The 111,458-nt window shown below is 56.7% G+C and carries 86 protein-coding genes and 2 pseudogenes; 50 read left to right on the plus strand and 38 right to left on the minus strand.

The annotated features are described in order from the left end of the window. On the plus strand, nt 1-260 hold a 260-nt coding region (locus ACW5XD_RS15290; RefSeq protein ID WP_456495582.1), incomplete at its 5' end, for an integrase core domain-containing protein. A 96-nt stretch (nt 261-356) separates the two neighbouring features. Here ACW5XD_RS15290 and ACW5XD_RS15295 read toward each other — a convergent pair. The 3 genes from ACW5XD_RS15295 to ACW5XD_RS15305 are packed head-to-tail and all read right to left on the minus strand — an operon-like array spanning nt 357 to nt 4,416. Next, entirely contained in the window at nt 357-1,196 is an 840-nt protein-coding gene (locus ACW5XD_RS15295) for a hypothetical protein (protein ID WP_456495583.1), read from the minus strand. Further along, nucleotides 1,193-2,824, minus strand: a complete 1,632-nt coding sequence (locus ACW5XD_RS15300) for a hypothetical protein (RefSeq protein WP_456495584.1) — start codon at nt 2,822-2,824, stop codon at nt 1,193-1,195. The genes ACW5XD_RS15295 and ACW5XD_RS15300 overlap by 4 nt, the downstream gene beginning before the upstream one ends. 17 nt (nt 2,825-2,841) lie before the next feature. Then, complete coding sequence (locus ACW5XD_RS15305) at nt 2,842-4,416, minus strand: OmpA family protein (RefSeq protein WP_456495585.1); 1,575 nt, start codon at nt 4,414-4,416, stop codon at nt 2,842-2,844. A 592-nt stretch (nt 4,417-5,008) separates the two neighbouring features. Here ACW5XD_RS15305 and ACW5XD_RS15310 point away from each other — a divergent pair. Both ACW5XD_RS15310 and ACW5XD_RS15315 read left to right on the plus strand, forming a co-directional pair. Then, nucleotides 5,009-5,986, plus strand: coding sequence for an IS481 family transposase (locus ACW5XD_RS15310; RefSeq protein WP_456495586.1), 978 nt, complete (start codon nt 5,009-5,011; stop codon nt 5,984-5,986). 427 nt (nt 5,987-6,413) lie between these two features. Continuing rightward, a pseudogene (locus ACW5XD_RS15315) lies at nt 6,414-6,761 on the plus strand (IS5 family transposase); the annotation flags it as partial. 13 nt (nt 6,762-6,774) lie between these two features. Here the strand turns inward: ACW5XD_RS15315 and ACW5XD_RS15320 are convergent. The 5 genes from ACW5XD_RS15320 to dapB all read right to left on the minus strand — a co-directional run bounded on the left by ACW5XD_RS15320 (nt 6,775) and on the right by dapB (nt 16,267). Then, a complete protein-coding gene (locus tag ACW5XD_RS15320) occupies nt 6,775-7,959 on the minus strand; it encodes a DUF1615 domain-containing protein (RefSeq protein ID WP_456495587.1) in 1,185 nt (394 codons plus the stop codon). A gap of 230 nt (nt 7,960-8,189) precedes the next feature. Next, nucleotides 8,190-9,848, minus strand: a complete 1,659-nt coding sequence (gene leuA, locus ACW5XD_RS15325; RefSeq protein ID WP_456495588.1) for a 2-isopropylmalate synthase — start codon at nt 9,846-9,848, stop codon at nt 8,190-8,192. Nucleotides 9,849-10,400: 552 nt separating this feature from the next. Beyond that, nucleotides 10,401-13,625: a carbamoyl-phosphate synthase large subunit gene (gene carB / locus ACW5XD_RS15330; protein ID WP_456495589.1), complete on the minus strand. Its 3,225-nt coding sequence runs from the start codon at nt 13,623-13,625 to the stop codon at nt 10,401-10,403. A 16-nt stretch (nt 13,626-13,641) separates the two neighbouring features. Further along, the gene (carA, locus tag ACW5XD_RS15335) at nt 13,642-14,793 is read right to left on the minus strand and encodes a glutamine-hydrolyzing carbamoyl-phosphate synthase small subunit (protein ID WP_429067244.1); all 1,152 of its coding nucleotides are present in this window, start codon (nt 14,791-14,793) and stop codon (nt 13,642-13,644) included. Between the two features lie 661 nt (nt 14,794-15,454). Then, on the minus strand, nt 15,455-16,267 hold the full coding sequence (dapB, locus tag ACW5XD_RS15340; RefSeq protein WP_456495590.1) for a 4-hydroxy-tetrahydrodipicolinate reductase: 813 nt from the start codon (nt 16,265-16,267) through the stop codon (nt 15,455-15,457). A gap of 311 nt (nt 16,268-16,578) precedes the next feature. Between dapB and ACW5XD_RS15345 the strand changes: the two genes are divergently transcribed. The 4 genes from ACW5XD_RS15345 (at nt 16,579) to serA (ending at nt 21,062) form a co-directional block, all read left to right on the plus strand. Then, nucleotides 16,579-17,913 (plus strand): Na+/H+ antiporter NhaC family protein, encoded by a 1,335-nt coding sequence (locus tag ACW5XD_RS15345; RefSeq protein WP_456495591.1) that lies wholly within the window; start codon nt 16,579-16,581, stop codon nt 17,911-17,913. Nucleotides 17,914-18,069: 156 nt separating this feature from the next. Continuing rightward, nucleotides 18,070-18,669: a 5-formyltetrahydrofolate cyclo-ligase gene (locus ACW5XD_RS15350; RefSeq protein WP_456495592.1), complete on the plus strand. Its 600-nt coding sequence runs from the start codon at nt 18,070-18,072 to the stop codon at nt 18,667-18,669. A 240-nt stretch (nt 18,670-18,909) separates the two neighbouring features. Then, nucleotides 18,910-19,563, plus strand: a complete 654-nt coding sequence (rpiA, locus tag ACW5XD_RS15355; protein WP_456495593.1) for a ribose-5-phosphate isomerase RpiA — start codon at nt 18,910-18,912, stop codon at nt 19,561-19,563. 266 nt (nt 19,564-19,829) lie between these two features. Next, nucleotides 19,830-21,062, plus strand: a complete 1,233-nt coding sequence (gene serA / locus ACW5XD_RS15360; protein ID WP_456495594.1) for a phosphoglycerate dehydrogenase — start codon at nt 19,830-19,832, stop codon at nt 21,060-21,062. 185 nt (nt 21,063-21,247) lie between these two features. Here serA and ACW5XD_RS15365 read toward each other — a convergent pair whose 3' ends face one another. After that, entirely contained in the window at nt 21,248-21,628 is a 381-nt protein-coding gene (locus ACW5XD_RS15365) for a diacylglycerol kinase (protein WP_456495595.1), read from the minus strand. 153 nt (nt 21,629-21,781) lie between these two features. On the opposite strand from ACW5XD_RS15365, the gene ACW5XD_RS15370 reads away from it, so the two are divergent. Continuing rightward, nucleotides 21,782-22,849 carry a 3-deoxy-7-phosphoheptulonate synthase gene (locus tag ACW5XD_RS15370; RefSeq protein WP_456495596.1) on the plus strand — a complete coding sequence of 356 codons (1,068 nt, stop codon included), beginning with the start codon at nt 21,782-21,784 and terminating at the stop codon, nt 22,847-22,849. Nucleotides 22,850-22,976: 127 nt separating this feature from the next. Here ACW5XD_RS15370 and ACW5XD_RS15375 read toward each other — a convergent pair whose 3' ends face one another. The 3 genes from ACW5XD_RS15375 to ACW5XD_RS15385 all read right to left on the minus strand — a co-directional run bounded on the left by ACW5XD_RS15375 (nt 22,977) and on the right by ACW5XD_RS15385 (nt 25,681). Further along, nucleotides 22,977-23,765: an ATP-binding cassette domain-containing protein gene (locus tag ACW5XD_RS15375; RefSeq protein ID WP_456495597.1), complete on the minus strand. Its 789-nt coding sequence runs from the start codon at nt 23,763-23,765 to the stop codon at nt 22,977-22,979. A 77-nt stretch (nt 23,766-23,842) separates the two neighbouring features. Next, nucleotides 23,843-24,850 (minus strand): vitamin B12 ABC transporter permease BtuC, encoded by a 1,008-nt coding sequence (btuC, locus tag ACW5XD_RS15380; RefSeq protein WP_456495598.1) that lies wholly within the window; start codon nt 24,848-24,850, stop codon nt 23,843-23,845. Between the two features lie 99 nt (nt 24,851-24,949). Continuing rightward, a complete protein-coding gene (locus tag ACW5XD_RS15385; protein WP_456495599.1) occupies nt 24,950-25,681 on the minus strand; it encodes a substrate-binding periplasmic protein in 732 nt (243 codons plus the stop codon). Nucleotides 25,682-25,795: 114 nt separating this feature from the next. On the opposite strand from ACW5XD_RS15385, the gene ACW5XD_RS15390 reads away from it, so the two are divergent. From ACW5XD_RS15390 to ACW5XD_RS15405, 4 genes are all read left to right on the plus strand, one after another. Continuing rightward, the gene (locus ACW5XD_RS15390) at nt 25,796-26,152 is read left to right on the plus strand and encodes a DMT family protein (RefSeq protein WP_042866201.1); all 357 of its coding nucleotides are present in this window, start codon (nt 25,796-25,798) and stop codon (nt 26,150-26,152) included. A gap of 59 nt (nt 26,153-26,211) precedes the next feature. Beyond that, nucleotides 26,212-27,351 (plus strand): type IVa pilus ATPase TapW, encoded by a 1,140-nt coding sequence (gene tapW, locus ACW5XD_RS15395; protein ID WP_456495600.1) that lies wholly within the window; start codon nt 26,212-26,214, stop codon nt 27,349-27,351. A 275-nt stretch (nt 27,352-27,626) separates the two neighbouring features. After that, nucleotides 27,627-28,898, plus strand: a complete 1,272-nt coding sequence (glgC, locus tag ACW5XD_RS15400; protein ID WP_456495601.1) for a glucose-1-phosphate adenylyltransferase — start codon at nt 27,627-27,629, stop codon at nt 28,896-28,898. 139 nt (nt 28,899-29,037) lie between these two features. After that, complete coding sequence (locus ACW5XD_RS15405) at nt 29,038-29,517, plus strand: WbuC family cupin fold metalloprotein (RefSeq protein WP_456495602.1); 480 nt, start codon at nt 29,038-29,040, stop codon at nt 29,515-29,517. A 101-nt stretch (nt 29,518-29,618) separates the two neighbouring features. On the opposite strand, the gene ACW5XD_RS15410 is transcribed toward ACW5XD_RS15405, so the two are convergent. The 3 genes from ACW5XD_RS15410 to ACW5XD_RS15420 are packed head-to-tail and all read right to left on the minus strand — an operon-like array spanning nt 29,619 to nt 32,352. Beyond that, complete coding sequence (locus tag ACW5XD_RS15410; RefSeq protein ID WP_065401178.1) at nt 29,619-29,861, minus strand: FeoC-like transcriptional regulator; 243 nt, start codon at nt 29,859-29,861, stop codon at nt 29,619-29,621. Further along, nucleotides 29,858-32,128 carry a Fe(2+) transporter permease subunit FeoB gene (gene feoB, locus ACW5XD_RS15415; RefSeq protein ID WP_456495603.1) on the minus strand — a complete coding sequence of 757 codons (2,271 nt, stop codon included), beginning with the start codon at nt 32,126-32,128 and terminating at the stop codon, nt 29,858-29,860. The genes ACW5XD_RS15410 and feoB overlap by 4 nt, the downstream gene beginning before the upstream one ends. Then, a complete protein-coding gene (locus tag ACW5XD_RS15420; RefSeq protein WP_043140907.1) occupies nt 32,125-32,352 on the minus strand; it encodes a FeoA family protein in 228 nt (75 codons plus the stop codon). Before ACW5XD_RS15420 ends, feoB begins: the two co-directional genes overlap by 4 nt. 119 nt (nt 32,353-32,471) lie before the next feature. Between ACW5XD_RS15420 and ACW5XD_RS15425 the strand changes: the two genes are divergently transcribed. The 7 genes from ACW5XD_RS15425 (at nt 32,472) to ACW5XD_RS15455 (ending at nt 38,009) form a co-directional block, all read left to right on the plus strand. Then, the gene (locus tag ACW5XD_RS15425) at nt 32,472-32,801 is read left to right on the plus strand and encodes a stress response translation initiation inhibitor YciH (RefSeq protein WP_456495604.1); all 330 of its coding nucleotides are present in this window, start codon (nt 32,472-32,474) and stop codon (nt 32,799-32,801) included. Between the two features lie 244 nt (nt 32,802-33,045). Then, nucleotides 33,046-33,603 carry a TMEM165/GDT1 family protein gene (locus ACW5XD_RS15430; RefSeq protein WP_065401176.1) on the plus strand — a complete coding sequence of 186 codons (558 nt, stop codon included), beginning with the start codon at nt 33,046-33,048 and terminating at the stop codon, nt 33,601-33,603. Between the two features lie 231 nt (nt 33,604-33,834). After that, complete coding sequence (locus ACW5XD_RS15435) at nt 33,835-34,773, plus strand: DUF2157 domain-containing protein (RefSeq protein WP_456495605.1); 939 nt, start codon at nt 33,835-33,837, stop codon at nt 34,771-34,773. A 36-nt stretch (nt 34,774-34,809) separates the two neighbouring features. Next, a complete protein-coding gene (locus ACW5XD_RS15440) occupies nt 34,810-35,829 on the plus strand; it encodes a DUF4401 domain-containing protein (protein WP_456495606.1) in 1,020 nt (339 codons plus the stop codon). Further along, nucleotides 35,826-36,329, plus strand: coding sequence for a GDYXXLXY domain-containing protein (locus ACW5XD_RS15445; protein WP_456495607.1), 504 nt, complete (start codon nt 35,826-35,828; stop codon nt 36,327-36,329). Before ACW5XD_RS15440 ends, ACW5XD_RS15445 begins: the two co-directional genes overlap by 4 nt. A gap of 73 nt (nt 36,330-36,402) precedes the next feature. Continuing rightward, nucleotides 36,403-37,149: a substrate-binding periplasmic protein gene (locus ACW5XD_RS15450; protein ID WP_456495608.1), complete on the plus strand. Its 747-nt coding sequence runs from the start codon at nt 36,403-36,405 to the stop codon at nt 37,147-37,149. A 113-nt stretch (nt 37,150-37,262) separates the two neighbouring features. Beyond that, nucleotides 37,263-38,009, plus strand: a complete 747-nt coding sequence (locus ACW5XD_RS15455) for a substrate-binding periplasmic protein (RefSeq protein WP_456495609.1) — start codon at nt 37,263-37,265, stop codon at nt 38,007-38,009. A gap of 631 nt (nt 38,010-38,640) precedes the next feature. Here the strand turns inward: ACW5XD_RS15455 and ACW5XD_RS15460 are convergent. Further along, nucleotides 38,641-38,949, minus strand: a complete 309-nt coding sequence (locus ACW5XD_RS15460; RefSeq protein WP_456495610.1) for a hypothetical protein — start codon at nt 38,947-38,949, stop codon at nt 38,641-38,643. A gap of 744 nt (nt 38,950-39,693) precedes the next feature. Between ACW5XD_RS15460 and ACW5XD_RS15465 the strand changes: the two genes are divergently transcribed. The 3 genes from ACW5XD_RS15465 to ACW5XD_RS15475 are packed head-to-tail and all read left to right on the plus strand — an operon-like array spanning nt 39,694 to nt 44,644. Further along, nucleotides 39,694-40,680, plus strand: a complete 987-nt coding sequence (locus ACW5XD_RS15465; RefSeq protein ID WP_456495611.1) for a ComEC/Rec2 family competence protein — start codon at nt 39,694-39,696, stop codon at nt 40,678-40,680. After that, nucleotides 40,677-42,125 carry a hypothetical protein gene (locus ACW5XD_RS15470; RefSeq protein ID WP_456495612.1) on the plus strand — a complete coding sequence of 483 codons (1,449 nt, stop codon included), beginning with the start codon at nt 40,677-40,679 and terminating at the stop codon, nt 42,123-42,125. The genes ACW5XD_RS15465 and ACW5XD_RS15470 overlap by 4 nt, the downstream gene beginning before the upstream one ends. Continuing rightward, complete coding sequence (locus tag ACW5XD_RS15475) at nt 42,122-44,644, plus strand: DEAD/DEAH box helicase family protein (protein WP_456495613.1); 2,523 nt, start codon at nt 42,122-42,124, stop codon at nt 44,642-44,644. The genes ACW5XD_RS15470 and ACW5XD_RS15475 overlap by 4 nt, the downstream gene beginning before the upstream one ends. 650 nt (nt 44,645-45,294) lie before the next feature. On the opposite strand, the gene cysS is transcribed toward ACW5XD_RS15475, so the two are convergent. Next, on the minus strand, nt 45,295-46,671 hold the full coding sequence (gene cysS, locus ACW5XD_RS15480) for a cysteine--tRNA ligase (protein WP_456495614.1): 1,377 nt from the start codon (nt 46,669-46,671) through the stop codon (nt 45,295-45,297). 237 nt (nt 46,672-46,908) lie between these two features. Between cysS and ACW5XD_RS15485 the strand changes: the two genes are divergently transcribed. Genes ACW5XD_RS15485 through lpxH form a run of 3 tightly spaced genes read left to right on the plus strand, consistent with a single transcriptional unit; the run spans nt 46,909 to nt 48,810 of the window. Beyond that, nucleotides 46,909-47,406, plus strand: coding sequence for a peptidylprolyl isomerase (locus tag ACW5XD_RS15485; RefSeq protein WP_043140873.1), 498 nt, complete (start codon nt 46,909-46,911; stop codon nt 47,404-47,406). Next, entirely contained in the window at nt 47,396-48,076 is a 681-nt protein-coding gene (locus tag ACW5XD_RS15490) for a DUF4269 domain-containing protein (RefSeq protein ID WP_456495615.1), read from the plus strand. The genes ACW5XD_RS15485 and ACW5XD_RS15490 overlap by 11 nt, the downstream gene beginning before the upstream one ends. Further along, on the plus strand, nt 48,073-48,810 hold the full coding sequence (gene lpxH / locus ACW5XD_RS15495) for a UDP-2,3-diacylglucosamine diphosphatase (protein ID WP_456495616.1): 738 nt from the start codon (nt 48,073-48,075) through the stop codon (nt 48,808-48,810). Before ACW5XD_RS15490 ends, lpxH begins: the two co-directional genes overlap by 4 nt. Nucleotides 48,811-48,919: 109 nt before the next feature. Here the strand turns inward: lpxH and nrfD are convergent, their stop codons facing one another. The 4 genes from nrfD to pdsA all read right to left on the minus strand — a co-directional run bounded on the left by nrfD (nt 48,920) and on the right by pdsA (nt 51,992). Further along, nucleotides 48,920-49,873: a cytochrome c nitrite reductase subunit NrfD gene (nrfD, locus tag ACW5XD_RS15500; protein WP_456495617.1), complete on the minus strand. Its 954-nt coding sequence runs from the start codon at nt 49,871-49,873 to the stop codon at nt 48,920-48,922. A 48-nt stretch (nt 49,874-49,921) separates the two neighbouring features. After that, complete coding sequence (gene netC / locus ACW5XD_RS15505; RefSeq protein WP_456495618.1) at nt 49,922-50,590, minus strand: Nrf-like electron transfer protein NetC; 669 nt, start codon at nt 50,588-50,590, stop codon at nt 49,922-49,924. Continuing rightward, on the minus strand, nt 50,587-51,219 hold the full coding sequence (gene netB / locus ACW5XD_RS15510) for an Nrf-like electron transfer protein NetB (protein WP_456495619.1): 633 nt from the start codon (nt 51,217-51,219) through the stop codon (nt 50,587-50,589). The genes netC and netB overlap by 4 nt, the downstream gene beginning before the upstream one ends. 161 nt (nt 51,220-51,380) lie before the next feature. Then, nucleotides 51,381-51,992 carry a periplasmic diheme shuttle PdsA gene (gene pdsA, locus ACW5XD_RS15515; protein WP_456495620.1) on the minus strand — a complete coding sequence of 204 codons (612 nt, stop codon included), beginning with the start codon at nt 51,990-51,992 and terminating at the stop codon, nt 51,381-51,383. A 247-nt stretch (nt 51,993-52,239) separates the two neighbouring features. Here pdsA and ACW5XD_RS15520 point away from each other — a divergent pair, with 247 nt between their 5' ends. Genes ACW5XD_RS15520 through ACW5XD_RS15530 form a run of 3 tightly spaced genes read left to right on the plus strand, consistent with a single transcriptional unit; the run spans nt 52,240 to nt 57,382 of the window. Next, a complete protein-coding gene (locus ACW5XD_RS15520) occupies nt 52,240-54,354 on the plus strand; it encodes an OmcA/MtrC family decaheme c-type cytochrome (protein ID WP_456495621.1) in 2,115 nt (704 codons plus the stop codon). Nucleotides 54,355-54,407: 53 nt separating this feature from the next. Continuing rightward, nucleotides 54,408-55,379 (plus strand): DmsE family decaheme c-type cytochrome, encoded by a 972-nt coding sequence (locus ACW5XD_RS15525; protein WP_456495622.1) that lies wholly within the window; start codon nt 54,408-54,410, stop codon nt 55,377-55,379. Nucleotides 55,380-55,390: 11 nt separating this feature from the next. After that, nucleotides 55,391-57,382 (plus strand): MtrB/PioB family decaheme-associated outer membrane protein, encoded by a 1,992-nt coding sequence (locus ACW5XD_RS15530; RefSeq protein WP_456495623.1) that lies wholly within the window; start codon nt 55,391-55,393, stop codon nt 57,380-57,382. Nucleotides 57,383-57,440: 58 nt separating this feature from the next. Here ACW5XD_RS15530 and tamB read toward each other — a convergent pair whose 3' ends face one another. Both tamB and tamA read right to left on the minus strand, forming a co-directional pair. Beyond that, nucleotides 57,441-61,220: an autotransporter assembly complex protein TamB gene (tamB, locus tag ACW5XD_RS15535; protein ID WP_456495624.1), complete on the minus strand. Its 3,780-nt coding sequence runs from the start codon at nt 61,218-61,220 to the stop codon at nt 57,441-57,443. Nucleotides 61,221-61,296: 76 nt separating this feature from the next. Next, nucleotides 61,297-63,072 (minus strand): autotransporter assembly complex protein TamA, encoded by a 1,776-nt coding sequence (tamA, locus tag ACW5XD_RS15540; protein WP_456495625.1) that lies wholly within the window; start codon nt 63,070-63,072, stop codon nt 61,297-61,299. Between the two features lie 562 nt (nt 63,073-63,634). Here tamA and ACW5XD_RS15545 point away from each other — a divergent pair. Together ACW5XD_RS15545 and ACW5XD_RS15550 are read left to right on the plus strand one after the other, a co-directional pair. Further along, a complete protein-coding gene (locus tag ACW5XD_RS15545) occupies nt 63,635-64,009 on the plus strand; it encodes a hypothetical protein (RefSeq protein ID WP_456495626.1) in 375 nt (124 codons plus the stop codon). A 79-nt stretch (nt 64,010-64,088) separates the two neighbouring features. Next, nucleotides 64,089-64,367 carry a peptidylprolyl isomerase gene (locus ACW5XD_RS15550; protein WP_005309750.1) on the plus strand — a complete coding sequence of 93 codons (279 nt, stop codon included), beginning with the start codon at nt 64,089-64,091 and terminating at the stop codon, nt 64,365-64,367. A 4-nt stretch (nt 64,368-64,371) separates the two neighbouring features. On the opposite strand, the gene ACW5XD_RS15555 is transcribed toward ACW5XD_RS15550, so the two are convergent. Further along, complete coding sequence (locus tag ACW5XD_RS15555; protein WP_456495627.1) at nt 64,372-64,929, minus strand: peptide-methionine (S)-S-oxide reductase; 558 nt, start codon at nt 64,927-64,929, stop codon at nt 64,372-64,374. Nucleotides 64,930-64,980: 51 nt separating this feature from the next. On the opposite strand from ACW5XD_RS15555, the gene ACW5XD_RS15560 reads away from it, so the two are divergent. The 8 genes from ACW5XD_RS15560 (at nt 64,981) to mltB (ending at nt 73,830) form a co-directional block, all read left to right on the plus strand. Then, nucleotides 64,981-65,655 (plus strand): DUF1499 domain-containing protein, encoded by a 675-nt coding sequence (locus ACW5XD_RS15560; protein ID WP_456495628.1) that lies wholly within the window; start codon nt 64,981-64,983, stop codon nt 65,653-65,655. Between the two features lie 10 nt (nt 65,656-65,665). Beyond that, nucleotides 65,666-66,259, plus strand: coding sequence for a carboxymuconolactone decarboxylase family protein (locus ACW5XD_RS15565; RefSeq protein WP_456495629.1), 594 nt, complete (start codon nt 65,666-65,668; stop codon nt 66,257-66,259). Continuing rightward, nucleotides 66,259-68,454 carry an FAD-dependent oxidoreductase gene (locus tag ACW5XD_RS15570; RefSeq protein WP_456495630.1) on the plus strand — a complete coding sequence of 732 codons (2,196 nt, stop codon included), beginning with the start codon at nt 66,259-66,261 and terminating at the stop codon, nt 68,452-68,454. The genes ACW5XD_RS15565 and ACW5XD_RS15570 overlap by 1 nt, the downstream gene beginning before the upstream one ends. 22 nt (nt 68,455-68,476) lie before the next feature. Continuing rightward, nucleotides 68,477-69,667 carry an ABC transporter substrate-binding protein gene (locus tag ACW5XD_RS15575; RefSeq protein ID WP_456495631.1) on the plus strand — a complete coding sequence of 397 codons (1,191 nt, stop codon included), beginning with the start codon at nt 68,477-68,479 and terminating at the stop codon, nt 69,665-69,667. Beyond that, entirely contained in the window at nt 69,667-71,352 is a 1,686-nt protein-coding gene (locus ACW5XD_RS15580; protein WP_456495632.1) for an ABC transporter permease, read from the plus strand. Before ACW5XD_RS15575 ends, ACW5XD_RS15580 begins: the two co-directional genes overlap by 1 nt. A gap of 16 nt (nt 71,353-71,368) precedes the next feature. Further along, a complete protein-coding gene (locus ACW5XD_RS15585; RefSeq protein ID WP_456495633.1) occupies nt 71,369-72,034 on the plus strand; it encodes an ATP-binding cassette domain-containing protein in 666 nt (221 codons plus the stop codon). Continuing rightward, on the plus strand, nt 72,027-72,650 hold the full coding sequence (locus ACW5XD_RS15590) for a CDP-alcohol phosphatidyltransferase family protein (RefSeq protein WP_456495634.1): 624 nt from the start codon (nt 72,027-72,029) through the stop codon (nt 72,648-72,650). The genes ACW5XD_RS15585 and ACW5XD_RS15590 overlap by 8 nt, the downstream gene beginning before the upstream one ends. 88 nt (nt 72,651-72,738) lie before the next feature. Beyond that, complete coding sequence (gene mltB, locus ACW5XD_RS15595) at nt 72,739-73,830, plus strand: lytic murein transglycosylase B (RefSeq protein ID WP_456495635.1); 1,092 nt, start codon at nt 72,739-72,741, stop codon at nt 73,828-73,830. Nucleotides 73,831-73,909: 79 nt separating this feature from the next. Here the strand turns inward: mltB and ACW5XD_RS15600 are convergent, their stop codons facing one another. Further along, on the minus strand, nt 73,910-74,575 hold the full coding sequence (locus tag ACW5XD_RS15600) for a peroxiredoxin-like family protein (RefSeq protein WP_456495654.1): 666 nt from the start codon (nt 74,573-74,575) through the stop codon (nt 73,910-73,912). 85 nt (nt 74,576-74,660) lie between these two features. On the opposite strand from ACW5XD_RS15600, the gene ACW5XD_RS15605 reads away from it, so the two are divergent. Further along, complete coding sequence (locus ACW5XD_RS15605) at nt 74,661-75,278, plus strand: TetR/AcrR family transcriptional regulator (protein WP_456495636.1); 618 nt, start codon at nt 74,661-74,663, stop codon at nt 75,276-75,278. A gap of 24 nt (nt 75,279-75,302) precedes the next feature. Here ACW5XD_RS15605 and ACW5XD_RS15610 read toward each other — a convergent pair whose 3' ends face one another. Next, nucleotides 75,303-75,785 carry a MarR family winged helix-turn-helix transcriptional regulator gene (locus tag ACW5XD_RS15610; RefSeq protein WP_456495637.1) on the minus strand — a complete coding sequence of 161 codons (483 nt, stop codon included), beginning with the start codon at nt 75,783-75,785 and terminating at the stop codon, nt 75,303-75,305. Between the two features lie 95 nt (nt 75,786-75,880). On the opposite strand from ACW5XD_RS15610, the gene ACW5XD_RS15615 reads away from it, so the two are divergent. Further along, nucleotides 75,881-76,762: a DMT family transporter gene (locus ACW5XD_RS15615; RefSeq protein WP_456495638.1), complete on the plus strand. Its 882-nt coding sequence runs from the start codon at nt 75,881-75,883 to the stop codon at nt 76,760-76,762. Nucleotides 76,763-76,861: 99 nt separating this feature from the next. Here ACW5XD_RS15615 and pgm read toward each other — a convergent pair whose 3' ends face one another. Continuing rightward, nucleotides 76,862-78,526 (minus strand): phosphoglucomutase (alpha-D-glucose-1,6-bisphosphate-dependent), encoded by a 1,665-nt coding sequence (gene pgm, locus ACW5XD_RS15620; protein WP_456495639.1) that lies wholly within the window; start codon nt 78,524-78,526, stop codon nt 76,862-76,864. A gap of 57 nt (nt 78,527-78,583) precedes the next feature. Continuing rightward, entirely contained in the window at nt 78,584-79,093 is a 510-nt protein-coding gene (gene seqA / locus ACW5XD_RS15625; RefSeq protein WP_456495640.1) for a replication initiation negative regulator SeqA, read from the minus strand. Nucleotides 79,094-79,381: 288 nt separating this feature from the next. Between seqA and ACW5XD_RS15630 the strand changes: the two genes are divergently transcribed. Genes ACW5XD_RS15630 through fldA form a run of 4 tightly spaced genes read left to right on the plus strand, consistent with a single transcriptional unit; the run spans nt 79,382 to nt 81,304 of the window. After that, on the plus strand, nt 79,382-80,146 hold the full coding sequence (locus tag ACW5XD_RS15630; RefSeq protein ID WP_456495655.1) for an alpha/beta fold hydrolase: 765 nt from the start codon (nt 79,382-79,384) through the stop codon (nt 80,144-80,146). Between the two features lie 55 nt (nt 80,147-80,201). Continuing rightward, nucleotides 80,202-80,423, plus strand: a complete 222-nt coding sequence (locus ACW5XD_RS15635) for a DUF2788 domain-containing protein (protein WP_042036907.1) — start codon at nt 80,202-80,204, stop codon at nt 80,421-80,423. 20 nt (nt 80,424-80,443) lie between these two features. Further along, nucleotides 80,444-80,740 carry a LexA regulated protein gene (gene ybfE, locus ACW5XD_RS15640; protein ID WP_005309699.1) on the plus strand — a complete coding sequence of 99 codons (297 nt, stop codon included), beginning with the start codon at nt 80,444-80,446 and terminating at the stop codon, nt 80,738-80,740. Between the two features lie 39 nt (nt 80,741-80,779). Next, nucleotides 80,780-81,304: a flavodoxin FldA gene (gene fldA / locus ACW5XD_RS15645; protein ID WP_017412672.1), complete on the plus strand. Its 525-nt coding sequence runs from the start codon at nt 80,780-80,782 to the stop codon at nt 81,302-81,304. A gap of 71 nt (nt 81,305-81,375) precedes the next feature. On the opposite strand, the gene ACW5XD_RS15650 is transcribed toward fldA, so the two are convergent. Continuing rightward, on the minus strand, nt 81,376-81,849 hold the full coding sequence (locus tag ACW5XD_RS15650) for a DUF4442 domain-containing protein (protein WP_456495641.1): 474 nt from the start codon (nt 81,847-81,849) through the stop codon (nt 81,376-81,378). A gap of 244 nt (nt 81,850-82,093) precedes the next feature. On the opposite strand from ACW5XD_RS15650, the gene fur reads away from it, so the two are divergent. Further along, nucleotides 82,094-82,522 carry a ferric iron uptake transcriptional regulator gene (fur, locus tag ACW5XD_RS15655; RefSeq protein WP_456495642.1) on the plus strand — a complete coding sequence of 143 codons (429 nt, stop codon included), beginning with the start codon at nt 82,094-82,096 and terminating at the stop codon, nt 82,520-82,522. Nucleotides 82,523-82,624: 102 nt separating this feature from the next. Here the strand turns inward: fur and glnS are convergent, their stop codons facing one another. The 3 genes from glnS to nagE form a co-directional block, all read right to left on the minus strand. Beyond that, on the minus strand, nt 82,625-84,286 hold the full coding sequence (glnS, locus tag ACW5XD_RS15660; RefSeq protein ID WP_456495643.1) for a glutamine--tRNA ligase: 1,662 nt from the start codon (nt 84,284-84,286) through the stop codon (nt 82,625-82,627). A gap of 342 nt (nt 84,287-84,628) precedes the next feature. Continuing rightward, nucleotides 84,629-87,292: a beta-N-acetylhexosaminidase gene (locus ACW5XD_RS15665; protein WP_456495644.1), complete on the minus strand. Its 2,664-nt coding sequence runs from the start codon at nt 87,290-87,292 to the stop codon at nt 84,629-84,631. Between the two features lie 121 nt (nt 87,293-87,413). Further along, complete coding sequence (nagE, locus tag ACW5XD_RS15670; protein ID WP_456495645.1) at nt 87,414-88,892, minus strand: N-acetylglucosamine-specific PTS transporter subunit IIBC; 1,479 nt, start codon at nt 88,890-88,892, stop codon at nt 87,414-87,416. 273 nt (nt 88,893-89,165) lie between these two features. On the opposite strand from nagE, the gene nagB reads away from it, so the two are divergent. The 4 genes from nagB (at nt 89,166) to ACW5XD_RS15690 (ending at nt 93,434) form a co-directional block, all read left to right on the plus strand. After that, nucleotides 89,166-89,966: a glucosamine-6-phosphate deaminase gene (gene nagB, locus ACW5XD_RS15675; protein ID WP_042872490.1), complete on the plus strand. Its 801-nt coding sequence runs from the start codon at nt 89,166-89,168 to the stop codon at nt 89,964-89,966. A 9-nt stretch (nt 89,967-89,975) separates the two neighbouring features. Further along, nucleotides 89,976-91,121, plus strand: a complete 1,146-nt coding sequence (gene nagA / locus ACW5XD_RS15680; RefSeq protein ID WP_456495646.1) for an N-acetylglucosamine-6-phosphate deacetylase — start codon at nt 89,976-89,978, stop codon at nt 91,119-91,121. Between the two features lie 4 nt (nt 91,122-91,125). Then, nucleotides 91,126-92,340 (plus strand): DNA-binding transcriptional regulator NagC, encoded by a 1,215-nt coding sequence (nagC, locus tag ACW5XD_RS15685; protein WP_456495647.1) that lies wholly within the window; start codon nt 91,126-91,128, stop codon nt 92,338-92,340. Nucleotides 92,341-92,696: 356 nt separating this feature from the next. After that, entirely contained in the window at nt 92,697-93,434 is a 738-nt protein-coding gene (locus tag ACW5XD_RS15690; RefSeq protein WP_456495648.1) for a 4'-phosphopantetheinyl transferase family protein, read from the plus strand. A 68-nt stretch (nt 93,435-93,502) separates the two neighbouring features. Here ACW5XD_RS15690 and ACW5XD_RS15695 read toward each other — a convergent pair whose 3' ends face one another. From ACW5XD_RS15695 to ACW5XD_RS15715, 5 genes are all read right to left on the minus strand, one after another. Further along, nucleotides 93,503-94,519 (minus strand): GDSL-type esterase/lipase family protein, encoded by a 1,017-nt coding sequence (locus tag ACW5XD_RS15695; protein ID WP_456495656.1) that lies wholly within the window; start codon nt 94,517-94,519, stop codon nt 93,503-93,505. Between the two features lie 189 nt (nt 94,520-94,708). Then, nucleotides 94,709-95,884 (minus strand): glycosyltransferase family 4 protein, encoded by a 1,176-nt coding sequence (locus ACW5XD_RS15700; RefSeq protein WP_456495649.1) that lies wholly within the window; start codon nt 95,882-95,884, stop codon nt 94,709-94,711. Nucleotides 95,885-95,889: 5 nt separating this feature from the next. Beyond that, entirely contained in the window at nt 95,890-101,730 is a 5,841-nt protein-coding gene (locus tag ACW5XD_RS15705; RefSeq protein WP_456495650.1) for an amino acid adenylation domain-containing protein, read from the minus strand. Next, nucleotides 101,727-104,849, minus strand: coding sequence for a beta-ketoacyl synthase N-terminal-like domain-containing protein (locus tag ACW5XD_RS15710; protein WP_456495651.1), 3,123 nt, complete (start codon nt 104,847-104,849; stop codon nt 101,727-101,729). Before ACW5XD_RS15710 ends, ACW5XD_RS15705 begins: the two co-directional genes overlap by 4 nt. Before the next feature lies 1 nt (nt 104,850). After that, the gene (locus ACW5XD_RS15715) at nt 104,851-108,060 is read right to left on the minus strand and encodes an AMP-binding protein (protein WP_456495652.1); all 3,210 of its coding nucleotides are present in this window, start codon (nt 108,058-108,060) and stop codon (nt 104,851-104,853) included. 367 nt (nt 108,061-108,427) lie between these two features. Between ACW5XD_RS15715 and ACW5XD_RS15720 the strand changes: the two genes are divergently transcribed. Further along, nucleotides 108,428-111,025: a family 20 glycosylhydrolase gene (locus ACW5XD_RS15720; protein WP_456495653.1), complete on the plus strand. Its 2,598-nt coding sequence runs from the start codon at nt 108,428-108,430 to the stop codon at nt 111,023-111,025. Between the two features lie 242 nt (nt 111,026-111,267). Here ACW5XD_RS15720 and ACW5XD_RS15725 read toward each other — a convergent pair. Continuing rightward, nucleotides 111,268-111,458: pseudogene (locus ACW5XD_RS15725) on the minus strand (IS5/IS1182 family transposase); the annotation flags it as partial.

Below are 111,458 nucleotides of genomic sequence, written 5' to 3' on the forward strand. Positions count from 1 at the left end.
CCAAGGTACGCAGGCCGCAGAGCAACGGCTTTATCGAACGACTGCATCGAACCTTGCTGGATGAACACTTCCGTATCAAGGGGAGAACGACCTGGTATGAGTCGGTAGAGCAGATGCAGATAGACCTGGATAGCTACCTGGAACACTACAACACCCAGCGGCCACATCAGGGCAGGATGATGGAGGGACAGACCCCCTACAGCATGTTCAAGAAGGGTCTGAAATTGATACCGAAGGAAGTGCGCACTAAAGTAGCGTAAACAAGACACCGGTTTGAGGCCGGTGTCAGGTGATAACTAGATCTGTACATACAGACACAACATGGGTGAATTATACCCGCAAAGTTAGCGCATAAATTACTGTAGATCTTGAGTGAGTGATGGCGTTCCAAATGCCTCTAAAGATGCACCGCTGGCATTAAAATAATCATCCCAGAAGCGCTCCAATAATTGAACGGTTTTACCAGAGCGGTAGCCCATTTTGCTGCTGCTTGGAACTAAACCGGCACCGGCAACGTACACACGCACGTCTTGCAAGCTGGCTTGTAGATTGGCGGCAGTCACCTTTTCCATTTCTTTAGATGGGTCAATCTGACGGATCTGATTATTTTTATAGAAACTGGTGTAATCTGAATTCTCCAGCATATCAGAAACGATAAACATGACTTTCTCTGCTGACGCACTATGTTTCCACGCGTCCCCTATCTGTTTCAGGCTAAAGACGATTTCGCTCTTATTGATGTCTTTAGTGACATCGCCAAAGCTACTGCCCATATGTTTGGCAATTTGAACCTTGAAGAACTGCTGCTGCTTAGCCAAACACTGGTCGAGCTTTTTCAGCGAATTAGTGCCAATGTCCTCGCGAACGGCCTGTTCCGGGCTGGACTGTAACTCACCCGCGAACTCCATCCCAAGATGAGAGTCAGGCAAAAAAGCCGAGAAGCGGAACTGCTTAACCTTGTCACCCTGTTGCACAAAACGCAACACATGCGCTAACGCCTCACGCTTCTGCGCATCAGGCAAGGGAGTGGTCTCATCGACAACAATGATGAAATCGCGCCCCTGGAACTCCGGTTTGTTAGCGGTGAGCCCAGCATATTGGTAGCAGTCCGGAATATCATTCCGCTCTTTGGCATGACTGACCACCGGCAATAATAGTGCGCTGAGCGCCCATGCTATTAATGATTTTTTGATCATGCGGAAACCTCTGCGGCCTTTTGGCGCATGCGCAAGAGACGCTGACTACGGCGCAGTGCATCGAGTTCCAGGCAAAAATCGGCGGCCAGAGTGACCAAATCATCATCATCCAGCTTACACAGATCCAAATCTGCCAGCTCAGCAGGGAGCTGGAATTGAGTCGTCGGGGCTGCGGCTACTGTTGCCACGCCAACCGCTGTTGGCGTCGGTGCGACCATGGGTGTGGCTGGTACGGTGGTAGTGGCAACGGCTGGCGTTGTTTCCCTCTGAGAAGAGGTCTGCGTGTTGTCAGTGGAACGATGCTTATGCCGCGCCAAGAACGCAAAGAAGGTACGTTTTGCCAGACCACCTTTGAGAGCGCTCTGCTCTTCAACAGAGGTCACAGCGCGATGACTCAGACGCTCTTGGAGTTGTTGCAGATAGTTCTCGGCATCAGCGGAAATCAATTCACGTTTGAGCTTCAACCACTCATTCAGCTCAGAAGCACTATTGAAGTCCTTGGTATAACAACGAGCCTTTTTCGATTCTTTACCAATCAAGCTAAACGCATAGCCAAAATAGATACCCACTACTTGGATCATCACGTAGATCACAGACAGGATGATGAATGTCACCTTGCTGGCAGAGGTACGCGCAACGGTGACCTCATCCTTTGCCTTCACGTCAGCCTGGTGATTTACTTCGGCCAACTCCTCAGGCAGTTCGATACCATCACTGCTCTGAGTCGCGCTGGTGGCAGCCTTGGCTAACGCAACCTTACCGGCATTTTCCATGGCAGCAAACGGATCACTGTCACTGCTCTGCTCAGTTTCAAAGATCTGACCTTGGTTGACGCTTTCAGTGGTATCCGCCTCCAGTGTATAACTACGCACCAGATAAGCACCGACCGCGAGGCTAATAATGTAAGCAATCGTAATGATGGTCACTTTATAGCTGGTCGTGACAGTCGCATTAGCCGGAACACGGTTCAGAAGCTGGATATATTTCGCGCTGTCGTTGTCGCCATAAGTTTGATCAATGCTGATATTTTTCTCGGGCTGCAAATTTTGGCGCGTGGCGGCTTGATCGTTGCCCCACCATTCCCGGATTTTCTTGATCAGTTCATTTTTGTGCCATTCCTTACCGGTGAGTTCAGTCAAGAATACGGCCGCAATCGACAACAGGAAGGCAACGAACCATGCCAGCATGGTTTGTTCATTCGACGAGGCATTTTTCGCCATAAAGGGGGCAAGGACATACGCGAAGCCAACGGCTTCGAGCAAGATAAGCCCGATGATCAGCCCCCACAGCAATATCCCTTTTTCAGAACGCCCCAACTCCTCCGATTTATTCAGATAATCATCACATTTTTGATAATAATCTGGGCTCTTGTTGAAGGAGTTATAGCGACGGTAAAAATCGCCGCACAACTGTGTTTCGATTGGGTACCACTCATCATCCCCTAATTTATGCGTGGAGCGGCCAGCGCGAGCGATGCCCCCCAGCAACGGGAACGACCATCCCATACGCATGAAGAAGTAGCGAACCTCATCCCACCAATGCCTGACGGCTAACACGAAAACCATAAATGAAAGTGCCAGGGATATGGCTTGCCAATACAACATAAAGAACAACTTCACCGATTCCATCTCAAAACTCCATGTATTTAAATGCTGGTATTGCGTGGGGAATAGCCGACAACATAATTACTGTTCGCTTTTCCATAATGCAGTGACCCTTGCTGCGCTTGGGTACCGCCATAAGGAAGCAATATGTCCATGCACTGAACGGGCGCTGCTTTATCGTCGATAAATAGGCGCATCAAGATATTATCTTGCCCTTTATAGGTGGTGGCGACAGTTTGGTACTTGCCAGAGATGTTACGCTGGCCTTTATCGTAGTTTTTGGTAATAGCAACTTGGGGTTGTTGTGCCAGTTGACCATCATCCTTCAATACGGCTACCGGATTGACATACACCACATGGCCATTCACTTTTGCCGCCCAGACCTTACCGTTCATTCCCGGCAGATAGTCAGACGTCTTGTGCGCCACCACGGTTTTCCCAGCCAGATTTTTGACCTGGCCGATGACACGGGGCGCATCTTGAGAACAACTGGCCAGCGGAGCTTCGTTGGCTACCGCGGAACTAATCAAACCGAAACCGCTGCTATAGTCCGGTTTGAACGAGGAGGACAACTCCCACAGTCCATTGTCCGGTTTCCCACCAAAATCGATCTGCGAACCGGTGCTCTTAGTCGATGACTTTCTACTCTTACTAGCAGTTGCCTTGCTTTGCGTCGTACTAGCAGACGATCTCTTCGCCGTCGTTTGGGCTGCGTTACTGGCGGTAGTTGTCGTCTTCTTCGCTGTCGCCTTCTGCGACACGGAAGTGCCCGTTGCCGCGGTCGCGGCCGTGTCACGGTTAACCCCGTGCTGGATATAACGCGGGTTTTGCTCCTCAGCCGCGATGCGCTTGGCTAGTACTGCATCATCCTGCAATTCAACCAACTCAACACGGCGGTTAGCAGCACGACCCAAATCCGTGTCATTACTCGCCACAGGACGGCCTTCACCGGCACCTTGGTAATAAAGACTTTCGGACGGAATACCCTTCTTGGCCAAGATCTGCACGACTTTCTTGGCGCGTTCCTCTGACAACTGCTGATTAAATTCGGCAGTACCGGTACTATCGGTATGACCAATAACCAGCAGTGGTGCTTTCTGATTGTCGTTTTTGGTGCGACCTTGGGAGAAAATAACTGCGAGTTTTTCCAGCTGACGCTGGCCCACCGCTGTCAGATCTGCACTGCCTACATTAAACATGGCTTCATCGGCGACTTGGGCCACCATGCCAACGGACTGCTGCTGCGTCTTGGCGGTAGCCGCAGCTTCTTGGGCTTTCTGCTGCTCTTGTTGCGCATAGACATGCTCAATTTGGATGCGCATGTTTTCTTCTTGAGCCAGGCGGTGCAGCTCCTTCTCGTGCTCATCCCAAGCATAACCGGCTACACAACCGGCAGCCAACCCAATGGCCGCGCCCTGCAAGGCCCCTTTTTCCCCACCCAGCAAGGCACCAATCCCTGCCCCCAGCACTGAACCACCAATGCAACCCATTGTGGTGCGGCCGACGGTATCTCCGGCACTGTTGACGGTCGCACAACCAGCAAGTGTGGTTGTAATAAGGGTAACAAGCACCGTCGTCCTGAACGGAAACGCTGCATTGGATGATCGAGACAGCATACGCACTCCACTGTTGTTATTTAGTTAATTCTCATGTGACTACGTTTTACCTAATCTAGCGCCCAAAGTTTATCGCTTGCAATGAGACACAACCACTACTTTTGTCATAAAAAACAGGGATATATCAAGTATCCACACGAAATAAGCGACTTGTTTTTGGCCAACCAAAAAAAGCAACTCCCTGCATGGTCATAGACTCGTTAAAAACCACTGGATTTGATGGAGGGAATGTAAAATTGTCAAGCATCGCAGGAAGATGCTTCACGTAGGGGCAAAACATCTGATGAAATGTCCGTCCACGGCTTCCGACAGAGGCCGTCGTTGACGACAATATCGCCCAGTGGCCACCGGCGACTCATCCGCAGTCCTGAACCGCCTGAAATTGACTTCATCCAAGCACCTTATGGATACCATCTCCATATCCATATCCAGACACGCGGACTGCACATGACGGCTGCCGGTCGGGCGGTTACCCGACGACTGAATCACCATCAATGATCTAGACACTTCCCAGCCATCGTAGTAGCGGGTCTAGGTGTTCAGTCCCAGAGAGTCATGGTGCATTATTGGACTCTTATCAGGAGGATGCACTTTGGCAGCAGGTCTTCATGGCTCAGCCCGCACAACACCGAGAATTCGAGCCGAGCTCCAAGCGTCGAAAGAGTCGAAAGAGTCGAAAGAGTCGTCACGCAAGCTTGCCGCTCGATACGGATTGAACGTCAAGACAGTCGCTAAATGGCGCTCTCGAACCACCACCATTGACAAGCCGATGGGGCCGACCAACCCCAGATGTGCTCATCTGTCAAAGGAGGAAATGGTCGTGGAGTTTAGGCGACGAACCCTTCTGCCTCTGGACGACTTGTTGGGGCATTTGCGCGAAGCCCTCCCACAACTAACTCGCAGTGCCCTTCATCGCTGTCTTATACGACATGGCATTAGCAAGCGACCCAATCAGCAACAGAACAAAAACCAACGTGGACAGTTTGAACCGACAGAAATGGGTTACTTACATATCGACAGTTGCGAGTTACGTCTGGAGGAAGGCAAGCAACACATGTTTTTGGCCATTGATCGTGTTACCAAATTTACCCACGTGGCGTTCTTTGATGTGCCGACCAAGCAAAATGGAGCTGCATTTCTTGAGGAAGTTGTGGAGGTCTACCCATACACCATTCATACCGTCCTCACAGACAACGGTATTGCCTTCACAGAGCAGGCAAGATACAGGAATGGCCCAACCAACCGTCTCGTTGGGCACGTCTTTGATCGGGTCTGCCGTCAACATGGCATAAAGCACAAACTGACCAAGCCATATCATCCATGGACCAATGGGCAGGCCGAACGAATGAACCGGACGGTGAAAGACGCCACAATAAAGTCATTTCATTATCCAGACTTTGATGCATTGAAGGCCCATGTGCGGGCCTTTATCACTGCTTACAACTTCGCGAAGCATCTAAAAGCCCTGAGATGGAGAACCCCGTTTAAAACTATCTGCGATGCCTGGATTAAAACACCGGATCGTTTCAAACTTCAACCGCACCACCTCATTCCGGGACCATACACCTAGAACTCTGCCGGGCTCAGCAGATCATGGCAATGTAGTGGTGAGCGCTATAACCAGCCTGTGTATCTCCGGCGGATACGCTGGACGAGGTTTCCGTGGACCACTGACCAGAATTGAATAAGAGGCCTTTATGGCACATCTCTTTTACCGTAGCCTCCCTATTTGAGGCCGGTAAACGGGGTTTTGCAGTTAATGCCAAAGTCAATTGTTGTTGAGGATCCCCAACTGATTCATGCCGTGGCCGTAACCAAAGCATCGAGCCCAGAGCACGGGAGCAAGAATGCCGCACTCCTGCTCTGCTGGTTCGGCCCAGCATGAAGCCCGCCTAACTGGCGCAACTACGGATGAGGGATTATCTCTCCCCTAGACTGTATTCTTAAAGTGATGAAGATATAATCTCACATCTTCTCAACAGCCTAAGACTTATGCAGTGTCCCGTCGCTATCAGTTGACCGATGCACAATGGGGGCTCATCGAGCCCCTGTTTCCACATCACCGCATAAGCGGACGCCCTACTCGCGAGCCACGCCAGGTGCTCGATGGCATTCTCTGGATACTCCACACCGGCGCACCTTGGCGAGATCTGCCAGAACGTTTCGGCCCATGGAGTTCGGTCTACAACACCTTTCGACGTTGGCAGAGTACAGGCCGCATCGATGCAATCCTTGAAGCGCTGCAACTGCATCTCAATGAAGAAGGGCTTATCGACTTCGACCTGTGGTGCCTTGATGGCTCCAATGTCAGGGCATCCAAAGATGCTGCCGGAACGCGTAAAAAAGGCTATGTCCCAATTACAAGGATCCCAACCGTTTCAGGCAGGTTTGCTGACGCCACTGCACTCGCTTGGCAAACCAGGCGGTGGTGAGGTTGCGGGTGATCTTGGGGCTCTTCAGGGAGATACCCGGCAGCACCGCGCGGGGTTGTCGCTTGCCGGCCTGCTTGTCGGCCAGGGTAAAGACCCTGTGGTAGAGATCGCTCTGGGCAAATTCGGCGGTATCCCCCAGGTTCAGGCTCTGGTGGATGGCCTGCTTGCTCATGCTGAGGCGGCCGGCGATGGCATGAACCGCGAGCTCTGTCTTGCCCGGCAGATCTGAGTCGTAGCGAATGAGATCCCCATCCAGTGCCAGCGACTTGCCGCTCACGCGGCTGACCGCCGCCTGGAATGCGGCGTTGCGACTGGCATACCAGCCGGCGTTGAAGTCGGCGTAACGGTAGAGGTGATCCGGATACTGGGCCGGGTAGTTGAGCAGATGGCGGGTGCCGAACCAGATGCCGCCGCGGCGGCTAAAGACTTCGTGGCGGATGGAATCCTTGACAGGATAAGGGTAGCCACGGGCGTTGGCCTCGGCGAAGGCGATGCTGACCTGCATGGGACCACCGGTATGCACCGGGTTCATGTTGCCAAACAGGGTCTTGCCCATGGGCACCTCCCCTATCATGTCCTCGAAGATTTCGCTCATCTCCCGCTCGGTGCGAAGCGCATCGATGCGCTCGGCATAGCTCTTGCCGGTGGGGGAATCGATGCTGAGCGCCGTGCGCACCACGAACTCGGGGATCAGCAGCTTGCTGGCACGGGTGTTGATCTCCTTCCAGGCGATCTTGCCAAGCCCAGGCACCACGGGATCGGCCTGAAAGGTGGACTCCTGCTCCGCCACCGCCAGCACTGAACAGACGTTCTCGTCGGTGACGGCCAGCTCCTGTCTGGCGAGGGCGGTGACGATATCCTGGGCCCAGCCGTTGCGATCCACGGTACGGGCCGGCAACAGCCGCACTATGCGCGACTGCATGCTGGCCGGGGCTCTGGGGATCTGGGCCTTGGGCAGGGGGGCGGGTTTGGTGATGGCCGGCCCCGTGATGGCCGCACTGCCAGGTTGGCGGGTATCGCCCTGGCTGGCCGGTTCGCTGGCACAGGCAGCCAGCAGCAAGGCGGCCAGCAGAGGCGCGACATGATGACGATAACGAATGAGATGATGCATGAAAGCTTCCCGATGGATGAGGCGCCGCGGGCTTGAGCAGACAAGCCCGGCCCCGGCAGCCAGGGCATTGTAGAGGATTGATCGGGGGATCAGAAGGCATGAGCATGGCCAGCCCGCAAGCATCCGCCGCTGACACGACAAGGCCCCCGCCGGTTGGACGGGGGCCTTGCAGATGTATCGGGTCATGGCCAGGGGCAAAGACAGTGCCCGGCAGATGAGCTGGGGGCGGATCAGGCCGTTTGGCGCAGGGCCTGGATCTGGGCGGCGCCATTGATCACCGCCTGCAAGGAGGCGTTGACCACGTCGCGGCCGATGGCGACCCCGCACATGCGCTGGCCATCGACGCTCAGCAGCACATAGGCGGCGGCGCGGGACTCGGTGCCCGCGCTGAGGGCATGTTCCGAGTAGTCGAGCACGTCTATGTGCATGCCGGTCTGGCGCTCCCAGCCGTTGACCAGCGCCGTGATGGCCCCCTCCCCCTCGCCCCGCAATTGCAGCGAGCCATCTGGGGTCTGCAGCTCGAGGTGCAGGCTCTCCTGGCCGTCGTGACCGAGCTGGAAGCGGCCGATGCGATAGCCGTGCACCGGCTCGAGGTAGTGCTGCTCGAACAGGGCGCGGATCTGCGCCGGGTTTATCTCGCTGCTGCTCGCCTCGGCTTGGGCCTGGACCCGACGGCTGAAGTCGATCTGCAGCCAGCGCGGCAGTTGCAGGCCAAGATCGCGCTCCAGCAGATAGGTGACGCCCCCCTTGCCGGACTGGCTGTTGATGCGGATCACCGCCTCGTAGCTGCGGCCCAGATCAGCAGGATCGATGGGCAGGTAAGCCACATCCCAATAGGCGTCGGGCTTCTCGGCCGCCAGGGACTTGCGAATGGCATCCTGATGGCTGCCGGAAAACGCCGTGTAGACCAGCTCGCCGGCATAGGGGTGGCGCGGGTGCAGGGCTATCTGGGTGCAGGCGCCCACGGTCGCGACGATGGCATCCATGTCCGACAAGTCCAGCTCTGGGTCTATGCCCTGGCTGTAGAGGTTCATGGCCATGGTGACTATGTCCATGTTGCCGGTGCGCTCGCCGTTGCCAAGCAAAGTGCCCTCGATGCGATCGGCGCCCGCCAGCACCGCCAGCTCGGCGGCAGCCACACCACAGCCTCTGTCGTTGTGGGTGTGGATGGAGATGCTCACCTCGGGGCGCGCCTTGAGGTGGCGGCAGAACCACTCCACCTGATCCGCAAACACGTTGGGGGTGCTCACCTCAACCGTGGCCGGCAGGTTCAGGATCATGGGGCGGGCGGCGGGGCGCCACTCGTCGATCACGGCGTCACACACCTCCACTGCGAACTCCACCTCTGTGCTGCTGAAGCTCTCGGGGGAATATTGGAAACTCCACTCTGTGCCCGGGTTCCTTGCCGCATGCTCGCGTACCCAGCGCGCCCCCTGTACGGCGATAGCCTTGACCCCCTCCTTCCCTGAGTTGAACACATAGTTGCGCTGGGTCGGGTTGACCGAGTTGTAGACGTGAACGATGGCGCGCTTGGCCCCCTTGAGGGATTCAAAGGTGCGGATGATGAGATCTTCGCGGGCCTGCACCAGCACCTGAATGGTGACGTCATCGGGAATGAGATTGCGCTCGATCAGCTCACGCACGAAGTCAAAATCGGGCTGGGAGGCGGCCGGGAAGCCCACCTCGATATGCTTGAAGCCGACATGGAGCATCAGCGCCCACATCTGCAGCTTCTGGGCCACCGTCATGGGTTCGACCAGCGCCTGATTGCCGTCGCGCAAGTCCACGGCGCACCAGAGCGGCGCCCGCGTCATCACCCGGTTGGGCCATTGACGGTCCGCCAGTGCAATAACGGGGGCGGGGCGGTATTTGCGATGATCGAAGCTCATATTCAGATTCCCTTGGCTGATGTCCTTGAGGTGCGGCGCCGTTGCGGGCTATGAGGGTGAGCAACGACGCGACTGGGCAGGCAAGCAGACGGGGTAAGGAGGGGGAAGCAGGCTGGCGCGGTAACGCTGGCCCTGACGGTTGCGCGGGTGGTAACCCCACAACCGGTTTCCTGTGGCCCCTCTGGGTAAAAGGGGACGGCCTTCGCTGCCGGATAAGAAACTGGCCCTGATCCTCGCACCCTGCTGTTGCGGGCGCAGACGACCTTATGTGATGAGAAACCAGTATAGAGAGGCGGCTCGGGTGAGTGATTGCAAAGATTGCGAACAAAAGCCACAAAGTCGCAATCATTGTCAACTTTACGCCACCAAAAGGGATTATATCGCCCTACATTGACCCTATTCCCTCTCCCCTGCACACCTCACTCCCATGACAGAGGCTGGCCGGATCCGCCAAAAAACAGAAACCCCGCCATCGCTGGCGGGGTTTTTCAGGGTTCGCAAGTGTTGTGCAAAGAAGGAGATAAAGACTCCCCTGCCCTTATTGCGCAATGCTTAGCGGTTTTTCACCTTCTGGTGCAGCTCCTGCACCGAGTTGACGTTGGCGGTGGCATCCATGCTGATGGCCATGCAGGTGGCAAACGCCTCATTCATGGTGGTGGTATAAGCCACCTTGTGCTGCAAGGCGGCGCGGCGCAGCTGTTTGGAGTCCTGGATCGCCACTCGCCCTTCGGCCGTGTTGACGATATAGGTGTACTCGCCGTTCTTGATGCGGTCGAGAATGTGCGGACGCCCTTCGTGCACCTTGTTGACCAGGCGCGGATTGATGCTCGCTTCACCCAGCGCCACTGCGGTGCCGTGAGTGGCATCCAGCTCGTAGCCCAGCTCCAGCAGCTTGGCGGCCAAATCCACCACCAGCGCCTTGTCGCTGTGACGCACAGACAAGAGCGCGCGACCCTCTTTCGGCACCGCATGGCTGGCACCCAGCTGGGCCTTGGCATAGGCCTCGGCAAAGCTGCTGCCTACCCCCATCACCTCGCCAGTGGAGCGCATCTCCGGCCCCAGCAGCGGATCCACGCCCGGGAACTTGGCGAAGGGCAGCACCACCTCTTTCACCGAGTAGTAAGGCGGGATGATTTCGGTGGTAAAGCCCTGATCTTTCAGGCTCTGGCCGGCCATGACGCGGGCGGCAATCTTGGCAAGCGGCGCACCGGTCGCCTTGGAGACGAAGGGCACGGTACGGGCGGCACGCGGGTTCACTTCGATGAGGTAGATGTCATCGCCCTTGACCGCAAACTGCACGTTCATCAGGCCGACCACACCGAGTTCCAGTGCCAATTTCCGCACCTGCTCGCGGATCTCGTCCTGAATTTTCTTGGACAAGGTATAAGGTGGCAGGGAGCAGCCGGAGTCACCGGAGTGGATACCGGCCTGCTCGATATGCTCCATGATGCCGCCGATGACCACATCGGTGCCGTCGCAGATGGCATCCACGTCCAGCTCGGTAGCGTCATCGAGGAAGCGGTCCAGCAGCACCGGCGATTCGTTGGAAACGCTCACCGCCTCGGCGAAGTAGCGACGCAGGTCGGTCTCGTCATAGACGATCTCCATGGCGCGGCCACCCAGCACGTAGGAGGGGCGCACCACCAGCGGGTAGGTGATCCGCTCGGCGGTCAGCACTGCCTGCTCCAACGCGGTGACTGTGCCGTTTTCCGGCTGCTTGAGGCCGAGGCGCTCGACCGCGGACTGGAAGCGCTCGCGGTCTTCGGCGCGGTCGATGGCATCCGGGCTGGTGCCGATGACCGGCACGCCGTTCGCTTCCAATGCCCGTGCAAGCTTGAGCGGGGTCTGGCCGCCGTACTGCACGATCACACCCTTGGGCTTCTCGATGCGCACGATTTCCAGCACGTCTTCCAGGGTCACCGGCTCGAAGTAGAGGCGGTCGGAGGTGTCGTAATCGGTGGAGACGGTTTCCGGGTTGCAGTTGACCATGATGGTCTCGTAACCGTCTTCGCGCAGGGCCAGCGCCGCGTGTACGCAGCAGTAGTCAAACTCGATGCCCTGACCGATACGGTTCGGGCCGCCGCCGATAATCATGATCTTGTCACGATTGGTCGGGTTGGCCTCGCACTCTTCGTCATAGCTCGAATACATGTAGGCGGTGTTGGTGGCGAACTCGGCCGCGCAGGTATCGACCCGCTTGTAGATTGGGAAGATGTTGTGGCGGGCACGCAACTTGCGCACCTCGCCCTCGGCCACGCCGAGGATCTTGGCCAGGCGGGCGTCGGCGAAGCCCTTGCGCTTCAAGGCACGCAGGAAGTCGGCATCGAGACCGGCCATGCCGCGCTCTTTCACCTGCTCTTCCAGCTTGATGAGATCTTCTATCTGCACCAGGAACCAAGGGTCAATCTTGGTCAGCTTGAAGATGCCGTCCATGGAGAGACCGGCGCGAAACGCATCGGCTATGTACCAGATCCGGTCGCAGCCAGCATCCTGCAGCTCGTGGCGGATGCGGGTCAGGGAGTCAGGGGCATTGAGGTCAACCATGGGGTCGAAGCCGGTCTTGCCGGTCTCGAGGCTGCGCAGCGCCTTGTGCAGGGACTCCTGGAAGTTGCGGCCAATCGCCATCACTTCACCGACCGATTTCATCTGGGTGGTGAGACGGTCGTTGGCACCGGCAAATTTTTCGAAGTTGAAGCGCGGCACCTTGGTGACCACGTAGTCGATGGCCGGCTCGAAGGAGGCCGGAGTACGACCGCCTGTGATGTCGTTCATCAGCTCGTCCAGGGTGTAACCGATGGCGAGCTTGGCGGCGATCTTGGCGATGGGGAAACCGGTCGCCTTGGAGGCCAGCGCGGAGGAGCGGGACACCCGCGGGTTCATTTCGATGATGACCATGCGGCCATCTTTCGGGTTGATGCCGAACTGGACGTTGGAGCCACCGGTTTCGACCCCGATCTCGCGCAGTATCGCCATGGAGGCGTTGCGCATGATCTGGAACTCCTTGTCGGTCAGCGTCTGGGCTGGCGCGACCGTGATGGAGTCACCCGTGTGTATGCCCATGGGGTCGAAGTTTTCGATGGTGCAGACGATGATGCAGTTGTCGTTGCGATCCCGCACCACTTCCATCTCGTACTCTTTCCAGCCGATGAGCGACTCATCGATGAGCAGCTCCTTGGTCGGCGACAAGTCCAGACCGCGCTCGCAGATCTCGACGAACTCTTCGGTGTTGTAGGCGATGCCGCCGCCCGAGCCGCCCATGGTAAAGGAGGGACGAATGATGCAGGGGAAGCCGACCATCTGCTGCACGCCCCAGGCCTCTTCCATGTTGTGGGCGATACCGGCGCGCGGGCACTCCAGACCGATGCTCTTCATGGCGATGTCGAAGCGGCGGCGATCTTCGGCCTTGTCGATGGCGTCGGCGGTGGCACCTATCATCTCCACACCGAACTCGGCCAGCACGCCGTGTTTTTCCAGATCCAGCGCACAGTTCAGCGCAGTCTGGCCGCCCATGGTGGGCAGCACCGCATCCGGGCGCTCCTTCTTGATGATCTCGCGCACCACTTCCCAGGTGATGGGCTCTATGTAGGTGGCATCCGCCATCTCGGGGTCCGTCATTATGGTGGCCGGGTTGGAGTTCACCAGGATGACGCGGTATCCCTCCTCGCGCAGGGCCTTGCAGGCCTGGGCGCCGGAGTAGTCAAATTCGCAGGCCTGACCGATGACGATGGGGCCGGCGCCGAGGATCAGGATGCTCTGTAGGTCGTTACGTTTTGGCATGGCTTCTCTTTTCCTCTTAAGCGCGATACTGCTTGATCAATTCAATAAAGTGGTCGAACAGACCGGCACAGTCGTGCGGGCCCGGGCTCGCCTCGGGGTGACCCTGGAAGCTGAAGGCCGGACGGTCGGTGCGGTGGATGCCTTGCAAGGAGCCGTCAAACAGGGAGACGTGGGTGGCGCGCAGGCAAGCCGGCAGGTTGTGCTCATCGACCGCGAAACCGTGGTTCTGGGCGGTGATCATGACGGTATTGTCATCGAGACTCTTCACCGGGTGGTTGGCACCGTGGTGGCCGAACTTCATCTTCATCGTCTTGGCACCCGAGGCCAGACCCAGCAGCTGGTGACCCAGGCAGATACCGAACACAGGGGTGTTGGTATTGAGGAAGGCCTTGATGGCCTCGATGGCGTAGTCGCAGGGCTCGGGGTCACCCGGGCCGTTGGAGAGGAAGATGCCATCGGGATTCATCGCCAGTACCTCGGCGGCCGGGGTCTTGGCCGGCACCACCGTCAGGCGGCAGCCACGATCCACCAGCATGCGCAGAATGTTGCGCTTGACGCCAAAGTCGTAGGCCACCACGTGGTATTTGAGTTCATCTGCCGCCGGGGTGACATGCCCCTTGCCGAGCTGCCAGCTCCCTTCGGTCCAGGCGTAGGGCTGCTCAACCGTCACTTCCTTGGCCAAGTCCATCCCCTTGAGACCGGGGAAGGCGCGCGCCTGCTCGAGGGCATATGCCTCATCGACTTGCTTGCCCGCCACCTCTTTGCCGGCATAAATGCAGCCAGCCTGGGCGCCTTTCTCGCGCAGGATGCGGGTCAGTTTGCGGGTGTCGATGTCGGCGATGCCAACGATGTTGTGAGACTTGAGGTAATCGGAGAGGGATTGCTGATTGCGGAAATTGGAGGCAAGTATCGGAAGGTCCCGGATGATCAATCCCTGCGCGTGGATTTGACTGGACTCTTCATCTTCGCTGTTGGTGCCGGTGTTGCCTATATGGGGGTAAGTGAGGGTGACTATCTGACGGGAATAAGAGGGATCGGTGAGAATTTCCTGATAGCCCGTCATCGACGTATTGAAAACCACTTCACCAACGGAACATCCCTCGGCGCCTATCGACACGCCTTTGAACACAGTTCCATCTTCCAGCACTAGCAATGCAGTGTGATTCAAGACAACCTCCAGTTATTTAGCTTTAAATTCAGCAATTTACCTGGGTGTTGCGGGTCCGGACGCTGTTTGAAACAGGGCTCAAACCCGGCAGATTTCTGGCAAATTGGGCGCATTCTACTTAAAAACGATCGCATTTCAACGTCTTTTCTCGTTTTAAATGCATCTAAATTCAATAAACAAGCAACATTACCCATTATCTATGCACTTGATCGCTTTGCAACCCCCGCTATCAAAAGAAAAGCCAAAACCCGATGCAAAAGGAAGCTAACATGCCATTCAACGCACAAAAATCAATTTTTAATTCTTAAAAAACAATACATTAAAAACCATTAAAAAAACTCACCAAGGCTTAAACAAGCATTTAATTGGCAGATGAGTGCCAAACAAAAATAGAAAACGTTTTTCTTGTTTTGAATTTTTAGTCTTTTTCATGTCATGTAAAAAAATGCAGGTGCAGGGGGCATTGAGGCTCAATCCCGTTACCCTTTGATGACATTTGAGCCATGGGCGGATGGGGTGAATTGCACAAAGAAGAGGTTTAGGCCATTTCACATAAAAAACAGGGTGTAATCGCCATTTATACAAAAACATATGAAAAACCCCGGCGAACCGGGGTTTGGCAACACTGTCAGGAGTGGGTCCATTGCGGCCCGCCTGCCGCTCACTTGAGGTCGAGCACATCCTGCATGTCGTAGAGACCGGCACTCTGGTGGGCAAGCCACTTGCCCGCCCGCACGGCGCCATTGGCGAAGGTGAGGCGGCTGGAGGCCTTGTGGCTGATCTCCACCCGCTCGCCGATGTCGGCAAACATGACGGTGTGCTCCCCCACCAGATCGCCGGCGCGAATGGTGGCAAAGCCGATGGTGTTGCGATCCCGCTCGCCGGTGATCCCTTCGCGGCCGTAGACGGCGCACTCTTTCAAGTCACGTCCGAGCGTCTTGGCCACCACTTCCCCCATGGAGAGCGCAGTGCCGGACGGCGCATCCACCTTGTGCCTGTGGTGCCCTTCGATGATCTCGATGTCGGTGTAATCCCCCATCACCTTGGCGGCCTGCTCCAGCAGCTTGAACACCAGATTGACACCGACCGAGTAGTTGGAGGCGAAGACGATACCGATCTGCTTGCCTGCCTCTTTCAGGGCGGCCTTGCCTGCATCGTCAAAACCTGTGGTGCCGATCACCATCTGCTTCTGATGAGCCAGTGCAAACGCCAGGTTGGCCAGGGTCACCTCGGGACGGGTGAAATCGATGATGAGATCAAACTCGTCCCGTACCTTGTCTAGGCTGTCGCTGATGCTCACCCCAAGCTTGCCCAGTCCGTTAAGCTCACCGGCATCCAGACCGATCACGGCAGAGCCGGGCCGCTCCAGCGCCGCCCCGACCACCACGCCCTCGGCGTTGGTGATGGCTTCCAGCAGCACCTTGCCCATACGACCATTACAGCCCATCACGGCCACACGGATCGGATTGTCCATCTCCACCCTCTCATCTGTTTATTATGGAAAGAGACCGTTTTACCAGCCCGCGCCCCCTTTGAAAAGCCCGGCGTGGCCGCCCGCCGCCACCCGACAAATCAACGACATATTAATTAAAATCCGAATATTTGACGGATTTAATAAAATGAACGAAATCATCAAACAAAAACACCTATCCATCTGGACGTCTATCTTGACCGAATGGCCCCGACTCACTACTGTAGGCGCCCCATAGCGGCAGGATGCCCGCCAGGTTCACCCCATAAGGGCTGGCTGCGACAGGGAGGTCATGTTCAACCACAGAGGAACACATGATCCAGATCCAACCCAGTGCCAGAGCCCTGCTGCCTCTTCTGGTCTTTCTCGCTCTCTTTATCGGTACCGGCACCTGGCTCACCCTGCAGGGGGTCGAGTTTGCCTTCTACCAGCTGCCCGCCCCCGTCGCCGCCCTGCCCGCCGTCATGCTGGCGCTGATGCTGGGGAAAGAGGGGTTCAACAAGAACCTGGAGACCTTCTTCAAGGGGGTCGGTGACAGCAACATCATGGCCATGTGCCTCATCTATCTGCTGGCGGGTGCCTTTGCCACTGTGGCCAAGGCCACCGGCGGGGTGGATGCTACGGTCGCTCTGGGCCTGTCGCTGATCCCGGGCTGGTTTCTGCTGCCGGGGCTGTTCCTCATCTCTGCCTTTATTGCCACCGCCATGGGCACCTCCATGGGCACAATCGGTGCCGTGGCCCCCGTGGCACTTGGCGTGGCCCAGGCCGCCGGTATCGATCCGGTACTGATGGCCGGCACCATTCTCTCCGGCGCCATGTTCGGCGATAACCTCTCCATCATCTCCGACACCACCATAGCCGCGACCCGCAGCCAGGGCTGCGAGATGAAGGACAAGTTTCGCGAGAACTTCAAGATTGCCGCCCCCGCCGCCATCGCAGTGATCCTGCTCTATCTGACCCTGGGATCCGTGGGAGAAGCCCCTGCCACGACAGCCCATGCGGATCTGTTCAAGGTGATGCCCTACCTGCTGATCCTGGTGCTGGCCCTGTCCGGCATGAACGTCTTCATGGTACTGGGCATTGGCATACTGGCCGCCGGCGCCGTGGGCATGGTCAGCGGGTATCCGCTGGGCCAGTTCAGCAAGGACATCTATCAGGGCTTCACCGGCATGCAGGAGATCTTCCTGCTCTCCATGCTGATCGGTGGCCTCGGCGCCCTGATGGAGCGTCAGGGCGGGCTGGCCTGGATCAGCGAGCGGATCAGTGCCCTGATCGCCCGTTTCACCCGCCAGCACGATGGCGAACAGAACGAGAAGGCGGCCGAGCTCGGCATCGCCGGCGTGGTGGGGCTGACCAATCTCTGTACCGCCAACAACACGGTGGCCATTATCGTCGCCAGCAAAGTGGCACGGGAGCTGGCAGAACATCACGGCGTCACGCCGCGCCGCGCCGCCTCCATGCTGGATATCTTCTCCTGCGTGGTACAGGGCTTGATCCCCTGGGGCGCCCAGGCGCTGCTGCTGGGCTCCATCTTCGCCCTCTCCCCACTGGCGGTGGTGAGCATGAGTTTCTATCCCATGGCTCTGGCGCTGGCGGCCCTGGTGGCCGTGTTCGTCAAGCATCAGATGGGCAAGAGCGCTGACAAGTAACCCAATCCGCTGCCGGACGGGGCATTGAATCCTGCCCGGCAGGCCCATTCAAGCCGGGCTGGTCGCGCTGTTCATCCCCCGCCAGCCTTGTTAAGGTAACCCAGCCCGTTGCGGCAACCCATCTGCACCACACGGGTGCACACCAGAGGAGCCCCCATGCCGGATGATACCCAGCCTGAAAGACAATCCCTGCGCCAGCTTATCCGCCAGCGCAGAAAGAGCCTGAGCCAGGCCGAGCAGCAGGAAGCCGCCCAGCAGCTGGTTGCCCAGTTCAAACAACATCCGGAGATCCTGGCAGCCAGACGCATCGCCCTCTATCTGGCCAACGACGGCGAACTCAATCCCCTGCCCGCCATCCACTGGCTCTGGGCCCAGCAAAAGGAGGTCTACCTGCCGGTGCTGCACCCCTTCACCCCGGGTCACCTGCTCTTCTTGCGCTATACCGCCACCAGCCCCATGACCCGCAATCGCTACGGCATCGCCGAGCCTGAGCTGGACATGTCCCAGGTAGTGCCTCACAGCACGCTCGATCTCATCTGTACCCCGCTGGTGGCGTTCGATGCGGCGGGCAACCGGCTCGGCATGGGCGGCGGCTATTACGATCGCACCCTCGCCTGCTGGCATGAACACAGACTGGGTCCCAAGCCGCTGGGGCTCGCCCACGACTGCCAGCAGGTGGAAGCGGTGCCGCAGGAAGAGTGGGACGTGCCGCTGCCGCAGATCATCACCCCCAGCCGCTGCTGGCAATTTCCATGACCATCGGGCAGTCGGCCCGCACTGACTGCCTGCCCCTTTCTGTCTTGGCTTTGGCCTGCTCCGTTTTGTGCCCGATACCGCCACGTTCGCACATAGCGCAGCCCCGTCCCGCTGACAGGGCTCAATAAACAGGCAAACGATTTACATCTTGGGGATTTTTGGGCCGGAACGTGAGCGCTGTGGTCGCTCTGAGGGGGATGCTTGGATATAATGCGCCCGCTTTTTCCCAAAGGATCCATCATGACTCAAGATGAAATGAAGAAGGCGGCCGGTTGGGCTGCGCTCAAGTACGTGGTTCCCGGCACCATAGTCGGGGTAGGCACAGGCTCTACCGTCAACCACTTCATCGACGCACTGGCGACCATGAAGGACGAGATCAAGGGGGCCGTATCCAGCTCCGTGGCCTCCACCGAGCGCCTCAAGGGCTTTGGCATTCAGGTGTTTGACCTCAACGACATCGATGCCCTCTCCGTCTATGTGGATGGTGCCGACGAGATCAACGCCAGCCGCGACATGATCAAGGGCGGTGGCGCGGCCCTGACCCGCGAGAAGATCGTTGCCGCCGTGGCCGACAAGTTCATCTGCATCATAGACAACACCAAAACCGTGGACGTGCTGGGTCAGTTCCCGCTGCCGGTGGAAGTGATCCCCATGGCCCGTGAATACGTGGCCCGCGAGATCCGCAAGCTGGGTGGCAATCCGGTGTGGCGTGAAGGTGTGGTGACCGACAACGGCAACATCATACTGGACGTCAAGGGCATGGCCATCAAGGACGCCAAAGGGCTGGAAATGCAGCTCAACGCCATCGTAGGCGTGGTCACCAACGGCTTGTTCGCCCACCGCGGTGCTGACGTTGTGCTGATCGGCACGCCGGACGGGGTGGTTACCCAGTAACATCGATGGATGGGAGCAACTCAGTTCGGCATGCCACCGCAGGCTGATACTCCAAGATTGCCCCCTGAATGAAAGACGGCGCCTGATGGCGCCGTTTTCATTTATCCCTCAATGAGTTGCAAACTGTGGTTTACAACTATCGTTGAAAACTTCAAAGAATTTGACTTTCGTCACAAATATTCCCTCTCCCAACCGTTTTTGTTACTTTACGGTTTTCTTCACACACCATATCTGCACTCATTCTTTGCATACATAGAGGGATCGTCATGACTGCCAAGTTTTCGCTGGACAAGGATAAGATCAAGGTGCTGCTGCTGGAGGGAGTCCATCCCAACACGGTGGAAACCTTTCGTGCCGCCGGTTACACCAGCGTGGAGTACCTCAAGACCTCCCTGTCGGAAGAGGATCTGATCGAACGCATTCGTGACGTGCATTTTGTGGGCCTGCGCTCCCGTACCCAGCTCACCGAGAAGGTGCTGGATGCCGCCGGCAAGCTGGTCGCCATCGGCTGTTTTTGCATCGGCACCAACCAGGTCGACCTCGATGCCGCCCACCTGCGTGGCATCCCGGTGTTCAACGCTCCCTTCTCCAACACACGCTCGGTGGCCGAACTGGTACTGGGGGAGATACTGCTGCTGCTGCGCGGCATCCCGGAGAAGAATGCTAAGTGCCATCGCGGCGCGTGGGAAAAACTGGCCAACCGCTCGGTGGAAGCCCGTGGCAAGAAGCTGGGCATCATAGGCTACGGCCACATCGGCACCCAGCTCGGCATCATAGCCGAGAGCATAGGCCTGAAGGTCTACTACTACGACATCGAGAACAAGCTCTCCCTCGGCAACGCCATCCAGGTGCCGAGCATGGTCGAGTTGCTCAACATGTCTGACATCATCAGCCTGCACGTCCCCGAAACCGCCTCCACCAAGGATCTGATCGGTGCCGAGCAGCTGCGCATGATGAAGCCGGGCGCCATCTTCATCAACGCCTCCCGCGGCACAGTGGTAGACATCAATGCGCTGGCCGACGTCATCAAGAGCGGTCACCTCTCGGGTGCCGCCATCGACGTCTTCCCGAGCGAGCCCAAGTCCAACGACGAGGAGTTCCTGACCCCGCTGCGCGGCCTGGACAACGTGATCCTGACCCCGCACATAGGTGGCTCCACCCAGGAAGCCCAGGAGAACATAGGGCTGGAGGTGGCCAACAAGCTGGTCAAGTATTCCGACAACGGCTCCACCCTCTCCGCCGTCAACTTCCCGGAAGTCTCACTGCCGGGTCACAAAGGTTCCAGCCGCCTGCTGCACATTCACCGCAACCAGCCGGGCGTCATGAACCAGATCAACCAGATCTTCGCCGAAGAGGGGATCAACATCGCCGGTCAATACCTGCAGACCAGCAGCCATATCGGTTACGTGGTGATCGATGTGGAGACCGAGCACAGCGAGAAGGCCCTCGCCAAGCTCAAGGAGATCAACGGCACCATACGTGCCCGGATCCTGCACTGATGCCCTGATCCCCAACGCTCGGCCAACAAAAAGCCCGTCTCGATGACGGGCTTTTTTATACCGCAGATCCTGAACTGTGTCAGTGCCCTTGCCCCCTTCCCCCCTTGCGGGAGAAGAGCTGAGGATGAGGGGCGATGCAGATACCTCCCTCACCCCGCCCTCTCGCAAAGCAACAGGCTACTGACTTACCACCAGCCCAGCAGGTTGCGTCCCACCAGGGCGCCCCACACCAGGGCGTTGAGGGCCAGGGCGATGAAGACGGCGGCGGAGCCGAGATCCTTGGCGCGGCCCGACAGCTCGTGATGCTCCGAGCCCACCCTGTCTACCACGGCTTCGATGGCGGAGTTGAGCACCTCGACGATCACCACCAGCCAGCTGATGACGATGAGCAGCAGGATCTGATTGAGAGAATCCCCGAGCCAGAAGGCCAGCGGCATCAGCAGCAGGATCAGGATCAGCTCCTGCCGGAAGGCCGCCTCGTTGATCCAGGCTGACTTGAGCCCCTTCATGCTGTAACCGGTTGCATTGATGATACGGGTGACCCCGGTTGCCCCTGGCTTTGCCACGCTATCTACCTCATTTGGAATCGTTTTGGGGTTCACATCCTATCAGAGCCCCTCAAGGTTTCAATCAGGGGGTTTTTGCTTTATTTTATCTCTTTGCATTTTCGGCACGCCGTCGAGCAACAGCCCACGCCACCCACTCGAGAATTGAGTCGTATGTCCATTCACACCGATGAATTGCGCACCCGTCGCCTGGAGTCTCTGATCACTCCGAGCGAGCTCGCGCACGCCTTCCCGTTAAGCGACACCATTGCCCAGAATCTGCTGGATGCCCGCCGTGAAGTGGAAGCCATTCTGGCCGGTGAGGATCAGCGCCTGCTGGTCATCGTCGGCCCCTGCTCCATCCATGATCCGGCCGCCGCTCACGAGTACGCCCGCCGCCTCAACGCCCTGCGCGAAGAGTATAAAACCAGCCTCTGCATCGTGATGCGCACCTACTTCGAGAAGCCGCGCACCATAGTCGGCTGGAAGGGGCTGATCAATGATCCGCGCCTCGATGGCAGCTTCGACGTCAACGAAGGGCTGAAACTGGCCCGCAAGCTGCTGGTCGACATCAACGAGATTGGCATGCCCACCGCCACCGAGTTTCTCGATATGGTGACCGGCCAGTACATCAGCGATCTCATCACCTGGGGCGCCATCGGGGCGCGCACCACCGAATCCCAGGTGCACCGCGAGATGGCCTCCGCCCTCTCCTGCCCGGTCGGCTTCAAGAACGGCACCGACGGCAATACCCGCATCGCCATCGATGCGGTGCGTGCCGCCCGTCACAGCCACATCTTCTACTCCCCGGACAAGGACGGCAAGATGACCATCTACCGCACCGCCGGCAACCCCTTTGGCCACGTGATCCTGCGTGGCGGCCACAGGCCCAACTACGACACCGCCAGCGTCGACGAGGCGTGCGAAGCCCTGGCTGACGTGGGTCTGCCCGAGCGCTTGGTGGTGGATTTCAGCCACGGCAACAGCATGAAGGATCATCGCCGTCAGCTGCTGGTGGCCCAGGACATCTGCGATCAGCTGCGCCGTGGCCGCACCGGCATAGCCGGCATCATGGCCGAGAGCTTCCTGGTGGAAGGACGTCAGGATGTGGAGAACGGCTGCGCCGCCACCTTTGGCCAGAGCATCACGGATGCCTGCCTGTCGTGGAGCGACACCGAGACCCTGCTGGCCATGCTGGCTGACGCCGCTCAGGTGCGATTGGATAAAACCAGGCAGAGTTAATAAGCTGCATCTTATCCAGATAGACAACGGATGCAGGGTGAGTTGACCGCGCAGCGGCGACCCACCCTGCATCCGTTTTGATTGGCACACATTGGGCTTCGCTCAGCCCCCCATGCCAAACAACCGCTCACAAGCTGGGCATAAACCAGACCCGGCCAGCCACCTCGACGCGGTCTGTCCTTATCTGGAACACCCGCTCCAGCAAGGCTTCGTCGATGACATCGACGCCCCCCTCGCTCACCACCCGCCCCTGTTGCAGACAGAGGATCCGATCCGCCCAGTCGATGGCCAGGTTGATGTCGTGGATGGCGAGCACCACCAGCAGTCCCTGCTGGGCCAGCGTCTTCAGCAGCCGCAGCAGTGCCAGCTGATGGTGCAGATCCAGCCCCGCCAGCGGCTCGTCCAGCAGCAGTACCCGGCCTGCCGGATTGAGACTGGGCCACAGCTGCAGCAGGGTGCGGGCGATCAGCACCCGCTGCTGCTCCCCACCGGAGAGCCGGCTGAAATCCCGTGCCAGCAAGGCTTCCAGCTCCAGCGCCTGACACAGGGCTTGGATCGCCTCGTTCTGCCCACTCGCAGGCATCGTCTCATCGAACCCGATGGCCAGCACCTGAAACACCGGAATATGAAACAACTGGGGCTGGCGCTGGGGCAGCATGGCGCGCCGCCGGGCCAGCTCGGGCCAGCTCAGCTCGCTTACCCTATCCCCGCAGAGCCGCACCCTGCCCGTTGCGGGCAGGATGCCGGCCAGGGCGCCGAGCAGGGTGGATTTGCCGCTGCCGTTGGGACCGAGCAGGGCCACCAGCTGGCCGCCCTGCCAGCACAGATCGAGCGGGGCCAATCGCTCGGGAATGGCGAGGGCGCACGCCTCGATCAGGGGAGCCGGTTCAATCGAAGAGGGATCAGCAGGCGACATCGGCATCTTTCCTCAAGATCGGGGAAACAGGGCGGTTGTGTGTCCCGGCCGGTTCATGTCGGTACTCATGCCGAGATTCACGCGGTGGCATTGGCATCTTGCCTCAACAACAGATAGATGAAGAGCGGGGCGCCGACCGAGGCGGTGATGACGCCGATGGGCAGCTCGCCTGCGCTCAAGGCCGAGCGCGCCACCAGATCGGCCCCCAGCAACAGAGCCCCGCCTCCCAACGCCGAGGCGGGCAACAGGAAACGCTGGTCGCTGCCGCCACACAGGCGCAGCAGATGGGGCACCACCAGCCCGACGAAGCCGATGACACCACACAGGGATACCGCCAGGCCGGTGAGCAGACAGACCGCCAGCACCAGCCGCACCCGCATTCGGTCCACGTCCAGCCCCATCAGGCGGGCCTGGGTTTCCCCCAGCAGCAGTTGCTGCAACGCCTTGCCCTGCCAGCAGAGCCAGCCCAGGGTAAGCGGCAGCACCAGCCACCACCAGCCGAGCTGCTGGCTGCCATAGGTGAGGCTGCCCATCATCCAGAACATGTACTCGCGCAGGGAACCATCGTCGGCAAAGTACATCAGCCAGGTCATGGCCGCATTGGTGAGGATGCCGATGGCCACCCCGAACAACAGCAGGCGGGCATGGCCGAGCCGCGCCCGGCGCGCCAGCCGAATGAGCAGCATGGTCACCAGCAGGGCGCCACCGAAGGCTGCCAGCGACAGCCCCCAGCCCGGCAGATAGACGCCAAGGGATTTGGCCACCGCCATCGCCACCATGGCCGCCAATCCCGCCCCGCTCGACACGCCGAGCAGACCGGGTTCGGCCACCGGGTTGTGCAGCATCACCTGCAGCACGGCGCCGCCGCAGGCGAGCGCGGCGCCCGCCAGCAGGGCCAGCAGGGCGCGCGGCAGCCGCAGCTCCAGCAGGATGCGCTGTTCGAGATCACCCATGGGTTGCCAGGGCAGCAGCACGAACTCGCCCCAGGCGAGGGAAAAGAAAAACAGCGTGAGCGTCAGCAGCGCCAGGCCGAGCAACCAGCGCCGCTGCCAGCGCTGCTGGCGGGCGAGCAAAGAGAGATACACAGAGGCTCCCCGAAGGTGAGAAAGACTGGCGACTAGGCGGTTTCCACCGTCAGGCACAAGTGTGAAAAAGCTATGATAACAGCGTGTTACCACCCAAGGTCAAGGCTGGTAAAGCTTGGCAAGGGCCTGGATTTCGCCGCTGGCCACCAGCTCCTGCAACGCCAGCGCCAGCGGTTGCTGTAGCGCCTGATGGGGTGAGCGCTTGCTCATGCCCAGATAGAGCACCACGGGCTCGGGCGGCTGGTAAGCCGCCTTGAGCAACCCCGCCTCGTTGCCCCGACTCAGGGCGTAGTCCACCTGGCAGTCGGTGCCTATCATCAGCGGCAGATGTCCCCGCTGTACCATGCGCAGCAGTTGATCCTCGGTAGGCACGCCGTGCTTGTCGAGCCGGTTGTCCGTATCAAATGGTCCGAAATAGACAGAGTTGAGCACATAACCCACCTTCCGTCCCAACAGATCGGTGTAGGCATGCAGGGTCGATACCGCCGAAGCCTTGCCATAAAACGCAGGCCGGCACTGGTAATAGGCCGGTTGCAGATAATCGATGAATTGTGCCCGCTCCGGCGTCATGGCCAAGCCTATCATCAAGTCGACCTGACCGGTCTGCATCTGTTTGAGCGCTCGTCCCCAAGGCACACGTTTCACCTTGAACTGGATGCCGCTACGGCGCTGCAGCCGTTGCAGAATATCCATGTCCAGCCCGCTGAACTGACCATCCGGTTGTGTGATCCGAAAGGGTGGCCAGACATCGGTGGCCACCGTCAGGGTCGGCGCCCCGTGCGCCAGGCAGGCAAACAGCAGACCAAGCACACCCCAGCTTGTCTTGCCCATCCCGTTGAACCCTCGTGTTGCCCCATCCTTGATGGGTTAAAAATACCCTGCTGCCCCACTTATGGAAACCCGTGGTTCAGAGATAAAATGCGATTGATTTCAAAGGAGAACCTAATGAACCCTATCATTGCCAGTATCGGTCTGTTGGTGTGCAGCAACGTCTTCATGACCTTCGCCTGGTATGCCCATCTCAAGAGCATGAACCACAAACCCTGGATCATCGCCGCTCTGGTGAGCTGGGGAATCGCTCTGTTTGAATACCTGCTGCAGGTGCCCGCCAACCGCATCGGCCATACGGTACTGAGCGTAGGCCAGCTCAAGATATTGCAGGAGGTGATCACCCTCACCGTGTTTGTCCCCTTCTCCGTCTTCTATCTGAAAGAGGATCTGAAGTGGGATTATCTGTGGGCCGGCCTCTGCATCATGGGCGCGGTGTTTTTTGTGTTTCGCGAGAAACTTACCGGCGCCTGAGGCTGTACACTCAATGACATCCCCCATAACGGCATCTCCTTGATAGACGAGGCAAAACCATGGAATTGCGAGACATGCTACAGATCCTGGCCAAGCAGGACGGCTCCGACCTCTATCTGTCGACCGGCGCCCCTCCCTGCGCCAAGTTCAATGGCGGATTGCGTCCCCTGCTCGACACGCCGCTCGAGCCGGGCGAGGTGGCAAAGATTGCCGCCGACATCATGGACAGCGAGCAAAAACAACAGTTCGAGCGGGAGCTGGAGATGAACCTCGCCATCTCCTTGCCCCAGATAGGACGCTTTCGGATCAACATCTTCAAGCAGCGCAACGAAGTCTCTCTGGTGGCCCGCAACATCAAGACCGAGATCCCGCGCTTCGAAGACCTGAAACTCCCCCCCGTGCTGCTCGACACCATCATGGAGAAACGCGGCCTGGTGCTGTTTGTGGGCGGTACCGGCTCGGGCAAGTCCACCTCGCTCGCGGCCCTCATCGACCATCGCAACCGCAACAGCGGCGGCCACATCATCACCATCGAAGATCCGGTGGAGTTCGTTCACCGCCACCGCAAGAGCATCATCAATCAGCGGGAGGTGGGGGTGGATACCCGCAGCTTCCACGCCGCGCTCAAAAATACCCTGCGCCAGGCGCCGGACGTGATCCTCATCGGTGAAATTCGCGACCGTGAAACCATGGAGCATGCGCTGGCCTTCTCCGAAACCGGGCACCTCGCCATCTCCACCCTGCACGCCAACAACGCCAACCAGGCACTGGACCGCATCATCAACTTCTTCCCGGAGGAGCGCCGCCCGCAGCTGCTCAACGACCTTGGCAACAACCTCAAGGCGTTTGTCTCCCAGCGGCTGGTCAAAACCACGGATGGCGGACGCCGGGCGGCGGTGGAGATCATGCTGGGCACCCACACCATTCGCGACATGATCAAGCGCGGCGAATTTGGCGGTCTCAAGGAGGTGATGGAAAAATCCAGGGCCCTCGGCATGGTCACCTTCGACAGCGCCCTGTTCGATCTGGTGGTGGAAGGGGTGATAGAGGAGGAAGAGGCGGTGAAGAACGCCGACTCGGCCAACAACCTGCGCCTCAAGATCAAGCTGTGGAAGGAGAAGGGCCAGATCGCCAGCAGCAGCGATGCTACCGGCTGGAGCCTCGAACCCACCAAGGATGAGAAAGACGATCTCTTCTAGTCCAAGTCACCCCCCTCCCCCGTTAAACAGACACCCGCTTCGGCGGGTGTCTGTTTTTAAAAAATGCTGTTTATTCAAAATCATCCCCACCCTCTCAGCCCACTGACAACCTGACATCTGATGAACTATCACGCTGCCTGCGACAACTTTCGTCACCGCAAATGACAAAATCATCACTTTGTCGAAAAACCGTGTGAGAAGTGTGACTGAAAACACTTTCAAACTGGCTTCAAAGGAGGCACTATCGAAGAGATATATCAATAAAGGGGTATTCAATGTTGTTACAACCTGCCAATACAGCAAAATCCAGACAGTTGCTGAACGAGACCATGGCCTTGGTTCTCGCAGGAGGGCGGGGCAGTCGCCTCAAGCAGTTGACGGACAACAGGGCGAAACCGGCAGTGCATTTCGGCGGCAAGTTCCGCATCATCGACTTCGTACTCTCCAATTGCATCAACTCGGGGATCCGCCGGGTCGGCGTGGTCACCCAGTACAAGTCCCACAGCCTGCTGCGCCACCTGCAATCGGGCTGGTCATTCCTGCGTTACCAGATGAACGAGTTCATCGACTTGCTGCCCGCCCAGCAACGGGTGGACGAGGTCAACTGGTATCGCGGCACCGCCGATGCCGTCTATCAGAATCTGGATATCATTCGCGATCATGGCCCCAAATATGTGGTGGTGCTGGCAGGGGATCACATCTACAAGATGGATTACGCCGCCATGCTGCTCGACCACGTCAACATGGGCGCCAAAGTCACGGTGGCCTGCATCGAGGTACCGCGTACCGAGGCAAGCGCCTTTGGCGTGATGGCGGTGGATGAGGATCGCAAGATCAACGCCTTCGTCGAAAAACCGGCCAATCCGCCGGCCATGCCGGGCAAGGCCGATACGGCGCTGGCGTCCATGGGGGTCTACATCTTCGAGGCCGAGTATCTCTACCAGCTGCTGGAAGAGGATCTGGCCAATCAGGATTCCCACCACGATTTCGGCATGGACGTGATCCCGCGGGTGGTCAAGGAGGGCACCGCCTACGCCCACCCGTTCAGCATGTCCTGCGTTGGCTGCTGCCCGCAAAAACGCCCCTACTGGCGTGATGTAGGGACCGTAGACTCGTTTTGGGAAGCGAACATGGATCTCGCCTCCGTCACCCCCGAACTCGACATCTATGATCAGGAGTGGCCCATCTGGACCAGCCAGAACATGACGCCCCCCGCCAAGTTCGTGCAGGACAGAAACAGCCAGCACGGCATGACCATCAACTCCATGTTTTCCGGCGGCACCATCGTCAGCGGCTCCTTCATCGTGAGCTCTGTGCTGTTTACCAATGTGCGGGTCGACTCCTTCTGTACCCTGGATCAGGCGGTGATCTTCCCCGGGGTTGAGATAGGGGCCGGCTGCCGGTTGCGCCGGGTGGTGGTCGACAAGGGCTGCAAACTGCCGGAAGGGCTGGTGGTGGGGGAAAACGCCTGCGAAGACGCCCGCCGCTTCCACCGCTCCGAGCAGGGCATAGTGCTGGTCACCAAGGAGATGCTGGCCAAGCTGTGAGGGCCAGCCTCTGGTGCCGACAGGGAGCCCACGCGGCTCCCTTTTCACATTTGCTTACCGCTCGCCCCTTGCCTGGCAGGCACACGGGCATGCTACTCTGCCGATGTACCCCTGCCTTCGTCTCATCATGGAACTGCATATGAAAAAACTGGATGTTGCCCGCCTTGCCAGCCTCGCCGACGAGGCCGCCCGCTCCCCGCGCCAGCGCATGAACCACAATCTGCACGACGAGCTGTCCGACCCCATCCAGCGCCTCGCCATCGCTATGGAGCCAGATACCTATATACGCCCCCATCGTCACCTGCAGACCTGGGAGCTGCTCACCGCCCTGCGCGGGCGCTTCGTGGTGCTCAACTTCGACGATCAGGGCACCGTCATTGCCCGCGCCCTGCTGGGGGAAGAGACCTCGGTACTGGAGATCCCGGTCGCCACCTGGCATGCGGTGCTCTCCCTCGACCCCGGCGCCGTCATCTTCGAGGTGAAACACGGCCCCTACGCTCCCTTTCGGGAAGAGGACTTCGCCCCCTGGCCACCGGCCGTGGATGACATCGAGGGCCTGCAGGCCCTGATGGCCTGGTATCGCCACGCCGAGGTGGGTCAACGCTGGCCCGGCCGCTGAGCCCCTCCTCCACTTGGCAGCCCGGTCGCTGCCAGCCATAAAAAAGACCCGCCAGTGGCGGGTCTTTTTTATCGACGAATGAAGCGGACGAACGCGCGGGTTCAGCCTTTTTGCACCAGGCCTATCTGGCCCGGCTCGCACCACTCGAACATCACCTCCTGGCTCTTGCCGCAGCAGCTGCCGCCGCACACCTGGGTCTCCCGCTTGGCGACCCGGCCCTTGCGCATCCAGACGCCGAGCATGGCCTCCACCGCATCCTCCGAGGTATGGAAGTGGCGCGCCAGATCCCGCCGGCTCACCTTCTGTTGTGCGGCGAGATAGGCACCGAGCTCCCGCAGGATCACAGGGCCACCACCTTGCGGGCGACTATGTCACCGTGACGACGGCCCAGCCACCAGAGCAGCAGCAGGGAGAGGCCGTAGCTGCCGATCCAGAGCAGGCTCTGCTCGGGGTGGGCGGAAAAAGTGGCGGCCTGATAGAAGACGGTGGCGCACAGGAAGGCCGTGTAGTTGCACCAGGCGGCGGTCAGCAACGCCCACTGGCGCCCGGTTTCCCGCACCAGGGCACCCATGGCGGCGGCGCACGGCATGTAGAGCAGCACGAACAGCAGGTAGGCAAAGGCACCGGCAGCACCGTCGAAGTGGGTCTGCATGTTGCCGTAGGTGGAGACATCCACCTCCTGCGCCTCGGCGGCGGCCTGCTGGTCATCCAGATTGCCGACCTGGATCCCCATGGGATCGGACGGGTCTATGTCGGCCAGGTTGGTGGCAACGGCGGCAATGGCCTCGTTGAAGCTGGCAAGCAGGGAGAATTCCTTCTCCTCCTCATCCCCGTTGCTGCCGGCGTAGAGGCTGTTGAGGGTACCCACTACCGCCTCCTTGGCGAAGATGCCGGTGACGATACCGACCGTGGCCTGCCAGTTGTCATCGCGCACACCTATGGGGTGCAGCACAGGGGTCACGGCCTGGCTTATCTTGCTCAGCACAGAGCTTTCTTGGTCTTGGTGGCCGAAGCTGCCATCGGTGCCCAGCGAGTTGAGCACGCTCAGCACGGCGACCACCAGCACTATGGTTTTACCGGCGCCGAACACGAAGGATTTGAGCTTCTGCCAAGTCTTGATCCCCACGTTGATGGGACGCGGCCACTCGTAATCGGGCATCTCCATCAGCATGGAATCGCTCTTGCCCGGCAGCAGGGTGCTGCGCAGCAGCAGGCCGGTGAGCACGGCCACCAGAATGCCGATGAGGTAGAGCCCGAACACCAGGTTCTGACCCGACTCGGGGAAGAAGGCCACCGCAAACAGGGCGTAGACCGGCAGACGGGCGCCGCACGACATGAAGGGGGCCATGGCCGAGGTCATCAGCCGCTCCCGCTCGGAGTTGAGAGTGCGGGTCGCCATCACCGAGGGCACGGTGCAGCCAAAGCCCATCAGCATGGGCACGAATGCCTTGCCCGGCAGGCCGAGGCGACGCATCAGGGCATCCACCACGAAGGCGGCCCGCGCCAGGTAGCCTGAGCTCTCCAGCACAGCCAGGAACAGGTAGAGACAGCCGATCACCGGGATAAAGGTGGCCACCGTCTGCAAGCCGACCCCGAAGCCGTCCGCCAGTATGGCCCCCAGCCAGTCCGGGGCATGGATCAGCCCCAGCAGGTGGTGCACGCCATCCACGAACAGGGCGCCGCCCATGATGTCGAAGAAGTCGATGAAGGCGCTGCCTACCTTGATGGCGAACATGAACATCAGGTACATCACCAGCAGGAAGAAGGGGATGCCGACCCAGCGGTTGAGCAGCACCCGATCCAGCCATTCGCTCTGGGCGATGGTGAGCTTGCCTTTCTGCTGACACGCCTCACTGGCCCAGCGGTGAATGTGGCCATAGCGGATATCCGCCAGTTGCAGATCTATGTCCTGGGCATGATGGGCGCGGGCCACCACGTTGGCGGCGGCGGCCTGCTGGCCAGGCAGCAAGGTCTCCTGCATCACGGCATCCTCTTCCAGCAGGCGCAGGGCGCGGCCACGGGCGGTGAGGTGGTGCGGGGCGAGCAGGGTTTCCAGCTCCGCCAGATCTTTTTCAAGGTCACTGCCGTAATCGAGCAGCAGCGCGGGCTGGGGCTGGCCGATGAACTGCTGGATCTGGTTTTTGAAAGCGGCGACCTGCTGACGGTTGTGGGCCGACAGAGCCACCACCGGGCAGCCGAGCGCCTTGGCCAGCAAAGTCTCATCTATGACCAACCGCCGTTTTTGCAGTATGTCCATCTTGTTGAGCACCACCACCATGGGCAGCCCCAGCTCGCGCAGTTGCAGCGTGAGATAGAGGGAGCGTTCCAGGTTGGCGGCATCGATGACGTTGAGCAGCAGATCCGGCTGCTGCCCCTGGATGAAGCGGCTGGCGATCTGCTCGTCCAGGCTTCCTTCCTGATTGGCCAGGCTATAGATGCCGGGCAGGTCCATCAGCTTGTAGTCGTGCCCCTGGGCGGAAAACTCGCCCATCTTCTTGTCGACCGTGACGCCGCTCCAGTTGCCCACCTGCTGGCGGGCCCCGGTCAGGGCGTTGAACAGCGAGGTCTTGCCGCTATTGGGATTGCCGACGGTTACCAGGGAATAATTCATACCGGTTCAACCTCGATTTGCAGGGCAAGGCTTTTTTGCATGGAGAGACAGATCCCCTGACACTGGATCTGGAGCGGATCACCCAGCGGTGCCGCGCGCAAGTAGATGACTTCGGTCTGAGGCAGCAAGCCCATCACCATCAGCTTGCGCCGCAGGGGACGGGTCAGCTGATTCATGTTCTTGATGCGAGCACTCTGTCCCGGTGACAACTGCGCGAGTACCATGACTGACTCCTGAAGTTAAACAATAATAATTCGCTTTCACTCGGGGCATTATAATCCGTGTTTCCCACGCTAATTTGAGTAAAATCAAACTCCGCTTAGCTAACTCACAAATAACTGCCATGAGTCACGACAACAACAGCCGCCTGGTTTACAGCACGGATGGCGGCATCATCAAAGAACAGACCCAGTCCCCATCCGCCTCCCCCTTCCCGCAGGATGGCGTGGTGCGCATCCGGCGCGAGACCAAGGGGCGCAAGGGCGCCGGCGTCATCAGCATCCACGGCGTACCGGCCGAACAGCAGAAGGCCATCGCCACCTTGCTCAAGAAAAAGTGCGGCACCGGCGGCGGCCTGAAAGAGGGGATCATCGAGATCCAGGGGGATAAACGGGACCTGATCAAGGCCGAGCTGGAGAAGGCCGGTTTCAGCGTCAAGCTGGTGGGTGGCTGACCCACTTGTCTGGCGGATGATTTTTCCCTAGAATGCCCGCTCCCATCGAGGGGGAGTAGTCTCGCAGTCCGATCCCAAACCGGTTTGCGACCCTGATCAACATGCTTGGTGCCAACTCACCATGGTCAGGGTGATCCATCTAATCCGTGGATTTGACAAGACCTTTGACGGGCCAGTGCCAATACCGGGGACGGATGGCGCAGGCTTGTCTCAGGTATAACAATTCCGTCCCCCGGTCATTTTTATGGAAGCCTTGTTAACCTCAACCCTGAGCGTGGCTATCGCCGAGATCGGCGACAAGACCCAGCTGCTGGCGTTGCTGCTCATCTGTCGTTTTCGCAAACCCTGGCCCATCATTGCCGGCATGCTGGCGGCGACCCTGCTCAACCACGCCGGCGCCGCCTGGCTTGGCGAGTTCATCAGCCGCTGGCTGGATCCCAAGGTGATGACCTATCTGGTCGCCGGCTCCTTCATTGCCATGGCGGCCTGGATCCTGGTGCCGGACAAGATGGATGACGAGGAGAGCCCGCTCGACAAGTACGGCCCCTTCATGGCCACCTTCGTGCTCTTCTTCATCGCCGAGATAGGCGACAAGACCCAGATCGCCACCGTGCTGCTGGCGGCCAAATATGACTCGCTGGTGCAGGTCATCACAGGCACCACCCTCGGCATGATGCTGGCCAACGTGCCCGTGGTGCTGCTCGGCAAGCTGGGCGCCGACAAGCTGCCGCTCAAGGGGATCCGCATCGCCTGCGCCATCCTGTTTGTCGGCCTCGGGGTCAGCACCCTGCTCTTCGCCTGATACCGGCCGGCCAGAAGGCGGCGAGGCAAGCGTGAGCACTTGCCTACCCCGCCCAGTGCCGCGATTCGTGTCGTGTCATCCCAAGCCAGCCCCGCCTCCCGGCGGGGCTTTTTGTTGCCCGTCAGCCGCCGGTTCCTGCGTCTCCCTGCCGGCTGTCGCACGCCCGCACACGGGGAGTGTCCCACCGTGCCACGACAGTGGCATAATGCGGCAAACCTCATGGAGCATCCCATGCACTTCACCTCAAGACAGACGCTGCTCGACTGGGTCAGACGCGGACGCCTCGCCCAGACGCAACTGCCCGCCGCCCTCGCCCTGTGCGAGCTGCCACCCGGCCCTGCCCGCTGGCAATGGTTGTTCGATCGCCTGCTGCTCTGGCTCGGCAGCCTGTGCCTGGGCGCCGGTCTGGTGTTCTTCGTCGCCTTCAACTGGCAGGAGCTGGGCCGTCTCTCCCGTCTCGCCCTGCTGGAGCTGCCGCTGCTCGCCATGCTGGTGCTGCTGTGGCGCAAGCCCCTGGCCGACACGCCCCGCCAGGCGCTGCTGCTGGCCATCGCCCTCAATATCGGTGCTCTGCTGGCGCTGGTGGGGCAGACCTACCAGACCGGCGCCGACCCCTGGCAGCTGTTCGCCAGCTGGGCCCTGATGCTGCTGCCGCTGGCGGCGCTCGGCCAGAGCCCCTTGCTGTGGACATTGAGCTGGCTGCTCGGCCAGCTGGCGCTGGTGCTCTACTGGCGACTCGGGCTGTTCAACTTCTTCTTCGCCTTCGATGAAGAGGCGCTCGGCTGGAGCCTGACCCTGCTCAACGCCGCCCTCTGGGGCCTGCTGTTGCTGGCACCGGCCCGCTGGCGGCTGATGCCAAGCTGGCTGCCGGGTCTGGCCGCCGGCCTCGGCGTCACCCTGCTGGCGTTGCTGGCGCTGTTTGATGCCGCCTCCCCCTGGGTCTGGCCCGCCTGGCTCGGTTGGCTTGGCGCCGCCTATCTGCGCTGGCACCACAGATTTATCGCCGGGCTCGCCATGGGCTGCCTGAGCCTGATCGCCGTGATCCTGGCGGCCCTTGGCAAGTGGATGGAGCCCGACGTAGACGGCTTCCTGCTGCTGAGCCTGATTGCCATCGGCCTCTCGGTCGCGGCCAGCCGCTGGCTGCAACAACAACGGAGGTCCCATGCATAAGCAAGGCATCTGGCGAGCCCGCCAGGAGGAGGCAACATGGCTGATCTGACCCCTTGGCAACGGTTGCGACAGGCGGATCTGGTCGAAGGGGACGCCCCCAATGATAGCCAGCCCCACTGGTCGAGCCGCTTCCTGCTCGGCATGGTGGGCTGGATCGCCGCCCTCTTCCTGCTGTTCTTCCTGTTCATGTCGTTCTCGCAGCTCACCCGGGATGCCAACAGCGCCCTGGTGATGGGTAGCGTACTGATGGCGATCGCCTTTGGCCTCAACCGCTTCGCCCAACGCAGCGCCAAGTCCAGCGATCTGGGGGACCAGTTCGTGCTGGCGCTGGCGCTGGCCGCCGATGCCTGGCTGCTCTATGGCCTCATCGATCAGATTGACCCGCACTCGGCGCCGCTCTGGCTGGGGCTGGCCCTGCTCTCGCTCGCCATCGCCGCCCTGTTCGAGCACTGGCTGATCCGGCTGTTCCACAGCTTCGCCGCCGCCATACTGCTCGCCCTTGGGCTGGCTTGTCTCGGCCTGCAACTGCTGGCCCTGCCGCTGGTGATGACGGCGGTCACCCTCTGCTGGCTGCAGGCGGAGCGTCAACCCGTCCACCATCAGCTCTACGAGTCCCTCACACTGGGACTGGCGCTCTCCCTGCTGGTGCTGGGGCGCCTGCACCATCCGTTATGGGACGGGGGCGCCGCCATGCTCGATGAACTGGGCCAATCCAGCCTGCCGCTCTGGCTCAATCCCCTGCTCTGCGCAGCCCTGCTGCTCGGGGTCATGGTCCGGCTCAAGCTGCCGCTGCTATACGGGCTGCCGCTGGTGCTGATCAGCGCCCTCATCCCCGGCATGGGGGCTGGCGCCCTGGTGCTGGTGCTCGGCTTTTATGCCGGGAGCCTGGGACTGATGACGCTGGCGGGCCTGCTGCTGCTCGGCTTTGGTTCCCTCTATTACTACGATCTGGGGCTGACCCTGATAACCAAATCCTGGCTGCTGCTGGGCTCGGGCGCCCTGCTGCTCGGCACCCGCCAGCTACTGAAAACCCTCAATGGGAGGACGCCATCATGAGACGGCTTGGGCTCCTGCTGACCGGCCTCGCCATACTGGCGGCCATCAACTTCACCGTCTGGCGCTACGAACACGCCATGAGCAGCGGCGAAATAGTGCTGCTCAGGCTGGCACCGGTCGACCCCCGCTCGCTGATGCAGGGGGATTACATGCGGCTCAACTACGACATTGCCCGCCAGCTCGGCACCCGTCGTGACAGCGAGCGCGCCAATGGCAGCGATATCCTGGTGGTCCGCCTCGACGGGCAACAGGTGGCCAGCTGGGTGGCCAATGGCAAGCCCGCGCAACTGGCGCAGGATGAGCGGCTGTTGCAGGTGCGCCGCAGCGACAACCAGTGGCTGATCGGGCCAGATGCCTTCTTCTTCGAAGAGGGCACGGGGGAGCAGTATGACGCGGCGCGCTACGGCGAGTTTCGGCTGCAAGCGGATGGCAAGGCGCTGCTGGTCGGGCTGCGTGATGAAGGGTTCAAGGTGTTGGGAACCAGCAGGGGTCGTTGGTAAGTACTGGCAATCTCAGGCTTTTTTACCCACACTTGGGCAAGAGGAATACCAGTTTCACGCCAAGGACGGGCGCATGAAGACAAGGTTGTGCTGTTATCTGCTGCTGATGTCGTGCCTGGGTTCGGCGCAGGCAGATCTCGCCAGACTGGAGTACCTGACCGAGGAGTACCCCCCCTACAACTTCAGCGATGAGGCCGGCCAGCCCAGCGGGCTGGCGGTCGAGTTGCTGCAGATGGTCTGGCAGCACAGCGGCACGCCTGCCCAGCCCATTCGCATCCTGCCCTGGGCGCGGGGCTACTACCTGCTGACCCAGAAACCTGATGTGGTGCTCTTCTCCACCGCCCGCACCGACACCCGCGACCCCCTGTTCAAATGGGCCTGCCCCATCGGCTACTCCGAATACATATTGCTGGCCCGCAAGCAGCGCCACATCAGCCTGAGCGCCGCCGAGCAGATGACCGCCTACCGGATAAGCGCGGTGCGGGCCGATGCCTCCGAGCAGTTGCTGCTCAACCGGGGCATGGATGAAACTCGCATCATACCGGCCAACCGGTTGAGCCAGGCCCTGCGCATGCTGGTGTCGGGCCGCGCCGATCTGCTGGCCACCAGCAAGCTGGCGGGCGATGACGCCATCAAGGCGCTGCAGCTCAGGGCCGACGACTTCAATGTGGCCTTCGTGCTGGATGCCGAAGCGCTCTGTTACGCCTTCAGCCGTCAGGTGGACGATGACGTGGTCAGGCAGTTTCAGCACGCCCTGACCCAGGCGCTGGCCTCGCCGGAGTTTCAGCGCCTGCGGCTCAAATACCTGCCCGCCCCTTGAGCCCAATGCGGCCCCGGTTCGCATCCCTTTGATTTAAACCCCGATCTGATTGGCGAATTATCATGAGTTGGTAACACTTGAGGATGAAGCAACACCCCATCAGGATGGCCAAAATGAAAAAATGGATTGGATTAGCCGCGCTCATGTTTGCCACCCTCACCCAGGCCAGCCCTGAACTTGGCAAGCTGCACTACCTCACCGAAGAGTACAAACCCTACAACTTCACCGATGAAACCGGCGCCCCCACCGGCCTCGCCGTCGAGCTGCTGCATCAGGTGTGGCAGAAGACCAACACCCCGGCTCAGGCCATCACCATCATGCCCTGGGCGCGGGGCTACTACCTGCTGACCCAGAAACCCAATGTGGTGCTCTTCTCCACCGCCCGCACCGAGTCGCGGGATCCCTTGTTCAAGTGGGCCTGTCCCATCGGTTATGCCGAGATAGTGCTGATGGGGCTGGCCAAGAACCCGCTCACCCTCGGCAAGCTCGAAGATGCCCAGCAATACAACATAGGGGCGGTGCGCGCCGACGTGGGGGAACAACTGCTGCTCAACAGCGGCTTTGACGAGCAGAAGATCATGACTGCCAACCGCCTGCCCCAGGCGCTCAAGATGCTCACCTCGGGCCGGGTCGACCTCATCTCCACCAACAAGACCACCCTGATGGATCTCATCGCCACCCAGCAGCTGGATCCCGCCCAGTTCAAGGTGGCCTGGATGCTGAGCTCGGAGCAGTTCTGCTTCGCCTTCAGCCACCCGGTCAGCGACGAGCTGATCAAGGAGTTCCAGAACGGCCTGACCCAGGTGCTGGCCAGCAGCGAGTTTCAGCAGATCCAGAGCAAGTACTTCCCCGCCCGCTAGGCGAGTTCATCACGCGAGGCCCATTGGGCCCCGCGTGATCTCTGGTGTCGCTGTGGCATAACGCAAGCCCTTTACCCAGCCCCGCAACTCGACTGCATTCAGGGCCGCCCCGCCTAATGCGCACCGGCCTTGCCCCTTATGGCTTGCGCCCGGATCTGCATGGCGGGGCGCACCTGCCGAAGTCAGGCGGCCCGCCACTGCCACTCGTCCCCTTCCAAATCGCCACCGAAACCTTGCGCGGGCGCAAAAAACCATTCAATTCTGACACTTGCATCACTAATTCAATGGAATTCCATGGATCGGGCCGAGACGGCTCCGTAAGATAACCACGGTGCCTGTTGGCCCCCTTGTTCCCTCTGATGGTCAACAGCGCATTGTGGTAGCGACAGCCAGGGGCGGTAGCGACTTTCGCGGATAGAGAGCGAACTGTATGCCTGCGAGGCGCCCCGTTTGGCAAAACGGGGCAACGGCGGCACAAGCCCGCCGGGTTGATAGCACAGGGCGCCAACAAGCGGGGGAAGACAGCCAAGGTTGTGCCCCAACGCGGGTCGCAAACAACCGCCCGCTCACTGGCTGACCGAATGTCGATGCCGTGTGGCCAAACGCCCGATACGACTCGGCGCGATCAGGGTTATTTGACCCGCATCAGGCGATGACGGATATCACCCAGCTCGACCTGGATCACCTGGGAGCGCTGCATGGCCTCAACCCGCTGCAGCATATCGGCGTTGTAGTGCTTGCGCCGCATCCACTGCATGGGCTCCTCGAAGCTGCCTTCATTGACGATAAAGGTATCCGTGTAGGTGTCGTTCACTATGCTGACCACCCAGATGCGCTGCTGAAACTCCGAGAGTTCGGCAAAGAGCGCGGCCCCGCGGGTCGCGAGCCAGCGCCCTGCCTGGACGATCCTGTTTTTACTGCTGACGAACCGGTTTGCCATATCTGATAAGGGTTGGATAAAGGACGGTTGGACATCCTAGCATCCAGGGGATGGTGCACCAAGCAGCGGGAGTGCGCCTCTCCCACCACGGGATGAGGAGCAGGGTGCAATAAGCCTGTAGGGTCGATTAGCGAAGCGTAATCGTCCGCGGTAACCATCCCCTCTCCCCCCTGCGGGAGAGGGTTAGGGTGAGGGGTCACTCGCCTGATTGGCATGGCTCCGCCATGCAGGACACGAGGACTCCGTCCTCGACGGGGTTTCGCCGCCGCTGCGCGGCTTGGCGAGTGACTTTGGAAAGACCCAAAGTCACCAAAAGTCTTATCCCCCACTTGTTCGCCCTCCTGCGTCGGGTTCCCTCGGTTCACCCGTTTGTCCGACGGCACGCGCCGATGGGCCATCCCTGGCCTCGCGGCCTGGACAAACGGGCTCACCTCGGCGAACAACAGGGGGCAACCCCGAACCATCAGCACCGAGGAAAGTTAAAAGTACCCTGTGCTATTCGGGGCAACGATCTGGAGAGTTGTTATCTCAGATCCGGCCCTAGCCAGCCCTATGGCGAGACCAGATTTTTTCACCTATGCGACAACAGCTATCAACATTGTTAGATAGGGAAAAAATCATTGTTAGTACAGCAGAAAACTTCACACATCCCGAACGAGAAAGGGTCTGATATTGAATGTACGAGAGCAAATATTCATCCGGAACATATATTTTTAAATCACTTTTAAATTAAGTAGAAAATACATGTACATTGATATACTTGATGCTGGTCATGGCGACAGCCTATTAATAACTTGTGGTGAAACAATAATTTTAGTTGATTCCGGACCTCAATCATTCAAGATACGGAAAAAATTACTTCAGAGAATCAAAAGCCTTCTTAATGGAAGAGCAATCGACATTGCCATTGTGACACATAATGATGATGATCATATTGGTGGATATAAGTATCTTATTGATGATAGCGTCATTATAAAGAAATTCATATTTAACAGTTTAGACCTAATAAACAAATTATTTAATAAAAATAAAGAAAGTAACAAAATATCTTTCAAACAAGATATTGACCTTCAAAAAACAATATCTAATTTAGGTTTAAACGTTCAAACATTTCAATATGATGACGCGCCTTTAACCTTTAATGGTATTACTATAACAGCACTAACTCCAAACAAGGTGATTCTTGAACGCCTAAACAAAAAGGCAGAGCTACATAGAGTAAAAAATAAAATATCAGGTTCAAAAACCATAGAGAAATCCATCCATGGATGCCTCGATGATTTAAAAAACATCAAAGATGTATTTATCGAAGACAATTCGATCACGAACAAGTCAAGTATATCGTTTGTTCTTCATTTCGAGAAAGTAAACGTATTATTTCTTGGTGATAGCCACCCAAGTGATGTTATCAGTTCATTAAAATCAAAAGGATTTTCAAATATCTCTTTTGATGCTATCAAATTAGCTCATCATGCTAGTGAAAAGAACACTAGCTCTGAATTATTAGAATTAGTTGGAAATACCGAATACATTATATGTGCCGATAAATCACATCACGGACATCCTAACAACAAGACTATAAGTCGTATTATTTATTTCAACCATAATGCAAAATTCCACATGAGTTCTGAAAATGAAAAACTAAGGACTATGTTTACAGAATGTACCACACAAGGGTATCGAATTTCCGTAACTTATCCTGTTAATGGTGTTAATAGAGTTGTGCTATGAGCAGAAAAAATACCGTAAAAATTATAACTGCGACTTCAGAGTCTAGTGGTTATCATTTCAAGTCTAGTGAAGATGATAGTTCATACGTAATTGCCTCAAAACATGGTCTATGTAATTTATCAGATGATTGCACCACAAATTTCTGTAAATCTTGTGACGTAACATTTGATGTATCTATGTTAACGCTATATAAAAGTAATAATGAAAGTCTAACTCCGCAAAAGATTTACCGATTTCCAAATAACGACATCGCAATAATTCAAGTGCTGGAAAAAAGTTTCACACCTATAAAGCTTGGTAAATTAGAAGAAAACCTAGGTAATTTCTTTGCGTTTGGTTATAAAGCAGAAAAGCACACCCCCTTAAGGCTACTGTTAAACTCTCCAGAAATAAATGGAGATGAGTGTTACTTCAACATTGAAGGAAATTCAACTCCAGAGCTGATCGAAAAAAGCTTAGACTACAACGGTATTTCTGGCTCACTTGTCATTGGGAGGGACTCAATAGATATACCCACAGCCTATTCAATAATAACCACGAATGAAGAAAATAACGATCTTTCTGGTGACATTCTTTACAATATTGATTTCAATGAACTTCATGATTTTTTTGGAACTAGAATTTTCTCTAAACAACGCAGCAAGCTTACCTTTGACACAAGCTTTAAAAATAATTTCAAGAAAGTCGATTCAATACAAGTAAGTCAATACCTTACTGTATCTATCTTGGTGCCAGCCGAAAGAGGATTTCCATATTTCAACTTGAACCCTATCGCCAAAGCATTGACAAATGAACTTGGAGTCGTATTGGGCCATAAGGATAAGGCACTGAACAAAACCGTTCTTACTGCATCCGCATTGCAAGTACTGAGAGACCAAAAAGATAAACAACCAGTGTATAAACTGTTATCAAGTCGCATTGCTGAGTCAATGATGAATGCTCCCCATATATATTCAACATATATTGATCATTCACACTATCATCATGTGCATCTTTTAAATGACTCAGATAGTGGATCTGAGCTTATGGTTTCTAGCTTTGGCGGTGAGGGTGACTTAACAGATAAATTAAATAGTGCGCTTGAACAAATAATTAAAAACATTAACAATTATTCGTTCAATTCAAAATTGATTTCAGAACGAGCATTTCTTGATATGAAATATAGCCATGAGGAATGTGAGTTTTTATATGGGATTTTATTTGGCGAACAAAAAGAGTTCATAAATAACCTGGCAATATTGCATTGTATTGATTTGCAATTGAGCACAATTTCAACATTAAAGCCTATTGAAGAACAAATAAATTCATTAGTTAAGATTGCAATCTACAATATTGATAACTCTACACTAAATTCGATCAATCACGGGCTAAATATAAGTCTATATATAATACCAATGAATAAAAGTAATGAGTTGGCGGGTCTTGTAGAGGAAATACTAGCATGAGCATCAATGCTATAAATTACATTTGTGACCGAATTACACATAGCGATGAATTTGATAATACCTATGAGAAACTTTTCCTGACAACATCTCATAATAGATTTAATAGCAACCCGTCTAATCCAATCACAGCTCAAGAATATCGTAGGCTATTAAAATACTCAGATTTTTTCTCAAACTCAGATAACAGTTTCCATAGAAGCTTATCGTTGAAGATCGTATCTTCATTGTACGAACTATATAAAGATGAACCAAGCTGCCAACTAGTTGTCAAGTCTGTCTTGAATAAGTTTGGTCTGTTTTCTGCGGAAGATAAGTTTGTAGATGAACGTTTAAGCTTGCCGATCAGCCTTGAACTTTCAGGAAGTTATCGGAAAATTAACCAACGCATCGGTAACACTGCCGATATCTTTACCAATGCGCAATTTGAAATATATAATGCAATTAAAAACAACCGACATTTCAGTTTCTCTGGACCAACATCATTAGGCAAGTCATTTTTAATAAAAAACACAGCTATTGATCTTATTCAATCAGTACAAAACATAGTTTTCATTCTTCCAACTAAAGCCCTACTCGAGGAATACTTGATCGACTTTAGGTTAATGCTTTTAGAAAGAAAAATGGATAATGTAAACATTACTAAAGCCGTTTCTAGATTTAATAAGGACAGTAAAAACATTCTTATTTTCACACAAGAAAGATACAATAGCTTTTTATTCGATAACAATTACTCCGATGTCAAAATAGATATACTCTTCATCGATGAAGCTCATAAAATAGCCGATAAAGGAAACAAAAGGGCGATAACTTTATTTAAAGTGATTAGACGTACCCTTGATATTTATTCTGATGTTAGACTGGTGTTCTCCAGCCCTGTCATTTCTAACCCAGAGATTTTTTTTAAAACTTTCGGATTAAGCTCTAATGTTAAAAGTCTAGCAATAAAGGAAAGTCCAGTAACTCAAAATCTTTATTTTTCAAACCTTATTGACGGCGAGTTTAGGTATTTTGACACTATTAAAAAAGATATTATAAAGTTCTCGCCAGAGAAAAAATATAAAAACAGCTTTGATTTAATTTGTTCTATTGGACAACAATCTCATTCAAATCTAATTTTCATTTCTAGCAAGATTGAATGTGTGAAAAAATGCGGTGAATTTATTGAGTACATGATTCAGCATGGTCAGCTGAGTAAAACAGAAGACATTGAAATAATTAATGAGTCCAAGTTTATATCAGACTTTGTTCATAAGGATTTTATATTGGCAAAATACTTATGTTACGGAGTCGCATTACATAATGGTTCTTTACCTATATTTATTCGAAAGCGCATTGAAGATCTCTACTCTCGTAAGAAAATCAAATATATTTTCTGCACTTCAACGTTGCTAGAAGGAGTAAACCTCCCTACCCAAAACGTCTTTATTTATCCATTTGCAAAAAAGACCCTTAATGATATAGATAAATGCAACCTTGACTTTTGGAACCTCGCTGGGCGTGCAGGACGATATCGCAATGAGTTATCTGGAAATATTATTTGCATTGGGGAGGCTAAAAATAGTTGGTCTATTGTAGAAGCACTCGCCACTGAAAACAAGAGCATTGATATTAACGACCACTTTTTATCTTTACTCTCAAAACCACGCAAGATAATTAACTATCTTGACGGTAAAACAAAGTCACCTGATAAAAACATAAAGGAATTAAGTGCATTAATACTTTCCGAAGTTTTAGAGTATAAGGAAAGTGGTATTGTAGGCAGTCTGCTTATGGAGTTTGACACTAAAAATAGAGAACATATAATATCATCCTCACTAGCACATTTAATAAGAAAGAAAATTACAGACATAGACCCTGTGGCCTTTTCCAGCAATCATAATTTTGATAGTGATTTACAATCAAGAGCAAATAAATTTGCTCGAGACCCAAAGAACATATTAAAATCTTATACTAGAGACGATGTATCTAACTATATTCGTATAATTAATGAGATTTACCAAATCAGAAAGACTGACAGTTCACTTAACCAGCTGATCAATGTTGTTTACTCTTGGCTAATGGGAGCACCTTTATCAGTGATTATTGAAAATGGAATAAAATTTGGTACTACTGTAAGGGACCCAGATACGTATAGCTGGGTAACATTTGACGTTAACAACCCAATCCATTTAAACCAAAAAATCATTGAAACAATAAATTGTATTGAAAGCGAAGTCACTTTTCATCTTGAAAGTTGCTGTTCTCATTTTCATCAGCTAACAAAGTCTATTCACGGAGAATCTGCAGCAGGTTGCAACCTTGCACCATTACTTGAGTATGGGACGATGGATATGAGGGAAGCCGCATTACAAGACTATGGATTTTCTAGGTTAGCAGCAAGTGAGATAATAAAAAAACATATTAAATGCATCAGCTTTTCTAACGAAGGTTCTAAAGTCATAGTTAATATACCCATGTTAAAAGAAGCACTTCGTGAGGATAGTTTTATTCGAAAGGAGTTAAGCTGGATTGCAAAATAACACTACCCATGCATTAACCACATCCTTTACTTATAATTTCCAGACTCTTTTTACCTAAACCAAAACGCAATTTACCAACCCCTTGCACAGCTTTCCCCTTTCAGTGAAAAAGGCGGTCAACATGCACGCTAAAGCCACGGGCGGGCACGGTATTGGTTCCCCCTGCAAACCGCCGAGTCGAGTTCAACGGGTCAGGAGCGCCATCAAGGATGATGGCGCAGCCGCAGTCGGCATAGGGGCCAAATCGGATCAGGGCGAGCACCGCTCGACCCCGATTTGGCGCGAGAACAGGGAGGTTCGAAGCGGGCTTTGGCCGAAGCCAGGGATGGCGTAGGCCAAAGTGCCGTCTGCGGCGCTCCGTCCGACCCGTTGGACGAAACGAGGGAACCCGCGAAGCGGGCGGTTTGCCGGGGGAGAAGACTTTTGGTGTTATTTGCCAAAGAGAGCGGGTCTTTCAAAAGTCACTCGCCAAGCCGCGTAGCGGCGACGAAATCCCTTCGAGGGCAAGGCCCTCGTGTCCTGCATGGCGAAGCCATGCCATTCAGGAGAGAGGGAAGGTGCCAGCCCTCAGACAGGTCATAAAAAAACCGCAGCCCAGGGCTGCGGTTTTTTATTGGATCAACCTGTTGGCGCCAACAGGGCAACCGGCCTTAGGCACGGCGCCAGCTGGTCTTGCCGGCGCTGTCTTCCAGCACTATGCCCATCTCGGTGAGACGGTTGCGGGCGGCGTCGGCGGCGGCCCAGTTCTTGTCGGCGCGGGCCTGATTGCGCTGGACGATCAGTTGTTCGATCTCGGCCACTTCGTCATCGGCGTCATTGCCCTTGAGGAAGGCGTCCGGGTCCTGCTGCAGGATGCCGAGCACGGCGCCCAGCTCACGCAGACGGGCACCCAGGCCAGCGGCGACCTGGATGTCTTCGGCCTTCTGGCGGTTGATCTCGCGCACCAGATCGAACAGGGCTGAGTAGGCTTCCGGGGTGTTGAAGTCGTCGTCCATGGCCTCCTTGAAGCGGGCTACCTGCTCGTCGCCACCGGCGGCGGCAGCCACCGGCAGGTCGCGCAGGGCGGTGTACATGCGCTCCAGCGCGGCGCGGGCTTGCTTGAGGTTATCTTCCGAGTAGTTGAGCTGGCTGCGGTAGTGGCCGGACATCAGGAAGTAACGCACGCTCTCGGCGTCGTAGTGCGCCAGCACATCGCGGATGGTGAAGAAGTTGCCAAGGGATTTGGACATCTTCTCTTTATCCACCATCACCATGCCGCTGTGCATCCAGGTGTTGACGTAGTCGCCACCGTGGGCGCAGCAGGACTGGGCGATCTCGTTCTCGTGGTGCGGGAACTGCAGATCCGAGCCGCCGCCGTGGATGTCGAAGTGGTTGCCAAGGTGCTTGGAGTTCATGGCGGAGCACTCTATATGCCAGCCAGGACGGCCCGGGCCCCAGGGGCTTTCCCAGGTCGGCTCGCCGGGCTTGGACATCTTCCACAGCACGAAGTCGAGCGGGTTGCGCTTGGCATCCACCACACCGACCCGGGCACCGGCTTGCAGCTGCTCCAGATCCTGTCCGGAGAGCTTGCCGTAGTCGGCGTAGGAGTCGACGATGAACATGACGTCGCCGTTGTCGGCCACGTAGGCGTGATCCTGCGCGATCAGGCTCTCAACCAGCTCGATGATTTCACTGATGTGCTGGGTGGCACGCGGCTCGACGTCCGGGCGCACCATGCCGAGGGCATCAAAATCCTGGTGCATGTCGCCGATCAGGCGCTCGGTCAGATCGTCACAGGTGACGCCTGTCTCGGCGGCGCGCTTGATGATCTTGTCATCCACGTCGGTGACGTTGCGCACGTAGTTGAGCTGATAGCCGCAGTAACGCAGGTAACGGGCCACCACGTCGAAGGCGACGAAGGTGCGACCGTGGCCGATATGACAGTGATCGTAGATAGTGACGCCACACACATACATGCCCACCTTGCCCGGGTGGATAGGTTTGAATTCTTCTTTTTGACGAGTGAGTGTGTTGTATATCTTCAGCATCTTATGACCACTGCCTGTGAGTAAAATGGCCTGCCATTCTACCCGCATCCGGTAGAGAAAACGAGGCAGAAAACAGGGTGGATCCGGCCTCACAGCCATGTCAGCGCTATGTCAGAGCTATGCCAGACGACCACTATGGGCTAGAATTGCCACCACTTTATGCCATAGCCCATGCAACAAGCTGCGAGCCGCTTACCTGCCCGCGCAACGTTTGCCCAAAGAATGAAAGGACATATCATGGTTACTCTGCACACCAATCACGGCGACATCACTCTGACCCTGAACGCCGAAAAAGCCCCGGAAACCGTGGCCAACTTCCTGCAATACTGCCGTGACGGTCACTACGACAACACCATCTTCCACCGCGTCATCGACGGCTTCATGATCCAGGGCGGCGGCTATGCCCCCGGCTTTGAAGAGAAAGATACCCGCGCCTCCATCAAGAACGAAGCGGCCAACGGTCTGTCCAACAAGATTGGTACCGTCGCCATGGCCCGCACCATGGAGCCGCACTCTGCCAGCGCCCAGTTCTTCATCAACGTGAACAACAACGACTTCCTCGATTTCAAATCCGCCACCACCCAGGGCTTCGGCTACTGCGTATTTGGTGAAGTGACCGCCGGCATGGACGTGGTCAACAAGATCAAGGGCGTCAAGACCGGCAATGCCGGCCGCATGCACCAGGATGTACCGGTAGAGGACGTGGTGATCACCAAGGTGACCCTTGCTGACTGATCTCTGCCTTCTGCGAGATGAACTGACTGCGGCCCCGGCCGCAGTTTTTCCATCTGCACTGGCCACGGGCCCGAACTGGCGCCGCCTCGACTATCTGGCCCACGGCAACGAGCGCCAGCGCGCGGCCCATGCCCTGCTCACCGGTACGCCCCTGTGGCGCGAGTTGCAGAGCCGGTGTCTGGATGTGGCGCTGGTAAGCACCCTGGCCATCGGGCTCGACCGGCCCGGCAGCGATCTCGACATCCTCTGCCAGCATGCAACGCCCTCAGTGCTGGCCGCCCAATTTGCCGAGCGGGGCTGGCAAGGCCGCGCTCTGGACAGCGACATCTGGCTGCTGGAGCAGACCCTGACCGACGCCGATGGTCGCAACTGGCCCATCGAGCTCTATGTCACCCCGGCCGGTGTCGAGACCCTCAACGGCTGGCGTCACCTCAGCCTGATGGCCGCCCTGATCGAGCACTTTGGCCACGACTTTTACCGCACCCTGCTCGCCCTGCGTCTGCAGCAAGGGCTGAAGGGGGAAGCGGCCGTCTGCCGCCTGCTGAAGCTGGCAGGCGATCCCTATCAGGCGCTGCTGACCCTGGAAGGCCGCAACCTTGACCAGCTTGACTGGCAACCTCACCCTATGACCCATACAGCCAGAATCGGGGCCCCTCGCACGCCATCATGAGCACCCTCTTTATCAGTGACATTCACCTGTGCAGCGATCGGCCCGACATGACGGCCGCGCTGGTGCGCTTTCTGGCGCACGACGCCCCCGGTGCCGACGCCCTCTATGTGCTGGGAGATCTGTTTGAATTCTGGATTGGCGACGACGATCCCAACCCGCACCACCAGCAGGTTGCCGGGGCCTTTGCGGCCCTGAGCCAGCAGGGGGTGCCCATCTATTTCATCCACGGCAACCGCGACTTCATGCTGGGCCGCCAGTTTGCCAAGCAGGCCGGCATGACCCTGCTCGGCGACCCTTGCGTCATCGAGCTCTATGGGGAGCGGGTGCTGCTCAGCCACGGCGATCTGCTCTGCACCCTGGATTTGGGCTATCAGAAGTTTCGCCGCATCACCCAGCTCAAGTGGCTGCGCTGGCTCTTCCTGCGCCTGCCGCTGGCCCGCCGCCTCGCCATCGCCTGCAAGATGCGCGGTCAAAGCCAGATGCAGAACGTGCAAAAGAACCAGATCATCATGGACGTGACGCCGGCAGCGGTGGACGAGATGCTGCGCCAGCACGGCTGCAACACCATGATCCACGGCCACACTCACAGGCCCGCCATCCACGACTTCATCCTCGACGGTCAACCGGCACGGCGCATCGTACTGGGGGACTGGTTCGAGCAGGGATCCGTGCTGGTGTGCCGCCCCGGCGAGCAACGCCTCGAAGTGCGGGCCCTGCAAGGGACTGATGCCTGAGCGGCCAGTGGCGAACAACACCGGCAAACGGCTATGAAAAAGGCGGGATCATCCCGCCTTTTTGTTTTTTCTCTGTGGCCAGCCAAGCGCCTTTCGAGCGCCGTGCGCGTTACATCACCGTCATCTGGCCGGCATAGAGGATGAAGTAACGCAGCAACAGTATGCCCACCAGACTCAGGCTGCAGATCAGCGCCAGCCGGGCGGGCTGGTGCGCCTGCGCCTTGCCGCCAAGCAGGCCCAGCGACTGGGGCAGCACTATGCCAAGGCCAATCACCCCGAACCAGAACACCTGAGACCAGAAACCGCCGCCAATCGCCGCCCACATGGCCGCTTCTCGCTGACCACCACCGAAGTAGAGGCCGGTGAAGAAACAGACCAGCAGGAAGATCTCGATGGCGACAATGGGCCGCTCGAACCTGTGCACGAAACTCACCCCCTGGCTGTGGCCATCCTCCCGAAACAGGGTCACCGCCAGCAAGATGGTGGAGGCCACCCCCGAGCTGATGCCGGACACCAGAAACAGCGCAGGCAGGATCGGGTTGTTGAGCATGGGATAGGTCTTGAGGGCGGAGAGCAGAAAGCCGGTATAGGCCCCGAGCAAGACCGCCAGCAGCAGCAGCAAGGGGCCGAGCAGCCGTTCGAGCGGCACAATCTTGCCAATCAGGGTGTCGAAAAAGGCGAACTTGTCCGCCAGCAGCTGCCGACGCAGCGCCGCGATCTCGGCACGAAACACCACCGCCAGCCAGGCGAACAGCACCGCCATGTAGATCTGGAACAGCATGACCCCCATCGACATGACGGAGTCGAACTGGTAGTGGAACATCAGCTTCCAGAAGGTCCAGGGCCGGGCCAGGTGGAAGATGAGGATCAAGAGCCCCAGGATCACCGAGACGGGCGCCAGGATGGCGGTCGCCCTGATGATGCCGCTCTCGCTGCCGGCGCCTTGCCGCCGCAGCAGCACCGACAAGGTGGTCGACCCCGCCGAGATGCCGAGCAGGAACAGGTAGACGGCGATGGGGCCATCCCACACCAGGGAGTCGAAGTGAAATGCGTCATGCCACATGGTGCATACCTCCCGTCAGCCGGTCTGCGTCATACAGATGAGATGGCATCATGACTTCACCTCCCCTTTCGGCACCCGGTACATCTTGGGCGAGGTACCGAGGAACTGCTTGTAGCGATAGGTGGTCTCCTGCACCAACCGCCTGGCGATGGGACTTTGGGGATCGTCCAGATTGCCGAATACCAGCGCCTTGGTGGGGCAAGCCTCCACGCAGGCGGGCTGCTTGCCATTGGCCAGGTTGGTCTTGCGGCAAAAATCGCACTTGTCGGCGACGCGGGTCACCGGGTTGATGAAACGCACCTGATAGGGACAGGCCGCGAGGCAATAGCGGCAACCCACGCAGAGATCGGGATTGATGTCGACAATGCCATCCTCGGCCCGGATGTGGGAGGCGCCGGTCGGGCAGACATGCACGCAGGGGGCATTGTCACAGTGCTGGCAGGATTTGCGAAAGAAGCGGTACTCCTGATCCGGATACTCCCCCACAGGGCCGCTGCGCAGGATCTGCAGCCGGGCAACCCCTTGCGGCACCTGATTGACTTCGCGACAGGCATCCATGCAGGCGGTACAGCCGATGCAGGCCGTCTCGTCGTGGATCATGCCGTAGCGTACGCCCTCTATGGTCATGCGGTTGGCAAGGGCACGGGGGGCGCCCGTCATCAGGATCAGGGCCCCGGCGCTCATGCCCACCATGAATTCGCGACGGGTCGTACTCATGCGCCCTCCTTGACGGCTGCCTGCTGCCTGGCCTCGTGCTGCTTGCTGTGGCAGTCGACGCACAACTTGATGCGGGACTTCTCGGGGATGCCGACCATGGGCTCCTTGGCCGGGTGCAGCTGATGGCAGCTGGTGCAGGTCACCCGAGTGGCATGCACGTCGTGGGCCCACAGGGCCTTGCGCAGATCGTCGGGTTCATGGCAGCTCATGCAGACGCCATTTTGCTGGCTGAGCGGGAACGCATCGTCGCCAAAGCGCATCACATCGACCATGCCGCCGCGCTGTTTGCGGTGATCGGCCGACGCATTGCCGTGACAGTTGGTGCAGGTGACCTGTTCACCCGTGTTGGGGTTGGTGACGCTGCCGTGCTTGCCGTGCATCCCCTCCTCCCCGTCGTGACACTTGTCGCACTTGGCAAAGCGGGCCGCCGCTTTCTGGGCGGCAGCCTTTTTCTTCTCCGCCTTGGCCTGGCGTTCGGCCAGCGTCGGCTGATCGGCCGGCACGGCGGTGGGCGAAACTTGAGTATTGGTGGTCGGGGTATCGGTCGCCGGGGCCACCTCGGCCCTGGCAAACTGGGTGGTGCCCAGGCAGAGGCAGCCAAGCAGCAGCCACTTGATGACATCTTTCATAGGAAACTCCGGATCAGGGACACCCGGCGGGTGTCATCTCCCCCAGTGCGCAAAAAAGGAGCTGACAACAGCTCCTTTGACGCTCATGACCGGGTAGCAGGAGCACACCCCGCCAGCGTGCGGCAGGGTGGCTGCGTCAATGGGAGTGGGGGCAGCGACGGTTACTGCTGGCTCGCGTAGTACTCGGCCAGGGCCTTGAGGTCTGCATCGCTCATGGCGATGATGGCCTTGTTCATCTTCTCGTCGTTGCTGCGCTTGCCGGCCTTGAACTCCTGCAGTGAAGTCAGCAGGTAGCCCTTGGGCTGACCAGCGAGGATGGAAGCCTCATCTTCCACCACTGAGCCCCCTTCGGAGTGGCACTTCTTGCAGCCGGACTCTTCGTGCAACTTCTGCCCGGCCTTGGCCAGCGCCGCATCGAATGGCTGCTTCATCGGCTGGTAGGGCAGCTCGGCATAATGGGCTGCCAGCTCGTCGATCTGCTCGTCGCTAAGGCCCTTAACTATGTCGGTCATGTTCCCCTGCTTGCTGGTGTCACCGGTGACATGATTAACGGTCTTGGCAGGGCGCCCATCCAGATAAGTACGCAGCTGCTCACTGATGTTGGCCTCTGCCAGCCCGGCGATGGTCGGGATGTCGTTATGGGTGCTGATCCCCTGATTTCCATGACATGAATTACATGTCTCCACCAAGGAGTCTATGCTGGCATGTGCGGTGCCAATAGAGCCCAAAAGCAACGACAATCCCAGCATTTCCAGTTTCATACTGCGTTTCATTTCTCATCCCTCGTGCAGAAAAGACCTAAAAATCTCAATCGAAACAGACATTTCTTTCTCTCAGCTTGCTTTGAGATCCGTTTTTGAGACTTCGGTCAACGCCGGTTAATATATAAACCTTACAATTAAGATGGAAATCATTTATACCGTATTAAGTCCTCATTTGACCCTTAAGTGGTATGTTTTTGGGAATTTTTTGACTTGGCTCATACATGGAACAATAAGTCCGATAAAAAAGGATAAAACAATGAAATACTGGAAAGTATTGGTGGCTGCAGCAATGGTGTTCGCCCTGTCGTCCTGTGGTGGCGGTGGCGACGGAAACGACAAGACAGATCCACCGCCCCCCCCTCCCGGTACCCCGGATTCACTTATCATCTCGGCCTCCACGCCCCTGTTGAACGAGAGCGGTCAACTCTCGGTGCAGTTCAGCGTCACCGACAAACAAGGCAAGGGCTATGACCTGGGAGCCACACTCCCCTCCTTCACTCTGGCCAAGGTGATCCCCGGCCGTGACGCCGCGCGGCAAGACCCGGTCGTCTGGAAGAGCTTCATCTACAGTACCAAGAACAACCGGCCGACCAGTGAGAACAGCGGCAAGCTGGAACCCCTGGGCAGTGGTCAATACCGCTACACCTTCTCCTTCAATGCCACCACGGTGCGCGACCCTTATCCGAGCGATTCGCAGGACAACAACGGCTTGATCCGCTGGGATGAGGCAGCGACTCATCGCCTCGGCATCTACTTCGGTGGCAGCAATGACATTCCGGTCACCGACTACGTGCAGGACTGGGTGCCTGCGGGAACCCCGCCGCTGCTGACCCGCGACATTCTGGAACAGCAAAACTGCGACAGCTGCCACATGAAGCAGCCGATCCACCACAGCAACCGCGCCGATCCCAAGCTCTGCGTCACCTGCCACAACGAGAGCGTACCCGGCAGCGGTCGCGGCGATCTGACCACCCTGGTGCACAAGCTGCACGGCAATCTGGACCCGACCGCCACCAAGCTGGTGAGCCACTTCCCGCAGGATCCACGCAACTGCGATACCTGCCACAAGGATGTCACCCCGACCACGCCGGACGCCAACAACTGGCAACACGCCCAGGAGAAACCCTGCGGCGCCTGCCATGCGGACTCCACCACCACGACCGGTTACGTCAGCCACATCAACGGCAAGATCAACAGCGGCACTCTCTGTACCCAGTGCCATGCGGAAGAGCCGGGCAACACCAAGTCCCCCAGCAGCGTGCACATGGGCTATCTCGCCAATGAGGCCGCCGGTCGCGACAAGCTGGTGTTCACATTCGATGACGTCAGATACGCGGCGCCCAACATCGAGGTCGAACTGACAGTGACCGCCGATGGCAGCCCGGTCGAAACCATGGACGGCGTGCTCAAATACATCAAGTACGGCGATCTGGCCAAGGCCCCCTACATCCTGGTCAACTGGGATCAGGGCAATGGTTACGAGCTGGCCTACACCAACCCGCAAACTTTCGTCACCGGCAACAAGATTGACTTCACCAAGTGCGAAAGTCAGGGTGGCGGCAGCTTCCTGTGTCGCAAAGAGGTGGGCAACGAAGTTACCGGCACCCTGGCGGCCACGGTCGCCGAACTGCAGGTCTGCGTGGCCCGCAAGGCGGATCGCAATGGCGCCTTCGCCGCCGGGGATCTGCTCCCCTGCAGCAGCACCGCCAGCGCCCTCTCCTACGTGGCCATCAACCCGGCCAAGGCCTACTTCCGGGTCGAAGGCGGGGTCGACAGCAGCTATGTGCTCAAGGCAGGCGCGGATCTGGCTTCCTGTAACGGTTGTCACAAGGATCTGGCCATCCACACCGAGGGGAACGCGGGTTCAGCCCACGCCTCCAAGGACTTTGCCCAGTGCACCAGTTGTCACAACGCCACCCGCACCTCCTTCTACGCGGGCGTGCCGGGTGATCTCAAGTACCACGTGCACTCCTTCCACGCCTACGGTTCCCACCGCAGCGGGGATGCCACCTTCCCGGGCAAGCTGAACAACTGCGAGTCCTGCCACACCAAGGCGCAATACAACCTGCCCAACCAGCAGAACGAGCGCCCCTCTCTGGTGAGCACCACGGCAGACAACAAGCAGCCCAAGTTCTTCAGCCCGACTCTGGTGGTCTGCGCCAGCTGCCACCTCAAGTCACCGCTGGGTCTGGTCAAACCGGACAGCCCGGTCGCCGGGGACGAGTGGGCAACCCACATGAAGAACAACGGCGCCATCTTTGGTGCAGAAACGATAGAGGCCGCCACCGGGGTTGAACAGTGCGCGTCTTGCCATGCCGTCGGGCAGGAGCAGGGCGTCGACAAGGTTCACAAGGTGTATGACTTCCGTTGAAACCACCAGGCCAGGGGACTTGCCCCTGGCCCTTTGCCGTTGAAGGACACGATATGAAAATAACCACCCCGCAGTGGCTCCTGGCGGGTTTGCTGGCACTCAGTTGCCTGCCCGTCTGGGCCAAGAGTGATGCCCAGCCGGCGGCCGATGCCGATCCCCGCCTGCAGGTCGAGGCCGCCCTCGACCAGAAATTCGATCAGGGGAAATACTCCCCCAAGGGCGCCGATACCTGCCTCAAGTGTCACGATGCCGATTCGCGCAAGCCTGCCACCGGCATCTTCCACAATGTGCACGGCAACCTCGGCAACCAGAACGGGCCCATGGCGGACAAGCAGTGCGAAGCCTGCCACGGTCCTGCCGGCAACCACCCGCGCAACCCCCGCAAGGGCCAGCAACGGGAACCCATGATCACCTTCGGCCCCGATTCGCCGGTGCCGGTGGAGAAGCAGAACAGCGTCTGCCTCTCCTGCCACACCGACGCCAAACGAATGGGCTGGCATGCCAGTGCCCACGCGGTGGAGGATCTCTCCTGCAGCAGTTGCCACAGCCTGCACCAGGCCAAGGATCCGGTGATGGACAGCAAGAAGCAGGTCGAGACCTGTACCAGCTGCCACGCCCAGCAGAAAGCCGATCTGCACAAGCGCACCAGCCACCCCATCCTCAATGGCGAACTGCCCTGCTCCAGCTGCCACAACCCGCACCAGTCGCAGAACGAGGCCAGCCTGAAGCAGCCCAGCCTCAACGAGAGCTGCTACGAGTGCCATGCCGAGAAACGGGGCCCCTTCCTGTGGGAACACGAGCCGGTAACCGAGGATTGCTCCCTCTGCCACAGTCCGCACGGCTCCATCAACCAGGCGCTGCTCAACAAGCGGGTGCCGCAACTGTGTCAGGAGTGTCACAGCGTGCCCCATGCCAACGTTTCCATCCCCGAGGGGGATCTCAAGGTGCGTGGCGGCAGTTGCCTGAATTGTCATAACCAGATCCACGGGACCAACCACCCCAATGGTCAATCCCTGCAACGCTGAGGAGAGAAGTCATGAAATATTCAACACTTTGGCTCTCCCTGCTGGCGGTCTGTTCGGCCCAGGCGGCCGAGGAGCCGCTGGCAGTAGGGGATTACTCCCTGCAGCAAGCCAAACCGGCCAAGACAGAACGCTGGCGCTGCACGTCATGCGAGCGCGACAGCGGCTGGTTTGGCGAGGTGGGGCTGGGGGCCGGCTATGTCAACGATGACGGCGCCACCCGCTTTCGCAACTGGGTACCCAGTGAACGGGACACCGGCATGCTCGGCATCTTCAACGCCGACCTGCAATACCGGGGAGAAGGCTCCCGCTACGGTTCCCTCGAGGCGAAAAACCTCGGCATGGAGCGCTTCAGCCTGGCGCTGGAGCAGGGCCACTATGATGGCGTTCGCGCCAGCATGGGTTACTCGGAGTCCCCCTTCTACTGGAATGCCCATGGTCGCAGTGTCTATCAACCGGGAGACAGCCCGCTGACCCAGGGCCAGCTGGCCGAATTTGACAAGGAGGTGGTGCGCAAGAAGCTGACCGCCGGGCTCGCCTATACCCCCAAGAGCCCGTGGCGCCCCTATGCCGATTTTTCTCATGAGAAAAAAGAGGCGACCCTCGCCTACTACCAACCAACCGTGCCCGGCATCGGCAGTGTGCCCGGCCTCTTGCCCAAACCCGTCGACGGTACCTCGACCACCCTGGTCAAGAGTGGCGTCAGTTATCTGGGCGAAGGCTGGCTGGTCGATCTCGCCTACAACGGCTCCCTCTATCGCACCGATGACACGGCCCTCTATTACGGCAGCGTCACCGACCCTTATGCCAACGAGCGGGCCTATGAACCGGACAACAACTTCCACCAGCTGAGCCTCTCCGGCCAGTACAACTGGGACAGGCAGAGCCTGACCGGCCGCGTCCTCACCAGTCAGGCCAGCTCCAACGGCAGCCTGACCGCCTTTCGCAATGCCCCCGTCGCCCAGGATGACTTCCACGGCGAGATCAGCACCTTCCAGGCCGATGCCAAGTGGGTGGGCCGCTTTGGCCGGGATCTCACCCTGCGGGCCGGTGGGGAGTATCGGGATCGCAAGGACAAGTCAGACGAATACGCCGTGGTCGGCAAGCAGCGCAGCAAGAGCGATCGTACCCGCAGCAAGGCGGATCTCGAGGCCGACTACCGGCTCAATCGCGCGATCAAACTTACCACCGGCTACCAGTACCGGGGTGATCAGCGGGAGCAGGCCGATCGGCGCGACACCGACGAGCACACCCTGTTCGTCAAGGGGCGCTATCGCCCGGTCGGTGCGCTGCAACTGGGCGGCAAGCTTGCCTGGAGCACCCGCAACGGCTCTGACTGGCGCCATGACAGCGATGCTGGCAACGGCAGCCCGACCCTGCGCCAGTTCTACCTGGCCGATCGGGACCGGGTGGAGCTCAGAACCGATCTCGGTTACCAGTTCAGCGAGGGGCTGAATGCCAGTCTGGAAGGCTGGTGGGCCAAGGATGATTACAAGGAGCCGGACATAGGGCGCAGCGAGGACAAGGACTATGGCCTGGATCTCACCCTCAACCAGCAGTTTGATGACAACCTGAGCGGCCATCTGTTCAGCAACCTGCAGTGGATCAACTCGGCCCAGAATCACGCCTATACCGGCGCGCCAGACTGGGATCCCTACAGCACGGCGGTGCGCGACGAGATAACCACCCTGGGGTTGGGGCTGACCCAGAAGAAGGCGTTTGACCGGGATCTCGAGCTCGGGCTCGATTACAGCTTCGCCTATGGCCGCGGCAAGACAGACGCCAGCAAGGGCTATGACTACCCGGATCTCACCAGCAAGCAGCACCGGCTGGAAGGCTATGCCCTCTATCAGCTCACCAAGCAGCACTCGCTGCGCTGGGACGTGCGCTACGAATACTTCCAGGATGTGGATTACCTCTACACCGGCGAAGAGCGCAACCTCGGCAACCTGAACCAGGACTACGACGGCTATTTCACCGCCGTCTCCTGGCTCTACAAGTTCTGACGAGCACCGCAGCAAACAAAGCGGGAGGCCAAGGCCTCCCGCTTTTTATTTACCTTCCCTACAGGGTGAAGCGATAGAAGATGTCCACCGCCTGGGCCACCCCGCTCATGGCCTGCAGGTAGAGCCTCGGCATCAGCTCGTAGCGCAGTTTGAACTCGGCGATGGGGCTGAATACCCCGACCCCGTACTGGAACTGCAGACCGGGCAGCAGGTAGGCCGACAGGGTCACCTGGGTGTTGTCGCCACTGCCGGCGGTGTCGAGCGCCACGTCGCTCATGCCGAGGGATTCTCCCAGACTGGAGACCACGCCGTTGGCCTGGCTGACGGCGCCCGCCACCAGCAGTCCGTTGAAGCCGCCATCCTCGCCACTGGTTTGCAACCCCTTGCCGCGCAACAGGTAAGAGAGCTGCTCGGACTGGGCCATCTGCGGCTCCGAGTAGACGGTGATCTTGGGCTTGCTCGCCGGTCCCGTCACCCGCACCCCGACCGTCACCTTGTCCTCTATGGTATCGGGATCCCGATACGCCTCTATGTTGAGGAAGGGCTGATCGAGGGGGCCGGAGAAGAGGATGCGGCCATCCTTGATGATGAGGTTCTGGCCATAGGCCTTGAAGCGCCCATCGTTGAGCACCAGCTGGCCGTTGCCCGCCAGTGGCCGCGAGGGATCCTGGCGGATGTTGATACCCCCCCCCACCTTGGTCTTGAGGCCCATGGCTTCCAGCCGCACGTCGTCACCGAGCCGGATGGCCAGCTTGATCTCCATCGGCAGCGGCGCCGCCTTGGGCACTGGCGGCAGATCGTCATAGACCACGGTCACGTCGTCGGAGACCGCCACCGCACTCTCGGGCAGACTCTTGACCAGGATCCGCGCCCAGGGAATGTCGACCTGGCCGCTGATCCGGGTCTCCTCTCCCAGCGAGATGGCGATATCGGGGGAAACCCGTACTCGTCCCATGCCCGGATACTGGGCTTCCAGCTCCTTGCCCTGAATGGTGAGGCTGCCACTGACCGGCATCTTGGCCCAGCTCAGCCAGCCGCCCAGCGCCAGCGGCCCCTTGCCCACCAGCATGGAGCCGTCGAGCTCTGCCCGGTTGCCTTCAATCTTGAGGCGAGTCACCAGCTTGGAGAGGGTCACCATGTCGGAGTGGGTCTGCACTTCGCCATCCAGCAGGTTGAGTTGACCAAACAGCAGGGGCGAGGCCAGGGTGCCATCGAAGCGGGCATCGGCCGAAATGATCCCCTGCAGGGAACGCACCTCCGGGATAAGCGGGGCGAAGGTGGTCAGCTTGAGATCATCAAACTTGAGCTGACCGGAGAGATTGCCACGACCGGAAGGATCCCGGATCAGCAGATCAGTATCGATATTGCCGATCTGCTCGGAGGCAAAGTCGAGCCGGATCGCCGCCTGCTGGCGTTCGAAGTCCACACCCAATTCGAGACGCTGGTAATCGGTCTTGAGCTCATCGGCAACAAAAGTACCCGGTGTGGTGCGCACTGTGGCGTGCAGGGTCGGCTGACTGCCACGCCAGCTCGCTCGCCCATCGGCAGCAAGCGTCGCCTGCCAGCGGAAGTTTTCCGGCAGCCAGGGACGCAGTCGTTTGAGATCAAATCCGCTCAGTGCAAATTCGAGGCTGCCCTGTTGGGCCGACACCTGGCTGCCCTTGACACAGAGGTTGGCCCCCTGGGAGCCCAGACAGAGATCCCCCATGGTCAACCGCTGGCGCGGCAGATCGAGGTCAAGCGTCCAGGGGGCCGCCAGCTCCCAGCGCCGCAGTGGCGTCTTCAACTTGAGCTCGGAGAGTGCACCGCGCCAGCGATCCCCGCGCAAGCCACCGCTCAGGTTGAGGTTGGCGGCCACCGGATCCCCCTTCATGGTCAGTGACAACACATGCTGATTGAGGTCGCCGCTCAGGTTGAGCGCCAGCTGACTGAGGCTGGTCGCACCCTGCACCAGGCTCGCCACCGTCAGCGCCAGCTCGCCGGCCGGCTTGTCGCCGACCAGGGCATTGCCCTTGATGGCGATCCCTTTCAGATCCGTGCCCGCATAGTAGAGCCGGCTGGCGGCCAGTTCCGTCGTGACCCTTGGCGCCTGCTGGCTGCCGGTGAGGCGCACCTGTCCCTTGATGTCTCCCTTCAGGCCGGGGTAGAGCCCGGCCAGGTTGGGGGCATCGAGATCCGCGTCCAGCTTCCACGCCGGCTGGCTGAGGCTGCCCTTGACCTGCAGCTGGTTGGGGCCGCTTTGCAGCGCCAGCGCCGGGATGGTCCACTCCATCTTGTCGTTGCCGCTGAGCTCCCCCTTGATGGCCAGCGGATACTGGTTGAGCTTGCCATCCACCTTCAGCTCAGGCAGTTGCAGTTGCCAGTGGCCAGCCTCATCGAGCTCGAAACGGCTGGCAATCTTGCCCGCCAGCGCCCCCTTGAGCTCGGGCACCAGCTCGGCCGGGTTGATCCCCTTGAATTCTGTGCTCCCCTGCCAGCGCCCCCCCTTGTCCCAGGCGAGCTTGCCGTCAAGCTTGAGCTCCCCCTTGAGAGCGTTGAGCAGCAGGTTTATCTGGTTCAGCTGCGTCAGATCCCCCTTGCCCGTCAGCGCCAGCTTGAAGGGCGGCACGTCCGTCCCCTTGCCGGCGGTATTCAAGGCAAACTGGTAGCCGGAGAGCTTGCCCTTGGCGCTCAGACTGCCCTTGTCCAGCTGATAGCTGGGCTCGCTCTTGGCTGCTTGTTTGGTAACAGTCTGCAACGGCCAGCCGAGACTCTTCCACTCCAGCCCGAGATCAAACGGCAAGTCAGGATCGAGGGCTGCCAGGGAACCCTTCAGGTGGGCGGCCACCGGCCCCCTGGCTTGCAGCGCCAGTGCCAGCTTGCCTACCGAGCCCCCCAGAGTCAGGGTTGCCTGCTCCCCTTTGAGTTCGCCATCCAATAGCCCCTTGCGGGCCTTGGCATCCAGGGTCAACTCAAGCGGATAATCCCCGGTCAGCAGGACATGGCCCTTGAGCGCCAGATCCGCCATGGCATGGCGCAGGGAGAGCTCGCGCACCTCGATGCGTTCTTCTTTCGCACTGGCCGACAGCAGCAACTTGTCGATCCCCTCGATCAGCTCCCCTTGCTGATAGCGAAAGCGCGTTGCCAACACACCTTCAAGCTGAATGGGGAATGGCAGGCGGATGGCGGGCAGCTCGATAGGAGCCGCTTTTTCAGCCTGTTCCGCCTTGCTGTCGCCATTCACCTTGGCGGTGACGGCGGCCTTGTCTTTGGATACCCCTTTGCCAGCCGTCGGTTTGGTTGCAGCAGCCGGTGGCGTCTCGACCAGCGTGACACTCAAACCATCGAGCACGGGCCCACGCACTATGAGCCCCTTGCGACTGAGGGTGGCACCTATGTCGAGAGAGGTGAGGGTCACCCCTACACCGGGCACGGCCAGATCGAGATCTGCCACCTTGAGGCTGTCTATCTGGATTTTGAGGGGCAACGGATGCCAGACGAAGGGCTCCGACGGCTCTTCCGGCACAGGCTCAGATTCCGCGACCTTGACCACGGGGTGGGTAACCACCAGAGACTTGATCCAGAGCTTGCCCTGCAGCAGCTTGCCGAGATCCCAGTCCAGCACGGCGCGCTCGACCGTGACATCTACCAGTTCGTCCTGCCAGCCGACCCCTTCCAGGGTCCAGCCGTAGCCAAGTTGACCGGCGACCAATTCTCCTTTCAAGGAGGGGAGCGCCTCCCTGGCCTGTTGCCACAACCATTTGTTGCCCTGATGAGTGAAGCCCAGCAGGCTGACACCGATGAGCAGCAAAAAGATGAGGCCCATGAGCCAGAGAAAGATACGTTTTACCCAGATCACAACGCAGACCCCCGCGAAACATGCAGCCGCAGCGGCCAGACAAGAGAACAAAGAGAATGAGTGTGGTCAAACCGGATCATAATTCAGGCCCCAGCGCGAAATGGAGCCGCAGCGGCTTGTCTTCTTCGGAAATGCCCACCGCCAGATCGAGTCTGACCTGACCGATGGGGGTGACCCAGCGCACGCCGATCCCTGTGCCTATCTTCCAGGGCTCGCTGTAGTCCACCGTGGCAGTACCACCATCCACGAACAGGGCGCCGAGCCACTTGTCGCTGAAACGGTAGTTGTATTCGGCACTGGCGACACTCACGTAGCGGCCCCCCAGCAACTTGCCCTCATCATCGCGCGGCGAGATGGTCTCGTAACCGTAGCCACGCACCGTCTGATCGCCACCGGTGAAGAAGCGCAGTGACGGTGGCACCAGCGAGAAGCTGTCCCCTATGATGGCGCCCTGTTCGGCCCGCAGCAGGAAGCGGTGATCGTCCCCCAGGGTACGCAGCCACTTGCTGCGACCCCACACCCGCATGAAGCTGATGTCCGATCCCCAATGCGGGTCGGAAAACTCCAGAGTCAGTTGCTGACGATCGCCCCAGTCAGGCACCAGGCCGCCGCGTACCCGCAGTCGCGACCAGGAAACGCCGGGGATCAACAGCAGGCTGTTCCCCTCGTCCTTGCCCTGTACATAGCGCTCGTTTTCAAGCCGGATGAAGACGTCCCGATCCCAGCTCTCCGGCCGCCGTTTCCAGCGGTGCACGCTGAAGGTGGTCAGATCGGAACGGGTGTCGTTGTTGTTGGTGTAGCGATAACCGGTCTGCAGCGAGTAGTAGTCCCGCAGCGGGTTACCCACCGGGATCTGGTAATCGAAGCTGAGATCGGATTGGGGGGCCGAGATGTTGGCGGTCCCATTGAGGCGGTGGCCGTAACGGTTGACCCAGGGCTTCTCCCAGGTGGCACTCATGCGCGGGCCCACGTCGGTGGCAAAGCCGATACCCGTCTCGATCTCATGGTCGACCCGGTTGGAGAGCGTCACCTGTACCGGCACCCGGTTGCCCTCGGCCTGGCTGATCATGGGTTTGATATCCACCTGCTTGAACAGCTTGGTGGAGGAGACATCCTGCGACATCTCGGCCAGCCGGATCGCCAGATAAGGGTCGCCGCTCTTGATGTTGATAAGCGGCCGAATGAGGCGCAGCGCCTCCGGCGTGGCGTCGTAGTGGATCTCGCCAAAGTGGTAACGAGGGCCGGAACGAAACAGTATGTAGATCTCGGCGGTGCCCTGATCCGGGAACACCTTGACCTGACTCTGGCTGATCTTGGCGTCGAAATAGCCGCGAGCCAGCCCCAGACTGCCCAGATCCGCCTTGATGGATTCGTATTTGCCGTGGTTGAGGGGATCCCCCTCCTTCAGGGGCAGCTTGTCGAGCAATTCACTGTAGAGCTCGTCGCTGCTCGCGTCCCCTTCCAGCAGTATATCGAGGCGGGAGATGATGACAGGTTTGCCCGCATCCACCTCGACCACCACCTTGGCGGGGGCTTTTTTGTCACGGCTCAGGGTGATCTTGGGCTGATAGTAGCCATAGACCTGCAGGGCTTTTTGCACGCTTTCGGTGATCTTGGCGCGGGCCGGACGGTACTGGCGCTCCTGATAGACAGGCAGGGCATTGAGGTAGGCTTCGACGTTATCCTTGGTCTCCCCTTTCAGGCCCTTGATCTGATAGGTAAGTTTGGCCGCCATCGCCGGCGTGACGAACAGCAGCAGACAGAGGCTCAGTCCCAGGGCGCGAACTCCACGACAAAAAGCCCGTCCGGGCGGTGATATCCCTGCAGGCAGGGGCGGATTGCATCCTGTCAAACGTCAATTTCCCCGAAGAACATGATTAAAATAATGCGATATTCAGAACGAATATGAGGCTCACTCGATCGCAAGCGCGCCTCATCCTAGCATATCCCCGGTCCAACATCAGAGCGGGGCAACATCGAAATTCACCATATTATTGAAGCCTTTGCCGCTCGGCTTGCTCACTTTCCTCCCGCCTGCCCCACAGACTTATGCCATTGTGGACAGAAAAGGGCAATTCATACTCGCTCGAGCCAGTAAATCCATCGCAAAACGCCGTACTTTTCCTGACGGCGCAATCATCCGGCGCGCCAGCAGTACGCGACATCTACTGTCGGCCACTGACCAAGATCACGGCAACCCGCCCTCACGCCGCATCCGTGCAACTTTTTTGCTGTCATCTCATGTCGCCCAGTGTGCACATGACTCAAGTTTGCCGATAAGGATCAAACAGTTGCAATCGTTCAATCAAAGCCTCGTTCAGCTCAATCGATTTATCCCGCTGCCGCCCTGAGCACTTCTCGCCCACACTGACCCTATTGACCAGAGACCCGCGCCCCATCAAAGGAGACACCGCATGCACGCACGCAGCGAAGAGATGGCTGACTATATTGCCGATCGACTCGAGTTCATTACTTTTCTCGCCTGTTGCAGCGCCCTGCTGGCCCTGCTGACCGGCATGAACGGCCAACAGGCGCTGGCCTTTACCGCGCTCAATTTGCCATTCGGGCTCGCCATCCTGCTGGGGATGGCCATGCTGGCGCCGCTGCCGGCACACTGGCGCCTGCCGGGCATCACTCTGTTGCTGGCATGCAGCGCACTGGCCACCCTGCAACTGGGGGGCGACTGGCTCAATCCTCTGGCTATCTGGAGCCTGCATGCCCTGCTGGGGCTGGAGATCCTCTGGCAATCGCGCTCAAGAAGCCGCCTCGGCGCCCGCGCCCGCAGCTAATCCGTGCATGACGGCTGACGCGCGGCGGGAATTGGAGTAATCTTGCGCCCCGATTTACCCGCCGCCGAGGAGCGCCAACATGAAGAAAGCCTGTGCCCAGCACATCCTGGTCAAGACAGAGAAGCAGTGTCTGGAGATCAAGGAGAAACTTGCCAAGGGAGCCGACTTTGGTCAGATGGCCAAGCGTTTCTCTACCTGTGCCTCGTCCAAACGCTCGGGGGATCTGGGGGAGTTTTCGAAAGGCGATATGGTCAAGCCGTTTGACGATGCCGTGTTCAAGGGCGAACTGCTGACCGTGCTCGGCCCGGTACGCACCAAGTTCGGTTTTCACCTTATCAAGGTGCTCTACCGCAACTGATGACTCAGGGCTCGGGCGTCAATGTCACGGGCCAGCCGCCGCAACGGCGGGCATAGAAGCCAAAGCGCCAGGGATGGCGCTGCGCCCAGTTTTCCATCTCGGGTGCCGGCGTGAACTGGCTATCCGGCCAGAGATCGACCCGGCTCGGCCGTCCGTGCAGGGCCTGCCAGCGCGTCAGGCTCACCTGGGCCAGGCGCCACTGATAATCATCCTTCGGCAGCAAGGCCGGTGCAAACGCCTGTCCCCGATTGCAATATTGCCCACCGCCATCCCGCCCATCCACCAATTGCCAGAAGACATTGAGCAGGTCGCCATAGCCCACCAGGGCCGGATCATAATCGATGCGCACCGCCTGGCGTCGCACCGCTCCTTGGGCAGCCGTGGTCTCCTGGGGCAAGGGCATGACATAACCGGGTTCAACCTTAATGACACCAGGTACGTCCTCATAGACGATTTCGGCGCGCCACATGTCCCCCGCCGCCAGCACTGCGCTGTCTGCCCACAGCGAAGTGCTTGGGAAGAACAACAGGATTGAGATAAATTTACTAACGTTATCAGTCAATTAAGTTTATCCTTCTGAGCACTTGTCCATCATAACCAGTGGATCCCCGTTATGCCCAGTTATTTGTGGTGGCCGCTTCTGGCCTGGTTGCTTCCCTTCGGTGGCGCCCTCGGCAGTCGATTTCACCTCTGGCCCTGGTGGCTGGGGTTCACCATCAGTCTGTTCGGTGCGCTGATATCACTCCTGTTGCTGGTCCGCCTGCCCTGGAGCCGGCGCAAGGTCCCGAGCCTGTGGGGCATAGCGCCGCTGCTGCTACCCCTGATGTTCGTCATGCAAGCTCTGCGTACGCCGCTGCTCAACGATGTCAGCACGGATCCCTACAATCCCCCTCGCCTCGACTGGGCCGCCGAACTCAGAACGGCGCAGGATCTGCCAATCAATCCTCCGCCATTGAAAGCAATCGAGACAAAGCCCGGTCCTCTCTATACCAGCGCCTCTCCGGTCGAGGTGATCACCGAGGCCCATGCCCTGATGGAACAGCTGGGCTGGCAGGTGCGGCCGAGTCAGGATGGTCTCGATGCCGTGGTGACGACCGGCTGGTTCGGCTTTCAGGATGACGTGGCGCTGCGAGTCGTTGCCGGCCCAAAAGAGACCCGCATCGACATGCGATCGGCCTCCCGGCAGGGACGCAGCGATCTGGGCACCAACCGGGCACGGATCGAGGATTTTTTGATCCGCCTGAACGAGCGACTCGGCCAAGCCTACAAACCCAATTTGAAACAATAGAAGGTAATCAATGCGCGTCGAGGTAAAACCCGATCGGGAATATGCCTGGTTTATCCGCCCCTTTTTCTGGCTGCAGAAACGCAACTACGGTCAGGTGCTGATCCCGGGCAAGTGCTGGGGCCGTTCGCCCCGGCTGTTCGCCGCAGTGGCCACCCTCTACGGCGTCATCAACCGCAAGCGCTCACCCATCGATCCCGTACTGCGCTCCCTGGTGACGGTGCGGGTCTCCCAGCTCAACTGGTGCCGCTTCTGCGTCGACATCAACGCCATGACCCTCATCAAGCGGGCCGGTTCCAGCGACAAGGTGGAGGCGCTGGCTGACTGGCGCAGCAGCCCCCTGTTTGACGAGCGGGAAAAAGCGGTGCTCGACTACACAGAGGCCATGACAGGACTGGATGGGGTCAGCGATGAGCAAGCAGCCCGCCTCAAGCCCTGGTTCGATGACGATGCCATGGTGGAGCTGACCGGCCTCATCGCCTTCCAGAACATGTCGGCCAAGTTCAATGCCGCCCTCGATATCGCCCCCCAGGGTTTCTGCCAGCTACCGGTGCAACCCGAGCGCCCTGCCGTCGCACAAGGCCAGCAACCCGGCAAGGACACCTGATGAAACGAGCCCGCCTGCTGCTTCTGCTGGTGATGGGGTGCCTGGTCGGCGCCTTCTTTGCCTTTGACCTTGGCCACTACCTGAGCCTGCCCCAACTGCAGGCCCGCCAGGCCGAGCTGGCCACCCTGGTCGATGACCATTTCGTGGCCGCCTGCCTGCTGTTCGTGGTCATCTATGTGCTGAGCACGGCGCTCTCCCTGCCCGGCGCCAGCCTGCTCACGCTAGGGGGCAGCGCCGTGTTTGGCATTGGCTGGGGGCTGCTGCTGGTCTCCTTTGCCAGCTCATTGGGCGCCACACTGGCCTTTCTCAGTGCCCGCTTCCTGCTGCGCGACTGGGTCGAGCGGCGCTTTGGCGACAAGCTGGCCACCTTCCAGGCCGGCATGGAGAAGGATGGCGCCCTCTACCTGCTGAGCCTGCGCCTCATCCCCATCTTCCCCTTCTTCCTGGTCAACCTGCTGATGGGGCTCACTCCCATCAGAGTCAGCACCTACTACTGGGTGAGCCAGCTTGGCATGCTGCCCGGTACCTTCGTCTACGTGCTGGCGGGGAGCGAGCTTGGCCAATTAACCAACACGGGCAACATACTCTCTCCCGGCCTGATGGTGGCGCTGACCCTGCTGGGGCTGATGCCCTTTTTGATCAAGCGCGCGATGCAGCGACTCGCCCTGCACCGCCTCCATGCGCCCTATCGAAAGCCTGCCCGTTATGACTACAACCTGCTGGTGATAGGGGCCGGGGCAGGCGGGCTGGTCACCAGCTATATCGCCGCGGCGGTCAAGGCCAAGGTGGCGCTGGTCGAGAAACACAAGATGGGGGGAGATTGTCTCAACAGTGGCTGCGTCCCCTCCAAGGCGCTGATCCGAAGCAGCCGCTTTGCTGCCGAGCAGCGCAGGGCAAACGAGCTGGGCTTCAGCCCGAGCCAGACCCGCGCCGACTTTGCCGCCGTGATGGCGCGGGTGGCCCAGGTGATCAAGGAAGTCGAGCCCCACGATTCGGCCATGCGTTATCAGGGACTGGGAGTGGAGTGCATCGCGGGGGAGGCAAAACTGGTCTCCCCCTGGGAACTGGAGGTCAACGGCCGGCGCCTTGCCAGCCGCCATATCGTGCTCGCCACCGGTGCCAGACCCTTGGTGCCGGATCTGCCAGGATTGGCCGACGTGCCTTATCTCACCTCGGATAACCTCTGGCAGCTGCGCACCCCGCCGCGCCGTCTGCTGGTGCTTGGCGGCGGCCCCATCGGCTGCGAACTGGCCCAGAGCTTTGCCCTGCTCGGCATCCCGGTCACGCAAGTGGAGCTGGCCGATCAGCTGCTGCCGCGCGAAGAGCGGGAGGTCGGCGAGGCGCTGGCCGCACAGCTGGCTCATGACGGGGTAACCGTGCTCACCGGCTGGCGCGCCGAGCGGGTCGACTATCGGCCAGAGGGGGATCCGGCATCAAACCCGCAGCCGCAATCAGCGCAAGAGCAAACTGCCCCCCTGCCCATTCGACTGCAACTGCGCCGAGGCGATGAAACGCAAGTGATTGAGGGCGATCAACTGCTGCTGGCGCTGGGCCGCATTGCCAATGTGAGCGGCTTTGGGCTGGAGGCGCTGGGAGTGGAACTGGCGCCCCGTGGCACGGTCAAGGTCGACGGCTTTCTGGCCACCAACTACCCCAGCATACTAGCGGTGGGGGACGTGGCCGGCCCCTACCAGTTCACCCACTTCGCCGCCCATCAGGCCTGGTATGCCGCCGTCAATGCCCTGTTCGGCCAGTTCAAGCGTTTCAAGGCGGACTACAGGGTGATCCCGGCCGCCACTTACACCACGCCGGAGATCGCCCGGGTCGGCCTCAACCGCAAGGAGGCCGAAGCCGAGGGTATCCCCTTCGAGGCGACCCGTTTCGCGCTGGCCGAGCTGGATCGCGCCATCGCCGACGGGGAGCGCCACGGCTTTATCGAGGTGCTGACCGTGCCCGGCAAGGACAAGATCCTGGGTGCCACCATAGTGGGCACGCACGCCGGCGAGCGGATCGCCGAATTTGTGCTCGCCATGCGCCACCGGCTGGGGCTTGGCAAGATCCTCGCCACCATACACGCTTATCCCACCCTGATGGAGGGGAACAAGTACGTGGCCGGTGGGTGGAAACAGGCCCACCAGCCCACCCGGCTGCTGGCTCTGCTGGCCCGTTATCATCGCTGGCGCCGCGGCGCCTGACTCTTTGCCCAAGGTAATTCCCATGCTCAAGCCCCTGCCCTTGCTCAAATCCCTGTTGTGCGCCCTGCCCCTGCTGGCAGGCGGCACCCTCTTTGCCCATGCCAGTGCCAACGACAGCCAGGATGCTCACTGGCAGCAGACCCTGGCCCAGGCGAAGGGGCAGACAGTCTACTTCAACGCCTGGGGCGGCAGCCCGGAGATCAACGCCTACCTGATATGGGCTAGCAAGGAACTTGAGCGCCAGTATCAGGTCAAGCTGGTGCAGGTGAAGGTGGATGACATAGCCCAGAGCGTCAGCCAGTTGCTGGCCAATCGGCAGGCGGGCAAAAATGCGGACGGCCCCATCGACTTGCTCTGGGTCAACGGCAAGAACTTCAAGGCGCTCAAGGAGCAAGGGCTGCTGGGTGCCCCCTTTACCCAGGATCTGCCCAATATGGTGCGGGTAGACAATACGCTGCCGGTGAGTGAGGACTTCACAGTGCCGGTCGAAGGGCTGGAGGCCCCCTGGGGCATAGGCCAGCTCAATCTCATGGTCAATGAGGATGAGGTGGCTACCCCGCCAGCCTCGGCGCCGACCCTGCTCGCCTGGGTCAAGGCCCATCCCGGTCGCTTCACCTATCCCAAGCCACCCCAGTTTCATGGTTCCAGCTTTCTCAAGCAGATCCTGCTGGAGTTGACAGCCGATCCCGCCCCCCTCTATCGGGAGGCGACCGACGCCGACTTTGACCGGCTAACGGCCCCGCTCTGGGCCTGGCTCGATGAGTTGCACCCAGCGCTCTGGCGCAAGGGCAAGCTGTTCCCCGCCAGCGCCGCCGAGACCCGCCAGTTGCTCGATGATGGCGAGCTCGCCATGGCCATCAGCTTCAACCCGCAGGAAGCCCAGAGCGCGGTGCAAAATGGCACCTTGCCCCCCAATGTGGTGGCGGTCGCCATGGAGAAAGGGGCGTTGACCAACAGCCACTTTCTCGCCATCCCCTTCAACGCCAGGGCCCGGGCTGGCGCCAAGGTGGTGGCCAACTTCCTGCTGAGCCCGGTGGCCCAGGCACGCAAGGCCGAGGCGGCCTTCTGGGGTGATCCCAGCGTGCTGCAAGCCAGTGCCCTGCCGATCTCGGCCAAACCTGTGCAGGCGCTGCGCTTCAAGGCGGTGGCCGAACCCCATCCCAGCTGGCAGCTCAAGCTCGAAGCGGCCTGGGCAAAGCGTTACGGTCACTGATGAGCCTGGCCGGTCACCGTCCTTCTACCTGGCGCCCGTTGTTTGGCGCCGGCTGCGCCGCCCTGCTGGCCGCCCCCTTGCTGGGGGGACTGGGGTTGCTGCTGGCCGAAGGGGGGGCTCCTTCGCACCTTCAACGGCTGCTGGCCCAGCCCGGACTCTGGCACTCGGCGGCCCTGAGCTTCTGGATTGGCACCGCCTCGACCCTGGGCAGCCTGCTGCTGACGGCGCTACTGCTGGCGCACAGCGGCCAGCAGGGGGCAAAGAGCCGGGCCTTTTCACTGCTGCACCGCCTGCTCTCTCCCCTGCTGGCGCTGCCCCACGTCGCCTTTGCCATCGGCTTGGCCTTTCTGCTCGCCCCCTCCGGCTGGCTGCTGCGTCTCGTCTCACCAGCGCTCACCGGTTTCGAGTTTCCCCCCGACTGGCAGACCATCAAGGATCCGCTGGGCCTTGGGCTGATCCTCGCCCTGATCCTGAAGGAAACCCCCTTTCTGCTGCTGATGGCACTGGCCGCACTGGAGCCTGCCAAGCTGGCGCGCCAGCAGTGGCTCGGCGCCAGCCTGGGGTTCAGCACGCCGCAGATCTGGAGGCGCCTGCTGCTGCCGGCCCTCTGGCCCGCCCTGCGCCTGCCCCTCTATGCGGTGGCCGCCTACGGGGTGGCCGTGGTGGATCTGGCCCAGCTGCTGGGGCCTGATGCCCCCGCCCCGCTGGCGGTCAGGTTGTGGCTCTGGTATCAGGATCCGGATCTCGTCTGGCGTGGCGCCACCGCCAGCGGGGCCCTCTTGCTGCTCGCCCTCAGCCTGCTGCTGCTCGCAGGCCTCCGGCTGCTGGAGTGGGGCCACACGACCATCGGCAAGCACACTTGGCTCGATGGCCGCCGGACCGAGTCTGGTCTGCTGGCCGCCCGCCTGGCCAGCGGCAGCGTATTTGTCCTGATCGCGGTCAATCTGGCGGTGCTGGGGGCACTGCTGCTCTGGTCGCTGACCCGGCGCTGGTCCTTCCCCGACCTGTGGCCGAGCCAATGGAGCGGCCAGCATTGGCAAGATCTGCTGCCGGGCCTGATGCCACTGCTCACCGACAGCGCCCTGCTGGCACTGGCAAGCGGGCTGCTGGCGCTGATCATGGTGGTGCTGAGCCTGGAGGCGCAGCAGGGCCGTCGCCCCTGGCCGCTCTGGCTCATCTGCCTGCCACTCTTGCTGCCCCAGGCCAGCCTGCTGTTTGGCGCCCGCCTCGGGCTCGACTGGCTAAGCCTGCAGTGGGGAGGCAGCGGCATCGGCTGGGGCTGGGTGCTCTGGAGCCAGCTGCTGTTTGTCTTCCCTTACGTCTACCTTTGCCTGCACGGCCCCTATCGCCAGTTCGACCCGCGCCTTGTGCAAGCCGCGCTGACGCTGGGGGCCGGCCCCTGGCGCGCCTGGTGGCGGGTAAAAGGGCCACTGCTGGCCCGCCCGCTGCTGTTTGCCTTCGCGGTGGGCGCGGCAGTGAGCCTTGCCCAATATCTGCCGACTCTGCTGTTTGGCGCGGGCCGGGTGGTCACCATCACCACCGAAGCGGTGGCCATCGGCAGCGGCCTCAACCGGCGGCTGGCGGGCCTCTATGGCCTGCTGCAACTGCTGCTGCCGCTCTTTATCTATCTGCTGGCGCTCTGGCTGCCAGCCAGGCTCAACCCGGCGCTCAAGGGCGCCCGCTGAACACGAGAACTTGCCGATGCTGAGCACCACGCCCCTTCGCCTCTACCTCGATGAAAACCTGCTGCTGTCGCTGCCCGCGTTGCAGGTAGCCCCCGGCGAAGTGCTGACCCTGATGGGACCAAGCGGCTGTGGCAAGAGCTCGCTGCTGGCGGCGCTGGCGGGAGTCTTGCCGCCCAGGGGCCCGCTCCGGCTGGAGGGGGAGATACGGCTCGACGAGCAGCTGCTCACCCCCTTGCCTCCCCAGGCGCGGCGCATCGGCATGCTGTTTCAGGATGACCTGCTGTTTGCCCACCTGACAGTGGCCGAGAACCTGATGTTCGGCATGCCCGCCACCCTCAAGGGATTGGCGGCCAGACGGGCAGCCGCGCTGGCCGCACTGGCGCAAGTGGCGCTGGCGGATCAGGCCGACAAGTTGCCGGGGGCACTCTCCGGCGGCCAGAAGGCGCGGGTCAGTCTGCTGCGGGCCCTGTTGGCCGAGCCGCAAGCCCTGCTGCTGGACGAACCCTTCTCGCGCCTCGACAAACCGCTGCGCGCCGCGTTCAGAACCCTGGTGTTCGAGCGGCTCAAGGCCAAAGGCATCCCTGCCATCCTGGTGACCCATGACGAGGAGGATGCCCCCGGCACCATACTCGATCTCACGCCGTCTCTTTGTTTGCTGACCGAGGATCCCGACCTTGTTTGATCGCCACCTGATCCCCGTGATCCGCTACCCCCTCACCCGGCTGGCCAAGCCCCTGTGCCGGGCCGGGATCAGCGCCAACCAGATAAGCCTCACCGGCTTTGCCATCGGCATGCTGGCGCTGCCGCTGCTGGCGTTAGGCCTCTATCCGCAGGCACTGGTCGTCATCCTGCTCAACCGCTTGCTGGACGGGCTGGACGGCGCCGTGGCACGGGAAGTCGGGATCACCGACTGCGGCGGCTTTCTCGACATCACCCTCGATTTCATCTTCTACGCCGCCGTGGTGCTGGGGTTTGCCCTGAGCGCCCCCGCCAACGCCCTGCCCGCCGCCACCCTGCTGTTTGCCTTCATGGGCACCGGCTCGAGCTTTCTGGCCTTCGCCATCATGGCGGGCAAGCGGGGGATCGAAAACCCCGTCTACCACCACAAGTCCCTCTATTATCTGGGCGGCCTCACCGAGGGGAGCGAGACCATAACCCTGTTCGTACTGATGTGCCTCTGGCCCGCGGCGTTCGCCCCGCTCGCCTACGGCTTTGCCCTGCTCTGTCTCATCACCACCCTGACCCGGCTCTGGAGCGGTTATCACACCCTGCGGCAACAAGGGCACAATGAGCGATGAACAGGGCCCCTGCGATGCACTGAGCACTTGCGCATGGATGACAATGTTTTACCATGGCGGCACTCTTTTTCAGGCTCATGAGAACCTTATGCGTCGCCTTGTCTCCGTGCTCACACTTTCCCTGTTTCCCCTGCTCTACGGCTGCAGCAGCACGCCGGCTACCCAGCCCGTGGTCAAACCCCAGCCCAACAGCGCCTTCATCAACCAGACGCCGCCGAGCCGCCCCGTCTACGGGCAGGGGGTCAGCAAGGGGGATTTTGCCAATCGCAGCAACGTGGATCAGTTCGTGCAACGCATGGTGCAAAAGCACGGGTTTGACGGCGCAGAGCTGCACGGTGTGCTGGCACAGGCAGAGCGTTATGACTGGATCATCCGGCTGATGGATGCCCAGGCTCCCACGCCGAGCAAGCCGACAGGCCCGACCGGCGCCTGGAATCGCTACCGAGCCAAGTTCATCACCCCGGACAACGTGCAAAACGGCGTCAACTTCTGGCGCGAATACGAGAACGAACTCAACCGTGCCCAGCAGGTGTACGGCGTGCCGCCGGAGATCATCGTCGGCATTATCGGGGTGGAGACCCGCTGGGGTCGGGTGATGGGCAAGACCCGCATTCTGGATGCGCTGGCGACCCTGGCATTCGACTACCCGCGCCGGGCCGAGTTCTTCACCAGCGAATTGGAATCTTTCCTGGTGATGACCCGCGACGAGGGGATGGATCCCACCGAACCCAAGGGCTCCTACGCCGGCGCCATGGGCTACGGCCAGTTCATGCCCTCCAGCTTCCAGCGCTACGCGGTGGACTTCAATGGCAACGGCCACACCAACCTGTGGGATCCGGTGGATGCCATCGGCAGCGTGGCCAACTACTTCAAGGCCCACGGCTGGGAAAAGGGACAACCGGTGGCGGTGCGTGGTCAGGGCCAGCTGCCCGGCTATGAGCACGGCTTTCAGACCCGCTACCCGGTCGCCACCCTGCGCCGCGCCGGCCTGACTCCCACCAGCACCCTCGGCAATCACAGCGAGTCGAGCCTGCTGCGCCTCGATGTGGGCACCGGCTATCAATACTGGTACGGCCTGCCCAACTTCTACACCATCACCCGCTACAACCACAGTACCCACTACGCCATGGCGGTGTGGCAGCTGGGACTGGCGGTCAAGGATGCCCGCGGCGGTTACTGATCCGGCCGGATAAAAAAGGCGGCCCCGTCAGAGCCGCCTCGCCAACCATCCACGCTGCGCCTTCGGGCGCAGTGTGCGTTTACAGCGCGCCCGCCTCCGCCAGACGGTCCAGCTCGGCAAGCAGGGCGGTTGGCTCGACCCGACGGGTGTAATCGGCGTTGATGAAGTGGTAGTGCACGGTTCTGTCCTGGCCAATGATGTAGGTTGCCGGCACCGGCAGGGTGAAGCTTTCGTCCCCGTTGCTCGCCGGGATGTCGATGCCGAACCCGGCATAGATGGGCCTGAGCGCCTCCGGCAGCTCGAACACCAGTCCCAGCGCTGCCGAGACCCGGTTGCCCTCGTCGCTCAGCACGGTGATCGCCAGCCCGTTGGCGGTGAGGGTGTCCTGCGCCGAGCGGGGGGTTTCCGGCGTCATGCCGATGAGGTTCACGCCGCGCTCGCGCAGTGCCGGCAACACGGCGTTGAGCGCCTGCATCTCCATGTTGCAGTAGGGACACCAGCCACCGCGATAGACGTTGAGCAGCACCGGCCCCTCCACCAGATAGTGGGAGAGCGGGCGCACCACCCCGTGCTGATCCGGCAGGGCGAAGTCGGGCATCCGCTCGCCGCGCCCCAGGGCAACCTGCTCCAGCCCGCTTTCCTGCAGGCTGCGGGTCGCCTCCTCCATCAGGGCCAGCACGGGGGCCGGTACCTGGCGCTGCTTCTGCTCATCGTACGCTTTGATTTTTTGCTCGAGTGTGTGCATCATGACCATCCTTTTTGTAGTGGTCGCTACAATATCAAGCGGACCACGACCGACGGTCAAGCTGTTTTTTAGCGATCACTCCATAATGACGTTCCACAAGGCAGGCATCGAGATGGCAAGACCCGCATCATTTGACAGAGAACAGGTACTGGAAATCGCTCTCAACACCTTCTGGGATACCGGCTTCAGCAACACCGGCATTGCTGCGCTGGTCGAACGAATGGGACTCAAGCCCAGCAGTCTGTACGGCGCCTTCAGCTCCAAGGAGGGGTTGTTCATGGAGGTGCTGCAGCGCTATTCGGCGCAGAGCCTGGCGCAGATCGAGCAGATCCTGAGCTCGGCAGCTTCTCCCCTGGCTGGCGTGCAGGCCCTGCTCGATGCAGTGGCCCGGGATGCCATCGCCAGCGAGGCGCACCGTGGCTGCCTGCTGGTCAACACCTTGCTGGAAATCGGCCGCCACCACCCGCTCATTCAGGAGACCGCAAGCAGCCACCTCGCCGAGGTCGAGCGGCGGGTCAGCGCAGCCCTGCGCCAGGCGCAGGCGACAGGGGAGCTGGCAGCCGGGCGCGACGTCGATACCACCGCCGCCTTGCTGATGACCATGGTGTGGGGATTGCGCGTGCTGGGCCGCACCCATCCGCCCGCCGCCAAGGTGAACGCGGTGCTGGCCCAGATGCAGGCCATCCTGTCTGCGGACGCATGACGACCGCTCACCAGGCTCCGGAGTTCACTCGTTTTCCAGCAGCCAGCGCTTGAGCAGGGCCGCCAGCTGAGCCTGTTCGGCCAGGGTCAATGGCGCCAGCAGGCGCCGCTCGTTGGCCACGTGCAGCTCGACCGCCCGGTCGATCAAGGTCTTGCCCGACTCGGTCAGGCAGACCAGCAGGCTGCGTCTGTCGCTTGGCGCTGCCTGCCGCTCTATCAGCCCCCGCTCGGCCAGCTTGTCGAGCCGGGCCGTCATGGCCCCCGAGCTCAGCATGGCGGATTGATAGAGCACGGTCGGCGTCAGCGGCTCACCGGCCCGGCGCAGAGTCGCCAGAATATCGAAGTCGCTGCCGAGCAGGCCGCACTCCTTGAGCTCTTCGCTCACTTCGCGTCCGGCGATCGCCGCCATCCGCGCCACCCGACCCAGCACCCCCATGGGCGAGCAGTCGAGATCCGGTCTCTGCCGGGCCCACTGGGCCAGCAGCAGGTCTACATGATCACTGTCCATCTCAGGTCACTTATCTTTTCATCGAGATACTTGATAGTAAACCAATTCGGGGCCATATTATCTTTACTTAAAGATACTTCACAAAGAGATAAGTCATGCCTCTGCTGATCGCCCTGCTGGCTCCCCTGCTGTGGGGAAGCACCTATGCCGTCGTCAGCCTCTATCTGACCGACTACTCCCCCTACTGGGTGGCGGTGTGGCGCGCCTTGCCCGCCGGACTGCTACTGCTGTTGCTGCGCCCGCGCCTGCCACCCCTGCCCTGGGGCAAGCAGTTCTTGCTGGCGTTTTGCAACATAGCCGCCTTCTTCGCCCTGCTGTTCGTGGCAGCCTCCCGGCGGCCGGGGGCCGTGGCGGGCACGCTCGGTGCCACACTGCCGCTGGTGCTCATGCTGCTGGCCTGGCTGCAGGATGGCACGCGACCCAGCCTGAAGTGGCTGCTGCTGGGGTTGATGGGGCTGGCCGGGGTCTTGCTGCTGCTCAACCCCTCCGCCAATCTGGACCCCATAGGCGTGACCTGCGCCCTGCTGGCCACCCTGCTCATCGGCCAATCCAGTCGCTGGATGCAGCGCTGGCCGGTGAGCGATCTGCTGGCGCTGACCGCCTGGCAACTGCTGCTCGGCGGCTTGATGCTGATCCCGCTCGCCTGGTGGCTGGCCGGCCCCATGCCGCTGCCACATTCGGCGAGTGCGCCAGGACTGATCTGGCTTATCCTGCTCAACACGGCGCTGGCCTACTGGGCCTGGTTGTGGGGACTCAAGCGCCACGGCCCCGAGGTAATGGGCATGCTGGCCCTCACCAATCCCATGGTGGCTGTCTCCTGCGGGGTGCTGATGGTGGGCGAGACCCTGGATGGCCGCCAGTGGCTCGGCATCGGGGTGATCCTGCTCTCCCTGTTCCTGATGAAGCTGCCGGCGCGGCCCTTCTTCAAGCGCTGGCAGGCCCGCAGGGCAAGCACGAGCCAGTGCGGCAAGCAGTGAGCACGGCTCATCCGGCTCAAGGGCAATAAATAAGACGCAATAAAAAAGAGGAGCCATCATGGCTCCTCTTCTCACATTTCACTGGTGCTTGAGTCGAACTCAGACCCCGGCCTTGGCCAACGCAGCAGAGACGATCTGCTGGGCTTCCTGCTGGATGAGGTCCAGGTGTGCCTCGCCCTTGAAGCTCTCCATGTAGATCTTGTAGATGGACTCGGTGCCGGAGGGGCGCGCCGCGAACCAGCCGTTCTCGGTCACCACCTTGAGGCCGCCGATGGCGGCATCATTGCCGGGCGCCTTGGTCAGCTTGGCGATGATGGGCTCACCGGCCAAGGTAGAGGCTTCCACCAGCGCCGGATCCAGCTTGGAGAGCACCGCCTTCTGGGCGCTGTTGGCCGGGGCGTCGATGCGGCGGTAGCTGGAGCAACCGAACTTGGCTTCCAGCGCGTCGTAGTGGGCCTGCGGATCCTTGCCGGTCACGGCCAGAATTTCGGCGGCCAGCAGCGCCAGAATGAAACCATCCTTGTCGGTGGTCCAGACGGTGCCGTCCTTGCGCAGGAAGGAGGCGCCCGCGCTCTCCTCGCCGCCAAAGCCGAATTCACCGCTGTAGAGACCATCCACGAACCACTTGAAGCCGACCGGCACCTCTTTGAGGGTGCGGCCGATCTCGCCGGCGACCCGGTCGATCATGGAGGAAGAGACCAGCGTCTTGCCGACCGCAGACTCTTTGGACCAGCCGGTACGATGGGTAAACAGATACTGGATCGCCACCGCCAGATAGTGGTTCGGGTTCATCAGGCCGGACTTGGTGACGATGCCGTGACGGTCGTAGTCAGGGTCGTTGCCAAGGGCGATGTCGAACTTGTCCTTGAGCGCAATCAGGCTGGCCATGGCGAACGGGCTGGAGCAGTCCATCCGGATCTTGCCGTCCTTGTCCAGAGTCATGAAGGAGAAGGTGGGATCTACCTTGTAGTTGACCACCTCTATGTTCAGGCCGTAGGTCTTGGCGATCACGTCCCAGTAGGCGACACCTGAGCCACCCAGCGGATCGACACCTATCTTGATGCCCGCTTTCTTGATGGCGTCCAGATCCAGCACGTTTTTCAGGTCATCCACATAGGGGGTGACGTAGTCGTGCTCAACCACGAAAGGGCTCTTGAGGGCCTCGGCAAACGGCATCCGTTTCACCCCGGCCAGGCCGGCTTCCAGAATGGCGTTGGCGCGGTCTTCCACCCACTTGGTGATCTCCCCTTCGGCGGGGCCACCGTGAGGCGGGTTGTATTTGAAGCCGCCGTCTTCCGGCGGATTGTGGGACGGGGTAATCACCACGCCGTCCGCCAGTACCGCAGGCTTGCCAGCCCCTTCTTTGCCCGCGTTGTAGCGCAGGATGGCGTGAGAGATGACCGGGGTCGGCGTGAAGCCGAGGCCGGCCTGAATGCGGGTCTCGACGCCGTTGGCCGCCAGCACTTCCACCGCGCTGGCAAAGGCGGATTCTGACAGGGCGTGGGTATCCATGCCGACAAACAGCGGGCCCTGGATGCCGGCCTGCTGGCGATACTCCACCAGCGCCTGGGTCACCGCCAGGATGTGGGATTCGGTAAAGGCGTTGTGCAGGGCGCTGCCACGGTGGCCGGAGGTGCCGAAGGCCACCCGCTGCTCGGGGCGGCTCATGTCCGGCTTGTTGAGGTAGTAGGCGCTGACCAGACGGGGGATGTTGGTCAAGTCGCTCAAACGGGCCGGCTGACCGGCGTGGGAATGCTGTGCCATGGCGTTGTCCTTGCTTGATGGCGGCCTTGCCGGGCAAGGCCTGAGTCTGATGAAGCGTTAAATTGCGCTGCACACCTGCGCGATCACCTCTTCGCCATAGCCCATGCTGGCCATCAGCTGGGCGACCATGTTCTGCTTGCGACTGGTATTGGTATTGGTGATCACCCAGAACGGGGTCTCCGGCACCGGCTTGGGCTTGGTGGTGCTGCCGCTGGCACGCAGAGCCTCGGGATCCTGCGAGAAATAGACGCGCTTGCGCCCCTTGATTTCGGTAGCCTGGGTAAACCCGACCGGGTCATCCCGGTAGAGGGTACTGAGCACCAGCATGAAGCGGTTGATGGATTTCTCTTCTTTTTGCAGCTCGCCGGAATCGAGCAGAGCCTGCAGCCCCATGGCATCGGCGACGGCGCGCGGCTGGGCAATGGCGACCGGCTCGGCCAGCGGCACTGCGATGTGCGTGGGGTGTTCCAGCAGACGGCGCAGGATATCGGAGGCACTCTCACCAATGTGCCGGGTCTGGCTGGCGATATAGAAGTAGAGATCGTCATCAAGCTCGATGGTTTTCATAGGGATGCGCTGGACTCGTCGAAATTCGGATGCGGCGATTATACATAGGCAAACCCGGCAGCCCAAGCCAAGGGCTGGCAGATGTGCATGAATCTCATCGAGAATACGGCATAATGGCGGGCCAAGTGTGTGATCCTCCGCACTGATAGCGCATACGGGACCATTTTTTTGAAAAAAAACCACAAAAAAATGCCTCCCAGGAAATGAAATCCTTTTCTTTCAGTGTGTTAAAAAACAGGCGAAAAAGCCCACGACCGGCAAGGTGTCATTTTGCAACAAAACTCATTATTGAACTTCAAGGAGCAGGGCCAGGGCCCGGCCGTCGTGCTGATCCACGGTCTGTTTGGCAGCCTGGACAACCTGGGGCTGCTGGCCCGTGCTCTGGGCGAACAATACCGCGTCATCAGCGTGGATCTGCGCAACCATGGCACCTCCTTCCACAGCGACGAGATGAGCTATCCCCAGCAGGCCGCCGACGTGCTCGCCCTGCTCGATGCCCTGGCGCTGGATCAGGTGTCCCTGGTCGGCCACTCCATGGGCGGCAAGGTCGCCATGCAGCTGGCCAAGCAGGCCCCCGCCCGGATCGGCAAGCTGGTGGTGGCCGACATAGCGCCGGTCGCCTATTCCCATGCCCGCCATCAGAATGTGTTTGCCGGTCTCAACGCCACCCTGCGCCAGCCGGTGCAGAGCCGCAGCGAGGCGGAAGCCCTGCTGGCCCGATATGTCGAGATCCCCGGCGTGCGCCAGTTCCTGCTCAAGTCTTTCGCCAAGGGGGAGTCGGGTTGGGGCTGGCGCTTCAACGTGCCGGCGCTGGAGCGCAACTACGCCAACATCATGGGCTGGCCCGACGACCAGAGCCGCTTCGAGGGGCCAGCGCTCTTCATCAAGGGAGGGGATTCTGACTACATGCAGCCCCAGCACACCGAGACTGTGATGGCGCAATTCCCGGCGGCAAAGGCGCGCGTCATCACCGGAACCGGCCACTGGCTGCACGCCGAAAAGCCGGTTTTGTTCAATAAATTGGTTGTGGATTTCCTGTCGACAGGCGGTTAACAGTTTCAAATCCTTTGTGATATAGTGCGCCCGTCATAAGGAGTGTGCGCAATCCATGCTGAGTGAACATATCGATCTTATCGAGAGTCTGGGCCTGAAGTTGTTCTTTCTGGCCATTTTCATATTGATTGGCCTGGCCATTCACGACGTGCTCAAACGCGGTAATGTGCCCCGTTTCGGCCGACTCATCGTCTGGTTGGTTCTCTTTCTCGGTTGCGCGGGTTTTGTCGCCAAGGGGCTGATCGAATTGGGCTGGGAAGGCTCAGGGATCGGCTAACTTATTTTCATCTGTGATGTATGGCCAAACAGCAAACTGATCGAACAACACTGGATCTGTTCGCAAATGAGAAGCGCCCCGGCAGGCCAAAGACCAATCCACTCCCCCGTGAGACCCAACTCAAGATCAACAAGCGCAACCAGCTTAAGCGCGATCGAGAGAATGGCCTGAAACGGGTTGAGTTAAAGGTGGAGGCCGAGTTGCTGGAGCGCCTGAACCAACTTGCGTTACAACAGAACGTCAGCCGAGCCGAGCTGATCCAATCTATCCTGAAGCAACAGATTGAGTCTGCTTTCGCAGCAGGCATCGCAATCTGACCGTTAAGCATTAACACCAGATACGGGTAACTAAACACTATGGCTAGTGTAGGTCTGTTTTTCGGCAGCGATACCGGTAATACCGAAGCTGTCGCCAAGATGATCCAGAAAGAACTGGGCAAACAACTGATTGAAGTCCGTGACATTGCCAAGAGCAGCAAGGCCGACATCGACAGCTTCGATCTGCTGATGTTCGGTATCCCGACTTGGTACTACGGCGAAGCCCAAGCCGATTGGGATGATTTCTTCCCCGAGCTGGAAGAGATCGACTTCACCAACAAGCTGGTCGCCATCTTCGGATGCGGCGATCAGGAAGACTATGCCGAGTACTTCCTCGACGCCATGGGCACACTGCGTGACATCGTCGAAGCCAAAGGCGCCATCATCATCGGCAACTGGCCAACCGCCGGTTACGAGTTTGAAGCCTCCAAGGCTGTGGTGGATGACAAGCACTTCGTCGGTCTGGGTATCGACGAAGATCGCCAGCCAGAGCTGACCGCCGAGCGCGTCAAGGGCTGGTGCAAGCAGCTGCATGAAGAGATGTGCCTGGCCGAGCTGGAGTGATCCGGCAAGCCAGCCACCTCTGACAACAAGGGCCCCGCCGGGGCCCTTGTTGTTTCTGCGACATGCCCTTTCTAACCGCCCCTGTGCTCGGGTTTGGCGCGCACATAGAGGGTGCGCCTGACCTGTGCCACCAGCTCACCGCCTTTGTCCTGCACCGTCACCTCGAACTCGGGGAAGTGCTTGTTGCCCCCCTCGGTCGCCGCCGCTATCTCGGCCAGCTTGCCGTCAGTCAGGTTGAATTCGGCTACCAGCTTGCCCTTGCCCGGCTTGATGTAGTTGATGCTGCCCGCCTTGTCCCAGACGTAATAGCGGTTCTTGAAATAGCCCATCAGCATCAGCGGATAGATGGGATCCGTCATCGCAAACATGCTGCCGCCAAACTGGGTACGGTTGGCGTTCTTGTTCCACCAGCGGGACTTGAGCGTCACCCGGCAGTAGCGAAAATCATCGCTCAGCGCCTCTATCTTGATACCTGCGCCCCAGAAGGGGGGCCAGGCGTTAAGGGCGCGGCGCACCCAGGCCGCGTTGTCAAAAAGCCAATCCATGGATCTCATCCGACCAGACAATGAAGAAGGTTACATCTTATCAACATTCGACGGGCGAGCAAGCCGGTGCCGCGATTTCACCAATTCGGCCAGATAGCGGACTTTGCGCTAAAGCCCTTGAATTACTGGGTTTATTTTTAGGTGAGCTACGACCTATAATGACAGGCCAAGCGAGTTCGTGGTTGCCATTCCAGCGGCAGTCAATCAGAATAACCACACCTTCGAGAATGCGAATAAGTAGAATATGGCAGACAACAACCAAGCGTTAAAAAAGGCCGGGCTCAAGATCACCTTGCCCCGCGTCAAAATCCTGGAAATCCTGCAACAGCCGGATTGCCAGCACACCAGTGCGGAAGATCTGTACAAACGACTGATCGACCAGGGTGAAGAGATTGGTCTCGCTACCGTATATCGCGTTCTCAACCAGTTTGATGATGCCGGTATTGTTACCCGTCACCACTTCGAAGGGGGCAAGTCGGTGTTCGAGCTGGCCACCCAGGAACACCACGACCACCTGGTCTGCCTCGATTGTGGCAAGGTGATCGAGTTCTCCGACGAGGTGATCGAGCAGCGCCAGCGCGACATCGCCAAGCTGCACAACATTCGCCTGACCAATCACAGCCTCTATCTGTATGGTCACTGCGCCAACGGCGACTGCAAGCACGAGAGTTGATAACGGCTTGCACCGGTCAATAAAAAAGCCAGCATAGCACTGGCTTTTTTTGTGTCCGCAATCCGGACAAGAAGGGACAGGGTCTCCCCTGCCCTCTGCTTGTCAGGCCTCGGCCTTGCCCCAGACGTCGCGCAGGGCCACGGTGCGGTTGAACACCAGATGCTCGGCGCTGGAGAGTTTGTTGTCGGCGCAGAAGTAGCCTTCGCGCTCGAACTGGTAGGCAAACTCCGGCTTGGCATCTTTCAAGGAGGCTTCCACGCGGGCGCCTTCGATGATCACCAGGGAGTCCGGGTTGAGCGCCGCCTCGAAGTCAGCCTCGGCACCCGGGTTCGGCATCTTGAACAGACGATCGTAGAGACGGATCTCGGCCGGCAGGGAGTGAGTGGCGGAGACCCAGTGGATCACGCCCTTCACCTTGCGGCCATCGGCGGGATCCTTGCCCAGAGTCTCGGGATCGTAGGAGCAGTAGATGCAAGTGACCTTGCCATCCGCATCCTTCTCGACCCGCTCGGCCTTGATCACATAGGCGTTGCGCAGGCGCACTTCCTTGCCCAGCACCAGCCGCTTGAACTGCTTGTTCGCTTCCTCTTTGAAGTCCGCTTCGTCGATGAAGATCTCGCGGGTAAAGGGAAGCGTACGGGTGCCCATCTCGGCATTGTTCGGGTGCGCCGGTGCGGTCAGCACCTCGTCGGCCGCCAGGTTCTCGATGACTACCTTCACCGGATGCAGCACGGCCATGGCGCGCGGTGCATTCTCGTTGAGATCGTCACGGATGCAGGCTTCCAGCATGCTCATCTCGACGATGTTGTCCTGCTTGGTCACACCGATGCGCTTGCAGAACTCGCGGATGGAGGCAGAGGTGTAGCCACGACGACGCAGACCGGAAACGGTCAGCATGCGCGGATCGTCCCAGCCATCCACATGCTTCTCGGTCACCAGCAGGTTCAGCTTGCGCTTGGACATGACGGTGTATTCGAGGTTCAGACGAGAGAACTCGTACTGACGCGGGTGGCAGTCGATGGTGATATTGTCCAGCACCCAGTCATACAGGCGACGGTTGTCCTGAAACTCCAGAGTACAGATGGAATGGGTGATCCCTTCCAGCGCGTCAGAGATGCAGTGGGTGAAGTCGTACATCGGATAGATGCACCACTTGTCACCGGTCTGGTGGTGGTGGGCAAACTTGATGCGATAGATAACCGGATCACGCATCACCATGAAGGGGGACGCCATGTCGATCTTGGCGCGCAAGCAGGCACTGCCTTCGGCAAACTCGCCGTTCTTCATCTTGGCAAACAGCGCCAGGTTCTCGGCCACAGGACGATCGCGGAACGGGCTGTTCTTGCCAGCTTCGGTCAGGGTGCCGCGGTATTCGCGCATCTGCTCGGCGGAAAGCTCGTCCACATAGGCCAGACCCTTTTCGATAAGCTCAATGGCGTAGCCATGCAGCTTGTCGAAATAGTCGGAGGAGTAGCAGATCTCGCCGCTCCACTGGAAACCGAGCCACTGTACGTCCTGCTTGATGGACTCCACGTACTCGATGTCTTCTTTCACCGGGTTGGTGTCATCGAAACGCAGGTTGCACTGACCCTGATAGTCACGGGCGATGCCGAAGTTCAGGCAGATGGACTTGGCATGGCCGATATGGAGATAACCGTTCGGCTCGGGCGGAAAACGGGTATGCACGCTCTTGTGCTTACCGCTGGCCAGATCTTCATCAATGATCTGACGAATAAAGTTAGTTGGGCTGTTCGCCTGACTCATGGCTCACCTCAAAAATGCGTCACTGGCGGAAGTTGTGCCGGCTGGCACCCTCATACCCCCGCCGTCAAGCCGGTTATGATCCCTCATTACGCGTTCTGTCTCAACCTGAATTTACCCAATTCGGGGCGCTGGCCGGTCAACACGACGCACTCCCCCAGCTAAATGTCATGGCGGATAAAAAAGACCCCGCACTGGGCGGGGTTCAAGGTGATGAAAAAAACAGACAATACACACACACAACAAAGGCTCACACGCACAGTCAACCTTTCCCAAATCCGGTGCACCATCGACCTTGGGAAAGGCGGGTCTTGCGACCCGCCTTGCATTACGGATTGAGGGCTATCAGTTCAGTTCGGTGACGCGGCTGGTGCGCTTGCCATCGAAGCTGGTAGTACGCAGGTAGACCTTGCCATCGACGGTCGGCTTGGCCGCAACGTCGTAGGCACTCCAGGTCTTGCCATCCAGGCTGTACTGGATGGGCAAGCCCGGCAGATCCACGTTCGCTTCCAGTTTGCCGTTGATGACCTTGGCGCCCGGCACGGAGAGACGATACTCGACGCCCTGGACATCCAGTTTCGGCAGAATGCGCTGACCCAGTACGTTGGCAAACTGGTTCCACTCTTTGTTCAGGGTGGCCTTGTTGACGAACTTGGTCTCGCCGGAGAACTCGCGGTTCTTCACGTAGTTCAGCTCGAAGCCACCTTTGTGCCAGGCGCGCTCGGCCATGGAGAAGATGCGCGGGTAGACCATGTACTCATACTGAGCATCGGTACGCACGGTTTCACTCCACTGCTGACCGGAGATCCCCTTGAACTTGACCGGATCCTGGTCGCCTTTGGCCACGAAGGCGTTGCCGTCGCGGTCAACCGAGGTCTCGGCGTTCTGCGGCAGGTTTTCCGGGGCGAAGGCGAACACCTTGCGGGTGTCATTGAAACGGGTTGCCCAGTAGTAGCCGCGCTCGGCCGGGTGTACCTCGTTCGGGAAGTCGAAGTAGAGGTAGTCCGGGTTGGAGAGCACGACGTCATAGCCCTTGTGCGCCCACTTCATCGCTTCGTTGAAGCCACCCCAGTAGAGGGTCTCCCAGAAGTTGACCCGGGTCTTGTCGGTGGCGAACACGCTGGCATCCTTGGCGTATTTCAGGCCATCTTCCCACGCCTGCAGGGTGGGGAAGCCGTGGCCCTTGACCATCTCGCTCACTTCCTTGGCGAAGTAGACCGGCAGCTCGGCCACGTCCTTGATCTTGCCATCGTCGATCATCTTCTGGCACATCGGGGACTTGCCAAACGGCTTGTCTTGCTTGCTGGAGTCAACGTTGCCTTTCCAAGCAACCAGATCGGCTTTCTTGGTGACGGCCGGATCCTGATAGCCACCACCCTGCATGATGTTCTTCGCCTCGTCACCACCGTAGTGCCATGCGGTCAGCGGCTGACCGGCGGCCTGGTGCATCTGGGCAACTTCATCCATTACCTTGGCCACGAAGGTGGCAGCACCCGGCTGGCAAGGATTGATGAAGGACATCTTGTCGTAGAACTGGACCGAGGTGACGTTGGAGGTATCAGCCGGGTCAGTCAGACGGAACTGGTTGGCTTCCGCTTCTTTGCCCTCACTCATCAGACGCTTGTAGCGTGCTTCCATGGAGACCACGGCGGCACGGGCATGGGCCGGCATGTTGATCTCGGGGATAACAGTGACGCCGCGTGCCTTGGCATAACGCACCAGGTCGATGTAGTCAGATTTGCTGTAGAAGCCGGAACCCTGGTTGTCGCTGGTCGGGCCGGAACCCAGCTGCGGCATCAGGCACTTGGTCTCAGACTCGTCGTGGCAACGCTGGCTACCGACCTCGGTCAGCTCCGGCAGGCCCGGGATCTCCAGACGCCAGCCTTCATCGTTGGTCAGCCCCAGGTGCAGCACGTTGAGCTTCATGGCGGACATCTGGTCAACCAACTTGTGAAGGGTCTCCGGGCTTCTGAAGTGACGGGCCACATCGGTCTGCATGCCACGGTATTCAAAGCGCGGTGCATCCTCGACGTGCATCTGGCTCACCAGCTTGTCGTTGACCCCCAAGAGGGAGAGCAGGGACTGGGCACCCCAGAAGGCGCCATCAATATCGTGACCCTGAACCACAGTGCCTTTCGGGCCTATGGTCATGTCATAGCCTTCGGTCTGCTTGAGCTTGCTGCCGAGCTTGATGGTAACCGGGTAGCCGGTGTCGGAGAGGGTAACACCCAGCTTGGTCAGTTGAGCCTTGATGGCATCGGCGCGATCGCTCGGCAGGTCCAGGGCATTGAGCTTGATGGTGGAGAAGTCGACCTGCGGGCCGGCCTTCACAACTTGCTTCATCGGGGTCGGCAGTATCTGGTTGTCGACCTTGCTGGCCGGCAACAGGGTACTGGTCTGGTTGGCGGCGAAACGGGTTTCGCTGTTCATCAGGATGTTCTTGTCATCCTTGGTACGCTTCCAGCCGTCGGCCGGCATCGGCTTCTCGTAGGTACTGGCATCGTTGATGTTGCTCATGCTGACCAGTACTTTCGGCTCGGCACCTTCGCTGGCGACATACCAGTTCGGCATGATGTCAGATTCGAACAGTACCCAGTATTCCACCACCAACGGGACTTCGACTGTCGCGTCCTTGGCAAAGCCCTGGAACTTCTCGGTTGGCGTCAAACGATAGAGATCGCCAGTCAGGTGGGTGATGGTGAACTGGTCGTTATCCACACGCTGGATACGACGGATGGAGGAGACGTAGATGCTCCAGTCTTGGGAGGTCACGTCAGCACCGGTGTTGGTCAGGTGCAGCTTGGCAACGCCGCAGCTCGCCCACTCGGAACCGAGCGCCTGGCAATCGAGGCCGGCACCGGCACCGTCGTTGGTGACGACTTCATACTTTACGACCAGGTTGTTGGCGAGGGAGTCGACCACGGCTTGCTTGGCGGCATCGGCTGCCTGCACTTGGCTGACGAAAACGGTAGACATGGCAATGGCTAACAGAGAATGTTTCAAGTTCATAACTGCTGCTCTCATTTGAAGTAAAGGTTGGATTTTCTTGGCTTTTTTTATATTGGGCCCCGAGGCGGGGCCCTAGTTATGTCAACAATGGACTTAGACTTGAGGCGAGCTTGGCGCCCGATTAACGCAGGGCCTTCATCTCACCGGCGATGATTTCGGCCAAGGGGCCCAGAATCACCTGCAGGTTCTGTTCACCGAGCTTGACCACACCGGCCGCGCCCAGGGCTTTCAGCTTGCGCTCATCCACGATGCTGCGGTCTTTCAGAGTCAGACGCAGACGGGTGATGCAGGCATCTATGGTGACCAGGTTCTCTTGACCACCCAGCACTTCCAGATACTGGCGAGCCAGTTCGGTGCGGTCTGTGGTTTGAGCTACTGCCGGAGAGGTATCTTCGTCATCTTCACGACCCGGGGTTTTCAGACCCAACTTGGCAATCACTGCACGGAACACCACGTAGTAGAGACCGAAGAACACCAACCCCTGAGGTATAAGCATGTACCAGTTGGTCGCCAGCGGGTTGCGGCTGGAGAGCACCAAATCGACCATGCCAGCACTGAAACCGAAACCAGCCATCCAGTGCATGGATGCGGCGATGAACACGGAAATACCGGTCAGTACGGAGTGAATGACATAAAGTAGCGGCGCCACGAACATAAAAGAAAATTCGAGCGGCTCGGTCACTCCGGTGAAGAAGGAGGCAAAGGCGGCGGCGATCATGATGGATGCAACCTTGTCCTTGTTCTCTTTCTTGGCGGAGTGGTAGATGGCCAGCGCGGCGCCCGGCAGGCCGAACATCATGATGGGAAAGAAACCAGCCTGATACATACCGACCACGCCTTTCACCTGATCCAGACTCTTGCCAGCAGCCAAAGCGGCATCGATGGTAGCCTGACCAGCTAAGAAGTTCGGGATGTCATTTATGCCGGCCACGTTGAACCAGAATACGGAGTTCAGGGCGTGGTGCAGACCAATCGGGATCAGCAGACGGTTGAAGAAGGCGTAGATACCAGCACCAGTGGCGCCAAGATTGACGATGGATTCACCAAACTGGACTAGACCACCATAAACGATAGGCCAAATGATCATCATCACAAATGACACGCCGATCATAACCACTGAGGTCACGATCGGCACCAAACGGCGGCCAGAGAAGAAGGCCAGCGCCTTGTGCAGTTCGACGCTGCTGAAGCGGTTGTAGAGCTCGGCGGCAATCACGCCGCACAGAATACCAACAAACTGGTTGTTAATTTTACCGAACGCAGCTGGCACTGTATCTAACGGTATGCCTTTTATCATCGAGACAACAGCCGGACTCAGTAGTGTGGTCATCACCAAAAAACCAACCAAACCAGCCAACGCAGCAGAGCCATCTTTATCCTTGGACATACCGTAGGCGACACCGACAGCAAACAAGGTGGACATGTTATCAATAAGTGCAGAACCCGCCTTGATCAGGAAGGCAGCCAGCGCGCTGTCACCACCCCAACCGTTCGGATCAATCCAGTAGCCAACCCCCATCAGGATCGCGGCGGCAGGCAATACCGCTACCGGCACCATTAGGGCACGGCCGATCTTTTGCAAATAACCGAGAATGTTCACGGTTCCTCTCCTTAGTTAATGTTTTTCTAGAAATTAAGTGCTTATCACGTTTGACGCATAAGCCATCAAGGCTTGTTTGGCAGTCTAGGGCTTTTATTTCGCTGCGCAAATTAATAAACGTGTATTCGTGATCATTATCACCCAAACGAGATAAAGGTAGTGGATAGATGTGGCTTAGTTCGCAATCTTTATTTACGCTATAAAACAACTTGAATCCGTCTCAGCCTATTTGCCGCCGACACCCCGGCAGCAACCCGTACAGAGGTATCTACAATGCGCCTGATCCCGTTGAAATCTGCCAGCCAAGTGGGCCTGTGGTCTGCCCGTTACATCGTTGACCGTATCAATGCGTTCAAACCCACTGCCGATCGTCCCTTCGTACTGGGCCTGCCCACCGGCGGCACCCCACTCAACACCTACAAGCGGCTGATTGAGCTACATAAAGCGGGCGAGGTAAGCTTCGAGCACGTGGTCAGCTTCAACATGGACGAATACGTCGGTCTGCCGGAAGATCACCCCGAGAGCTACCACAGCTTCATGCACAACAACTTCTTCTGTCACATCGATATCCGCCCGGAGAACATCAACATCCTCAACGGCAACGCCCCGGATCTGGTGGCCGAGTGCAAGCGCTACGAGGAGAAGATCAAGTCCTACGGCAAGATCAACCTCTTCATGGGCGGCGTCGGCAATGACGGCCACATCGCGTTCAACGAACCGGCCTCTTCCCTCTCCTCCCGCACCCGGGTCAAGACCCTGACCGAAGACACCCGCATCGCCAACTCCCGCTTCTTCGGCGGCGACATGGAGCAGGTGCCCAAGCTGGCGCTGACCGTGGGTGTCGGCACCCTGATGGACGCCGAAGAGATCATGATTCTGGTCACCGGCCACGGCAAGGCCCAGGCCCTGCAGGCTGCGGTGGAAGGCAGCGTCAACCACATGTGGACCATCTCCACCCTGCAACTGCATCCGAAGGGAATGATGGTGTGCGACGAACCCTCCACCATGGAGCTCAAGGTCAAGACGGTGCGTTACTTCCAGCAGCTGGAAGCCGCCAACATCGGCCGTCTGTAAGGAGCCACCATGTACGCATTGACCAACTGCACCCTCTACACCGGCAGCTGTGTGCTGACCGGTTACGGGGTGGTGATCGAGGGCGACAAAATTGTCGCCATCTCCCGCCGGGCCGAACTGCCCGCCGGCATAGAACAACATGATCTGCACGGCGCCAACCTCTGCGCCGGCTTCATCGACGTACAGCTCAACGGCTGCGGCGGCGTCATGTTCAACGGCCACATCACTACCGAGACCCTGGCGACAATGCAGACCGCCAACCTCAAGTCCGGTACCACCAGCTTTCTGCCGACCCTGATCACCAGCCCGGATGCGGACATGAAGCAAGCCGTTGCGGTGACCCGCGACTACATGGCTGCGCACCCCAACGAGGTGTTGGGCGTGCATCTGGAAGGCCCCTACACCAACCTCAAGCGCAAGGGCATCCATCCGGCCGCGCAGATCCGTCAGCCCGCCGACGAGATGATCGATTTCTTCTGCGCCAACAGCGATGCCATCGCCAAAATCACCCTGGCACCGGAGCGCAACAAGCCGGAGCACATCCGCCAGCTGGTGGAAGCAGGCATACTGGTCTCTGCCGGCCATACCGCCGCCAACTACGATCAGGCCATGGCCGGGTTTGACAACGGCATGCGCTTTGCCACCCACCTCTACAACGCCATGACACCGACCGTGAACGGCCGTGAGCCGGGCGTGGTGGGCGCCATCTACGATCGCAAGGATGTCTATGCCGGCGTCATCGTCGATGGGCATCACGTGCACTGGGCCAATGTGCGGCTGGCCCACAAGATGCTGGGGGATCGGCTGGTGCTGGTCACCGACGCCACCGCCGCTGCCGGGGCGCCGGAAGGCTTTGAGAAGTTTGATTTTTGTGGCGCAACCGTCTATTTCCGCGATGGTCAGTGCGTCGACGAGAATGGTACACTCGGCGGTTCTGCCCTCACCATGATTGAAGGGGTGGAGAATCTGGTCAAGCAGGTCGGATTACCGCTCGATGAAGCACTGAGAATGGCCACCCTTTATCCCGCTCGCGCCATTGGATGGGACTCACGTCTCGGTAGTATCCAGGTCGGAAAAATAGCCAACCTGACTGTCTTTGATCAGGCCTTCACGGTCTGCGGGACCGTGGTTAACGGACACTACACAACACAGTGACACTATGACTGGCGGACAAATAGCAAACGTAGATCTTATCAAGCAGGTCAACAGTGCGGCCGTATATCGGCTCATCGACCTGCAAGGCCCCATCTCGCGGGTCAAAATTGCCGAGTTGAGTCAGCTGGCCCCGGCCAGCGTGACCAAAATAACCCGGCAACTGATCGAACATGGCCTGATCAAGGAGACCTCACCGCAAGCCTCTACCGGCGGGCGGCGCGCCATCTCGTTGACCACCATCAAGCATCGCTTTCAGTTTGTGTCCGCCAAGCTCGGCCGCGGCTATCTGCAGCTGAGCCTGTACGATCTCGACGGCAAGGAGCTCGATCAGCACATCACTCAGGTGACCGAGATCGACCAGCAGCCCGTGGTCGACATGCTGCTGCGCGAAATTGGTGCCTTCATCGACGCCCAGCAGGAGCGCAGCCGCAACCTCATCAGCATAGCGCTGACCATGCCGGGTCTGGTCAATCCGGAATCGGGCATGGTCATCTATACCCCCAAGTACCAGATCCGCAATCTGGCGCTGGCCAAGCTGCTGGAGAACCACTTCAACCTGCCCTGCTACGTGGGCAATGACACCCGCTCCCTGGCGCTGGCCGAGCACTTCTTCGGTGAATCCCGCGACTGCATGGACTCCATCCTGGTGAGCGTGCACCAGGGGGCAGGCTCGGGCATCATCACCAAGGGCAAGGTGTTCCTCGGTCAGAACCGCAACGTCGGCGAGATCGGCCACATCCAGGTCGAACCGCTCGGCAAGCGCTGCCACTGCGGCAACTTCGGCTGCCTGGAGACCATCGCCTCCAACGAGGCCATCGTCGACAAGGTGAAGGAGCTCATCAGCCGCGGCCACCTGAGCTCGCTGCAGGAGAAACACATCACCATCCAGGAGGTGTGCAAGGCCGCCATGGCCGGTGATGAACTGGCCCGCAGCGTGATCGAAAACGTGGGCGAGCATCTGGGACGGGCGGTGGCCATCACGGTCAACCTGTTCAACCCGCAGAAGGTGCTGATTGCCGGCGAAATCACCGCCGCCGAAGAGATCCTGTTCCCGGCCATCCGCCGCTGTGTCGAGCACCAGTCCCTGCCAAGCTTCCACCGTGGCCTGCCCATCATGAAGGCGCGCTTCCAGAACCAACCCACCATAGGCGGCTTCGCCCTGGTGAAGCGGGCCCTGCTGGAGGGTGATCTGTTGCAGATCATCATGGAGCAGAAATAATTGATGTATAATCTCGACATTGACTCATATATCTTGAACTAAACACTCACAACTTAGAGCCCCGATATATCCCATCGGGGTTTTACATCTAAATGTTAGATGTATCCGTTACTTGCGTTAATTGTCGAAGCTTCACTCATAACCCCCTCTTTCTCACGCCACTTGTCGTGCTATAGCCACAACAATTCAGCCGAAGATCGGCCTAACCAATTGACCACTACAGCATTTAATCTCTTTCTCATACATTGATATGTTAATAACGCTGTTGTTCAACGAAAATAATAATAGCCCTATCTGAATCCAATAGAATATTGTAATCTAGACAAGATATATAAACATCACAACTGAGGTATAGAGTGATTCAATGGCACAAGTTATTTATACAAGAAAAGGCCTTCATAAAAAGTGTCTATATAAACAGGCTTGCGCCAACAGAACGTGTCCAGTGGGTTTTTTGTGAGTTCGACGCCAAACAATTTCATGAGTCATTGTTCCTTGATAACAACATCCCTTTAAAAAAAGATATCATTAACTCTGTCGTGCAACGTAAGGGAGAATATTTGGCCGGCCGCATAGCCTCTCGCCTAGCCCAACACTTACTGGGATTATCACCAGAACCTGTTGGTACAGGCCAGCACCGGAATCCGATGTGGCCAACGAATACAGTCGGCTCAATTACACATGCAAATAGCTATGCCATCGTCGCCATGGCCCGCACTCAATACGTTCACAGGATTGGTATAGATTATGAGCCATGGATTGATGCCAGCACCATAAAAAGCGTGATTGATATCATCATGTGTGACAGAGAAAAAACAAAAATAGAAATCGATTCACGGACACCAAGAAAAGATATTACCATCATTTTTTCAGCAAAAGAGAGCCTGTTTAAAGCTCTCTATGATGAATGTGGTGAATACAAAGATTTTCATGCGGCCGAGTTTGTCACTATCGATCATCAGAGGTCAACGGTGCGATTACGACTGACAGAGTCATGGAGCAATAAGTTAAGGGCCGGAACAATCTTTTTTCTAGAATATATAACGTATCATGATGGTGTCATTACATACCTTATCAACACCAAGACACAGTAGAAGACACCGAATATCTCGGTGTCTTCCATGTTTGCCCGATTTACATCATTTACGAAAATAACTTCTGGTCATTCACTCAGCAATGACGTATCGGAAATAAATGAAGCCAGGGTGGTCGAAATCCTTTTGTGCTCCACTTCAGTAGGATGCCACAAGCAGCCATCAAATTTAATGTCAATTTTTTTGATATAAATTCTGCGCTCCCCCATTCGCAACAACTCTTCATTTACTGCATTGATGGCGCGTTCAAAAGGATCGTCTTTATCTAGTTCCAGACCGACCAGAACGATTGGAACATCACCGTATCGCTGCCGGAGCTGGATGATAAACTGTACATAGGCATCAGTCCAACTGTGTCGGAAATCCTCAACGTTGGCCCAAGGCTCATCGGGTTTTAAAACGGTATTGAAATCATTGAGCCCCAATTCAATAACCAACAGGTCAGGATGACGGTCCTCGTAAGCGGATGAGTCATTCAACACTGCCCCTGCCTTATTAAAGTAATAAGGTAAATTGTGATAGCGTTGCTCTCCAGCATAGTTTCTTATCACACCTAATCCGGAGTAGGCTACCTGACTATGACTAGCATTTAACAGCTTAGCGGTCATAGTGGGAAACGCGACTCTGGCATTTGATGTTTTAAATGTTTCATCGCTACTGCACTGCTGATGATGTGATTCACTGCCCAGTCCGGCACTGAGCGAATCACCGAAAAATATAATGTGTTTTTTGGGGGGGCGATGTTCCAATACTTCCCCATTAACCTCGAGCCCATCAACCAACACCATCTCTTCATACGTCTCGTTTCTTTTAACCAGTTCAACAACCACATCTTGCTGGCTATCAAATTTGACCAATGAGTATTGTTTGAGTGTAGAGTCAGTATTTATGATGCTGACAACACGTCCATTCACGAGCACATCAAATCGCCCCCCTCTACCATTCATGATAATGGAAGCATCCATGCCTTTAAATCTAAAGGATAGGGCTACGCCTGGCCAGTTGAAATACACATCACTGTTTGTCCAATCCTTAACCACTCGTCCACTGAAAGATAACCGATAGTCCGTTGCCTCTACGTCCACATCTTTAGCAGCACTAAACGAAGTCCACAAGATGAGTAACGCTATTGATATCAACCTTATTATGTTTCCCAAAATTTATATCCCCATTATATAAAAACAACATACCCAACTCACCATGACATAAGATCACTAACGATAATTTACCCCTTTCATCGTCAATAACCCTCTAAATATCCACAGCCTTTGTCATCATATTGATACGCCAGCGGGGTAATCATCCATAACACCATCATTTTTTAGCGATGAAATAGCTATTTCCATATTATCAACAGCCATGGACCAGCTAGTTACCGACCGACGGGCAATTTCCCCCATCTTGATACGTTCCGTTTTGTGATAATAAAAATATTTCATCCCATTCAATAGAGAGTCCATATCTGCTACATCAAAATTAATTCCACTCGAGAAGTGCTCATACTGCTCAGCATTTCCACCCCGATGTGATGTCATCACAGGAAGCCCACATGCCATTGCCTCTGACACAGTGATCCCAAAAGCTTCAAAGTCACATCCTGTGATGAAAAGATCATTTCTCTTCAGCTCCATAGCGACTATCTCACTGGGTCTCTCACCCATGAACCTAATGTTTCCAGATGTCGATAGAGTCTCTAAGGTTTCCAGCATTGGACCACTTCCAACGAAAGTCCATTCAATATTCAAGCCCTGCTCACGTAAATTTTCTGCGGCATCAATAAACAAATGCAGGTTTTTCTCCCGTGATAATCGCCCCACATAAATAACTTTCATCACATCTGTCACTTCATGACATAGCGATGGTTTAAACATCTCAGTATCGACACCAAGAAATGAGACGACTGTGGAATTTATATTAAGAAGGTAATTATTCTTTAGGAAAACTGACGGAACGAATACCGCATCATATTGACCATAAATAGTATCAACCTTACTATTTATTGCAGCTGCGTCCTTGCTCATACCATAGTTTGTGCAGAGCGAAGCTAGATCGACATGACAGAGCGCAATCGTCAAACACTGTTCAGGAACAATACAGACAATATCGCTCAAACAGAATCCCGCATCCATATATAATGGCATGGGTTCATCAACTAACAGAACATCTGGCTGGAATGAAGCGATCTCGTCAGCAAGAGTCCGCGTACAACGATGATCGGGAAATGGTGATGTCATTGAGTTACAATGGACAGCCAAGGGCATGCTAATGATTCTTACACCTAAACTTTTTAGGATTATAACTGCCGACTGCTCTCTTAATGTCGGATATCTAGGCACTAACAGACTAACTGTGTTACCACGGCTGGCCAATTCTTTACAACGATAAAAAACTGACTGGCTAATACCATTGACCTCGGGATAAAAAAAGAAACTTAAAATCAGATATTTCATGCTATCTACCTCTTGTTATAATTCGAAAACATAAACGGAAGTAGATAATCTATGACCTTTGCCGTTTCGCTCACAGATGGCTCGAGTAACATAGTGTCGTGACCAGCATCAATTGAACATGTAAGCAAGGGAGACTCACATATGGGCTGCCAGTACATCTTTGACGATGGCCCTAAGCGCGGTTCGATCAAGGCAACTTTATCCATCATTCCACTCGAAATGGGTATCTGATAACTTCGTTGATTGCAATATCTAGCAAACATAGCCTTTAGTTGCTCTGCACTAAACATCGGCTTTTGCTTCTGATTACATAGCAGATTGATCGCAGAATCAAAATCAATGAGTGCATTATTATCTTTCGAAATGTCGAGTGAGATGTTATTGCCAAGGCTGTTGGCGACTGTCATCATAAAGTGATCCTTTATACTCATAAAAGATGGAATGACTCTCTCAGTAGGCCAACAATCGAGTAAGATAACAGGAGGTCGAATTATACCTTTGTTTTTTAATGCCTCAGAAACTCTGGCTGCAATTCCCCCTCCTATGGAGTGGCATAACAATACTGATTTAGAGAGATCGAACTCATCTAACGCGGATAGATATATTTCTATAGGGAAGGCATCAATATCCAGGAGGGCATTGAATCCTATCACGGTTGCATCACAAGAAAGATGTCCTATTAGATGACTGAAGCACTCGCTCTGACCCAGAACACCTGGAATACAAATTATATTTAAATTAGAATCACCGCTTTTTAGCAATACCTTTTCTAAGGATCGATGTCTTATAGCAGATAAATTATGTTTCTCGAATACACTCTCCATTGGTTTGAACTTAAAATCATACAGTGATTGTTGTAAAATTGCGGTGTAGCGTGCGGCCACATTCTCAATGAATGAATCATCATGCACTGCCCCCTCTAAATACCAGGAGATGTACGGGTCCTCATCAATATATTTTAATTCCATTGTGAATGACTGCGAGGAACTTTCATTTCCATCTCTAGTATTATCGTTCGACTCAGAAAACACAACCGGAGAACTATGGTCGATTGAACATATACATATTCTATTATTTTCACGTCCAATAATCGTTCTGACATTATCAATGACAGTATTGAACTCCATACCCGGATGCATAGCATGCTCAGATTTGATCGTAACAAGCTCATCATCCAGCAGTTCTACCTTCAGAGAAACAGCATCGACCGCTTTAACCTGTGAAACTGTGAATATATAGCACGTATATAACCATTCTAGTAATGAGATATTCCTATCCATACACTTGCTTTTTAACTGAAGATGGACACGAGGTGCTAAACGATGATGATACTCATGACCTTTTCGCGCTATCAGCTGCGCTGGATTAACACTGTTAGGAACAGCTCCAAGGTACTTTAATCGTTCATCCGGCACCACATATGCCGATTCATATTCTGAATTTCTCCCGACAGTTTCGGTGCTGTACAGCATAGCCTTTAAATAAGAGGTAAATAGATTACTATTCCTTTCCATGTCAGGCTTATCGAACATAGCTTTTCGATAGTTCCATGTGATCGTCATGCCACCATCACCTGTGGTTTCTATCGAGAGATAGTGATCGACCTCTTGCTCCTTCGATGGGATAGGAATACGACTAACATCAATGTCAGGTAATATTAGTGGCTGCCCTTCGAAGTTCTGCATCACCATCATCATCTGATACACTGGGTATCGACCATGTTCAAAATCCTTCACATTATAATTATTTAATGCGGTGACATCCAAAGGGAGATGGTCGAGGCACTCGATAAACTCTCGCTGATGTTTATGGAGATAATCTGAAAATGTTTTATCTGGATCATAATCACATACTAAAAGTGCTGAACTTAGGCATAGACCAATAATATTTTCATCATCAGGCATAGGCCGATGAGAAACGACTGTCCCTAATATTACTTTTTCAAGCTTACATTGCTGAGCCAGAAATATACTCATTGCACTATACAATGTAACAAAGGGTGTTACCTTATGCTCAAAGCTGATGGCCCTGAGTTGCAAAACAAGTGATGGGGGAATGACTAACTCTATACTGTTAACTTCTCGACAGGTATCATTCTTCACCTTCTCACCCGGTAAAGATAACCATCGATGTCTCTGTCCAACTCGACGATTCCAATAAGGAAGGTTTCTGTCTTCATTGCAAGACTGGTTCTTTGCATAATCGAAGAAGCTAGTATGCAGTACGGGCGCCTTAAAACTAACACCTTCAGTAGAGTGACCACAGTAAAACAATGCCAGCTCACGAGTCAGGTTTTGTAGGCTCCAACCATCTATAATAATATGATGAGCCATGATGAGAAGCGTATGCTTTAAAGCTGAATGTTGAAAGAGATAAAATTTTATTAATGGCCCATTATTGATATCGAAACCAGCTCTAACGGCCCCCTCTAGAAAATCAGACCATTCCACGGCTAAGGAAGATGCTTGGTTTATTAATACTCTGTTGGTACTGTCTAATCTCATCCATAGTTTATGCCCATCCGAACAAAACGTACTGTGAAGTGATTGGTGACGCTTTACTATGTTTTCTATTGAAAAAAACAACGCCTCTTTGTTCAGATCACCATCAAGTAATAGCTGCTCTTGAATATGAAACGCAGGTGACTTTACATGTTTATCAAATCGCCAAAATTCTCGCTGTGATGGCGTGGCTAATACCATGGAGTGTTGATCGATGGCCTTTCCTGTCGAGCGTCTATCACCACCATCTCCGTCAGTCAGCTGTGTTGCCAATTGAATAACCGTTGGATAGTCATAAACAGTAGAAAGTGGAACCCTTTTCCCCAAGTCACTTCTTATTCTAGCCACTAATCTTGATGCGGATAATGAGTGGCCACCACATGCAAAGAAATTACTATTTGGCCCAACTGTTTTCGTTAAAACTTCATTGAAGAAACCGAGCAATTTCGTCTGTAATTCGTTAAGCTCTATGTTGTTAGAATTCGCGGACTCTAATTCATAATTTGCAATTTTTGTCAATGCGTCATAATCAATCTTATTGTTAGGTGTTCGTGGTAAAGAAGTCAAAATAATGATTGAGTTTGGGAGCATGTTCCTGGGCAAGCAAGATAACATATGATTATAAACTTCATCACGTGTCACCTCATTTTTATTCTCTATAACAATTGCAGATAGAAGACGGGATTCATTACCACTAGACGGCATCCAACATACCGCATCCAGCACCCCTCTACACTGACACAATACGTTAACTATTTCATCCGTCTCAACTCTCACACCGTTAATCTTTATTTGGCTATCAGTTCTACCTATATATAAAAGCTCTCCCACCTCATTCCATTTAACAAGGTCTCCAGTACGGTAGACTCTATTCTCGACAGTAGCATTTCCAATTTTTTTTAAAAAAAACTTCTTCGTTAACTCTTCACGATTTAAATATCCATTGGCAATCCCATCCCCCCCCAATACGAGCTCACCTTCGAAACCTATGGGAAGTAGTGACATATGCTGATCGACGACATAGCAAGAAGTGTTATAAAATGCCTGACCAATATTATTTGGCGTGTTTAACTCACTACATAAATGCATATGTGTAGCGATAGTGAACTCACTCGGCCCATACCCATTATATAACTTGGTGGCATTCTGCCATGTTTTTTTCACCGCCGGTGTCATTGCCTCACCAATACTGATCACCACTCTCACGCTGGATAAACTATTCGGCGAGAGTAGAGAGAGAACACTAGGAGGCAGATGAAGATGAGTAACCCGTTGTCGTTGCACGATCTCTGTTACATGATTAATATCTCGAGAATGCTCAGGATCGAGCAAGACTAGTGTGGCTTGGTTTACAAATGCCATCAACCATTCAGCTGTGCATGCGTCAAATGCGGGAGATGAAAACTGAAGCAGTCTATCACCATGAGAGATAGAAACTGACTTGTTAAAATTAAATGCCGTATTTCTCAATCCTCGATGTGACAGTATGCTGGCCTTGGGTTTACCTGTTGAACCTGAGCTGTAGTTTATATAAGCCACATGATCATTATTGAGTACCGGCAATGAACTACCATCAGTCACCCCATTTAACAATGTTTCCATTTTCAAACACTGATAGTTTAGGTCTGACGGAGGCCTTATAGCGTCAGCTATAATGTATGAAACATTACTATCATCAATCATGAACTCTGTGCGCGATGAAGGATAGTCTGGATCTAACGCCAAATATGCCGCACCGGATTTCAAAACACCCAACATACTGATAAACATATTTATAGAGCGTGGCATATACAACGCAACAATATCACCATCTCTTATCCCTAGCGCATTCAAACTGTTTGCTACACTGTTTGTGCGTTGCTCCAGCTCTTGATAACTAACATAGCCCCCATCCGATGCAAAAATAGCAGGGCTTGTACCTATCACTCGTGCATTATTCCTAATCCAATCAACAACAGTTCCATATGGGGCAGCTACTTCTCTGTTATTATATACAGCAATGGCCTTGAGGTCTTCATCATCAATAAGTGGCAGATCACACAAGGGCATATCGGGAGATAATAATGCCGCTCGAGTTATATTAGTTAATGCTTTATCAATGCCAGCTATGGTCTCTTTTTTATAGAGGCCGGTTGCATATCTCCAAATGAATTTGGCACCATCAATTGCAGGTTGACACTCGAGAGTCAGTTCCGCTTTAATGTCTCTTGGTGAAAGATCAGCACAAATACTAATATCATCGCCATTTAGTTTTGGCATATCCGTACTAATATTTTGCAACACCAAAAAGACTTGACTCAGAGGGGATATTCCAGCACTTGTTTCTGTGCCAGACAATTCTAATATTGTGTCGTAACCAAGCTGTTGATGTGAGAGCGCCGTCATCGATATTGAACGTTGCTTTTTTATTGCTGCTAAAAACGTCTCTTCTGGCGAATATTCAATATGAAACGGTAGTGTGTTTGCAAGAAAACCAATCACTTCGTGGCTATCCGTAGCGATTCGATTTGCGCACGGTGAACTAATTACAACGCTGGTCCGTCTATACAATCTACAGAGACATGAACTAAATAAAACCTGGAGTGCGACGAACTCACTACAGTTATTTTTCCTTGCCAAAGAAGATAATAAAGACCAGTCCTCTTCCCCCAAGCGGCTAACCATTACTCCACCCTTTCTATCCATTCGATAAGAACAATGTAGATCGGGTGTAGGCAAAGAAAATGCCGGAGCATGCTCGAGATACTTTCGCCAGAATGCTTCTCTGGCCGCATTACCATGCTGCTGTCTTACTAATTCACCAGAGTAATAGCCACTAAATATCGGTGCTGGCTCAATCAATCTACCCGATGACATTAGTTCTGACCATTCACGCAGCAAGACCATGAATGACCAACCATCGATGGCGACATGATGAACAACAATCGCAATATAGTAATGATCAGGCTTCAATATAAGCCCTACTCGCAGCGGTAGTCTCTCCCAAAAAACTAGATCCTGGGATATCCAGTCATTCAAGACTGATGATATGTCTTCTGTTTGTTCCAGCCGTACTTGTAACCACTCTAGTTCAGCACCGCTCGCATCCCAGGGAACAAGTTTTTCATCAACAAATATAAAGTTTGTTGACAAACTCTGATGACGAGTGACCAATTCACCAAATGATGATTGAAGGCGAGCTACATCAGGGATTCCATTTCCTTTTAGAAGCAGTAGCTCATGATAGCTACGGTTGCTCAATTGCTGAGCTTGCTGCTCTAAGATTCTTGCTTGGCTCGTTGTAGGTAGAACATCAACGTTGGCAAAAGAATCACTACGAGTTTTTTCTAATAAAATAGAGTTCATAACGTTTCACTTTTCTCATACTTTGATGCATTGACCACACCGGATTTTAAGTAATCGTACAGTGTGCTGAAAACTGGGTAGTCATACATATGCTCCAGCCCGACATTTAAGTTAAGCTTTTCTGCCAGCAATGCCGAAAAAGAGAGAGCACTTAACGATGACCCACCTGACATCCAGAAGTTGCTATTCGACTCTGGTCTTTGACCAATCGTTCTAAACCAACAGTCTTGCAGTATTGATAAAACATCAAGAGGTTCAATAACTTTTTGATCACTCCCTTTTAGGTGATTGACAAGATCATCAAACTTTGAAAATTCATACAGATAATCTGATGATATTTCTTCTCCTTTAATAGCTGACATCTCTGCTATTAAGGTTAATGCCGTAAGCGATGTGCCACCCGCTTGCCAAAAATCGCTTTCTGATGTGGGCAAAGATCCCAATATGCTGGACCAACAATTAGCGAGCCGCTCCACTGGATCATGTCGTACATTTTCTTTTTTCACCAAGGGCGCGGGACTTGATGGTAGATGAGTTGCCTGGTTAAAGGCCCTACGGGGCGTTGGATAAGTAACAGAGATGGTTGGCTGTGGCAAACTGACACCGAGACACATCATCTCTGCCATCGCCAGTTGAAGGACACCATCATCTGAGATCGATTCCTGTCTGCCCTTTATGGTTCTACAGGTTGCGTGTCGTTGAGGATTCCAACCACTCATGGCATGACAAAATCCAAGAAGGCCAGCACCAGGCCCGACTTCGACAAAGATAGTGGGCCCTGGTAATGCAAGTAGTTTTTCCAGTCCCTTGGCGAAGTTGACGGGCTGACATATCTGATTGCTTAAATAATCAGGAGTCACCGTAGCATCACTAAGCCAGTGTCCATCAACACTACTGACTACGGGAATCGCCGGATGACAAAAAGCACATGATTGATGAAGAATTTCATTTTTGAACTCATCAGCCACTGGCCGCAATAATGGTGTGTGGAAAGGATGTCGGTTGTTCAACTTGTGAAAAGAGATGCCACCCTTTTTACACCACTCTGATAACACCGCGATCGCCGAGACAGTACCGGCCTGGACATGGTGACGATCGCTGTTATATGCGGCTGTCCAGACCTCGGTCTGATCATTAGAATGGAATAATGGTGGCATGGCATTGAATGCTAACATGGCTCCATCGGGAGATTCAGCCATCAGTCTTCCCCTATGAGAAACCAGTGTGATAGCATCATCTAAGGTCAGCACTCCTGCGATGCATAACGCGACCCACTCACCAAGTGAATGCCCTAACAACGCATCGGGACGGATGCCAGACTCCACTAAAGTATGGGCCATTGCATACTCGATACTGAATAATAATGGTTGTACTTCAGCGGTGTTATTCAGCACACCTAGAGTGGTATCCCATAGCAATTTATAGGGTTCAATAATGCCAAGACCACGTAATTTATAAAAGCAACGATCGAGATGACGTCGAAATGTTGAATTATATTTATACAGCTCTGATGCTATGCCTCTATACTGACTTCCTTGCCCTGTAAACAAAAAAACTATGCGTGGTTTTTCATCAAATGGCTTGTGATAACACCGACCGATCACCTCACCACTTGTTGTATCTGCCACCAGAGCAGTACGTGATTTTTTTTCTGATATAAAGGGGTTGGCTATCTGATTATACAACCTAGTATGCATATTTTTCGCGAGCGCCGAACTCATGTTACGATGAATAGATCCCCTTATTGCATCCTCAATCAATTCCTGTGTTGCCGATAGCGTACTCTCTCGCAGCACCTCACTCGCAAACACTTCAACTCTGGCATTGTCATTCCCTGCATCCAGGGGTTGTTGATAGCTAGTGAGAATGATATGTGCATTTGTTCCACCTATACCAAAAGAGCTTACACCAGCCGCTAATATTTTATTTTCTGGCAGGACTATTCCCTTTCTAGGAATGATGATTTTTTTTGCGTATTGCTCTAGTGAATTTGATAACTTATCAAAAGCCGGATGTGGCGGAAGATATCTATTATGTAGTGAGAAAATAGCTTTGATCAACCCCGCCATGCCAGCAGCAGCATCGAGATGACCAATATTCGCTTTTACCGCACCAATAAGAAGTGGTTGCTCTCGCTCATATACACTGAGAAGAGCTTGTATTTCAATCGGGTCACCTAGACGAGTACCGGTGCCATGTGTTTCAACAAAATCAATATCATCCGCACTTAACTGGGATGACAATAATGCACGGCTCAACGCCTTAACTTGTCCATCTAATCCAGGAGCTGTGTATCCTGCCTTTTCTCGCCCATCGTTATTAATAGCGCTACCTTTAATTACTGCATATATATGATCATGATCTGACAGCGCATCTTCCAATCGTTTTAGAACAACAAAACCAGCGCCCTCACCCCACACAGTCCCCTGAGCCGATTGGTCAAATGGCCGGCAAAATCCATCGGGTGATAAGATCATTCCTGGTTGATGAACATAACCTCGTCTGTCTGGCACTACATAAGCAGCACCAGCTACAGCCATATTACAGTCACCGGAGAGTAGAGCGTTGACGGCCTGATGAACACAAACCAGTGAACTGGAGCATGCAGTGTTGCTATAGATTGCAGGACCTTTCAAATTTAATGTGTATGCAACTCGTGTAGCAAAACACCCTGGGTCGAGTAGAGTATTTGCTTGATACACTGCGGTGAGATGGTCCGGTGTGCTTTGCATTACTCTCTGATACCAATATGGATTATATGCCGCACTGACAAACAACCCCGTCTCGTCTGAGTGTCGCTGTGAATAAGGTGGATAACCTGCGTGCTCTAGCGCCTGCCATACTTCATGGTGCATAAGGCGTAACTGGGGGTCCATTATATTTGCTGACTGAGCATCATAACCAAAAAACTCTGGATCAAAGTCATAGCGATTGTCAACGACACCACCTCTAATGACGTCACCATTCGCCCCCCCTTCAGCCTCCAGTTCATCATGACTCAGTGAGCGAATACCAATAACGCCTTCACATAACTGAGACCACCATTGCTCCACATTTTTAGCCCCAGGAAAAACCCCAGAAACACCTATTACAGCACACTCAAAACCAGTAACATTCATTTTATTTACCCTCCAATACCACTCGACGCTTGCCTAGCAAGTTATTGCGAATGTGATTTTTATTTCCATCTTGTGTCCTGGCATTAGCCGGCAACTTAGCCTTGTTAAGGAACTGAGCTTGCGCCGTTATGCTAGGACATATAAAAATAAATGTATCTGGAATTGAACTTGGGAAATTTCTGCGAATTTTATCCAATAGAATCTGAGCTTGCAGAGAGCTACCGCCACAATCAAGGAAATTAGCCGTTATGTTCACATCCAGTTTTAGTATGCTTTTCCATAGTGTATGTAGCCGCTCAACCACTTCTAGATCAACACTCTCTGACGGAGGGACATGGATCTCGATATCGATACAACCCCAAGGTTTCGCCATATTCAGATCAATTAACCCCGTCAACTTTGTACGATCGGTTTTATCACTTCCATTAACTGGCCATGAACTACACTTTTGCAAGAAATCTGGATACATATAGTCAGTTAGCTGCTCCTTGATCCAAGTCATAAAGTGTGCTTCTGATATATCACCTTGATATAGCAATACTATTTTTTTCTCTTCACCTTCATTACCCACTGCCAGCACTGCTGCGACATGTTGCACCATGGGATGCATCGTACAACTGGACTCAATATCTCCTAACTCGATTCTAAACCCGCGACGTTTTATTTGGTTATCGGTTCGTCCAATGAATTTAAATTGACTACCTGTATTAAGTTTTACTCGATCACCGGTCAGGTAAATACGTTTCCCCATAGGATGATATGGAAACCTGGATGCGGTTAATTCAGTGGCGCCACAATAACCATCTGACAAGCAGCAACCAGCCAAAGCGAGTTCACCCTCGACTCCCGGTGGAAGGATACGCAGATCACTATCGAGAACATATGCTTCACAGTTTTGAAGAAGATTGCCAATTGATTCAACAGTCTCCTCACCAGCCACAGGCTTAGCCATCACCCACACGGTTGCTTCCGTTGGACCATACATATTAAATACCAAGCCACACCGATTACTTAGTGAGAGGGCTACATCTTGAGGCAATGGCTCCCCTCCAACCAAGGCCGTAATTTTATTTGGCGGTGTCCATCCGGCTTGTAATAATAGTTTCCAAGTTGTAGGAGTTCCTTGAACATGTGTTACGTTACATTTGGCTATCAGTGCTGCCAGAAGATGGCCTTGACGCTTAGTGATTTCATTAGCAATAACACAGCTACCACCGACATAAAGTGGACCGAGCAATTCAAGTACAGATATATCAAACGTAGGCGCTGTGGCTGCAATAATAATAGATTCCCTGCTTAGGGAAACCGTATTACAACAACCTTCAAGGAAGCTGTCTCTCGCTGCTGAGTTAATCAGTACACCCTTGGGTTCACCAGTAGAACCGGATGTAAACAATACATAAGCAATATAATTGCCTTTCTCTATGCCAATATTTTTTAAACTGACCGATTCAGGATTGATTGAGCACAGGTCTGAAGGCGTATATACATTTATTGATAACTCCGGAGCTAAGTCTAACTGACGATCAGACACCAGCATATTTGCATTAACTTTTTTCAGCAATGCATACAACCTGACCGAGGGTATGTTTTCTTGTATCGGTACATATGTTGCCCCAAGATAGTTAGCTGCCAGCAAGTTGACTATGAACTCGATACCTCTTGGCAATGCCAGAACGATGTTATTTCCCTTTTTAACACCCAGCTGATTAAACACACCTACCCGTTCTAATACCAAGCACCACAATTCATTATAAGTGTGACAATCACCATCTTCAGTAATGATAGCTATTTTGGATGGGTTGGTTATTGAGTGATGATAAATATTGCTAATCAAGGGAGGTGAATTTGGTTTATAGTTATTGTTAATCGTACGATAAAGTGATTTTTCACTTTCTGTTAAAAGACATACTTCTTTCAATGGAATATCTGGAGAGGATAACATGTTCTTTATGATATGAATCAATCTATCAACCCATAAGACGCCATCCTCAAACGTAAAATAACCAGGATTAAACTGGCAATCCAATATCGGTGATGCTGCAGAATGATAATGACGAAGATAAATACATATTGGTGTCATTTCTGCATGGTGACATAGCGCTGATATTTGATTCTCAACTGCATTATTTTTTAAATCAAAATCCAATGGTTCATAAGAAAACATTATGTCATAAACTGGGCGATGAGCATCCAGGCCAGTCATACTTTTCTTTATTTCACTTATCGGGAATCGTAAGTGTCTATAGTCTCTTTTAATACAACTCGATAGGTTCTTTATTGACTCAGACATAGACAAAGTTACATTAAGGTCTATGACCAAGGGAGAGATACCCGTCGTCAACCCACAAAATGTGGAGACACCATGAGATCTCCTATGTGTCGGCAACCCCATTGTAAGGGACTTGTTCCCATACGCATGACAACATAGCTCAATAGCCAACAACACAACATAGTGTGGCGAACAGCCCAGCGTCTTGGAAAAGATTTCTATACTATTCCAGACATTGTCAGGCATCAATTCTTCTATTCTATAGGTCATATCCCCGTCGGATTCAGCTAGCGGGATTATGGATTTTCTGCCATCTGTCAAACGCTGCTGCCAATATAACCTATCTTTCTCCCAACGATGACTACCAATGTATTCCAAGTCATTGAGCATTTCATCCGAGAAGTGTTCATTAAGACTAGGGATATGATAGTCATCACCGGATAAACTATGACAATAATGATGAATAAAATCCGTATAAAATCGTTGGAATCCGGCGCCATCGAATGCCAAATGATGAAACGAAAAATAAAGATGACATTCGGAATCGTTCACCGGGGAGAAGATACATCGTAATAGTGGCGGCGTTGTCAAATCGAATGGTTTTCGCAACCACTCTATCCATTCATCTTTCTCTGGCCAACCAGGCCTTATATCAAAAACCGGTTGTAATAATTCAACTCTATCCTTATAAGAATGACTATCATCCACGTTAAATCCAAAGCATAGTGTTTTATATGACCTTACAGTATTTATATAGGTCTTAACTAATAACTCTACGTCAATATCACCTGTCAATACACTTCTAAAACCCAAATTATAAATAGGGCTTCCTTTATTCAAAAACTGATGTGTGAATATGTCTGACTCCACTAGAGTCAATGATATATTTTCCTTTATATCTTCGCTTACGGTATCAAGCGCTTTTTCCCCAATCATCATGAGGCCCTCATTGAATCCAGCCAACACATATACCCGCACTTTGTTCTCAAGGCAAATTATGATTTTTACTAATGTGACTGACGTTCAATATTGGCATAATGGCCATATCGGCACTAATCAGTGTCTTTCTCTTTCTGTACTGGAATGAGAAACACCACAAAAGCACATTAAAAACAGCAAGTTAAATTTAACCTTACTAAATGCTGCCCCCTTGCCGCCCCCCATCAAAGAGACGAGACTCAAAAGGGATCTCCATCACAAAACATACAAAACGCTTCGTTCGGCACCCGTTTTCTGTATAAAAAACACCCTTTCAGCGCTACCCTTGCTTCGCCAAGAAAATTAACAACCAAAAAGGATGGTAACAATGCGCGTAAGACGTTCTCTGGTCAGCATGGCGCTCGCCATAGCCTTGACAGCTCCGGCCGCCATGGCCATAACCCAATCCCAGCTGGACGGGATGGGTCAAGGAGTCGACCTCAAGTATCAAGTCATCGATAACACCCTGACGGATGGCAACAGCTTCCGGGCGAGTATCACCTTGCGAAATAACACCGCCCAACTTCTGCCAGCAACGGGTTGGAGCCTCTGGTTCAGCCATATTCGTGACGTGAGCAAGCTCTACACCGACCAATTCAAGGTCACCCATGTCAACGGCGACATCTTCAAACTGGAACCAACAGCTCAATTCCGGGGGCTGCCCGCCGGCCAATCGGTCGAGATCGCCTTTGATGGAGGAAACTGGCAGGTTGCCAAGACTGACGTGATGCCCAACTGGTACTTCGCCGCAAAAGATGCCAAGGGCAACCCCATCACAGCGCTGCTTGCCAGCACCAGTAATACCCATAACGGCGTGGTCCCGACGGAGCCCTCGGCCGAGCTGCCGTTTGTGGGTGATTTCAGCACGCCCAGACAGTGGAAACGCTATAACGGCCCGAGCAATATCGACCGCTGGAATCCGTTCACAGCCGCCGAACGCTATGCCCGTAACGCAGATCTGTCCGTACAGGCTCATCCGGTCGGCGTCGTGCCAACCCCCGCCGAGATGCAGCTGGCCACCGGCAATGTCACCCTAGGTGCAGACTGGGTTGTCGTATTTGATAACGGCTATGAGGAGCAGGCTCGCTGGTTGGCGGCCAACCTTGGTCTGCAAGCGCAGAGTTGGTCACCCAACACCAGCAAGGTGATTCGCATGGGTTGGGGGCAGGTGCAGATAGACGGGCAGGCCAAGTGGGAAGAGGCCTATCGCCTCAAGGTCGACAGCAAGGGCCAAACCATCCAGATCACGGCCGCAGATGCAGCCGGCGCCCTCTATGCCGCCCAGTCGCTGCTGCAACTGGAGCAACAGCGTGTTGTGCCTGCGGTGACCATCGCCGACGCCCCGCGCTTTGCCTATCGCGGACTGTCGCTCGATACCTCACGTAACTTCCGTAGCAAACAGGCCGTGCTCTCCCTGCTCGACCAGATGGCAAGCGTGAAGCTCAACAAACTGCATCTGCGTCTGGCGGATGATGAAGGCTGGCGTATCGCCATCAGCGCCCTGCCGGAACTTACCGATGTCGGCTCGCGCCGCTGTCACGATCCGGCCGAGCGCACCTGTATCCTGCCGTTCCTCGGTGCAGGTCCGAACGGGACTACCCAGTCCAACGGCTTCTATAGCGCCGACGATTACCGTGAGATCCTGAGTCACGCCAAGGCGCTCAATATCGAGGTTATCCCCGAGATCGACATGCCGGGCCACGCCCACGCCGCCATCAAGGCGATGGATGCGCGTAGTGCCCGTCTGAACGAGACTGGTCAGCCACAGCAGGCTGCCGAATACCGCCTATCCGATCCGGATGACCGTACCGATTACACCTCGGTTCAGATGTTCAAGGACAACGCCATGAACGTCTGCATGGAGTCGACCTATCGCTTCATCGATACCGTGGTGGCTGAGCTGGTGTCCCTGCACCAGGATATCCAACCGCTCAAGACCTTCCACTTCGGGGGAGATGAAGTTGCCGGAGCCTGGAAGCAGTCACCCGCTTGCCAAGCGTTCTTTGCCAACAACAGTCAGGGAATCAAAGAGCCGTCCCAACTCAGCCAATACTTCGTTGAGCGGGTTTCCAGCATCACGTCGACCCACGGTCTGAACATGGGTGGCTGGGAAGATGGCCTGATGCACGACAACAAGGTCTATCCGCGCAGCAACCTGGCCAACGCGCTGGTGAGCGGCAACGCCTGGCAGAACATTTGGGAGTGGGGCGTGGCCGATCGCGCTTACAAGCTGGCCAACGCCGGCTATGGCGTCGTCTACAACCAGGCTACCCACCTCTATTTCGACCACCCGAACGAGCCGGATCCGGCCGAGCGTGGCTACTACTGGGCACCACGCTTTACCGATACCCGCAAGACCTTTGGCTTCATGCCGGACGATCTGTTTGCCAACGCTGATTACACCCGTGCCGGCAAGCCGATCACCAAGGCTGACGTGGTCGATGGCGCCACCGCCAAGACCCTGGAGCAACCGGCCAACGTGCTGGGGATGCAGGGTTCGCTCTGGGCCGAAACCGTGCGCACCGACAACCAGTTCGAAGAAATGCTCTTCCCACGGGTCTTTGCCCTGGCCGAGCGGGCCTGGCATAAAGCAGGCTGGGAGGCCAACGACAACGCCGGCAAGCCGGCTGACAATCAGGCGCGCAGCAGCGACTACAACCGCTTTGCCAACCTGCTGGGTCAGCGTGTATTGCCGAAGCTGGAGGCCAGAGGTGTTGACTTCTACCTGCCGGTGCCGGGCGCGATCATTGAAGGCGGCGTGCTCAAGGCCAACAGCCCGTTCCCGGGTCTGACCATCCAGTACTCCGTCGATGACGGCGGTTGGCAGACTTACGACGCGGCCAATGCTCCGAGCGTCTCGGGTAAGGTGGCAGTCCGCACGGCCTCCGGCCTGCGTGCTGGCCGAAGCGTAGTAATTAACAACTAAATTAGAATTTGTAGTATCTATTGTGCGACGATAGATAATCTATTTGTCGCATATTTAGAGCTCTGAATTAAAAACAAAACTGATTTACTGATATGAGAAAATCCGAAACCTGTTTATTTGGTTTCGGATTTTTTATGTGTATGAAAAAGGCTCTAGATTCTACCCCCAGTCGCTCAGAAACTTAGTGGCGTTGCTGCCCAAATCAGCCATTAGGCCACAACTTCCCCAGCCCCAGGTGATAGCTACACATGGGACTTTCTAACCGGCAGACCAAGGGCATTCAGTTTGTTCATCGCACATACGTAGGCCATGATCTCTCCCACTTGTCCGTTGTAGTTACGTAGACTGATTTTTCCCGTCATCAATTGTTTGAACCTATACATCGCCGTCTCGGCCAATGAGCGCCGATGATACCCGGACTGCTGCTTCCAGT

This window comes from Aeromonas enterica, assembly GCF_054052465.1.

Excerpts from the sequence above, each read along its gene's own strand:
- ACW5XD_RS15295 (WP_456495583.1), bottom strand. The coding sequence starts at position 1,196 with ATGATCAAAAAATCATTAATAGCATGGGCGCTCAGCGCACTATTATTG.
- ACW5XD_RS15300 (WP_456495584.1), bottom strand. The coding sequence starts at position 2,824 with ATGGAATCGGTGAAGTTGTTCTTTATGTTGTATTGGCAAGCCATATCC.
- ACW5XD_RS15305 (WP_456495585.1), bottom strand. The coding sequence starts at position 4,416 with ATGCTGTCTCGATCATCCAATGCAGCGTTTCCGTTCAGGACGACGGTG.
- ACW5XD_RS15320 (WP_456495587.1), bottom strand. The coding sequence starts at position 7,959 with ATGCATCATCTCATTCGTTATCGTCATCATGTCGCGCCTCTGCTGGCC.
- leuA (WP_456495588.1), bottom strand. The coding sequence starts at position 9,848 with ATGAGCTTCGATCATCGCAAATACCGCCCCGCCCCCGTTATTGCACTG.
- carB (WP_456495589.1), bottom strand. The coding sequence starts at position 13,625 with ATGCCAAAACGTAACGACCTACAGAGCATCCTGATCCTCGGCGCCGGC.
- dapB (WP_456495590.1), bottom strand. The coding sequence starts at position 16,267 with ATGGACAATCCGATCCGTGTGGCCGTGATGGGCTGTAATGGTCGTATG.
- ACW5XD_RS15345 (WP_456495591.1), top strand. The coding sequence starts at position 16,579 with ATGATCCAGATCCAACCCAGTGCCAGAGCCCTGCTGCCTCTTCTGGTC.
- ACW5XD_RS15350 (WP_456495592.1), top strand. The coding sequence starts at position 18,070 with ATGCCGGATGATACCCAGCCTGAAAGACAATCCCTGCGCCAGCTTATC.
- rpiA (WP_456495593.1), top strand. The coding sequence starts at position 18,910 with ATGACTCAAGATGAAATGAAGAAGGCGGCCGGTTGGGCTGCGCTCAAG.
- serA (WP_456495594.1), top strand. The coding sequence starts at position 19,830 with ATGACTGCCAAGTTTTCGCTGGACAAGGATAAGATCAAGGTGCTGCTG.
- ACW5XD_RS15370 (WP_456495596.1), top strand. The coding sequence starts at position 21,782 with ATGTCCATTCACACCGATGAATTGCGCACCCGTCGCCTGGAGTCTCTG.
- ACW5XD_RS15375 (WP_456495597.1), bottom strand. The coding sequence starts at position 23,765 with ATGTCGCCTGCTGATCCCTCTTCGATTGAACCGGCTCCCCTGATCGAG.
- ACW5XD_RS15385 (WP_456495599.1), bottom strand. The coding sequence starts at position 25,681 with ATGGGCAAGACAAGCTGGGGTGTGCTTGGTCTGCTGTTTGCCTGCCTG.
- ACW5XD_RS15390 (WP_042866201.1), top strand. The coding sequence starts at position 25,796 with ATGAACCCTATCATTGCCAGTATCGGTCTGTTGGTGTGCAGCAACGTC.
- tapW (WP_456495600.1), top strand. The coding sequence starts at position 26,212 with ATGGAATTGCGAGACATGCTACAGATCCTGGCCAAGCAGGACGGCTCC.
- glgC (WP_456495601.1), top strand. The coding sequence starts at position 27,627 with ATGTTGTTACAACCTGCCAATACAGCAAAATCCAGACAGTTGCTGAAC.
- ACW5XD_RS15405 (WP_456495602.1), top strand. The coding sequence starts at position 29,038 with ATGAAAAAACTGGATGTTGCCCGCCTTGCCAGCCTCGCCGACGAGGCC.
- feoB (WP_456495603.1), bottom strand. The coding sequence starts at position 32,128 with ATGAATTATTCCCTGGTAACCGTCGGCAATCCCAATAGCGGCAAGACC.
- ACW5XD_RS15420 (WP_043140907.1), bottom strand. The coding sequence starts at position 32,352 with ATGGTACTCGCGCAGTTGTCACCGGGACAGAGTGCTCGCATCAAGAAC.
- ACW5XD_RS15425 (WP_456495604.1), top strand. The coding sequence starts at position 32,472 with ATGAGTCACGACAACAACAGCCGCCTGGTTTACAGCACGGATGGCGGC.
- ACW5XD_RS15430 (WP_065401176.1), top strand. The coding sequence starts at position 33,046 with ATGGAAGCCTTGTTAACCTCAACCCTGAGCGTGGCTATCGCCGAGATC.
- ACW5XD_RS15435 (WP_456495605.1), top strand. The coding sequence starts at position 33,835 with ATGCACTTCACCTCAAGACAGACGCTGCTCGACTGGGTCAGACGCGGA.
- ACW5XD_RS15440 (WP_456495606.1), top strand. The coding sequence starts at position 34,810 with ATGGCTGATCTGACCCCTTGGCAACGGTTGCGACAGGCGGATCTGGTC.
- ACW5XD_RS15445 (WP_456495607.1), top strand. The coding sequence starts at position 35,826 with ATGAGACGGCTTGGGCTCCTGCTGACCGGCCTCGCCATACTGGCGGCC.
- ACW5XD_RS15450 (WP_456495608.1), top strand. The coding sequence starts at position 36,403 with ATGAAGACAAGGTTGTGCTGTTATCTGCTGCTGATGTCGTGCCTGGGT.
- ACW5XD_RS15455 (WP_456495609.1), top strand. The coding sequence starts at position 37,263 with ATGAAAAAATGGATTGGATTAGCCGCGCTCATGTTTGCCACCCTCACC.
- ACW5XD_RS15460 (WP_456495610.1), bottom strand. The coding sequence starts at position 38,949 with ATGGCAAACCGGTTCGTCAGCAGTAAAAACAGGATCGTCCAGGCAGGG.
- ACW5XD_RS15465 (WP_456495611.1), top strand. The coding sequence starts at position 39,694 with ATGTACATTGATATACTTGATGCTGGTCATGGCGACAGCCTATTAATA.
- ACW5XD_RS15470 (WP_456495612.1), top strand. The coding sequence starts at position 40,677 with ATGAGCAGAAAAAATACCGTAAAAATTATAACTGCGACTTCAGAGTCT.
- ACW5XD_RS15475 (WP_456495613.1), top strand. The coding sequence starts at position 42,122 with ATGAGCATCAATGCTATAAATTACATTTGTGACCGAATTACACATAGC.
- cysS (WP_456495614.1), bottom strand. The coding sequence starts at position 46,671 with ATGCTGAAGATATACAACACACTCACTCGTCAAAAAGAAGAATTCAAA.
- ACW5XD_RS15485 (WP_043140873.1), top strand. The coding sequence starts at position 46,909 with ATGGTTACTCTGCACACCAATCACGGCGACATCACTCTGACCCTGAAC.
- lpxH (WP_456495616.1), top strand. The coding sequence starts at position 48,073 with ATGAGCACCCTCTTTATCAGTGACATTCACCTGTGCAGCGATCGGCCC.
- nrfD (WP_456495617.1), bottom strand. The coding sequence starts at position 49,873 with ATGTGGCATGACGCATTTCACTTCGACTCCCTGGTGTGGGATGGCCCC.
- netC (WP_456495618.1), bottom strand. The coding sequence starts at position 50,590 with ATGAGTACGACCCGTCGCGAATTCATGGTGGGCATGAGCGCCGGGGCC.
- netB (WP_456495619.1), bottom strand. The coding sequence starts at position 51,219 with ATGAAAGATGTCATCAAGTGGCTGCTGCTTGGCTGCCTCTGCCTGGGC.
- pdsA (WP_456495620.1), bottom strand. The coding sequence starts at position 51,992 with ATGAAACGCAGTATGAAACTGGAAATGCTGGGATTGTCGTTGCTTTTG.
- ACW5XD_RS15520 (WP_456495621.1), top strand. The coding sequence starts at position 52,240 with ATGAAATACTGGAAAGTATTGGTGGCTGCAGCAATGGTGTTCGCCCTG.
- ACW5XD_RS15525 (WP_456495622.1), top strand. The coding sequence starts at position 54,408 with ATGAAAATAACCACCCCGCAGTGGCTCCTGGCGGGTTTGCTGGCACTC.
- ACW5XD_RS15530 (WP_456495623.1), top strand. The coding sequence starts at position 55,391 with ATGAAATATTCAACACTTTGGCTCTCCCTGCTGGCGGTCTGTTCGGCC.
- ACW5XD_RS15545 (WP_456495626.1), top strand. The coding sequence starts at position 63,635 with ATGCACGCACGCAGCGAAGAGATGGCTGACTATATTGCCGATCGACTC.
- ACW5XD_RS15550 (WP_005309750.1), top strand. The coding sequence starts at position 64,089 with ATGAAGAAAGCCTGTGCCCAGCACATCCTGGTCAAGACAGAGAAGCAG.
- ACW5XD_RS15560 (WP_456495628.1), top strand. The coding sequence starts at position 64,981 with ATGCCCAGTTATTTGTGGTGGCCGCTTCTGGCCTGGTTGCTTCCCTTC.
- ACW5XD_RS15565 (WP_456495629.1), top strand. The coding sequence starts at position 65,666 with ATGCGCGTCGAGGTAAAACCCGATCGGGAATATGCCTGGTTTATCCGC.
- ACW5XD_RS15570 (WP_456495630.1), top strand. The coding sequence starts at position 66,259 with ATGAAACGAGCCCGCCTGCTGCTTCTGCTGGTGATGGGGTGCCTGGTC.
- ACW5XD_RS15575 (WP_456495631.1), top strand. The coding sequence starts at position 68,477 with ATGCTCAAGCCCCTGCCCTTGCTCAAATCCCTGTTGTGCGCCCTGCCC.
- ACW5XD_RS15580 (WP_456495632.1), top strand. The coding sequence starts at position 69,667 with ATGAGCCTGGCCGGTCACCGTCCTTCTACCTGGCGCCCGTTGTTTGGC.
- ACW5XD_RS15585 (WP_456495633.1), top strand. The coding sequence starts at position 71,369 with ATGCTGAGCACCACGCCCCTTCGCCTCTACCTCGATGAAAACCTGCTG.
- mltB (WP_456495635.1), top strand. The coding sequence starts at position 72,739 with ATGCGTCGCCTTGTCTCCGTGCTCACACTTTCCCTGTTTCCCCTGCTC.
- ACW5XD_RS15600 (WP_456495654.1), bottom strand. The coding sequence starts at position 74,575 with ATGCACACACTCGAGCAAAAAATCAAAGCGTACGATGAGCAGAAGCAG.
- ACW5XD_RS15605 (WP_456495636.1), top strand. The coding sequence starts at position 74,661 with ATGACGTTCCACAAGGCAGGCATCGAGATGGCAAGACCCGCATCATTT.
- ACW5XD_RS15610 (WP_456495637.1), bottom strand. The coding sequence starts at position 75,785 with ATGGACAGTGATCATGTAGACCTGCTGCTGGCCCAGTGGGCCCGGCAG.
- ACW5XD_RS15615 (WP_456495638.1), top strand. The coding sequence starts at position 75,881 with ATGCCTCTGCTGATCGCCCTGCTGGCTCCCCTGCTGTGGGGAAGCACC.
- pgm (WP_456495639.1), bottom strand. The coding sequence starts at position 78,526 with ATGGCACAGCATTCCCACGCCGGTCAGCCGGCCCGTTTGAGCGACTTG.
- seqA (WP_456495640.1), bottom strand. The coding sequence starts at position 79,093 with ATGAAAACCATCGAGCTTGATGACGATCTCTACTTCTATATCGCCAGC.
- ACW5XD_RS15635 (WP_042036907.1), top strand. The coding sequence starts at position 80,202 with ATGCTGAGTGAACATATCGATCTTATCGAGAGTCTGGGCCTGAAGTTG.
- ybfE (WP_005309699.1), top strand. The coding sequence starts at position 80,444 with ATGGCCAAACAGCAAACTGATCGAACAACACTGGATCTGTTCGCAAAT.
- fldA (WP_017412672.1), top strand. The coding sequence starts at position 80,780 with ATGGCTAGTGTAGGTCTGTTTTTCGGCAGCGATACCGGTAATACCGAA.
- ACW5XD_RS15650 (WP_456495641.1), bottom strand. The coding sequence starts at position 81,849 with ATGGATTGGCTTTTTGACAACGCGGCCTGGGTGCGCCGCGCCCTTAAC.
- fur (WP_456495642.1), top strand. The coding sequence starts at position 82,094 with ATGGCAGACAACAACCAAGCGTTAAAAAAGGCCGGGCTCAAGATCACC.
- glnS (WP_456495643.1), bottom strand. The coding sequence starts at position 84,286 with ATGAGTCAGGCGAACAGCCCAACTAACTTTATTCGTCAGATCATTGAT.
- ACW5XD_RS15665 (WP_456495644.1), bottom strand. The coding sequence starts at position 87,292 with ATGAACTTGAAACATTCTCTGTTAGCCATTGCCATGTCTACCGTTTTC.
- nagB (WP_042872490.1), top strand. The coding sequence starts at position 89,166 with ATGCGCCTGATCCCGTTGAAATCTGCCAGCCAAGTGGGCCTGTGGTCT.
- nagA (WP_456495646.1), top strand. The coding sequence starts at position 89,976 with ATGTACGCATTGACCAACTGCACCCTCTACACCGGCAGCTGTGTGCTG.
- nagC (WP_456495647.1), top strand. The coding sequence starts at position 91,126 with ATGACTGGCGGACAAATAGCAAACGTAGATCTTATCAAGCAGGTCAAC.
- ACW5XD_RS15700 (WP_456495649.1), bottom strand. The coding sequence starts at position 95,884 with ATGAAATATCTGATTTTAAGTTTCTTTTTTTATCCCGAGGTCAATGGT.
- ACW5XD_RS15705 (WP_456495650.1), bottom strand. The coding sequence starts at position 101,730 with ATGAACTCTATTTTATTAGAAAAAACTCGTAGTGATTCTTTTGCCAAC.
- ACW5XD_RS15710 (WP_456495651.1), bottom strand. The coding sequence starts at position 104,849 with ATGAATGTTACTGGTTTTGAGTGTGCTGTAATAGGTGTTTCTGGGGTT.
- ACW5XD_RS15715 (WP_456495652.1), bottom strand. The coding sequence starts at position 108,060 with ATGATGATTGGGGAAAAAGCGCTTGATACCGTAAGCGAAGATATAAAG.
- ACW5XD_RS15720 (WP_456495653.1), top strand. The coding sequence starts at position 108,428 with ATGCGCGTAAGACGTTCTCTGGTCAGCATGGCGCTCGCCATAGCCTTG.